Origin of the sequence: Bacteroides sp. 4_1_36 (assembly GCF_003466325.1) — a bacterium.
Classification (GTDB): Bacteria; Bacteroidota; Bacteroidia; order Bacteroidales; family Bacteroidaceae; genus Bacteroides; species Bacteroides uniformis.
Genome location: NZ_QSOX01000007.1, coordinates 93,141 through 208,483, shown reverse-complemented (window position 1 = coordinate 208,483; position 115,343 = coordinate 93,141). Strand labels below are relative to the sequence as shown.

74 protein-coding genes and 2 tRNA genes (2 of these 76 cut by a window edge) are annotated in these 115,343 nt (G+C 49.3%); 23 read left to right on the top strand and 53 right to left on the bottom strand.

Translation table 11 applies throughout. The features are described 5' to 3' along the window. The 8 genes from DXD65_RS09400 to DXD65_RS09360 all read right to left on the bottom strand — a co-directional run. On the bottom strand, positions 1-895 hold the start of the coding sequence (locus DXD65_RS09400) for a glycoside hydrolase family 2 TIM barrel-domain containing protein (RefSeq protein ID WP_005830490.1). Its footprint begins 2,249 nt before the window's first position; the window shows 895 of its 3,144 coding nt (coding positions 1-895); its start codon is at positions 893-895; the stop codon falls past the left edge of the window. A gap of 72 nt (positions 896-967) precedes the next feature. Continuing rightward, positions 968-1,570 (bottom strand): lysine exporter LysO family protein, encoded by a 603-nt coding sequence (locus tag DXD65_RS09395; protein ID WP_005830487.1) that lies wholly within the window; start codon positions 1,568-1,570, stop codon positions 968-970. Beyond that, complete coding sequence (locus DXD65_RS09390) at positions 1,567-1,845, bottom strand: LysO family transporter (RefSeq protein WP_005834527.1); 279 nt, start codon at positions 1,843-1,845, stop codon at positions 1,567-1,569. Before DXD65_RS09390 ends, DXD65_RS09395 begins: the two co-directional genes overlap by 4 nt. Positions 1,846-1,946: 101 nt before the next feature. Then, positions 1,947-5,183 carry a glycoside hydrolase family 2 TIM barrel-domain containing protein gene (locus DXD65_RS09385; protein ID WP_009037688.1) on the bottom strand — a complete coding sequence of 1,079 codons (3,237 nt, stop codon included), beginning with the start codon at positions 5,181-5,183 and terminating at the stop codon, positions 1,947-1,949. 69 nt (positions 5,184-5,252) lie between these two features. After that, positions 5,253-7,262, bottom strand: a complete 2,010-nt coding sequence (locus DXD65_RS09380) for an MGH1-like glycoside hydrolase domain-containing protein (RefSeq protein ID WP_005834530.1) — start codon at positions 7,260-7,262, stop codon at positions 5,253-5,255. A 126-nt stretch (positions 7,263-7,388) separates the two neighbouring features. After that, positions 7,389-8,924, bottom strand: coding sequence for a RagB/SusD family nutrient uptake outer membrane protein (locus DXD65_RS09375; protein WP_005834532.1), 1,536 nt, complete (start codon positions 8,922-8,924; stop codon positions 7,389-7,391). 28 nt (positions 8,925-8,952) lie between these two features. After that, positions 8,953-12,030, bottom strand: a complete 3,078-nt coding sequence (locus DXD65_RS09370; protein WP_005830477.1) for a SusC/RagA family TonB-linked outer membrane protein — start codon at positions 12,028-12,030, stop codon at positions 8,953-8,955. 912 nt (positions 12,031-12,942) lie between these two features. Next, positions 12,943-14,565, bottom strand: coding sequence for a tetratricopeptide repeat protein (locus DXD65_RS09360; RefSeq protein WP_117588748.1), 1,623 nt, complete (start codon positions 14,563-14,565; stop codon positions 12,943-12,945). A 97-nt stretch (positions 14,566-14,662) separates the two neighbouring features. Here DXD65_RS09360 and DXD65_RS09355 point away from each other — a divergent pair, with 97 nt between their 5' ends. Then, entirely contained in the window at positions 14,663-15,271 is a 609-nt protein-coding gene (locus DXD65_RS09355) for a ribonuclease HII (protein WP_008662678.1), read from the top strand. 6 nt (positions 15,272-15,277) lie between these two features. Here DXD65_RS09355 and DXD65_RS09350 read toward each other — a convergent pair whose 3' ends face one another. After that, positions 15,278-16,204, bottom strand: coding sequence for a magnesium transporter CorA family protein (locus DXD65_RS09350; RefSeq protein ID WP_005834540.1), 927 nt, complete (start codon positions 16,202-16,204; stop codon positions 15,278-15,280). A 269-nt stretch (positions 16,205-16,473) separates the two neighbouring features. Between DXD65_RS09350 and gpmI the strand changes: the two genes are divergently transcribed. Continuing rightward, positions 16,474-17,988 carry a 2,3-bisphosphoglycerate-independent phosphoglycerate mutase gene (gene gpmI / locus DXD65_RS09345; protein ID WP_117887575.1) on the top strand — a complete coding sequence of 505 codons (1,515 nt, stop codon included), beginning with the start codon at positions 16,474-16,476 and terminating at the stop codon, positions 17,986-17,988. A gap of 112 nt (positions 17,989-18,100) precedes the next feature. Next, a complete protein-coding gene (locus tag DXD65_RS09340; RefSeq protein WP_008662683.1) occupies positions 18,101-18,682 on the top strand; it encodes a DUF3109 family protein in 582 nt (193 codons plus the stop codon). A 129-nt stretch (positions 18,683-18,811) separates the two neighbouring features. Here the strand turns inward: DXD65_RS09340 and gyrB are convergent, their stop codons facing one another. From gyrB to DXD65_RS09325, 3 genes are all read right to left on the bottom strand, one after another. Continuing rightward, a complete protein-coding gene (gene gyrB / locus DXD65_RS09335; protein WP_005830422.1) occupies positions 18,812-20,773 on the bottom strand; it encodes a DNA topoisomerase (ATP-hydrolyzing) subunit B in 1,962 nt (653 codons plus the stop codon). 205 nt (positions 20,774-20,978) lie between these two features. Then, the gene (gene rpsT, locus DXD65_RS09330; RefSeq protein WP_005830420.1) at positions 20,979-21,233 is read right to left on the bottom strand and encodes a 30S ribosomal protein S20; all 255 of its coding nucleotides are present in this window, start codon (positions 21,231-21,233) and stop codon (positions 20,979-20,981) included. 40 nt (positions 21,234-21,273) lie between these two features. Further along, positions 21,274-21,345: transfer RNA gene (locus DXD65_RS09325), tRNA-Glu, on the bottom strand. A gap of 287 nt (positions 21,346-21,632) precedes the next feature. On the opposite strand from DXD65_RS09325, the gene recO reads away from it, so the two are divergent. Further along, on the top strand, positions 21,633-22,361 hold the full coding sequence (recO, locus tag DXD65_RS09320; protein WP_005830412.1) for a DNA repair protein RecO: 729 nt from the start codon (positions 21,633-21,635) through the stop codon (positions 22,359-22,361). Positions 22,362-22,698: 337 nt separating this feature from the next. On the opposite strand, the gene DXD65_RS09315 is transcribed toward recO, so the two are convergent. From DXD65_RS09315 to DXD65_RS09230, 17 genes are all read right to left on the bottom strand, one after another. Continuing rightward, positions 22,699-23,148: a GatB/YqeY domain-containing protein gene (locus DXD65_RS09315; protein ID WP_005830410.1), complete on the bottom strand. Its 450-nt coding sequence runs from the start codon at positions 23,146-23,148 to the stop codon at positions 22,699-22,701. A gap of 69 nt (positions 23,149-23,217) precedes the next feature. Continuing rightward, positions 23,218-24,531 (bottom strand): cell division protein FtsZ, encoded by a 1,314-nt coding sequence (gene ftsZ, locus DXD65_RS09310; RefSeq protein ID WP_009037694.1) that lies wholly within the window; start codon positions 24,529-24,531, stop codon positions 23,218-23,220. A gap of 33 nt (positions 24,532-24,564) precedes the next feature. After that, positions 24,565-25,998, bottom strand: a complete 1,434-nt coding sequence (gene ftsA, locus DXD65_RS09305) for a cell division protein FtsA (protein WP_005834548.1) — start codon at positions 25,996-25,998, stop codon at positions 24,565-24,567. A gap of 83 nt (positions 25,999-26,081) precedes the next feature. Further along, positions 26,082-26,819 carry a cell division protein FtsQ/DivIB gene (locus DXD65_RS09300; RefSeq protein ID WP_009037695.1) on the bottom strand — a complete coding sequence of 246 codons (738 nt, stop codon included), beginning with the start codon at positions 26,817-26,819 and terminating at the stop codon, positions 26,082-26,084. Continuing rightward, positions 26,812-28,257: a UDP-N-acetylmuramate--L-alanine ligase gene (gene murC / locus DXD65_RS09295; protein WP_229094599.1), complete on the bottom strand. Its 1,446-nt coding sequence runs from the start codon at positions 28,255-28,257 to the stop codon at positions 26,812-26,814. Before murC ends, DXD65_RS09300 begins: the two co-directional genes overlap by 8 nt. Positions 28,258-28,326: 69 nt before the next feature. After that, positions 28,327-29,550, bottom strand: a complete 1,224-nt coding sequence (murG, locus tag DXD65_RS09290) for an undecaprenyldiphospho-muramoylpentapeptide beta-N-acetylglucosaminyltransferase (RefSeq protein ID WP_117878562.1) — start codon at positions 29,548-29,550, stop codon at positions 28,327-28,329. A gap of 99 nt (positions 29,551-29,649) precedes the next feature. Then, entirely contained in the window at positions 29,650-30,966 is a 1,317-nt protein-coding gene (locus DXD65_RS09285) for an FtsW/RodA/SpoVE family cell cycle protein (RefSeq protein ID WP_005834555.1), read from the bottom strand. A gap of 67 nt (positions 30,967-31,033) precedes the next feature. Beyond that, positions 31,034-32,368 carry a UDP-N-acetylmuramoyl-L-alanine--D-glutamate ligase gene (gene murD, locus DXD65_RS09280; protein WP_117887574.1) on the bottom strand — a complete coding sequence of 445 codons (1,335 nt, stop codon included), beginning with the start codon at positions 32,366-32,368 and terminating at the stop codon, positions 31,034-31,036. Positions 32,369-32,455: 87 nt separating this feature from the next. Continuing rightward, complete coding sequence (gene mraY / locus DXD65_RS09275) at positions 32,456-33,724, bottom strand: phospho-N-acetylmuramoyl-pentapeptide-transferase (protein ID WP_117887573.1); 1,269 nt, start codon at positions 33,722-33,724, stop codon at positions 32,456-32,458. 122 nt (positions 33,725-33,846) lie between these two features. Continuing rightward, complete coding sequence (locus DXD65_RS09270; protein ID WP_009037699.1) at positions 33,847-35,295, bottom strand: UDP-N-acetylmuramoyl-L-alanyl-D-glutamate--2,6-diaminopimelate ligase; 1,449 nt, start codon at positions 35,293-35,295, stop codon at positions 33,847-33,849. A gap of 45 nt (positions 35,296-35,340) precedes the next feature. Then, complete coding sequence (locus DXD65_RS09265; protein WP_005830388.1) at positions 35,341-37,479, bottom strand: penicillin-binding protein; 2,139 nt, start codon at positions 37,477-37,479, stop codon at positions 35,341-35,343. Positions 37,480-37,566: 87 nt separating this feature from the next. Continuing rightward, entirely contained in the window at positions 37,567-37,917 is a 351-nt protein-coding gene (locus tag DXD65_RS09260) for an FtsL-like putative cell division protein (protein ID WP_005830386.1), read from the bottom strand. Between the two features lie 9 nt (positions 37,918-37,926). Further along, positions 37,927-38,847: a 16S rRNA (cytosine(1402)-N(4))-methyltransferase RsmH gene (gene rsmH / locus DXD65_RS09255; protein WP_117887578.1), complete on the bottom strand. Its 921-nt coding sequence runs from the start codon at positions 38,845-38,847 to the stop codon at positions 37,927-37,929. Positions 38,848-38,857: 10 nt separating this feature from the next. After that, entirely contained in the window at positions 38,858-39,334 is a 477-nt protein-coding gene (gene mraZ, locus DXD65_RS09250) for a division/cell wall cluster transcriptional repressor MraZ (protein WP_005834563.1), read from the bottom strand. A 521-nt stretch (positions 39,335-39,855) separates the two neighbouring features. After that, positions 39,856-41,277, bottom strand: coding sequence for a glycoside hydrolase family 125 protein (locus tag DXD65_RS09240; protein ID WP_085931532.1), 1,422 nt, complete (start codon positions 41,275-41,277; stop codon positions 39,856-39,858). Between the two features lie 168 nt (positions 41,278-41,445). Further along, positions 41,446-41,949, bottom strand: a complete 504-nt coding sequence (locus DXD65_RS09235; protein WP_005830374.1) for an RNA polymerase sigma factor — start codon at positions 41,947-41,949, stop codon at positions 41,446-41,448. Positions 41,950-42,325: 376 nt separating this feature from the next. Continuing rightward, positions 42,326-42,829: an RNA polymerase sigma factor gene (locus DXD65_RS09230; RefSeq protein ID WP_008662699.1), complete on the bottom strand. Its 504-nt coding sequence runs from the start codon at positions 42,827-42,829 to the stop codon at positions 42,326-42,328. A 215-nt stretch (positions 42,830-43,044) separates the two neighbouring features. Here DXD65_RS09230 and DXD65_RS09225 point away from each other — a divergent pair, with 215 nt between their 5' ends. Further along, positions 43,045-43,863 carry a 1-acyl-sn-glycerol-3-phosphate acyltransferase gene (locus DXD65_RS09225; protein WP_005830371.1) on the top strand — a complete coding sequence of 273 codons (819 nt, stop codon included), beginning with the start codon at positions 43,045-43,047 and terminating at the stop codon, positions 43,861-43,863. Positions 43,864-43,906: 43 nt separating this feature from the next. Continuing rightward, positions 43,907-44,884 carry a GNAT family N-acetyltransferase gene (locus DXD65_RS09220; RefSeq protein ID WP_005830370.1) on the top strand — a complete coding sequence of 326 codons (978 nt, stop codon included), beginning with the start codon at positions 43,907-43,909 and terminating at the stop codon, positions 44,882-44,884. A 28-nt stretch (positions 44,885-44,912) separates the two neighbouring features. On the opposite strand, the gene DXD65_RS09215 is transcribed toward DXD65_RS09220, so the two are convergent. Then, positions 44,913-46,241, bottom strand: a complete 1,329-nt coding sequence (locus tag DXD65_RS09215; RefSeq protein WP_009037700.1) for a deoxyguanosinetriphosphate triphosphohydrolase — start codon at positions 46,239-46,241, stop codon at positions 44,913-44,915. A 212-nt stretch (positions 46,242-46,453) separates the two neighbouring features. On the opposite strand from DXD65_RS09215, the gene dut reads away from it, so the two are divergent. From dut to DXD65_RS09195, 4 genes are read left to right on the top strand one after another with little or no spacing between them, the layout of a single operon-like run. After that, the gene (dut, locus tag DXD65_RS09210; RefSeq protein WP_025831605.1) at positions 46,454-46,888 is read left to right on the top strand and encodes a dUTP diphosphatase; all 435 of its coding nucleotides are present in this window, start codon (positions 46,454-46,456) and stop codon (positions 46,886-46,888) included. A 46-nt stretch (positions 46,889-46,934) separates the two neighbouring features. Then, a complete protein-coding gene (locus DXD65_RS09205; RefSeq protein WP_034529262.1) occupies positions 46,935-48,785 on the top strand; it encodes a tetratricopeptide repeat protein in 1,851 nt (616 codons plus the stop codon). Further along, a complete protein-coding gene (locus DXD65_RS09200; RefSeq protein WP_008662710.1) occupies positions 48,763-49,350 on the top strand; it encodes a DUF4292 domain-containing protein in 588 nt (195 codons plus the stop codon). Before DXD65_RS09205 ends, DXD65_RS09200 begins: the two co-directional genes overlap by 23 nt. 49 nt (positions 49,351-49,399) lie before the next feature. After that, complete coding sequence (locus tag DXD65_RS09195; protein ID WP_008662711.1) at positions 49,400-50,701, top strand: murein hydrolase activator EnvC family protein; 1,302 nt, start codon at positions 49,400-49,402, stop codon at positions 50,699-50,701. 7 nt (positions 50,702-50,708) lie between these two features. Here the strand turns inward: DXD65_RS09195 and DXD65_RS09190 are convergent, their stop codons facing one another. Both DXD65_RS09190 and DXD65_RS09185 read right to left on the bottom strand, forming a co-directional pair. Next, positions 50,709-51,779, bottom strand: coding sequence for a M20 family metallo-hydrolase (locus DXD65_RS09190; protein WP_008662712.1), 1,071 nt, complete (start codon positions 51,777-51,779; stop codon positions 50,709-50,711). A 90-nt stretch (positions 51,780-51,869) separates the two neighbouring features. Beyond that, on the bottom strand, positions 51,870-52,487 hold the full coding sequence (locus DXD65_RS09185) for a porin family protein (RefSeq protein ID WP_005834577.1): 618 nt from the start codon (positions 52,485-52,487) through the stop codon (positions 51,870-51,872). Between the two features lie 217 nt (positions 52,488-52,704). Here DXD65_RS09185 and DXD65_RS09180 point away from each other — a divergent pair, with 217 nt between their 5' ends. From DXD65_RS09180 to DXD65_RS09125, 13 genes are all read left to right on the top strand, one after another. Further along, positions 52,705-54,510: an AMP-dependent synthetase/ligase gene (locus DXD65_RS09180; protein ID WP_057256311.1), complete on the top strand. Its 1,806-nt coding sequence runs from the start codon at positions 52,705-52,707 to the stop codon at positions 54,508-54,510. 947 nt (positions 54,511-55,457) lie between these two features. Continuing rightward, positions 55,458-58,547 (top strand): SusC/RagA family TonB-linked outer membrane protein, encoded by a 3,090-nt coding sequence (locus DXD65_RS09175; RefSeq protein WP_005830357.1) that lies wholly within the window; start codon positions 55,458-55,460, stop codon positions 58,545-58,547. 15 nt (positions 58,548-58,562) lie between these two features. Continuing rightward, positions 58,563-60,164, top strand: coding sequence for a SusD/RagB family nutrient-binding outer membrane lipoprotein (locus DXD65_RS09170; RefSeq protein ID WP_005834583.1), 1,602 nt, complete (start codon positions 58,563-58,565; stop codon positions 60,162-60,164). A 128-nt stretch (positions 60,165-60,292) separates the two neighbouring features. After that, positions 60,293-61,378, top strand: a complete 1,086-nt coding sequence (locus tag DXD65_RS09165) for a M57 family metalloprotease (protein WP_008662714.1) — start codon at positions 60,293-60,295, stop codon at positions 61,376-61,378. An 85-nt stretch (positions 61,379-61,463) separates the two neighbouring features. Beyond that, positions 61,464-63,914 carry a glycoside hydrolase family 9 protein gene (locus DXD65_RS09160; RefSeq protein ID WP_057258726.1) on the top strand — a complete coding sequence of 817 codons (2,451 nt, stop codon included), beginning with the start codon at positions 61,464-61,466 and terminating at the stop codon, positions 63,912-63,914. 11 nt (positions 63,915-63,925) lie between these two features. Beyond that, positions 63,926-65,152 carry a DUF5009 domain-containing protein gene (locus DXD65_RS09155; RefSeq protein WP_008662716.1) on the top strand — a complete coding sequence of 409 codons (1,227 nt, stop codon included), beginning with the start codon at positions 63,926-63,928 and terminating at the stop codon, positions 65,150-65,152. A 5-nt stretch (positions 65,153-65,157) separates the two neighbouring features. Further along, positions 65,158-66,558 (top strand): family 10 glycosylhydrolase, encoded by a 1,401-nt coding sequence (locus DXD65_RS09150; protein ID WP_117887572.1) that lies wholly within the window; start codon positions 65,158-65,160, stop codon positions 66,556-66,558. Continuing rightward, positions 66,555-67,307 carry a carbohydrate-binding family 9-like protein gene (locus DXD65_RS09145; protein ID WP_008662718.1) on the top strand — a complete coding sequence of 251 codons (753 nt, stop codon included), beginning with the start codon at positions 66,555-66,557 and terminating at the stop codon, positions 67,305-67,307. Before DXD65_RS09150 ends, DXD65_RS09145 begins: the two co-directional genes overlap by 4 nt. Positions 67,308-67,421: 114 nt before the next feature. Beyond that, positions 67,422-68,537, top strand: a complete 1,116-nt coding sequence (prfB, locus tag DXD65_RS09140) for a peptide chain release factor 2 (RefSeq protein ID WP_005830350.1) — start codon at positions 67,422-67,424, stop codon at positions 68,535-68,537. Positions 68,538-68,617: 80 nt separating this feature from the next. Beyond that, positions 68,618-68,752 (top strand): hypothetical protein, encoded by a 135-nt coding sequence (locus tag DXD65_RS21475; RefSeq protein WP_005830349.1) that lies wholly within the window; start codon positions 68,618-68,620, stop codon positions 68,750-68,752. Positions 68,753-68,771: 19 nt separating this feature from the next. Then, positions 68,772-69,239, top strand: coding sequence for a CYTH domain-containing protein (locus DXD65_RS09135; RefSeq protein ID WP_005834595.1), 468 nt, complete (start codon positions 68,772-68,774; stop codon positions 69,237-69,239). A 34-nt stretch (positions 69,240-69,273) separates the two neighbouring features. After that, the gene (locus tag DXD65_RS09130) at positions 69,274-70,569 is read left to right on the top strand and encodes an MgtC/SapB family protein (RefSeq protein ID WP_005830344.1); all 1,296 of its coding nucleotides are present in this window, start codon (positions 69,274-69,276) and stop codon (positions 70,567-70,569) included. A 150-nt stretch (positions 70,570-70,719) separates the two neighbouring features. Continuing rightward, complete coding sequence (locus tag DXD65_RS09125) at positions 70,720-73,251, top strand: TonB-dependent receptor domain-containing protein (protein WP_008662721.1); 2,532 nt, start codon at positions 70,720-70,722, stop codon at positions 73,249-73,251. An 87-nt stretch (positions 73,252-73,338) separates the two neighbouring features. Here the strand turns inward: DXD65_RS09125 and DXD65_RS09120 are convergent, their stop codons facing one another. The 21 genes from DXD65_RS09120 to DXD65_RS09015 form a co-directional block, all read right to left on the bottom strand. Then, positions 73,339-74,673, bottom strand: a complete 1,335-nt coding sequence (locus DXD65_RS09120) for a glucoamylase family protein (protein ID WP_035447069.1) — start codon at positions 74,671-74,673, stop codon at positions 73,339-73,341. 44 nt (positions 74,674-74,717) lie between these two features. After that, entirely contained in the window at positions 74,718-75,581 is an 864-nt protein-coding gene (locus DXD65_RS09115; RefSeq protein WP_008662722.1) for an endonuclease/exonuclease/phosphatase family protein, read from the bottom strand. 39 nt (positions 75,582-75,620) lie between these two features. Beyond that, positions 75,621-77,951 carry a beta-glucosidase BglX gene (gene bglX, locus DXD65_RS09110; RefSeq protein WP_117887577.1) on the bottom strand — a complete coding sequence of 777 codons (2,331 nt, stop codon included), beginning with the start codon at positions 77,949-77,951 and terminating at the stop codon, positions 75,621-75,623. 315 nt (positions 77,952-78,266) lie between these two features. Continuing rightward, positions 78,267-79,787 (bottom strand): RagB/SusD family nutrient uptake outer membrane protein, encoded by a 1,521-nt coding sequence (locus tag DXD65_RS09105; RefSeq protein WP_098031818.1) that lies wholly within the window; start codon positions 79,785-79,787, stop codon positions 78,267-78,269. Between the two features lie 80 nt (positions 79,788-79,867). After that, complete coding sequence (locus DXD65_RS09100; RefSeq protein ID WP_117887576.1) at positions 79,868-82,903, bottom strand: SusC/RagA family TonB-linked outer membrane protein; 3,036 nt, start codon at positions 82,901-82,903, stop codon at positions 79,868-79,870. Positions 82,904-83,041: 138 nt separating this feature from the next. After that, positions 83,042-85,333 (bottom strand): beta-glucosidase BglX, encoded by a 2,292-nt coding sequence (gene bglX / locus DXD65_RS09095; RefSeq protein ID WP_087332293.1) that lies wholly within the window; start codon positions 85,331-85,333, stop codon positions 83,042-83,044. Positions 85,334-85,452: 119 nt separating this feature from the next. Continuing rightward, positions 85,453-86,844: a glucoamylase family protein gene (locus tag DXD65_RS09090; protein ID WP_034525906.1), complete on the bottom strand. Its 1,392-nt coding sequence runs from the start codon at positions 86,842-86,844 to the stop codon at positions 85,453-85,455. A 17-nt stretch (positions 86,845-86,861) separates the two neighbouring features. After that, positions 86,862-88,961 (bottom strand): family 43 glycosylhydrolase, encoded by a 2,100-nt coding sequence (locus DXD65_RS09085; protein WP_117887571.1) that lies wholly within the window; start codon positions 88,959-88,961, stop codon positions 86,862-86,864. Positions 88,962-88,973: 12 nt separating this feature from the next. Continuing rightward, on the bottom strand, positions 88,974-90,524 hold the full coding sequence (locus DXD65_RS09080) for a RagB/SusD family nutrient uptake outer membrane protein (protein ID WP_117887570.1): 1,551 nt from the start codon (positions 90,522-90,524) through the stop codon (positions 88,974-88,976). Between the two features lie 18 nt (positions 90,525-90,542). After that, positions 90,543-93,566 (bottom strand): SusC/RagA family TonB-linked outer membrane protein, encoded by a 3,024-nt coding sequence (locus tag DXD65_RS09075; protein ID WP_005830322.1) that lies wholly within the window; start codon positions 93,564-93,566, stop codon positions 90,543-90,545. A gap of 178 nt (positions 93,567-93,744) precedes the next feature. Then, complete coding sequence (locus DXD65_RS09070; protein WP_005830320.1) at positions 93,745-96,609, bottom strand: hypothetical protein; 2,865 nt, start codon at positions 96,607-96,609, stop codon at positions 93,745-93,747. A 168-nt stretch (positions 96,610-96,777) separates the two neighbouring features. Beyond that, positions 96,778-96,859, bottom strand: a tRNA-Leu gene (locus tag DXD65_RS09065). Between the two features lie 76 nt (positions 96,860-96,935). Next, positions 96,936-97,952, bottom strand: a complete 1,017-nt coding sequence (locus DXD65_RS09060) for a S41 family peptidase (protein WP_085931088.1) — start codon at positions 97,950-97,952, stop codon at positions 96,936-96,938. A 44-nt stretch (positions 97,953-97,996) separates the two neighbouring features. Continuing rightward, positions 97,997-98,851, bottom strand: coding sequence for a DUF3316 domain-containing protein (locus DXD65_RS09055; protein WP_005830316.1), 855 nt, complete (start codon positions 98,849-98,851; stop codon positions 97,997-97,999). A 61-nt stretch (positions 98,852-98,912) separates the two neighbouring features. Next, the gene (locus tag DXD65_RS09050) at positions 98,913-101,594 is read right to left on the bottom strand and encodes a DNA gyrase/topoisomerase IV subunit A (RefSeq protein WP_009037727.1); all 2,682 of its coding nucleotides are present in this window, start codon (positions 101,592-101,594) and stop codon (positions 98,913-98,915) included. A 366-nt stretch (positions 101,595-101,960) separates the two neighbouring features. Next, positions 101,961-104,801 (bottom strand): family 43 glycosylhydrolase, encoded by a 2,841-nt coding sequence (locus DXD65_RS09040; protein WP_229031904.1) that lies wholly within the window; start codon positions 104,799-104,801, stop codon positions 101,961-101,963. A 49-nt stretch (positions 104,802-104,850) separates the two neighbouring features. Continuing rightward, positions 104,851-107,241 carry a TIM-barrel domain-containing protein gene (locus tag DXD65_RS09035; RefSeq protein WP_005830303.1) on the bottom strand — a complete coding sequence of 797 codons (2,391 nt, stop codon included), beginning with the start codon at positions 107,239-107,241 and terminating at the stop codon, positions 104,851-104,853. A gap of 14 nt (positions 107,242-107,255) precedes the next feature. Further along, positions 107,256-108,872 (bottom strand): alpha-L-fucosidase, encoded by a 1,617-nt coding sequence (locus tag DXD65_RS09030; protein WP_005830301.1) that lies wholly within the window; start codon positions 108,870-108,872, stop codon positions 107,256-107,258. Between the two features lie 57 nt (positions 108,873-108,929). Next, the gene (locus DXD65_RS09025; RefSeq protein WP_117887569.1) at positions 108,930-112,037 is read right to left on the bottom strand and encodes a glycoside hydrolase family 2 TIM barrel-domain containing protein; all 3,108 of its coding nucleotides are present in this window, start codon (positions 112,035-112,037) and stop codon (positions 108,930-108,932) included. 22 nt (positions 112,038-112,059) lie between these two features. After that, positions 112,060-114,120, bottom strand: coding sequence for a beta-galactosidase (locus tag DXD65_RS09020; protein ID WP_117887568.1), 2,061 nt, complete (start codon positions 114,118-114,120; stop codon positions 112,060-112,062). Positions 114,121-114,146: 26 nt separating this feature from the next. Then, positions 114,147-115,343: the 3' end of a glycoside hydrolase family 2 TIM barrel-domain containing protein gene (locus tag DXD65_RS09015; RefSeq protein ID WP_229031903.1), read on the bottom strand. It continues 2,529 nt past the right edge of the window; the window shows 1,197 of its 3,726 coding nt (coding positions 2,530-3,726); its start codon lies beyond the right edge, outside the window; it ends in the stop codon at positions 114,147-114,149.

Below are 115,343 nucleotides of genomic sequence, written 5' to 3'. Positions count from 1 at the left end.
CAGAGGCTATGGACTTCTTCCGGTCATAGATAACCTTATCCCTGTCCATTACCTTCACTTCCACCGTTTCTCCGGCTTTAGGCCGATGGAGGAATACATCCAGCTTTAGTTCGCCATCCTTGTAGTTGTTTATCAGTTCCGCTGTCATCCGGAAGTCCTTGACGCGGCTCTGGGGGCGGGCGTAGAGATAAACACTCCGTTCGATGCCGCTGTATTTCCAGTAGTCCTGGCCTTCCAAGTAGGAACCGTCGCTATAACGGAATACTTTTACAGCCAGTCTGTTGTTGCCCTTCTTCAGCAGCTTGGTGATGTTGAAGTGCGACGGCAGGCGGCTGTCCTCGGCATAACCCGCCAATTCGCCGTTTACCCATACATAGTAGGCAGACTCCACTCCTTCGAAATCGAGGAAAACGTCCATGCCTTCCCAACCTGCCGGGACGGTGAACTCGCGGATATAAGCACCTACGGGATTGTAGTCGGTAGGCACGTAGGGCGGATTGGGGGGGAACGGATAACGGGTATCTGTATAGATAGGTGCATCGAAGCCTTGCAGTTCCCAGCTTCCCGGAACTTCAATTTTACTCCACTTGCGGGTACTGAATCCGGGCTTGTGAAAGTCTTTGGGGCAGAGGTCATTGTTCTTTGAAAAAAGAAATTTCCAGGTGCCGTCCAGAGTGATACGGCGTTCCGTTGCAGGATTAACGTCGAACCGTACGTCGGCGGGCAAGGCACGTTGTTTCAATGCGTTGGCTTCATTCGTAAACGGGGTGAAGTGGGCGTGCATCGGTTCTCTGTTCATTTCGTTGACTTGCGGGTTCTGCCACGGCTCGTTGTCGGCCAGGGCACCGGTGCAAAGCAGCGAAGAAAGGAGAAAGGTATAAAGTTTGGTTTTCATTATTAATAGGATTTAGTGATATAAAAATGGCTCTTGTCAGAGACCGGTGTCTGTCAAAAGAGGGTAAAAGCCCTATATCGAGCAGAACAATGTCACCAGGAACGGAACGCTGAAATCGACCACAAACCCGTGGAAGATGGAAACTACGACAAACTGCTGTCCGGCTGTCCGTGTGATGATGGGTAGTGTGGTGTCCATCGTCGTGGCTCCTCCGGCAGAGATGGGGGCAAGGTTTCCGAACCATCGTACCAGCAACGGGGCGGCTAGCAGTGTCAGAATCTCCCGGCTGATATTGGCAAGCAGGGCGATGGTGCCCAGCTCGGCTCCCTTGTATTCGGTAATGAAGATGCTGGAGAGCGAGTAATAGCCGAATCCCGAGCCTACGGCCAGACAGTCCGTTATAGAACGGTGTGTCAGAATCAGACTGACGGCTGCCGAACCTGCCAGTGTTCCCAGTATCGTCATGATGGGCAGGAATACCAGTCGCGGATTGAGTGAACGGAAGTTCTTCAGGGTCTGCGGGTCGTTGCCTACGCTCAACCCTACACTGAACATCAGCGCGCAAAGCGCGTAGTAGCTGATATTGGTTTCTGCAATATCAAAAGGCAGCAGATGGCACACACCACAAATCGTACCCAATACAAAAAAGCCCACAATGATAAGACTTCCTTTCATGCCCTGCCTCCTTTCCTTTTATACAAGGCTCTCCAGAGTGCCCAAGCAGCGATAACACTTCCCAAGGTCCCTCCCAGGGTGAGGACAACGGCTTCATATCCGATGGTATGGAGTCCTCTGATAATCTCTTCGTTACTTCCTACCTCAATACCGAGGATAAACAGTAGCAGCCAGATAAGCAGGGTGATGATTGGATGAATCTTCTTTAAGTCCCGTTTCCGTAAGAGGTAGCCCAGCAGCATTCCTGTGAGCATTAGTCCGATGATTGTAAACATTGTCTGTATGGTTTTGTGAATAGATGGAAAGCTGTCTTACCCTCAAAAGCGCCTCCTGTTTAAAGAGGGGAAGGCGCTTCTGAGGTTTGACAATTGCAAAATTACTTCATTTCCAAATATCTTTGGTTCTCTTTCACTCCTTTTTCTTGTGCAGGGCATAAGCGGAATGAGAATTCCATCTTACGGGCAGGAATCAGGTATGGTTGATGCGGGTAGGCTCCCCAACTGGTATCTCCACCCACACCCATCTGCTTGAAGTCTATGTTCCAAGTCACCATATCTTTGGGTTGGATGTCTGAGATATGGCGTTGTGACTTGCGTGTGCCGGGTTCATCCAAATCTTCTGTCGGGAAGAGGTAGGCACTGCCGCTGATTGTGGGTGCACCGATAACCATCAGGCCATTGCCTTTCAAATCGGTGAGGCTCATCCAACGTACATCGGTCTTGTTGCCGTTTTCTTGTGGACGGTCGTAGGCGAAGTACTGTTCGGCCACGCTACCTTTGTACAGACCCACGAAGGAAGAACCGTTGCGGTCGCAATAGTTCTCGTGCGGACCTCGACCTAGCCATGCCATTTGGTCGTATTGCTTGTTCAGGGTGATGCTCACACCCATGCGGGGCATCAAAGGTAAAGTGTCGTTGGCAGGAATGAAAGTACAGTTCACATCGAGGCTGCCTCTCGGTGAGAAGCGGTAGCGGACAATGAATTCCGAACCGGCAACTTCTTCGGGCAGACGGTAGTGTGACACTACTTCATAGCCATCTTTGTCGAGCGCTGTTTTCTCCAATGAGGTGAGTTTGGCGCCACGTCCGGCTTCACGCCACGGGCGCAGGGTCTTGTTCATGTCGTTGCCCATGTCATTGTCCGTCACCGGACGCCAGAAGTTGGGACGCAGTGCTTCCTTAATCATCTCTTCCTTGCCTTCCTTGAACGAGCAGAGTGCTCCGGTGGCTTTGTCGAATCCTACACTGACATTTCCGGCAGTGAGGACAAGTAGGGCTTCGCTGTCGCTTGCCGTCACGTTGCCTGAGGCAGCTTTGGGGGTAACAGCCTTATAGAAGGGAAGCTTCACTTGTTCGGCAGCCAATTGTGTACCGGCCTTCAGCAGACCCTCGTCGCGCTTCTGGCTGGCATAGAAATTCAGGTAATATTCTACTCCTTCGGTGGAATGTATGGTGGGGAACTGTGTCCGGAATACGCCTGTCTGTTGGGCGGGCAAATCTACATTATCTATGCGTCCTTGTGCCAATACTTCGCCGTTGCCTTCCAAACGCCAAGTGAAGTCAAAGTCATTCAGGTTGGTGAAGAAGAACTTGTTTCTAAGCTCTACCAATCCTTCGTGATAATCGAGCAATCTGAAAGCCATATTCTGGTACACCCGTTTCACTTCATGTATGTGGGGCTTCAATGTGCGGTCTGCGGCAATCAGGCCGTTCATGCAGAAGTTGGCCGAGCTTGGAGTGCCTTCGGGGGCAAGGTCGCCGCCGTAGGCCCAGTAGAACTTACCGTCGTCGGTCTTGTTGTAAAGACCCTGGTCCACCCAGTCCCAGATGTGACCGCCTTGTAGAGAAGGGTACTTCTCGATGATGTCCCAGTAGTCTTGCAGATTGCCCACACTATTACCCATAGCATGAGCGTATTCGCAGAGGATGAGGGGCATGGTGGGCAGATAGAGAGCATGGTTTATCAACACGTCTATCTTCTTGTACATGGGGCAGAAGATGTCGGTGAAAGGACGGTTTTTGCCAGAGTCCTCGGAGTGTACGGGGCGTTGGGAACGGTCGTGGGCATGAATCCAAGCATAGGTGGCTTGGAAGTTACAGCCTGAGCCGGTTTCGTTGCCCAATGACCAAATAATGACGCAGGGGTGGTTCTTGTCGCGTTCAAACATACGTTCTGTACGGTCGATGAAAGCCTTCTGCCATTCGGGTTGGTTGGCGAGGCATTGGTCGGGTTTGTAGCCCATGCCGTGGCTTTCGATGTTGGCCTCGTCCACTACATACATGCCGTAGATGTCGCACAGTTCATACCAGCGCGGGTCGTTGGGGTAGTGGGAGGTGCGCACGCTGTTGATGTTGTTTTGTTTCATCAGTTCCAGGTCGCGTATCATGGAGGCTTCGTCCACTACATGGCCGTGGTAAGGGTCGTGTTCGTGGCGGTTTACGCCCTTGATGTAGACGGGTTGCCCGTTGACGAGTAACTGTGCATGTTTGATTTCCGATTTGCGGAATCCGATGTTGCGGCAGATGTACTGTGTCTGGCCGTTGGCACGCAGTGTAATCATCATCTGGTATAGGTTGGGCTTTTCAGCACTCCACAGTAGGGGCGTTTCGATGTGTTTCAGGAAGTGCAGCTTGTTGTCTTTGGCGCGTTGGCGTTCAGTGTAGATGACTTTTCCCTCTTTGTCCGTCAGGCTCACTTCCACTTCGGCACCTTTTACCTTGGGCGTTTGAGTACGTTGGGAGTTTTGGGCATTGTCCAGTTCCACATAGAGGTGGAAGTCGGCGTCCTTATACTCGTTGTCGAGGTCGGTCACTACTTCAAAGTCGCGCACGTGGATGTTGGGACGGGCATAAAGGTACACATCACGTTGTATACCGGCAAAGCGCCAGTAATCCTGATCCTCTAAGTAGTAGCCGTCGCTGAACTTGAATACCTGCACGGCAATCTCGTTCTGTCCGGTTACTGCATAGGGGGTGATATCGAACTCACTGGGGGTCTTGGAATCTTGCGAGTAACCCACCTTTTCACCGTTGACCCACACATAGAAAGCTGAGGCCACGCCTCCGAAGTGGAGGACGATTTGCTTGCCTTTCCAGTTGGCAGGGACGTTGAATGTGCGTTTGTAGGAACCTACGGGACTGTTTTCCACGGCAATGAGTGGCGGGTTGCGCTTGATGCCGTAGCCGGCACCTACATAGAAAGGATGGCCATAGCCTTCCATTTCCCAGTTGGCAGGCACTTTGATGTTGCCCCATCCGCTTACATCGTGGCCTTTTTCAAAGAAGTCCATCGGGCGCTGGTCCGAACGGGGAACAAACTGAAACTTCCAGGTACCGTTCAACGACTGAAAATATTCCGATTGACTCTTGTCGTTCTTCACTGCTTTCTCTTTGGTGGTGTAGGCCATGAAGGTGGCGGCAGAAGGCAGACGGTTGATGTGCAACACATCAAAGTTTTCCCAATCGTTGTCCGAGTGAGGATATTTGTCGGTTCTTACGGCGGTTTCCGCTTTCTTGGTGTCGCCCGTCTTGTTCATGGGTGTACCGTCGTACTGTGCAAATGCGCATAACGGTAGCATCAGTGCGAGGGTGCAGATTGAATGTATCTTATTCATATTCGTATGCTTTTAATGATGTATAATCGTTTGTCTTTTCAGACTTTTGAGAGTTGTTTTGCGTGAGAGTTACTCATCGAGCAGCATCTTGATGATACATGCCGAACTCCAGCCGAAGTTAGGCGAATTGAGCGCTTCGCCGGTCAGCGGGTTGTAGTTCTCGTGGATAGGGCCGTCGGTGGTGAGTCCTTGGGCGTTGTTGATGAACTTCTCAGTCAGTATGTCGGCTTCCCGGTCGAAACCATAGTTGCGCAGGCCGGTGATACCGAAGTACACTTGGTCTACCCAGACCGGGCCGCGCCAGTAGCCGCGCACGGGACGCAGGCGAGGATGGCTGATGTCCAAGGTACCCAATGGAAGGGTGGAGTTGAACTTCTGCGGGTCCATCATCTTCTGCATCACCTGTTTGGCCTGTTCGGGAGTGGCGATGCCTGCCCAGAGTGGCAGCCAGCATTCGGCACCCATCACTTTGATGTGCTCGCCGGTATCGATACGGGTGTCGTAGAAGAATCCGGTTTCCTTGTCCCACATCTTTGTCTGTACGAACTCCTTGATGACTTTGGCTTCGGCATTAAGCTGTGCCGCCAGTTCGGGCTTGTTCAGGAGGGTTGCCATTTCGGCGAGGATGGTCTTGTCTACGTAGAGGAACGAGTTCAGGCAGATGTTCTCCTGGTTCATGGACCATGCCTTCTCGCTGTTTTTCTGCATCACGGCATCGTCAAAGCGTACGCCGTTGTCCATGCCGCTTTCCCAACAGGCAGCAATGAGAGTGCCGTCGGTGGAACCGTATTCGCAGATGCCGTTGTGATTGTGGTCGCGCTCGGCATACCACCACTGATGGAACTTATAGAGCTTGTCGAACATTGTTTCGAGGAATTTCTTGTCGCCGGTAGCTTTATACACGTTCATGGCTCCCCAGGCGGCTACGGGCGGTTTGGCATCGCGCCAGTTATTGTATTTCTTGTTGTAGCTGATGAAGTCGGGTACCATGCCGTTGTCGGCTTGATAGTCGAAGAGGGTAATCATTTCGCTTTTGGCTATCTCCTCGTTGAAATGTACGTTGCCCGAAGCAATCTTCCAGGAGTCCCACGACCAGATGCCGTTGATGAATCCGTTGTACGACGGGTTGCTGCCGCCATGCAGGATGTCACCGGCAGGGGTGCGGTAGTTGCTGTTCAGGGTCATCATTGCTTTTACGAGTACCTTGCGGTATTTGTTGTCCTTGAGGTACTTGCTGTTTCCGCTCAGCAACGAAGCGATTTGTGCGTTCCATTGCTGTTCGTTTAGTTCAAAGCAATTGTCTATATTCAGCGTTGCTATGGCAGCCAGTTCTTTGGCTGTGTCTTCACCGCGCAGCGTCAGGGTTTGAGTCATCTCCGACTGATAAGTCTTGCCGGGTTCCAGGGTCATTTCACTTTTTTCTGTGACGTGCAGGCTATCGCTCCCCACAGCCTGAATCTTGTCTGCTGTGAGGAATCGGATTACCGTGTTCGTGGAATCTTTGGGGCGGATGAAAGAGAGACCTTTATCTATGCTGCTTACGACAGAGGTAGGCTCGTATACGCCTCCGTTCCAGTCGAAGCTGACCTTTACCGGTTTTTGGCTCATATTCTTCACGATTGAACGTATGGCTACGGAACGTGAGGTGAGGTAGCACAATTCGGTAGTGAAGTTTAAGTTCTCATCGTTGTATTCCTGTATCAGTTTGCCGGGGAGGTATCGGGTGGTCTGTACATTGTACACCATCCTATACTGTTCGCCGTTCACCCACAGCGTAGGTTCGGCGAGTCCGGCAGCTATCCATCCGCGTCCGGTCATGACCATAGGTCCCATGAAAGCACCGGCATGGCGACGGTTTTCGTTGTCGGGCAGTGAGTATGCCATCCAAGCACCTTTGTCGGCAAAGACGTAGGCATCCCAGTCTACGGCTCCGGCGGGAGTGTTCTTTATGTTGATAAGATTACAGAAGTCCGCTTGCTTGGATAAAAGCGGTTCTGAAGAAGTGGGAGCTTTGACGCACGAGGCCAGTATGCAGGCAACGATGCCAGTCAAAGCGATGTTTTTATTTGGATGTCTCATGGTAAATTAAGTATATGATGAAATGAAGTCTTGAAACAGAGAGTTCTATTAAAAGCAATCTCTATCGGATGGGATCCCGTTTCCGGCATTTCGCTTCCGATAGAGACTGAGTTGTAGGGTTATCGGTTATTTTGTGTAACCTTCGTTTTGCACCCAATCAGGATTCATCAGGAATTCTTTGTGAGGGATAGCGAGTCTGATATGCTTGGTCGATATGAAATTGCTTGCGAAAGGCTTTTCATGACTCTTAAGTGCGTCTTCCACAATGCCCCAACGGATGAGATCATACCAGCGTGAGCCTTCGAGGGCCAGTTCGCAAGGACGTTCCACATCCTGCAGGTGCTTCAGCACTTGTTCTTTACTTAGGGTGTCGGACAGTGGCGTTACGTGTACACGGTCACGTACTTTGTTGATGTATTTGATGGCTTCTTTAGAGTTTCCTTCATCGTTCAGACACTCGGCATAGAGCAACAGGATGTCCGCATAGCGGATGAGGGGGATGTTGAAACCGGAATAATCCCAGTAATCACCCAATGACTTGTCGTAAGTCACATATTTGCGCCAGTAGATATTGTCTTCTTGGTGGTAATCACTGAATCCTTTGCCGTCTTCGTAATAGAACGGACGGGATTTGGGATCGTCGAAAATGATAGTCTCATACAATCGGTCGCTGTATTCCCCATCTTCGGTGAGGTCTTTCTTCAGTGTATTGAATAACCATTTGGACGGATATGCTTCCTCGTATGCGCCACAGCCACTGTCGGGACCCAAGTGCAAGGTAAAGAGATTGTATTCGTAGTGCCCGCCTTCCAGACTTCCGGTGAACTGTACTTCAAGGATGGATTCCTTATTGTTCTCGTGTAGTCCGTTGAAGTTGTCGCCATAGTTCTCCATCAGTTCATATCTGTGACTGTCAATGACTTTCCAGAATTCTGTTTTGGCTTTGGCCTTTTCGCCGATGAACATATAGTATTTGCCTAAGAGTGCTGCGGCAGTATATTTAGTGACGCGTCCGGCCATGTTTGTATTCCATTTTTCGGGAAGGTTGGCTTGACATTCACTCAGTTCTGTCTCGATGAAAGTCTTCAGTCTGCCGGCTTCTACCTGAGGAGGATAGAATTCCTCTTCGGTACCTTCGAGTTCGTGCTCGAACATTGGTAGTCTTTCACCGAAGTTGATGAAGAGACGGTAGTAGTAGAAGGCTCTCAGAAAACGTGCCTCGGCAATACTGGTCGCTTTGGTCTGCTTGATGCCTTCGTCATCGTTGTCGGGCACATTGGGAATGTTGTCCAGACACTGGTTGCAATAGTTGATACTGGTATAGAGGTTGGTCCATTCATCGTTGGGCACGTAGTTGGTCGATTCGTTGTTGTACATGGCCAGTTCCATCCAGGCGGTCACGTCGGGGCGGTAGTCCAGCTCGTCGCTGCGGTAGTTGTCTATCACAATGTAGCGTTCGAAAGGTTGCGCCCATTCGATGGTAGGCTGTAGTCCAGCGTAGGCTGCGGTAAGTCCTTTGAGGATGTCGGATTCGCTCTTCCAGAAGTTTTCGGGGTCCAGTGAGTTGGGGTTTCTGTCTTCATCCAGGAAATTTCCGGTACATGAAGAGAGTGCCAGGCCTCCTAAGACTGAGGCGCACAATAATATATTCTTTAATTTCATAATCATCTTTTTTAAAGTTTTGGTTCAATTAAAATCCGAATTTAATACCGGCCATGAAAGTGCGGCATAGAGGTGATGAAGCATAGTCGTAACCCATGCGGTCAATACCACCGTTGGTAGAGGGGTCATAGCCACTGTAACCGGTGATGGTAAAGATGCGTGTACCACCTACATAGAAACGGAGGTTGCTGATGCCCAACTTACCACAAACTGTAGCAGGCAGGTTGTAGCCCAGTTGCAAGTTGTTCAGGCGGAAGAAGTCGCCTCGTTCGATGAAACGGTCGGAAGTGCGAGCATTCTTGTTCGGGTCGCCGTATACGGCACGTGGAATGTTGGTGTTGGGGTTCTCCGGAGTCCATGCTTTCAGTGCGTTTCTGCCATAGTTGAACTTGGTATCCATACGTTCCAATTGATATTTGGTATAGTTGTAACGGTCTACACCGAGGTCACCGTAGAAGTTGGCTACCAAATCGAAGTTTTTGTAATTCAGTGTTACGTTGAAGCCGATAGAGGCCTTGGGGCAACCGTTGCCCAGAAGCTTCTTGTCATCGCTGTCCAGCATGCCGTCACCGTTTTGGTCTACGAAGCGGAGGTCACCGGGTTCTGCGTTGGGCTGCATGGGAATCCAGTTGCCTTTGCTGTCCTTGCGTCCGTGTGATTCTTTCCAAAGTTTGGCTTCTGCTTCATTTTGGATGATGCCTGCGGTTTCGTAAGCCCAGAATTCACCGAAGTAACCACCCACGTAGGTACGTGAAGCACCATATTCGTACATATAGTTGGGGTCTGCCATTGATTTCAGTTTACTCTTGAAGTGGCTCAGGTTGAAGTCAAGGTCATACTTGAAGTCCTTACCTGCATTACCGTGGTAAATCAGTTGCATTTCCATACCGGTGGTGCGCAGTTCACCGTCGTTCACCGTCAGTGCACCGTAACCGGTAGACAGACTGATGTTCTTTTCGGAAAGCATGTCCTTGGTGTCCTTGATGTAACCTTCAATCGAGAATTCCAGTTTGTTGTTCCATAGGCTCATGTCCACACCGATGTTTTTGTAGAAGGTAGTTTCCCACTTGATGTTCCTTGAGGGGAGGCTACGTACTGCATATCCCTGGTTTACGACTTTGCCGTCGAAGGGGTAGTTGATGTTGTCGGCGTTGGAGTCCAATTTGGGAATGTAGAGATAGAGAGGTACCGATTGGTTACCGAGGGCGCCGTAGCTCATACGCAATTTGAAGGAGCTGACTGTTTCTTTCATATCTTCCCAGAAAGGTTCGTTGGCAATGTTCCAGCCTACTGATACAGAGGGGAAGAACCCCCACTGGTTACCGTCGGCAAAACGTGAAGAACCGTCATAGCGGAACGAGGCCATTAACATGTAGCGCATTTTCCAACTATAGTTCACACGGCCAAATACGGAACGCAAGCCGCTACGGGTCTTTTCACCTTGCACACCATAGTCTTTGCGTGCCTGGCCCAGAATGCCCATGTCGTTGTTCTCGAATTCGGAACCCGATGCACCCAATAGGTCGTAAGTGCTTTCTTCTTGTGAAGCTCCCAGCAGGAAGGCGAAGTCGTGACTGTCTTTGATGGTGAAGTTGTAGTTGGCAGTCAGTTCCAGCAGGTCGTTGACGCTTCTGGTGCGGGTCTGTGATAGTGAGGCGCTTTCGTTCCACTTCATGGCACCCAGTTCGTAAGTAGGTTTGAATACGCGGGTTTCGCGGAAAAGGAGGCTACGGCTTGCTTGTGCCTTGATTACCAGTCCCTTGATGGGCTCATATTGCAGATAGCCCGATCCTTTGATGTAATCTGTGGCGCGGGTGTTCTCAATCAGGTTATTATAACCTACCATGTTGGCAGCATCGCTCATGTTCATGCCGGGGATGGCACCACCGTATCCGCCGTCACAATTCTCGTCATACAGACGTGCGATAGGTTCCATGTTGGTCACTTGGTATATGCCGGGAAAACCTGAGTTGGCTTCCATTTCCGATTCCCAACGGCTGTAGTTTACTGATTCGCCCACTTTGAACTTGCCGCGTTTCATGTCTGAGTTTAAGCGGAAGCCATATTTCTCGTCACCCGTGCCGGTCACGATGGCTTCGTTTTTTGAATAGAATACGGACAAAGCTACGTTGGCATTCTCACTGCCACTAGTGTACCCCACATTGTATTTCTGTGTGAAGCCGTTGCGGTAGTATTCGTCCTGCCAATCGGTGTCGCCAAACTGTGTGGGGTCTTGCTCATAAGCCGCAATGTAAGCAGGCCAGTTTTTGGGGTTTTGACCGGCGTTTGTACGGGCCATCTTTGCCATGTGGATAAATTCTTCGGCATTGCAGACGTCAAGTTTCTTGGCTATCTGATCCACTCCCCAATAAGCTGAGAACGTGATTTTGGGTTTGGATTTGGTACCACGGTAAGTCTCAATCAGGATAACGCCTGCGGCGGCGCGTGCTCCGTAAATAGCGGCGGTGGCAGCGTCTTTCAATACAGACATTGACTTGATGTCTTCGGGGTTCAGAAAACTCATATCACCCGGAACGCCATCGATAATTACCAACGGAGAGTTGTCTGTTCCATAAGTGGTTACACCGCGCACCTGCAGGCTGGGAGTGGAGCCGGCGGCACCGCTACCAAAGTTAACTATCAAACCGGGAGCCATACCCTGCAGGGCAGTTTCGGCATTAGCGGTAGGTATGTTGTTTAGTTTATCGCCCGATACGGAACTTACCGAACCGGAAACATCCGATTTCTTTTGTGTGCCATAACCGATAACGACTACTTCGTCCAGTAGTTCGGTGTCTTCTTTCAGCACCACTTTCAATTCCTTGCGACCATTGAGGGCGATTTCTTGTGGAGCATAGCCCACGTAAGAGATAATAATAGTGGCTTTTGGGGAAACGCTGAGGGTAAAGTTACCGTCGATGTCAGTGATTACTCCATTTGTTGTTCCTTTCTCTAATACACTGGCTCCGATGACAGATTCACCGGAAACATCGGTTACGGTACCGTTCAGCTGAATGTTCTGTGCCAATGCGCCCATAGGCAGCATAAAAGCAAAGAAGAGAAGTAGCTGAATGACTCTTTCTTTGTAGTAGTTACTTTTACTCATTTGAATAAGTTTTTAAGGTTAATACTATTGGTTTTTCACAATGCTAAATTAAGCTTCATAAACAGGAATTGCTAATGAATGTTATCTACAAGCAGACTACAAGAGAGGGATATTCTTTGTTTTATTATCTACAAATAGTTTTGTAAATATCTGATAAATAGGGGTAAAATGAGATATTCTATATCTACAAAACTATATCCACATAAACTTTTCCCGATTTACATTAATTATTGAGTTGCGCAAGTAACAAGTAAACGGTGATTAGATGAAGAAGGAAACCAACTCTTTTAGAAATATCAAGCAACTCAAGTTTCGCAAGTCCTTTATAATTATTGATAAACAGTAGTATCTCAACTCTCCTCCCCGGAGGAGAGTTGAGATACTACTGTTTATCAATGATGTCCCTTGCAGATGTTTTATCTGCAAGCCATCTGTAAAAGAGGAAGTCGAGTATAAGACGGATGACATTCATATCTTATCTCTTGCAAAATACGGATAACTTATTAGTTCATAGTGATGAACACTTTGTTTCTGCAGTACAAAACACTTTGTTCATGTAGTATAAAACGTTTTGTTTGCACAACATAAAACAAGGTGTTTAATTGGGGGAAACAAAAAGAAAGCTGTCTTTTCCTGATTTAACTAGACGCTTTTTTCTTTATAAACGTCATCCGTAGACGGTTCTTTCATTTGCATACTGATACAGTAGTCCCTTCTTCCGGACTTGCGAGCCTATGCTTACTTGTTCGATGCCTTGTTTCTACTGAGACAAAGTGAGAGCAAACTTTACCCTCACCTTTTTGAAATTGCCCTTACTCACCTCTGAAAGTCCGATGAATAAAGACTTTTAGGTAAGCAGTGAGGGCGGTGAGGGTAGAAATGCAAAATAAATATTTTCAGCCTTGAACTGGGTTATATGTTCTGTAGATAGTCGGTCAAGTCTTCTTCGGAAGAAAGGTTGAGGGATTTGCGCAGGCGGTAACGGTTCATGTTGATGGTTTTAGGGGTAGTACCGGTCAACATGGATATTTCTTTGGTAGACAAATTTACCCTTAGCAGGGTGGCAAGATATTTCTCGCCTTGTGTCAGTTTGGGATGAATCGCTACTAGTCTTTGGAGGAATTCATTGCTTTTATCATCGATGTTTGTCAATAGGGCACTGTTGGTTTTGTCTCCGCTTTGGCTCTGGCTGATGAATGCGTTGATTTTCTTCAGGTGGGGCGTGATGGCTTGCGCGTCCATCTTATATCCTTCTTTCACCATTCCGCGTATTTTGTCCAGCAGTTCATTGCGGCTTTTCAGGAATACGGCGAAGCTGGTTGCCTCCTGCCGACTGGTAGCCAGTTCATTGTGTACATTTTGAAGTTCCAGCTCTTGCTGATGCATCTTCAGTTCGGCCACTTCTTTTTCGGACAGTTGCAATTGGTAGCGTGCTTCTATCAGTTGCAAATCTTTTCGGCGTTTATACCATTTATATAGAAAGATGCTGAAAGCTATTCCCAGAATAAGTACGCTGCCCAAAAGCCACAAATTGCGTTTCAGTAGCTCTATCTTGTAGGTTTGTTCCTGCATTTCAGTAGCATATTTTTGGTCTTGGTATCTTTTATAGGAAATTTCCTGCTCGATGTTGCGTAGCTTGTTGCTACTTTGCAGTTCCTTGCCCAGGTGGTACCTCTTGTCCAGATACTTATAAGCTTGGGCATAGTCACCTATAGCTGCATATACCATGGACGAATATTCGTAATTGTCGCAAATCAGTTCGCGGGCTCCGATGTTGTGGGCATACTCGTAGGCTTTATGCAAGGCTTCCAAGGCTTTGGAGTATTGCTTGTCATAGTAATACTGTTTCCCCATGTTGTTGTAGTTTTCGCCAAGAGACCATTGGGCGTCCAGATTCTTGTTGATGGTGATGGCTTCCTGGATGAAAGAAAGTTTCTCTTCCGTATTTCCTCGGTACAGACAGAGGTTGTTCAAGTTGGTTGCAATCTCTTTCAGGTTTCGTTGGGCACGGTTGATGGCCAGCGCACGCTGGAAGAAACGCTCGGCAACGGTAAATTCACTCATGAAGTGGTGCATTACTCCACGTTCGTTATAGCATCCGGCCACAGAGGTGGAATCGCCGATGGATTTGAAGATGGAGGTTGCTTTGTCGTTCAGTTCAATGGCTTTGTTGTAATCGCCTAGTTTGCTGTATACACGCCCCATCAAGGAGCAGAGTTGTGCCATTTGTTTTTTGTTGGTGGGATGGATATATTTTTGGGTGTCATAAAGATTCTTGATACTTAGGTCGAAGTTCCCCAACAATTGTTCGGCTTGACAGTAGAGAATCATAGCTTGTGCGCGGACCTCACTGGGCTCATCTTCGGGAAACAAGGCAGAAGCCTGAGCTGCATAGTAGGAAGCTTGTTTGGGGTTGTTGTACAGGTATTTCTGTGCTTGGTCAATCAATTTCTGTGCTTGCTGCATGTCTTGAGCTTGCAGTGGGGCAGCTGCTGACAGAAGACATACGAGTAGTAGACATAGGTTTTTCTTCATGGCATCGTCTTGTTTCTGCAAATTTAATTAATTCTTCTTAGAAGTCCGGTTTCCCTCCAAAAAGATTTATCTTTGTGCCTCAAAGATAGCGATATATATGTTATTACCTTATTTGAATAAAGATTTGATAGAGGCAGGATGCGATGAGGCCGGTCGCGGCTGTCTGGCCGGTGCGGTCTATGCCGCTGCTGTTATTCTGCCAACGGACTTTAAGAATGAACTTTTGAACGACTCCAAGCAGCTGACGGAAAAACAACGCTATACCTTGCGTGAAGTGATTGAAAAAGAGGCTCTGGCATGGGCGGTGGGCGTCGTCTCTCCCGAAGAAATTGACAAAATCAATATTCTCAATGCCTCCTTTCTTGCCATGCACCGTGCTGTTGACCAACTGAATGTCCGTCCGCAACATCTGCTGATAGACGGCAACCGCTTTAAAAAATATCGGGACTTGCCGCATACTACCGTAGTGAAAGGAGACGGGAAGTACCTTTCCATCGCTGCCGCCTCCATTTTGGCAAAGACCTATCGTGATGACTACATGAACCGCCTTCACGAGGAATATCCGTATTATGACTGGAATCGTAACAAGGGGTATCCCACCAAGAAACATCGTGCCGCCATTGCTGAGCGGGGTACTACACCCTATCATCGCTTGACGTTTAATCTCTTGGGGGATGGGCAGTTGTCGCTGAACTTCGGACAATGATGCTGTTTAGAACCACTTAATCCTTCTGAACCATACGAATGTCACTGCTGATAATATTGCCGACAAAAGTATGATGAAAATAAACGCGTGCGGAAAACTCTCCAGGTGGATGTCCACATTCATGCCGTAGAAACTGGCTATCAACGTGGGAATCATCAGTGTAATGCTGAGGCTTGTCATACGTTTCATGATGGCATTCACATTGTTGGAGATGATGGAGGCGAAGGCGTCCATGGTTCCCGTCAGGATATCACTGTAGATGTTTACGGTATTGTATGCCTGCTTCAACTCGATGACCACGTCTTCCAATAATTCCAAATCCAGATAGTTGGTGTCCTGGAAGATGTTTTTCAGCCGTCCTATCATCACTTCATTGCCACGGATGGAAGTGTTGAAGTAGACCAGCGTCTTTTGCAGCTTCATCAGTTGCAGGAGGTCTTCGTTGCGGATGCTTTTCTCCAGCTCTTTTTCGGCGGTGGCCACATCGTTGTTTATCTGTTTCAGATACTTCAGGAACCAGACGGCGGAAGAGTAGATGATTCGCAGAATCAAATCCAGTTTATTGTTGACGACTATGTTCTTCCGGCGGGTGTGCTGAATGAAGTCCGGTATCAGCTCCGTGTGGTGATAGCAGACAGAAACGATGATTCCGTCATTGGTGATAATGCCGATGGGCACAGTGATGAACGGCACGCCGCGTTGGTTGCTCTGCATCGGGATGCGGAGGATGGTCAGCAGCCAGTTGTCTTCTGTTTCCGTACGTGGGCGCTCGTCCACGTCGGCTATGTCTTCCAGGAATGATTCGGGAACTTTCAGCTCTTCGGTTAGGAATTTGAAATCATCGTTGTCCGGGCATTCTACGTTGACCCAGCAGTTGGGTTGCCATTCGGCCTTTTCAGTGAAGCCATTTTCACTGTAGAGATACTTTCTCATTGTTTGCCTCCTTTCTAGTTGGAACAGAGGCATTGCAGTCAACGTCTCCGTTCGTTTTATTGGTGAATACTATTGCACGTTCGTGGGTTTGAATCGTCCATATTTCTTGTTTTTTTATTTTTTAAGCGTGGCAAAAGTACATAAATCATTTGAAACAGTACGCTTTAACGGCTGTTTTTTGTACCTTTGCAACGCAAAAAACAGGTTCCTACTATAAAAGAACGTTTGTATCATACAAAAAGATTATACAATTAAATTCGATTAATATTATGAGTAAGAAAGCCCTTTTAATGATTCTTGATGGCTGGGGCATCGGCGATCAAGGCAAAGATGATGTGATTTTCAATACACCTACTCCGTATTGGGACAGTCTGTTGGCAACTTATCCGCATTCCGAGCTTCAAGCAAGCGGTGAAAACGTTGGTTTGCCCGACGGACAGATGGGTAATTCTGAAGTAGGTCACCTCAATATCGGTGCCGGACGCATCGTTTACCAGGATTTGGTGAAGATTAACCGTGCTTGTGCCGATGGCAGCATTCTGAAGAACAAGGAAATTGTTTCTGCTTTCTCATATGCAAAGGAAAACGGCAAGAATATCCACTTTATGGGACTGACCAGCAACGGTGGCGTGCACAGCTCTTTTGACCATTTGTTCAAACTCTGCGATATTTCCAAGGAATACGGTATCGAGAATACCTTCATCCACTGTTTTATGGACGGTCGTGATACCGACCCGAAGAGTGGTAAAGGTTTCATTGAGCAGTTGACTGCTCATTGCGAGAAGTCTGCCGGCAAGATTGCTTCCATCGTGGGACGTTTCTATGCCATGGACCGCGACAAACGTTGGGAACGTGTGAAGGTTGCTTACGATTTGTTGGTAAACGGTGAAGGCAAGGTTACTACGGATATGGTCCAGGCTATGCAGGAGTCCTACGACGAAGGCGTTACGGATGAATTCATCAAGCCGATTGTGAACGGTGGCTTCGACGGTACCATCAAGGAAGGTGATGTTGTAATCTTCTTCAACTACCGCAACGACCGTGCCAAGGAATTGACCGTTGTCCTCACCCAGCAAGATATGCCCGAACAAGGCATGCAAACCATTCCGGGCCTGCAGTTCTACTGCATGACTCCGTATGATGCCAGCTTCAAGGGTGTACATATCCTTTTTGATAAGGAGAATGTACAGAACACATTGGGCGAATATCTTGCTGCCAATGGCAAGACCCAGCTGCACATTGCCGAAACAGAGAAGTATGCACACGTGACTTTCTTCTTCAACGGTGGCCGCGAGACTCCCTACGATGCTGAAGAGCGCATCCTGGTTCCTTCTCCGAAGGTTGCCACTTACGACTTGAAGCCTGAAATGAGTGCGTACGAGGTGAAGGACAAGTTGGTTGAAGCTATCAAGACCCAGAAGTTCGATTTCATCGTGGTGAACTACGCCAATGGTGATATGGTGGGACATACCGGTATCTACGAAGCTATCGAGAAGGCAGTGAAAGCCATCGACGAATGTGTGAAAGACACCGTTGAGGCTGCCAAGGCAAACGATTATGAAGTAATCATCATCGCCGACCACGGTAATGCCGACCATGCTCTGAATGAGGATGGTACTCCGAATACTGCCCACTCTCTGAACCCCGTTCCTTTCGTTTACGTTACTGCAAACAAGGACGCCAAGGTTGAGAACGGTGTATTGGCTGACGTAGCTCCTTCTATCCTGCATATCTTGGGTATGGAGCAGCCGGCCGAAATGACTGGTAAGGATTTGATTAAGTAAGGCGTCAAAGCCGTAACAATATTTAGACGCGGATTATACGGATTCCACGGATGCTCTTAAAGTTGAGTCTGTGCAATCCGGATAATCCGCGTCTTTTTTCAATAGAACGATTATGATACAGATTGGTGATGTTGTGGTTTCTTTCGATGTCTTGCGCGAGAAGTTCTTGTGTGACTTGGGTGCCTGCCAGGGGATTTGTTGCATTGAGGGCGATGCCGGTGCTCCCGTAGAGCTGGACGAGGTGGAGAAACTGGAAGAGGTGCTTCCGCTGATTTGGGACGAGCTTTCTCCCGAAGCCCGCACCGTGATAGAGGAGCAAGGTGTGGTCTATACCGATTGTGAAGGTGACCTGGTGACTTCTATTGTGAACAACAAGGATTGCGTCTTTACCTGCTATGATGATAAAGGCTGTTGTTATTGCGCCATCGAAAAGGCTTACCGTGAAGGTAGGACCAACTTCTACAAACCCATATCCTGTCATCTCTATCCGATAAGGGTGGGGAACTACGGACTCTATAAGGCAGTGAACTATCATCGTTGGGATGTCTGCAAAGCCGCTATGTTGTTGGGACAAAAGGAAAATCTGCCCGTGTACAAGTTCCTGAAAGAGCCGCTTATCCGTAAGTTTGGTGAGGACTGGTATGCAGAGTTGGAATTGGTAGTGGAAGAGATGAAGAAACAAGGAATCCTATAGTTCTTCTGTATGGAGACGGGTCTCTTCTTTGGAAGAGAAGAGGGATAAAGGAAAAGCCCCGGTCAGCAGGATTATCCTGCCCGTCCGGGGCTTCCTCGTTGTAAGATGTGAGGTTGGTTATTAAATTAATTAAGCGTCAATATTTGCATACGTTGCATTCTTTTCGATGAAATCGCGGCGCGGGCCCACGTCTTCGCCCATCAGCATGGAGAAGATATAGTCGGCTTCGGCCGCATTTTCAAGATGCACCTGCTTCAGCATGCGGTTTTCCGGATTCATGGTGGTTTCCCACAACTGTTCCGGGTTCATTTCACCCAAACCTTTGTAGCGTTGGGTGTGTACTGCGTTTTCCGAACCGCCGCCGTAAGTGTCGATGAACTTCTGGCGCTGCTGGTCTGTCCAGCAATACTCTTTCGCCTTGCCTTTGGTGCAAAGGTAAAGGGGAGGAGTGGCGATGTACAAGCAACCCTGCTGGATGACTTGTGGGAAGTAACGGAAGAAAAGCGTCATAATCAGCGTGTCGATGTGAGAACCATCGACGTCGGCATCGGTCATGATGATAATCTTCTTGTAACGCAACTTGTCAATGTTCGCTTCTTTGCTGTCTTCACCGTCCACGCCGAAACGGATGCCCAGCGCCTGGATGATATTGTTTACTTCGTCGCTCTCGAATGCCTTGTGCCACATGGCCTTTTCCACATTCAGAATCTTACCGCGAAGCGGCAGGATAGCTTGGAACGCACGGTTACGGCCTTGCTTTGCTGAACCGCCTGCCGAGTCACCCTCGACGAGGAACAATTCGCATTCTTCCGGGTCCTTGCTGGAGCAGTCGGCCAACTTACCGGGCATGCCACCGCCGGACATCGGCGATTTGCGTTGTACGGATTCGCGTGCCTTACGTGCGGCGATACGTGCCTGGGCGGCAAGAATCACCTTGTCTACAATCAGCTTGGCTTCCTTCGGGTGTTCCTCCAAGTAGTAGGTGAGGGCCTCGCCCACAGCCTGGTCTACGGCGCCCATCACTTCGTTGTTACCCAGCTTTGTCTTGGTCTGTCCTTCGAACTGAGGCTCTGCCACCTTGATGGAGATAACGGCAGTTAATCCTTCGCGGAAGTCGTCGCCTGCAATCTCTACCTTGGCTTTCTCCAGCATCTTGTTGTCTTCGGCGTATTTTTTCAACGTACGGGTCAGTGCACGGCGGAAACCTGCCAAGTGGGTACCCCCTTCAATGGTATTGATGTTGTTTACGTAAGAGTGTACATTTTCGTTATAAGAAGTGTTGTACATGATGGCTACTTCCACCGGTGTGCCTTGCTTCTCGGTGTTGATGTAGATTACATCGTTCATGAAGTGTTCGCGTGAGGAGTCCACGTAGCGCACAAATTCCTTCAGGCCTTCTTCCGAGTAGAAGATTTCCTTCTTGGCATTTCCCTCTTCGTCCTTTACGCGAAGGTCGGTCAGTGAAATCTTGATGCCTGCGTTCAGGTAAGCCAACTCGCGCATGCGGGTGGCAAGGATATCATAGTTGTAGACTGTTTCCGTAAAGATGGTATCGTCCGGCCAGAACTGCTGGCGTGTACCGGTAATGTCTGTTGTGCCCACTTCCTTGACGGAGTAGAGCGGATGTCCGCAGGAATATTCCTGCTGATAGATTTTTCCGTTACGGAAAACCTGGGTAGTCATGTGTGTAGACAAGGCGTTTACGCAAGATACACCTACACCATGCAGACCTCCCGATACCTTGTAGGAACCTTTGTCGAACTTACCTCCGGCATGCAGTACGGTCATTACAACTTCCAGTGCGGATTTCTTTTCCTTTTCGTGATAGTCTACCGGGATACCACGTCCGTTGTCTTGTACGGTGATGGAGTTGTCCTCGTTAATGGTGACTTCGATGTGGTCGCAATAGCCGGCAAGTGCCTCGTCGATGGAGTTGTCCACAACCTCGTACACCAGGTGGTGAAGTCCTTTGCTGCTAATGTCGCCAATATACATCGCGGGACGCTTTCTCACTGCTTCCAAACCTTCCAGTACCTGGATGTTTTCGGCAGAATAGCTCCCGTTATTGGAGTGAATCTGTTCTTCAGTCATAATCTTTTTTCCTTATTGTAATAACAGAGCAAATATAGTGAAAATCCTCGGGATATGGTGCTAAACAAACGGATAAATTCGGGTAGTTTACAGCTTTTTAGCACAGAAAAGAAACTTGTGTGGAAGCAGGTAAATAGAGAGGTATAAATGAGAAAGGCCGGACTAAAAAGTCCAGCCTTGTAATATCTTTTGTGTAACAGTCAACTTAAGCCAACTTGTTGATATAGATAGCCAATTTTGACTTCAGGTTGTTAGCCTTGTTCTTGTGGATTACATTAGTCTTAGCCAATTTATCCAACAGTTTTGTGATACCCGGATACATTGCTGTTGCTGCAGCTTTGTCTGTAGTAGCACGAAGCTTACGAACAGCGTTTCTCATGGTCTTGCCATAATATCTGTTGTGAAGTCTTCTTGTTTCTTCTTGTCTGATTCTCTTCAGTGATGATTTATGATTTGCCATCTCGACTAATCTTTTTTAATTCGTTTATTTTTTTATTTTGTAGCCCGTGGGGGAATCGAACCCCCCTTTCAAGAATGAAAATCTTGCGTCCTAACCGATAGACGAACGGGCCATCCTTTGGTGAGCGTTTCCGCTCTTGCAAAGAGCCTTTATTTCTCGTTTGCGGATGCAAAGGTAGAAACTATTTTTGAATTACCAAAACATTCGCAAGAAAAAAATATAGCTTTTTGTAGCTTTTTGTCCTAGGTTAGCGTCTTGTTTGTTGAAAATCAGTATAATACGTGCTTTTGCTTTTTACACTCCTTACCTTGTTTTTTTATTCTTCTCCTTTTGTTTCTCTTCTTTCGGGCTTTTTTTGTAGCTTTGTTATCAGATTGAAACCAGATAAAGAAATCGGGAATGTTACAGAAAACACTGGGAATTGTGCTGCATACCTTGAAATATAAGGATACATCTCTCATTGCAGACATCTATACGGAGGTGGCTGGCAGGGCTTCCTTCATGGTGTCCATACCCCGTTCGCGCAAGGCGGCGGTGAAGCCGGTACTCTTCCAGCCGCTGGCATTGGTGGAACTTGAAGCCGATTTCCGTCCTAATGCCACTATATATAAGGTGAAGGAGGCGAAGTCTCTTTATCCTTTCGCCACGCTTCCCTACGATCCCTACAAATCTGCCATCGCTTTGTTTCTTTCGGAATTCCTTTATCGCGCCGTCCGGGAGGAGGCAGAGAACCGTCCGCTGTTTGCTTATCTGTATCATTCCGTCATCTGGCTGGATGAATGCAGGGAGGGGTTTGCCAATTTCCATCTGGTCTTCCTGATGCGCCTTTCCCGTTTTCTCGGTTTGTATCCCAACCTGGAGGATTATCATGCCGGAGATTACTTCGATTTGCAGAATGCTTGTTTCACTCCCTTGCGTCCGCAGCTCCATTCCAATTACATCGCTCCCGAGGAGGCGGCCCGCCTGACACAGCTGATGCGCATGAATTATGAAACGATGCATCTTTTCACCATGAACCGGTTGGAGCGTACCCGCTGCCTGAACATTGTGAATGAATATTATCGTCTGCATCTGCCGGATTTCCCGGTATTGAAATCACTTGAGGTATTGAAGGAGCTTTTTGATTGATTATCGTCGATGTAACGGCCCAATAAGTGTGCGCTGCCTTTATTATAGGAGTAGGGAGTTTTACTTACTGCTGTAAGGGTCGTTACGATAAGCTGTAACGGTCGTTACAATATAGGGTAACGACCGTTTCAATATAGGGTAACCGTCGTTACATCATTAGGTAACGGCTTTTACATCTTATGGTAAACGGTCGGTAAATATAATGCGTTGATAGATAGCGTATAATCTCTTGTGGGGGAGGATATGGATTGGTATGTAAAAAGCCGTGTTCAACAGACTTTGGACGCTGAGTCCCTCTGTTGAAGCACGGCTTATATGATAGGGGAAGTGTATTTCTTTATCCCAGCAACTCTTTTACTTTGGCTGAGATGGCGCGGCCTTCGGCAAGTCCGGCAAGTTTCTTGCTGGCTACACCCATCACCTTGCCCATGTCCTTGCCGCTGGTGGCGCCGACTTCGGCTATGATTTCCTTCAAGGCTGCCTCCAGTTCTTCGGCGCTCATCTGCTTGGGCAGATAGGTTTCAAGCACCTTTACTTGTGCCAGCTCATCGTCTGCCAAGTCCTGGCGACCTTGCTGTACATAGATTTCAGCGGCGTCTTTGCCTTGCTTGGTCAGTTTTTGGATAATCTTCAAAGCATCTGCATCGCTCAGGGTATCGTTGGCTCCGGGAGCGGTTTTGGCTTCAAGGAATACTTTCTTTACGTTTCTCAATGTTTCGAGAGCCACTTTGTCTTTGGCTTTCATGGCTGTTTTAATGTCTTCGCTGACTTTTTCAAATAAATCCATATTGTTATAGGTTTACTCCTGTTCCCCCGAAGGGGAGGAGGATGGTTTTACATATCGGGAACGGAAAAATCAGAAGGTGATGACTCCCCCTGCACCGCCTTCTGCCTCTTGCGCGGCTTCGGTGGCGAGCTGCCCTTCCTGCTCTGCCTTCATCTTGATGCTGTTCAGCGTGCTTTTGTCACGCAGATAGGTCGGAGAATTCTCTACCATGCTGATGATGTCGGCGTTGTCCATGTCTTCGGGATTGAAGAGATAGATATGGCGACGGCGGCTGCGCTGGGAACGGGCATTGGCATCCTTGCCATAGTACACTTCGCGGCGGTTGCGTCTCTGTTCCTCTTCCTCCTCCAGCTCGGCAAGGCGTTGCTGTTCTTCGGCGGTGCGCTGGGTGATGCGGTCGTCCATCTCCTTCATGTGGATGTCCTGGATACCGAAACCGGTGGCAAGCAGGGTGATTTTCACTTTCTGTTCCAGCTTGTCGTCAATGGCCATACCGAATTTGGTTTCGAAGTCGCGGCTGAAACGGTTCATGAACTCCTTCACCTCGTCCATTTCGCTCATCATCAGCTTGTATTGTGCACTGTAAGAGATGTTGAGGAGTACTTTCTTGGAGTTGAAGATGTCGTTGTTGTTCAGCAACGGCGAGTGCTGCGCGTTCTTGATGGCTTCGCTGACACGGTTCTCACCTTCGCCGTAGCCGGTACTCATGATGGCTACGCCGCCGTCCTTCAGCACTGTTTTCACGTCGTTGAAGTCGAGGTTCACCTTTCCATGCAGGGTGATGATTTCGGCAATACTCTTGGCGGCTACCGAAAGGGTGTCGTCGGCCTTGTCAAACGCGTCGTCTACGGATAGCTCGCTGTATATCTCGCTCAGCTTTTCATTGTTGATGACCAGCAGGGCATCTACGTGCTTGCTGATTTCCTCTACGCCATCCAGTGCCTGGTCTATCTTCTTGTCGCCCTCCCAGCGGAAAGGGATGGTGACGATGCCGATGGTCAGGATGTCCATTTCCTTGGCGGTTTGTGCAATGATGGGTGCGGCACCCGTACCGGTACCACCGCCCATTCCGGCAGTGATGAATACCATCTTGGTGCCGTCGTTCAGCATATTCTTGATGTCTTCGATGCTCTCTTCTGCTGCCTTGCGGGCACGGGCAGGGCGGTTTCCGGCTCCCAGGCCTTCTTTCCCAAGCTGTAACTTCACGGGCACGGGAGAGTCCTTCAACGCTTGGTTGTCTGTGTTGCACAGTACGAACGTCACGTCGTGTATACCTTCCCGGTACATATGGTTCACGGCATTGCCGCCACCTCCGCCTACACCGATTACTTTAATGATTTTCGGTGAATCGGTCGGGAAATCGAATTGTACTATATCTTCCATAATAACTTAATTTTCTGGCACATTATCACATTATTACTTCATATCGTCGTCCGAGAAGATTTCGTTGGAAAGCTTGTTGAAAGTCTTTTCGAACCAGCTGGGGCCTTCTTTCTTTTTCTTCTTCTTTTCTTCCTTTTCGCGCAGCTCCCTTTCTTTGCGCTCACGCTCCTTGCGTTCTTTCTCTTCCTTCTCGCGCTGTGCCTTGGCGGCGCGTGCGGCGGCTTCCTGCTCTTTCAGCGCTTCGTCGTCAACGAATATGTCGACCGGTTTGGGAGGAACATTGGAGGCAGGCTGCTGTACCGGCTTCACCTCTTGCAGGCAGCAATTCTCGTTGCCGGCAGCCAGCAGGCCCAGCAGTGTGTTGTGCATGCCGTCCTTCTTGGGCTCGTCGCTGCGTGTGTGGACGGTGGTCTGTACGAACTTGGCGGTCTTTACCTTTTCAATCTTGCTCACTCTATGGAAGGCTTTCTCAAGATTCTTCAGATTGGCTCCTCCACCGGTGAATACAACACCGGAGAAAAGTTTGTCCTCGTAGCCGGAAAGTTGCAACTGGTTCCATACGTTGGCAAGAATTTCTTCTGCACGTGCTCCAATAATATTGTTCAGCAGGGCCAGTTCGAAGGTACGGCCGTCTTCCGACGTGCATACGGCAGGGGTCTCGGCGTCTTCTTCCTCCTCGTAGAGGGCATTACCGTATTGCAGTTTCAGCTTCTCGGCATCTTCCTCTTCCATTTGCAGGGAAGTGATGTCGTGGGTAATGTTGTTTCCACCCAGCGGCAGTACGCTGAGGTAGCGCAGGATATTGTTCTTATAGACCAGCACGGTGGTGGTGTCGGCACCGAAGTCCACCAGTGCACAGCCCGAACGCATCTCGTTTTCGGTCAGCACGGCTTTGGCCAACGCAGTGGGAGCCACGAGCAGGTCGTCGGCAATTTCCACTTTGGCTTGCTCGAAGCTGTGTTCGAGGTTCTTCTTCAGCGAGGCACGCGCTACGATGTTGAGGAACTGCCCGGTGATGTATCTTCCGGCAACTCCTACGGGCTCCACATGCAGCGTGTTGTCTATCTTGTATTCTTGCGGGGCTACATCCAGCACACTCATGTCTACCAAGGGTACATCACGGTTCTCGTCGCAAATCTCGTCTACCAGTTCTTGCGAAATGATGCTCTCTTCCTCCAGCGTACGGCTTACCGCATTCCTCACCGTGCGCAATGATTGTCCGCCGATGCCTACATATACTTTGGCGATGGAGTTGTTCAACTGGCCTTCCAGCTTGTTGATGATGGAAGTCAGCGCTTGTGCGGCCTTGTCAATGTTGTAGATGGCCCCTTTGTGTATAAACGGGGATGCATCTTCGCGTGCATAAGCCAACACCTGGATACTTCCGTCACTGCTCTTCTTTCCTGCGATACCGGAAATCTTGGAAGAACTCAACTCGATAGCGGCGATGAAATCTGTTGTTGCCATATCTATTTATTTACTATTTTACTATTTACAATTTACTATTTGCTGCGCTTTGATAAAGAAGGGCTATTAGTAAATCCCTTTCTCTACTCTCTCTTTGTGCAGATGATTTGATTATCAAATTCAACGCTGATACGGGAGTATTTGTTCCAACCCACCTGGTTCAATCCTCTTTCGTAGAATGCCTTTACACGTTTCAGCTTCTTCTCGAATCCGGCAATCTTGCCTAAATAGATAAGATGGTCGCCGACACGGGGCACTAACTCGATGTTCTTGCCGGGCAATACGTGAATTTGCTCTATCTGTGCATTCCAAAAAGAATTCTTTTGCAAAAATACACCAAACTTATATAAATCCCTCATGGCAAACGACTTTTCTACATTTCCGGTTACAACGGCGAGGTGTGCAACGCACTTTGCATCGGGGGGCATCACGATACCTTTGTTGTCCAGATAGTAGTTTTCGCCGTTGGCGCTCATCACGCGCAGGATGGGGATGCGCTGGGTCACTTCGATGCAGAGCTTGCCGCTCGGGGTCTTGTAGCACTCCACCTGGTCGATGAGGGGATGCTTGGCAAGTTCGCGCTCCAAGGTCTTGGTGCGCACGCGTTCCAGGTCTTTCCCAACGGGGCTGATACCTTTCTTTTCCAGCAGGGTAGCTACTTCCTTCTTCGTGATGAAGCCGGCATATACCGTGTCTTTTATCACCAGTTCCACGTCTTGGCACACCTGCGAGGTGGGCTTGCGGTTGAAAGCTGTGACAGCCACTACCAGGTAAGCAATGACAAGCAACAGAACGATAGAAAGTAGAATCCTTTTAACCATGATATTTTTCTGATAATAGTTGGGTGATTTGGGGCGCATAGTTGTCCAGGTCTCCGGCTCCCAGCACTACCAATACTTCGGTGTGCTTTTGGGCGAGGAGGCTGAGGACGTCTTCTTTCCTACAGATGCATTTCTCGATGCCGGGGCGGAGGTTGTCATAAATCAGCTGACTCGTCACGCCGGGAATCGGTTGCTCGCGGGCAGGGTATATCTCTGTCAGAATCACCTCGTCGGATAGGGAAAGGCTGTCTGCAAAGTCACGATAGAAGTCGCGAGTACGGGTGTACAAGTGGGGCTGGAAGATGACGGTTATCTTCTTGTCTTGGTACAACTCGCGGACGGACTTCACGCTTTGGGCTATTTCGGCAGGGTGGTGGGCGTAATCGCTGAGGAATACAATCCGGTCGTTCTTCAGCTTGAAGTCGAAGCGGCGGTCCACTCCGCGGAAGCTTGCCATGCCTTGCTTGATTTCTTCGTCGGTGGCACCGCTGAGATGGGCGAGTGCCATGGCGGCAACACCATTCTCGATGTTGATACTGACGGGAACCCCCAACTGAATATCGTTGATGCGGGTGTCAGGCGCCACGAAGTCGATGAAGATTTCACCGTTTCCGATGCGGATATTCTCGGCATGGAAGTCGCCTTCGTTGCGCGAGTAGGTATAGGTGGTGACGCCCGGTTGTACGTCGGCTTGCATTTCCAGTCCTTTGTGCAGAATCAGGGCGCCGCCCGGCTGGATAAGCGTGGTGTAGTGGCGGAAGCTTTCGAGATAGGCTTCTTTGGTGCCGTATATATCCAGGTGGTCGGGGTCGGTGGCAGTAATGACACTCATCCAGGGCGATAGCCAGTGGAAGGAGCGGTCGAACTCATCCGCTTCGATAACGGTATAAGGGCTGGTGGCGGAAAGCAGCAGATTCGTACCGTAGTTCTTCGAAATGCCTCCGAGGAAGGCGGTGCAGCCCACGTGTGACTGGTGCAGCAGGTGGGCAGCCATGGTGCTGGTGGTAGTCTTGCCATGCGTACCTGCCACGCACAGGCCTTTACTGCTGCGGGTGATGATGCCCAATACTTGGGAGCGCTTATGTATGTTGAAGCCGTTTTCACGGAAATAGGTCAGTTCTGCATGCCCTTGCGGCACGGCGGGGGTATAGACCACGAGCGTGCTTGCCTTGTCTTTGCACTCCTCCGGAATAAGGTCGATATCCTCTTCGTAGTGTATCTGTGCTCCTTCCGTAATCAGACGTTCTGTCAGTTCGCTCGACGTACGGTCGTAGCCCGCTACTGTCTTTCCTTTAGAGAGGAAATAGCGTATCAGAGCGCTCATGCCGATGCCGCCGGCACCGACGAAATAAACGGAGTGGATGGCTTCAAGCCTCACCCCCTGCCCCTCCCCCGTAGGGAGGGGAGATGAGTTACTATTGCTTATATTTTTATTCATATTCAAATTTTTTCTTCAAACTCTTCTTCCAAAAGTATGATATTATAAAAAGAACGATAGCAGTACTATCTATTCCCCCCTCCCTACGGGGGAGGGACAAGGGGAGAGGCTCTTCAATACCTCCTTCGCAATAATTGTCGCCGAGTCCGGCAACGCTAGCTTGGCGATATTCTTGCTCAAGTCTTGCAGCTTCTCGGGGTTAGCGATTGTCTCCAACGCCACCGGCAGCAGCTTCTCTTTCGCTTCCACATCCTTCACATAGATAGCTGCATCCTTATCCACCAGCGCCAGCGCATTCTTGGTCTGATGGTCTTCGGCCACATTGGGTGAGGGAACCAGGATGACCGGCTTGTGCAGCAGGCAGAACTCGGAGATGGAACCGGCTCCGGCACGTGAAATCACCAGATCGGCAGCGGCATAGGCGTTTGCCATATCCTTAATGAAGTCCGTCACATACAGATTCGGAATGGCACTGATATGCGGGTTACGTACGGCTTCTCCCGTAGTGGCTGTAATGGCTTCTCTGACTTGGTCAATGTATATCTTGCCAGTCTGCCAGATAAACTGTACGTCGGGGTGGGTACGAATGATATCCAGGCCGGCAGTCAATGTCTGGTTGATGGTGCGGGCTCCCAGGCTGCCGCCCAGAATGAGGATAGTCTTCTTTTCCGGGTTCAATCCGAAGTACTTTACGGCGTCTGCGTGCAGGATGGAATGTCCGAGCAGGTTCTGGCGCACCGGATTACCTGTCATGATTATCTTTTCTGCCGGGAAGAATTTTTCCATACCTTCGTAGGCCACGCAAATCTTGCATGCCTTCTGTGCCAGCAGCTTGTTGGTGACACCGGCGTAGGAATTCTGTTCTTGTATCAGCGTGGGAATACCCATCATGCCCGCCATTTTCAGCGTAGGACCACTGGCATAGCCACCTACACCGACGGCTACTTGCGGGCGGAACTCCTTGATGATGCTCCGTGCTTTCCACTGGCTTCGTATCAGTTTCAGCAGTACGGAGAAGTTCTTCCACAGATGTTTACGGTCGAATCCGGCAACGGGTAAGCCTATAATCCGGTAACCGGCATCTGGAACACGCTGCATTTCCATTCTTCCTTCGGCACCTACGAAGAGAATCTCCGCGTCGGGACACAACTCTTTTATGGCGTTAGCGATGGAGATGGCCGGAAAGATATGTCCTCCGGTACCGCCGCCGCTGATGATAAGCCTCACCCCCTTCCCCGTAGGGAGAGGGGTAGAGTTACTTTGGGTTGTATAGTTGTTCGCCTCTTTACTCATATTCTTGTTCTTTTTTATTTTTGTATTATTGGCATGCTCTCCATTACTCAATTATTCTTTTCTCCCCTCCCTACGGGGGAGGGGTTGGGGGAGAGGCTGTTATTCAAACTCCGCATCACTGTTCAGTACCTTTGCTGTCGGCTCGGCGGCTGTCTGTGCTTCGCTATCGGCCGGTTGTTCCGGGTTCTCGGCATTTCCGGCATCTATCAGCATCGGCACTTGCGCATCATGCATCCGCTGTTCCTCCAGCTTGGCTGTATAGCGGCTGACACTCAGTATCATGCCGATGTAGGCACAGTTGATGAAAGTGGATGTACCACCCTTGCTGATGAGTGGAAGCGGTTGTCCCGTGACGGGTGCCAGACCTACGGCAACCATCATGTTGAACAGCGCCTGCGTGACGAGCAGCAAGGCTATTCCGGTAATGAGGAAAGCGGGGAAAGTGCGGTCGCATTTTTTGGCGATACGGCCCACTCGCACCAATAGGCAGACATAAAGGAACACAACGACTATTCCGCCTACCAGTCCCAGTTCCTCGATGATGATGGCATAGATGAAATCGGAGAATGCCTGGCTCAGAAAGTCACGCTGTACGGAGTTTCCCGGACCCTTGCCTACAACGTTGCTCGTAGCTACGGCAATACGGGCATGTGCCACTTGCCCGTCGCCGTCGATGTCGAATTTGGCGGCAGGAACTTCCTCCTTGTTGGTAAAGTCTGCAATACGGGATTTTACAGTGGTGAAGCGGTGCCCCATCGGTATATTTTCCAATGTCTTGTCTGGCGTGGCCAGCAGGAAGGCGACAAAGACTGTTACGAATGCCACAATCCCTCCTCCCAGTATCAGCAGTTTCCTGGCAGATACCCGCCCGATGAACATCATCAGGTAGACCGTTCCGAAGAGCAGCATTCCCGTCGAGTAGTTTTCCGGCAGGATAAGGCCACAGACAATGCAGGTAATAATCATGATGCGCTTAAAGGCTTTCGGACTTGCACCGTCTTCATCCTGCCCTTTCGAGAGGATAAAGGCGGTAACGATGACGACGGCCATCTTCGCTATTTCCGACGGCTGGAACTGAATACCCATGAAGGTCATCCAGCGGGCTGCGCCGTTTACGCGGTCGCCGGTAATGAATCCCATCAGCATCACAAAAGCCAGCAGTCCGATGGATATCGGAAGCAGGAATACCGGGAACACCTGAAACCATTTATAGGGGATGTTGTGTACCAGTACTACAATGACGGCGCCTACCATCAGGAGGATGCTGTGTTGCGTAATCGGTCCCCAATGGTCGCCACTCTTGTAGGTCAGCGTACTGGCAGCACTGAATACCTCTGTGATGGAGATGAGGCAAAGGAAAAGGAAAATAATCCAAATCACTTTATCGCCTTTGAATATGCTCTTTAATAAATCCAATGCTTCGCAAATTAAAAATTAATAATTAAAGAATTACAAGTTGACGGTCTCATACGGCACTTGTCTTTTATAGTGCTCTGACACATGCTTTGAACTGCTCGCCGCGGTCCTCATAGCTCTTGAAGAGGTCGAAGGAGGCACAGCAAGGGCTGAGCAACACGGTTTCACCTCTCTTTGCCAGTTTGAAGGCTGCTTCTACGGCATCCTGCATGCCGGTCTGCACGTCGGCTACGGGCAGTCCCAGACGGTCGAAGAAGGCGTGCAGCTTTTCGTTGTGCAATCCCAAATAGACCAGGGCAGAGCACTTTTCGCGTACGAGGTCTTCGATTTCCGTGTAATCGTTTCCTTTGTCCTTACCGCCGAGGATAAGTACGGTTTTGCCGGTCATGCTTTGCAGGGCATACCAGCAGGAGTTTACGTTCGTAGCCTTGGAATCGTTGATGAAGCTCACGCCGCGTACGGTGGCTACTTTCTCCAACCGGTGTTCCACTCCCTTGAAGTCGGATAAGGCTTTGCGGATATATTCTTTCCGGATGCCGGCCAAATTGGCCGAGATGCCGGCGGCTAACGAATTGTATAGGTTGTGTGTGCCGTGCAGCGCCAGCTCCTCTTGCTCCATATTGAAGGCTATCGGTTCGTTGATTTCCACTTCACCGTCTTCCACGTATGCGATGGCCCCGTCTTCCTTCACGGCAGCGAACGGGTAGAGATGGGCGCGCAGGCCATGCTTGTCCAGCTCGCGCTTGATGATGGGGTCGTCGTTCCAGAAGATAAAAGCGTCTTCCGGTGTCTGGTTTTGGGTGATGCGGAATTTGGCGTCCACATATTTCTGCATACAGTGGTCGTAACGGTCCAAGTGGTCTGGTGTGATGTTCATCAGTACGGCAATGTTGGCACGGAAGTTATACATATTGTCCAGCTGGAAGGAACTCAGCTCAATGACGTAGTAATCATGCTGCTCCGTGGCTACCTGCAAGGCCAGGCTGTTGCCGATGTTGCCGGCGAGGCCGACGTTCAGGCCTGCACTCTTGAAGATGTGATAAATGAGCGAGGTGGTTGTAGTCTTTCCGTTCGAGCCGGTGATACAGACCATCTTTGCGTCAGTGTACCGTCCCGCAAACTCTATCTCAGAGATGATGGGCGTACCTTTTTCCTTTAATTTCATAATGAGCGGAGCGTCGTTGGGAATACCGGGGCTTTTCACTACTTCGTCAGCATTCAGAATCAGCTCTTCTGTGTGGTGTCCCTCTTCCCAGGCAATGCCGTATTTATCCAGCAGTTCCTTGTATTTGTCTTTGATGGCGGACATGTCGGAGACGAACGTGTCGAATCCTTTCACTTTGGCCAGTACGGCAGCGCCTGCGCCGCTTTCGCCAGCTCCTAATACTACAATTCTCATAATGTACTAATATGATTAATGTGCCAATGTGCTAATGAGCTGCGCTGTCGTGCCGCATGGCAATTAGCACATTGGCATATTGAATAATTATTATCTAATCTTTAATGTTATAATCGTTATCGCTGCCAATACAATCGTCACAATCCAGAAGCGGATGGTGATTTTGGATTCGTGGAACAGCTTGTCCGGTTTGGTGAATACTACGCTGCATCCCGGCTCTATCAGGCTCATGGAAGTGCGGAAGTGGTCGTGTATCGGTGTTCTTTTGAAGAGACGTTGTTTCACGCCTTTCCGCTTGCCTGCCTTGTAATAGAGGCGTTGCAGGATGACCGAAAGGTTCTCCACCAGGAAGATACCGCAAAGGATGGGTATCAGCAGTTCCTTGTGAATAATGATGGCGTATACTGCGATGATTCCTCCAATGGTCAGACTGCCCGTATCGCCCATGAATACCTGGGCCGGATAGGCATTGTACCACAAGAAGCCGATAAGTGCACCGATGAAGGCACAGATAAAGATTACCAGTTCTTCCGAGCCGGGAATGTACATGATATTCAGGTAGCCGGCATATTCAATGTGGCTCGATACGTAGGCGAGTATTCCCAAGGTCAGTCCGATAATGGCAGAGTTCCCTGCCGCCATTCCGTCCATTCCGTCATTCAGGTTGGCTCCGTTGCTGACGGCGGTAACTACGAAAATCGTGATAATCACAAACAGTATCCAACCTGCTGTCTGGGCATGTTCACCTATGAAGCCCACTAGGTCGGCATAGTCGAAGTTGTTGCTCTTGAAGAATGGGATGGTGGTCTGTGTTGCCTTGATTTCCTTGGCGGCATGCACCACTTCTATCTGTCCGTCCGGTTTCTCTATTTCTATGTTCTCGCGGATAACCACCTGCGGACTGAGGTAGAGAGTCAGTCCGACGATAAGTCCCAAGCCTACCTGACCGATGATTTTGAACTTACCGTGCAGGCCTTCCTTGTCCTTCTTGAATATCTTGATGTAGTCGTCGGCAAAGCCCAGCGACCCCAGCCAGATTGTGGTAATCAGCATCAATATCATATAAATATTGCTCAATTTGCCCAGTAGTAGGCAAGGAATGAGTATGGCAAAAATAATGATGACACCGCCCATGCTGGGTACTCCCACCTTGTTTACGCCGAACGGGTCGATGCTGGCATCACGTTGCGTTTCAGTAATCTGCTTGCGTTTCAGTAGATTGATGAACTTATCTCCCCAGATACTCGAAATGAGCAATGCCAGAATGATTGCCATCAACGAACGGAAGGATGTATAGCCAAACATGCCCGCACCGGGGAAGTCATATTTGTCTAACCATTGAAATAAATAGTATAACATGATGTTAATTATTTAATTGTTTAATGTGCTAATGTGCCAATATGCTAATTGATAGTCTGGTATATCTGCTGGTAAAGGAATGAATATCCTACATGACGCATGGCAATTAGCACATTAGCATATCAGCACATTATTTCATTTAATATCTCTTTGTCGTCAAAATGGTGTTTCACGCCTTTAATCTCCTGATAATTCTCATGCCCCTTGCCTGCAACGAGAATCACGTCTCCCGGCTGTGCCAGCATGCAGGCTGTCTTGATGGCTTCGCGGCGGTCGGTGATGCTGATGGTTTTCTGCATGTCGTCTTTATCCAGTCCCGCCAGCATGTCGTTGATGATGTCCTGCGGCTCTTCAAAGCGCGGGTTATCGGAGGTGATGATGACCCGGTCGCTCAAGCGGGCGGATTCTTTGGCCATGATGGGACGCTTGCCTTTGTCGCGGTTGCCGCCGGCGCCCACAACGGTAATCACTTTCCCTTTTCCTTCCAGCACTCCGTGAATGGCGTTCAATACATTGACCAGGGCGTCTGGAGTATGCGCATAGTCCACAATGGCGGTGTAGCCTTTCGGTGAACGGATGGCATCGAAGCGGCCGGTTACCGGATGCAGCGTGCTGAGGGCAACCAGTACATCCTCTTCTTTCTTGCCAAGCAATACGGCAGTACCGAATACCGCCAGCAGGTTGTAGGCATTGAACTTTCCGATGAAACGTACTGCCAGTTCGTGATTGTTGAAGTCGAGCAACATTCCCTCGAAATGAGACTCCAAGACTTTGCCTTTGAAGTCGCTAAGACTACGCAAAGAGTAGGTGTATACCTTCGAACGGGTATTCTGCGTCATCACAAGTCCGTTCTTGTCATCCAGGTTGGTCAGGCTGAAAGCTCCTTTTGGCAGTTCGTCGAAGAACTTTTTCTTGGCTTTGAGGTAGTTCTCCACCGTTTTATGATAATCCAGATGGTCGCGGGTCAGATTAGTGAAAATACCGCCGGCAAACTTCAGACCGCTGATGCGCTTCTGGGCAATGGAATGGGAACTGACTTCCATGAAGGCATACTTGCAGCCGGAATCTGCCATTTCTCCGAGCAGGCGGTTCAGGGTTATCGGGTCCGGGGTGGTGTGTTCGGTCGGTACGGGCAGGTCGTCGATGTAATTGCATACAGTGGAAACCAGTCCGACCTTGTAGCCGAAATAGCGGAAAGTATTATATAATAAGGTGGCAACGGTTGTTTTTCCGTTGGTTCCGGTCACGCCGATGAGTTCCATCTTGGATGTAGGGTCGCCATAGAAAGTGGTAGCCACTTTCCCTACGGCATCTTCACTGTCTTTCACCTGAATGTAGGTGATGCCGGCCTTAAGCTCTTCCGGCAATTCTTCACACAATACTGCAACAGCCCCTTTATCGATGGCAGCCGGAATGTAGGCATGCCCGTCGGTCTGCGTACCACGCATGGCCATGAACAGATGTCCGGTTCCTATCAGGCGGGAATCTATATTCACCCCCGTTATCTCCATGCTTGTACTTCCGGTAATCCGGACCGGCTGTATTGTTTGCAACAAATCACTTAATCTCATACCTTATTATATATAGTGTATATCCAAATCTTGTTTATTCTCATGTTAACGTAGTGTCAGGGCTATGGTTTGTCCTTTCACTATCCGGCTACCGCTTGCTATGGACTGGTTCCTCACCCGTCCTACGCCGTTTAGCCTTACTTTCAGTCCTTTACTCTCTAAAAGGTAGACAGCATCTTTCGCTCCCATACCTACCACGCTGGGCACGGTGCCCGAGGCCGGTTCCTGGTCTTGCAGGATGACTGCCGACGGAGCTGCTTGTGTATGCCCCCACTGTTCCTTTTTCTTTTGTCCGGCGAACTGTTTCTGAACGGGCACTTTCAAATCATTCAGTACAAGGAGTGCTTCGTTCATCTCTCCGGCTTTCACGGGAGGAATCACATTGGTGGTACTGTCTATGGCACTGCGTATGTCAAAACGCAGGTCTTTGGCATAAACTCTTTCTGCTATTTTCCCAAAGACACTACCTGCCATCAGACCGCCTGAAGCTGGTAACCCAGGCTTCTGAATGGAAACGATGCAACTGTATTTGGGTGCTTCCGAGGGGAAATATCCGCAGAAACTTACAAGGTAATTCACCCGTCCCGACTTATATCCGGCGGCTCCTTGTGAAATCTGTGCCGTACCCGTCTTGCCCGATACGGAGAATTGCTTGCTGCCGGCGGGTTTTGCCAGACCTTGCGATACCACTTTCCGAAGGATTTCGCGGATCTGTGTCAGGGTATGGTCGGAACATATCTTGGGATTGATTACTTCCGTAGGATATTCTTTCACTACCTCACCGTCCTTTACCGCTGCTTTCACAAACTTGGGGCGTACCATGACCCCGTTGTTGGCTATGGCATTGTAGAAGGTCAGTATGTTCATAGGAGGTACCTGAGTCTCGTAGCCGATACTCATCCACGGCAAAGTCGTTTTGGCAAAATAACGCTCTTTGGGTCCTTTGATGTTGGGCTTCCCTTCACCGGGTATTTGCAGATGAAGCGGCTGGTCGATGCTCATGCGCTTCAAACCGTCCACGAACTTCTGCGGATTATCCTTGTAGTGCTTGTCGATGAGGTAGGAGACGCCCACATTGGAAGAAACTTCCAGAATACGTGTCACATCTATCTTTCCATAACCTCCCCGGTGCCAGTTGTGGTCTCTCATCTTGCTGCCGTACATATTCATAATACCGTTGCCCGTGTCTACCTCGGTATCCGGGGTTATCTTGCCATCTTCCAGTGCCACCATAATGGAGGCTGTCTTGAAGGTGGAGCCCGGTTCCAACATATCGCTGATGGCATTACTGTTCATTTCGTAGTAATTGCCGTCTCCGGCTTTCATCATGTTGACAATGGCCTTTACTTCTCCGGTAGCCACTTCCATCAGTACGGCTACCCCGACATTGGCATTGATTTCCTTCAACTTGTCTACCAGGGCTTTTTCGCAGATGTCCTGCATGCCTACGTCGAGGGTGGATATGATGTCACAACCGTCTACCGGGGGAAGGTCTACGATATTCAGGTATTTATTCATCACCTTCTGACGGTGGGTAATACCGTTCCGTCCTTTCAGCAGGGTGTCGAAGGCCAGTTCAATGCCGTTACGGGCTCCCATGGCTGTATCGGCATAGAGACGGCCCAGGGTTTGGGCTGCCAAAGAACCGAACGGCTTTTTACGCTGGTTGTATATCTGTTCGTGGAACCCGCCTCTGTACTTGTTCATCTTGAATACGGGTAACCGCTTGGCTTCCTTATACTGAATGTAAGAGATGCGCCGGTTGCGGTTGGGAAGAATGTTGTAGTTCCGGCTCTTCATCTCCCGCCCCTTGCGCAGATGGCTTTTGAAGGTGGCGGCACTGATGTCCGGAAAAATCTGATGAAGCCCGATACAGATGGAATCGAAATTGGCTTTCCAGATAGAATCCTTGCGCTGCTGGTCCTTTTTGCGGCGCTTCTCGTCCCTTTCGCCGGACATGAAGTCCATATATATTTTATATTCCGGCAGCGAACTTGCCATCAGTTTGCCATCCGAGGACAGGATATTTCCCCGGTTGGGCTTCACCGTTACATTCTCTTTTACGAAGCGGTCGGCTACATCGTGCCAGTACTGTCGCTCGGCAAACATAATCATGGCGCCTTTCACAACAATAGCTATCCCCACCAACCCCATGAGTAGGACGACGAAGAAGTAACGGGTCATTATGTTTTTTTTATTTACAGCCAATGTTATTTACGATTTAACGATTTACGATGTACTATTGAAATTACTTTAATCCTCAATTCTCCATTATTTTAGTAAGTACGGTGGATTAGTGGAAGTCTGCAAATCGCTTTCTTTGGTGGCGATGTATTCCTCGATGCGCGATTGGCGGCTCCGCTCCATCAATTCCGAACTGCGTGTCAGGGCATCGTACTTGATGTCTATCAGCTCTTTTTTAAGATTGTCTATCTCTATCAGTTGCAGTTGGCATTCGTAACGGTTGTTGATGTAAATAATGATAAGCACCATGATAAGGAACAACAATCCGGCTTGGCGGCGGAAGAAGTCTGTGGCCAGAATGTCGCCTCCGATGATGTTCTTCAGTGAGGTGCGTTTTTTCACCTTTTCCGTATTCTTTTCTTCTTGCTTCTTTTCCATTGCTAGTCACTAATCATTCATTACTCTTTCTGCAATTCTCAGCTTGGCGCTGCGCGAACGCGGATTGCGCTCTATCTCTTCCTCGTCCGGTACAATCACTTTGTTGTTGACTAGCCGGAACGGGGTCAATACGTTCCCGAAAAAATCTTTTTCGGCCTTGCCTTCCACGTTGCCGGTTTTCATGATATTCTTCACCATACGGTCTTCCAGGGAGTGATAGGTTATCACCACCAGGCGGCCTCCCGGCTTTAGCGCTTCTGTTGCCGCATACAGCATTTCTTTCAGTGCTTCCATTTCCTGGTTTACCTCAATGCGCAATGCTTGGAATACTTTTGCCAGTTCTTTCTTCTCGCGTTCGCGGCCGAAGAGTGGCTTGACGATTTCCAGAAATTCGCCGATGGTGGCAATTTTCTGCGTAGCCCGTGCCTTAACGATGACAGATGCCAGTTTCCGGCTGTTCTTCAGTTCGCCGTACAGATAAAAAATATCGGCCAGCTTTTCTTCTTCGTAGGTATTCACGATGTCGGCAGCGGTCAGGCCGGCACGCTTGTTCATACGCATATCCAGTGCCCCGTCGAAGCGGAAGGAGAATCCCCGTTCGCTGTCATCAAAGTGATGGGAAGATACGCCGAGGTCGGCAAGTATGGCATCCACTTTTTCGATGCCGTGATAGCGTAGGAAGTTGTGCAGGTAGCGGAAGTTGCTGCGTACGAATGTAAAATGCGGGTTGTTCACAATGTTACGTTCCGCATCCTCGTCCTGGTCGAAGCTCAGCAGTCGGCCGCCGTCTTCCAGGCGGGACAGTATCTCGCGCGAATGTCCTCCTCCACCAAACGTTACGTCTACATACGTGCCGTCCGGACGGATGTTCATTGCATCTACGCTCGGCATCAGCAATACGGGGATGTGATATGTTGTTTCTTCTTTCATCATCTGTTGTTTATAGCTTATTTTCGTCACAACAAATATTTTCGTCTCCCAGCAGTTCTTCAAGAGCCTCGCTGAACTCGTCGGGGTTCATGAATGGTTGGTCGGCACGTTCCTTAGCCCAGATTTCTATTGTGTTGTCCACACCAATGAAGCGGACATCACTTTGTATACCCGCCATTTGCAGGTAACGTTTTGGGAGCAGGATGCGTCCGTTCCCGTCAGGGGTCATGACTTCCGCGTCACTTACGAACTGGCGGAAAATCATTTGTTGTTTGGCGTTCCATTTATTCAGCCGGCAGCGAAGTTGGTTTTGAGTGGCAAACCATACACTTTCCGGGTAGAGCACCAGGCAATCCTGATACACGTCCTTACGCAACACGAGTCTTTCTTCAGAAGCGGCTTGCAGCTGTTTCCGGAAGGTGGCCGGGATGAAAACTCTTCCTTTTGCATCCGCCTTAGCCTCGATATTACCTAAAAATTGTATCATTTCTCACCTTATTATAATAAGCGACGGTAAAAATACACATTTCCCCACAATTCCCCACAATCTTTTAACTAAAATCTTAGGAAGAAGTTTTCAACACCTTGTTGATAGCTTATTCATTTGATAATGAAGCTGCTTTTGAAACGCTTTGCTGGTGGGGGATTCGTGTAGTCTCTTTTGAAAAGATTCGGTTGAGGATGACGGTCTTTGGTTTGAAAGTCGCTTGTTGGTGGAATGGTGTCTTGGGTGGGAAACTTCTTTCCCAGCTTTGCGGATATCTAAACCAAGACTTGGTTTCTCTATCCCCAGGCTTGGTTTGGAAAAACCAAAGTTTGGGATAAAGCTCTTTCTTAACTCTTTCTTGTTTTAGTATTAACTTCTGAAACTTTTTTTGTTAACTTCCCGTCTATTTTGTGAACGTTACTACTTACCGGAAGATGATGGGAGGGAGGAGTGATAATATTCCCCCTGGAGTGGTTGATTATTACATTCATCCACAGAATCCAGGGGGGATAAATGTTTTTTTACTGTATGCTGTTCAGCAAGTCTAGCTTGCCCTCGTTCACCAGTTTTAGAATGAGTTCGCCAAACAATGTGTTTTGCCATGCAAACCAGGCGCGGGTGAACTTGGCGGGATTGTCTTTGTGGAAAGACTCGTGCATAAAGCCGGTTCCGGCTTCTGTATCCATCAACATCTTCACGCAAGTTTTAATCTCTTCATCGTTCTGGCTTGTGAAGGCTTTCATCATGATGCTCATCGGCCAAATCATGTCGTAGCCGATGTGCGGACCTCCAATGCCTTCGCCTGCCGTACCTTTGAAGAAGTATGGGTTATCCTCGCTCCATACGAAACGACGGGTGTTCTGGTAAATAGGATCGTTGATGTCCACATCGCCCAGATAGGGCAGTGCGATAAGGCTCGGTACATTGGCGTCGTCCATCAGAAGGTGGTTGCCGAAACCGTCTACCTCGAAGGCATAGATGGTGCCGTATTTGGGATGGTTGTAGGTAGCGTATTTTCGTAGGGCGGTTTCTACTTCTCCGGCCAGATCGGTACATTCTTTTGCAAGCTCCGGGCGGTTATTGACTTCAGTCAGAATCTCGGCTGCCTTACGCAGCGAAGATACGGCGAAGAAGTTGGAGGGTATCAGGAATTGGAAGGTGGTGGCGTCATCGGAAGGGCGGAAAGAAGATGCAATCAGTCCGACCGGTTTCACCGGATTGCCCCAGCCGTCGTTGGTCATCGTGTCCAGTGCGCGTTCAGTTACCCGCTGGAAATGGTAGGAACCGCGTCCGTCACGGCGCTGTTGGTCGCGGAAGGTGGTCAGGATGTTTTGGATTGCTTTTATCCACTCGGCATCGAAGATGCTTGTATCACCGGTCGTTTTCCAGTAATGGTAGGCAAGGCGTAGCGGATAACACAGTGAATCGATTTCCCATTTACGCTCGTGCACCTCGTCGTTCATGTCGGTAAGGTCGGTTTTCCAGTGTCCGTCGGGGATGGGGCCGTCGTTGAAGGCGTTGGCAAACGGGTCTACATTAATCAGCTTGAATTGGCGGTTGATGACTCCTGCAAGCATCGTCTTCAGTTCCTTGTCTTCATTGGCCAGCTGTACGTAGGGCCACACCTGCGCACCTGAGTCGCGGAGCCACATGGCATGGATATCTCCGGTGTAGACAAATGTGTCGGGCTTCCCGTCTTTCTTGTCCTTGCGGAAATGGACGGTGGTGTCCAGCGTGTTGGGAAAGCAGTTAGTGAACATCCATGACAGCTTCTGATTTTTCAGCAGCTGCTGTATCCGTTGAATTTGTTCTTCTACGGCTTTGGAACGGAACAGTCGTTTTGATTCTACCGGTCGGTTGTCTTTCTTGATAGCGTCGGAGGCGCATACGTGGTTACTCATGGCCGGCTGTACGGCAAAAACGGCAGGAGTAGCCATTGTCATTGCTGCAAATGTGCAGGCTGTAATGATTGTCTGTTTCTTCATGTTGTTTATTAATTACTCGGTTTTTCTTTAGGTATCTTGGTTTGTGTCCCATGATTGCCCAAAGATAAGCATATTTACTTTTTTATCCGGCCAATTAATAAACAATTCTTAGGTTGCCGTATTCTCTTATCTGAAATCTTTCAGTTCCTGTTGCAGTTTCTGGCGGGTAAAGAAGATGCGGCTCTTTACTGTTCCAAGTGGGAGGTTCAGCTTTTCTGCGATTTCACGGTACTTGAAACCGGAGACATGCATGGAGAAAGGTATCTTGTACTCACGTGGCAAGGCATTGACAATGCGGTGCATTTCCTTCAGGTCGTAGGCGCCTTCTGTGCTGTCGAGTGTGAGGTCGTGCGGCGTGTTCAGATGATAGAGATTGTCTGTGGTATCTACAAATGTCTGGTCACGTACCACTTTACGGTAATTGTTGATGAAAATATTACGCATGATGGTATATATCCATCCTTTAAAGTTGGTATCAGGTGTGTACTTCTCTTCATTGTCCAGAGCTTTCAGGGATGTCTCTTGAAGCAGGTCGTTGGCCTCTTCGCGGTCGGAGGTTAATTTATATGCAAAGCGTAATAAGTCGTTTTGAACTCCGAGTAGGTCTTGGGTAAATGTTCTATTATTCATAATGGATGTTTTTTAAATTATTGTTCGTTTTATTGATGATGCAAAGCTACGGATGATTTCTCTTTTTGATAGACGGAAATCAAACTCTCTTTGGGGTAAAATCTAACAATTGGCAGTTTTCGGGTGGCTTTGGTTAGCTTTCAGTGCCTCGGATAGGTGGAAAAGTGGGATGTAGCCAGAGATTGCTATCCTGATTTTTGTAAATAATATTGTCGCAAAGCGTAACGGCTTGAATGAGTTTGTGTACGAAATACAAGGGGCGAGACCATGAAAGGCAGACGCGGGATTGTCCCGGCCTGCCTTTCTCTCTTTTGATACAACTAAAATCTGTACTCTTCTTAATTTATGGAAATCACTGGTTTTATATGCTGAGTGCTTAAACAAAATCCTTCAAGTCTTGTTGTAGTTTTTGGCGGGTGAAGTAAATGCGGCTCTTTACCGTGCCTAAGGGCAACCCTAGCTTCTCTGCAATTTCGCGGTATTTGAAGCCGGAGACATGCATGGAGAAGGGAATCTTGTACTCCCGTGGAAGGGCGTTGACAATGCGGTGCATCTCTTTCAGGTCATATGCGCTTTCTGTGCTTTCAAAAGCGGCGTCGCGCGGCAGGTTCAGGTGATAGAGATTGTCCGTGGTATCCACGAAAGTCTGGTCACGCACCACTTTGCGGTAATTGTTGATGAAGATATTGCGCATGATGGTGTATATCCATCCTTTGAAATTAGTATCGGGCGTATACTTCTCTTCGTTATCCAGAGCTTTCAGGGATGTTTCCTGCAAGAGGTCGTTGGCTTCTTCACGGTCGGAAGTAAGTTTGTATGCAAAACGCAATAAATCGTCTTGAACTCCGAGCAGGTCTTTTTTAAATGTTATATTGTTCATATGTGCTATGTTTTTTTTCGTTAATCTTGATATTGCAAGTTTACGGAAGTTTTCTCTTTCAGGCAGACGGATTTCAAACATACTTTAGGGGAAAAACTATCAATTGACAGTTTTTAGGTGCTATTTGATAGATTTCGGGTGCAGTTTTCTGTCATTTTTTTGCGATTAATTAAAAAGATGAGTTAATTTTGCGCATTCATTTCATCAAAAGAAGAATGGCTGACGACTCTTTATTTTTGATTGACATAGACAAGATACTTCGGGAAAAGGCTCCGAAGCAGTCTAAGTATATCCCCAAGTTCGTGGTTTCTTATTTGAAGCACATCGTTCATCAAGAGGAATTGAATGTCTTTTTGCGGGAGTCGAAAGATAAAGTCGGTGTAGATTTCCTGAAAGCTTGTCTGGAGTTCCTTGATGCCAATATTGTGGTAAAGGGGGAGGAAAATCTGCCTAAAGAAGGGCTTTATACTTTTGTGTCCAACCATCCCCTGGGTGGGCAGGATGGAGTGGCACTGGGTTATGTCCTGGGCTCCTTTTATGGTGGCAAGGTGAAATATATGGTCAACGACCTGCTGATGAACCTGCACGGACTGGCGCCGCTTTGCATCCCCATCAACAAGACGGGAAAGCAGGCCAAAGACTTCCCCAGAATGGTGGAGGCGGGATTTGCTTCGGACAATCAGCTCATCATGTTTCCCGCAGGGCTTTGTTCGCGTAGGCAGAATGGGGTCATCCGTGACTTGGATTGGAAAAAGACCTTTATCGTGAAGAGTGTCGAAGCCCACCGTGATGTAGTTCCCATCCACTTCGAGGGGCGGAACTCCAACTTCTTTTATAATCTTGCCAATTTTTGTAAGATGTTGGGCATCAAGTTCAATATCGCCATGCTTTACCTGGCAGATGAAATGCTGAAGAATCGCCATAAAACATTTACCATCACCATAGGGAAGCCTATCCCCTGGCAAACTTTCGACAAATCGAAAAGCCCGGCCGGATGGGCGCAATATGTGAAGGATATTGTATATAAATTGTAGAGAGACCGTATTTATATTAAAGAAGAACTACTAACAGAAAAATATGGAAGATGTTATTGCACCGATAAGCAAGGAGCTGTTGAAAGCGGAGTTGACTGAGGAAAAGCGTCTGCGCATGACCAATAGAAGTCATAATCAGATATATATCATTACTGCCCAAGACTCTCCGAATACAATGAAGGAGATCGGCCGTTTGCGCGAGATTGCATTCCGTGCTGCGGGAGGAGGAACGGGCAAGTCTATGGATATTGATGAATATGACATCATGGACAACCCGTACAAGCAGTTGATTGTCTGGAATCCGGAAGCAGAAGAAATTTTGGGTGGATACCGTTATATCTTAGGTACGGATGTGCGTTTTGATGAACATGGTGCCCCTATTCTGGCAACTGCCCATATGTTTAACTTTTCGGATAAGTTTTTGAAGGACTATCTTCCTACGACCATCGAGTTAGGACGTTCGTTCGTTACGTTGGAGTATCAGTCTACGCGTGCAGACAGTAAAGGTCTGTTTGCGTTGGATAATCTGTGGGATGGTTTGGGCGCACTGACCGTAGTCATGCCCAATGTGAAGTATTTCTTCGGAAAGGTGACTATGTATCCCAGCTATCATCGTCAGAGTCGTGATAAGATTCTTTATTTTCTTCGGAAACACTTTGCGGATAAGGACAACCTGATTACTCCGATGAAGCCGTTGCTTCTGGAATCGGACGAGAATGAATTGGCGGCTCTCTTCTGTAAAGACTCTTTTAAGGAAGACTATAAGATTTTGAATTGTGAAATCCGTAAGGCGGGGTATAATATTCCCCCGCTGGTGAATGCCTATATGAGTCTCAGCCCTACCATGCGTATGTTCGGTACAGCCATCAATTACGGTTTCGGAGATGTGGAGGAAACGGGTATCCTAATTGCCGTGGACGAGATTTTGGCAGAAAAGCGCATTCGCCACATCGAGTCGTTCATAGCGAGCGAACCGGAGGCGTGCAAGCTTACGTCGGGAGCAAATAAGGTTGTATCATAGGACTATCCGGAGGAATGTTTGTCGTCTGTTATACCGCTGGCAAGCTATTCCCGTTTATTTTCCTATATAAATCGAGTGCAAATACATCCGTCATTCCGGAGATGTAATCCAATACCGCCTGTATTCTTTCGTAGAGTGCAGGCGCTTTTATGTTGTACTGGCCCGATACGCGATTGATGAGCAGTTGCGAATATGCCTTTTCCGGAGAACGCACGGCGTCAATCATCAGTTCGAGCAGGGTACTGATGATGCGGAAACCGGCAAGTTCAATGTCCAGTACATCGCGTGAACGGTAAATCCTCTTCAGGGAGATGTCTGCACAGTGCTTGTAGGCATTGGCTGGTACCTCGGATATATGGTTGATGAGGCTTCCTTCAAATTCTCCTTTCAGAATCTTTTCTTCATTGTCTACAAAGGCTTGCACGCATTCGCCGATAAGCAGTCCGATAACGCTGGAACGCAGATAGGCTATTTGTTCATTGGTGTCACTTACTATCTCCATCGTTTTGAGCCGGTGTGCTTGGCGCTCTTTCGAGAAATAAGAAAGAAGCAACTCTTTGGTTTCTTGTGTAGTCAGAATTTTCAGTTTGTGAGCATCCTCAATATCCATCATCTGGTAGCAGATGTCATCGGCGGCTTCCACCAGATAGACCAGCGGGTGGCGGGCATATTTCAACGGGGCATCGTTCTGCTTCTCCATACCCAACTCTTCTGCTATGCGGCGAAAACTTTCTTCCTCTGTGATGAAGAAACCGAATTTTGACTTTTTGCCTGCAAGACTCGATGAAAAGGGATATTTCACGATGCTTGCCAAGGTGGAGTAGGTGAGTACAAATCCTCCCTGTCGCCTTCCCTCAAACTGGTGGGTAAGCAGGCGGAACGCATTTGCATTCCCTTCAAAGTGGGTAAGGTCCTCCCATTGGGAAGGTGTCAGTTGGCCCTTCAGGGACATTCCTTTTCCTTCAGAAAAAAAGGTGGAAATAGCTCGTTCTCCCGAATGTCCGAAAGGAGGATTTCCCAAGTCGTGTGCCAGGCAGGCGGCGGAAACGATGGAGCCTATTTCGGTGAGGTAGCTGTCTTGCAGTTCCGGACGGCGGGCAATGAGAGCTTTCGATACATCGTTGCCTAGTGAGCGGCCTACACATGATACTTCCAAGCTGTGTGTCAATCGGTTGTGGACGAATACACTACCGGGAAGAGGGAATACCTGGGTTTTGTTCTGCAGACGGCGGAAGGGAGCAGAGAAGACAAGGCGGTCATAGTCACGTTGGAATTCCGAGCGGTTTTCATGGCGTTCCTGGTGAAACTCTTCCAGTCCGAAGCGTTTGGCAGATATGAGCGTATTCCAATTCATCATGATGTTATTTGAGATTTGACGATTTACTATTTACGATTGAAGTTACTATTATTTAACTGCAAATGTATCACTATTTTGTATAAAAAGCCGTATTTTCGCCCAAGTTTATAGTAAAAGGAAGATGAATTGCGAAACTTGAATTACTCGAATTGTAAGAATAGAAGTAGCCCCAATCGTAAATAGTAAATCGTCAAATCGTAAATAACATCATGTTGAACGTACAAATCATCAATAAATCAAAGCATCCGCTTCCGGCTTATGCCACTGAGCTGTCTGCAGGAATGGATATCCGTGCAAACCTTAACGAACCTATTTCGCTGGCTCCGATGCAGCGGTGTCTGGTGCCTACGGGCCTTTATATCGCTCTTCCGGAAGGATTTGAGGCGCAAGTGCGTCCGCGTAGTGGATTGGCCATTAAGAAGGGGATTACCGTGCTGAACTCCCCTGGAACGATTGATGCCGATTACCGTGGTGAGGTTTGTATTATTCTCGTCAACCTTTCTGCAGAAACCTTCGTCATCGAAGATGGGGAGAGGATTGCACAAATGGTGATAGCGCGTCACGAACAAGCTCTTTGGCAGGAAGTGGAAGTGCTGGATGAGACGGAGCGCGGTGCCGGAGGTTTCGGGCATACGGGTAAAAAATGAATGGATATTGTTCCGTTTTACGGGTTAAGAATTTATAATTAAATAGATGAGAATCAGAGTAAAAATAATACTTGCGTTGTTGATAGGTACCTTCTGCTTTACTACGTACGGAGTGCAGGCTGCCAACGTTCAAGCTTCAAAGGAGAAAATGAGCGGGTACGGTCGGTCTGAAAAGGCACGGAAGGAATTGAAGAAACGGAAGAAGTCGAAGAAAGCCGACGTTTCGCTCGTAAAGGAGCTTACCCCCGAACAGCAGCGCCGTTACGACTACTTCTTTCTTGAAGCCGCCCGTCTGAAAGTCCAAAAAGACTATGATGCGGCTTTCGATGTCCTGCAACATTGCCTGACGATAAACCCGAACGCATCATCGGCTTTGTATGAGATGGCCCAGTATTATATGTACCTCAAGCAGGTGCCGTTGGGACAAGCCGCCTTGGAAAAGGCGGTGGAGAATGCTCCCCATAATTACTGGTATGCCCAGGGACTTGCCAATCTGTATATGCAGCAAAACGAAACGGAGAGAGCCGCTGCCTTGTTGGAAAATATGGCGGTACGTTTCTCGGATAAGCTGGACCCGCTATACAACTTGCTGGAGATTTACAACCGCCAGGAAGAGTATGACAAAGTTATCGGTATACTGAACAAGCTCGAGGAACGGATGGGCAAGAATGAACAGCTCAGTATGGAGAAGTTCCGCATCTATCTGCAAAAGAAGGACGACAAGAGCGCCTTTCATGAAATAGAAAGTCTGGTAGAAGAGTATCCCAACGATATGCGCTATCAGGTTGTGCTGGGGGATGTCTATATGCAGAACGGGAAAAAGCAGGAAGCTTATGAGATTTACAAGAAGGTGCTGGCCGAAGAGCCGGACAATGCAATGGCCATGTACTCATTGGCTTCTTACTACGAAGAGACCGGACAGAAGGAGCTGTATGAACAGCAATTGGACACGCTGTTGCTGAACAAGAAAGTGGCTTCGGACACCAAACTGAATGTGATGCGGCAGTTCATCGTGCAGAACGAGCAGGCAGGCAAGGACAGTACACGTGTCATTACGCTCTTCAACCGCATCATGGAGCAGGAGCCCGATGAGGCGCAATTACCTTTGCTGTATGCCCAATATCTTCTTTCCAAAGGAATGAACAAGGAGGCAGGGCCGGTTCTGCGCCAGGTTCTGGCGATAGACCCTACCAACACAGCGGCTCGTATGACATTGCTGGGGGAAGCTGTGCGCCAGGAGGATTACAAGGAAATAATGAATTTGTGCGAAGCCGGTGTGGAGTCCAATCCCGATATGTTGGAGTTCTATTTCTATCTGGCCATTGCCTACAACCAGGCGGAACGGACGGATGATGCCCTTGCCATCTGTCAAAAGGCTTTGTCGCACGTCAAGGACGACAGCAAGAAGGAGGTCGTATCAGATTTTTATGCCATTATCGGTGATGCTTATCACACCAAGAATCTGCATGCGGAAGCTTATGCGGCTTATGATTCCGCTTTGGTGTACAATCCTTCAAACATCGGTGCCTTGAATAACTACGCATATTATCTTTCCGTGGAGCGCCGCGACTTGGACAAGGCGGAAGAGATGAGCTACAAGACAGTGAAAGCCGAGCCGAACAATTCCACCTATCTCGATACATATGCATGGATATTGTTTGTTAAAGGTAATTATGCCGAGGCGCGTCTCTACATAGATGAGGCGATAAAGAATGATAAAGATAGCAGTGACGTGGTCTTGGAACATTGCGGAGATATCTATTACATGACTGGCGATGCGGAAGGTGCCTTGAAATACTGGAAACAAGCCTGGGATAAGGGCAATCGCTCTGATACGTTGAAACAGAAAATACAAAAAAAGAAATATATATCAGATGAAACTAAACCTGCTGAATGATATGGCAAGGATATGCCGCCTGTTGTCCTTGCTGTTGTTGCTGGCTGTGGGGCTTGCCGGTTGCAAGACTTCGCGTCACTCAAGTTCTCTGTCCGGAGAATCTGCCTGCCTTTCCTCCAAAGTGCAGCTGACGGTACCCCATAAAGATGCCACCCTTACTGTGAACGGTACGATGAAGTTGAAGAAGGAAGAATGCATGCAGATTTCCTTTCTGATGCCGATACTTCGTACGGAGGTGGCACGTATGGAAGTCACCCCGGATGAGATTCTGTTGGTAGACCGTATGGGAAAACGTTATGTCCGTGCAACACGTAAGGAACTGAAGGATGTGCTGCCCAAGAAGGCGGATTTTGCCCATTTGGAGAAACTGCTTTATGCTGCTTCCAAACCCAATGGCAAGAAGGTGCTTACCGGCAAGGAACTCGGGATACCCTCTCTGGAAAAGGGAAAGATTGAACTTTCCAACTTCTCGGATAAGCCTTTTGCACTGACTCCTACCCAGCTCTCACAGAAATATAAAGAGGTGGAGCTGGAAGAACTGCTGGAAATGCTGATGGACCTTTGATTAGTTGATAATTGTCAGATAATCCCTCATAACTTATAACTCATAACTTATGAAGCTTCTCCTTCTCTTCTTTCTCCTCCTTTTGCCGGTTTCTCCGCTCCTAGCCCAGTCCAACAAGCTGATTAAGGAACTGGAAAGCAAGCGTGGTGCCTTGCAGAAACAGATAGCAGAGTCGGAAACGCTGTTGATAACCACCAAGAAGGATGTGGGAAGCCAGTTGAACGGTCTTGCTGCACTGACCGGACAGATAGAAGAGCGCAAACGCTATATTCTGACTATCAATAATGATGTGGAATCCATAGAGCGCGAGTTGTCTTCATTAGAACGTCAGTTGACCCGCCTGCAACGTGACCTAAGGGACAAGAAGAAGAAATACGAATCGTCCGTTCAATATTTGTATAAGAACCGCTCCATTGAAGAGAAGCTGATGTTCATTTTCTCTGCCAAGAGCCTGGCACAGACCTATCGACGCATGCGCTATGTACGTGAATATGCTACTTATCAGCGCCTGCAAGGCGAGGAAGTGTTGAAAAAGCAGGAGCAGGTGAACCGTAAGAAGACTGAGCTTCAGCAAGTGAAGGTTGCCAAGGAAGGATTGTTGAAAGAACGTGAAGAGGAGAAAGTCAAGCTGGAAGCGCAGGAGAAGGAACAAAAGTTGTTGGTAGCCAATCTGAAAAAGAAACAGCGGGGCTTACAGAACGAACTGAATAAGAAACGCCGTGAAGCCAATCAGCTCAATGCACGCATTGACCGTCTGATAGCGGAAGAAATAGAGAAAGCGCGTAAGCGTGCGGCAGAAGAAGCGCGCCGTGAGGCAGCCGCACGTAAAAAGGCTGGTGAAAAAAACGAAAAAACGGCAACTGCCTCTACGCCCGCAAAGCCGAAGGCACAGCCTTTGGAAACTTACTCCATGAGTAAGGCAGACCGTGAATTATCAGGGAACTTTGCTAATAATCGCGGTAAGTTGCCGATGCCCATCACCGGCGCGTATATCATTACCAGCCATTACGGCCAGTATTCTGTGGAAGGTTTGCGCAATGTCAAGCTGGACAATAAGGGCATCGATATACAAGGGAAACCGGGTGCCCAAGCCCGTGCCATCTTCAATGGTAAAGTGGCGGCTGTCTTTAAACTGAACGGACTGTTCAATATCCTTGTCCGTCACGGGAATTATATATCAGTCTATTGCAACTTGTCATCGGCCTCGGTGAAGCAGGGCGATGATGTTACCACCAAACAGACTCTCGGACAAATCTTCTCGGATGGGGCCGACAATGGTCGTACGGTGCTACACTTCCAATTGAGGAAAGAGAAGGAAAAACTGAATCCGGAGCCGTGGCTGAACAGATAATGATAATTTAAATTTTTACTTCTTCCAGCAGCTCCAGATACATCCCTATCGCCTCCTCTATCTCCTTGACAAAGATAAATTCATCGGCAGTGTGTGAACGGGCACTTTTCCCCGGTCCCATCTTCAGAGAAGAGAATGGCATCAGTGCCTGGTCGGACAAGGTCGGTGAGCCGAAAGGAGTACGTTTCATGGCAATAGCCTTTTGCACTACCGGATGCTCCGGAGCTACGTGTGAAGAGCTTAGCCGGAAGGAGCGGGCTTTGGCTTCACACGTGATGTGTTTCTGTATTTCATCGAATAGCTCCTGATTGCTATAACACTCGTTGCTGCGAATGTCTACGACAAAAGTACAACGGTCGGGAATGACGTTATGCTGTGTACCGGCGTTTACCATGGTTACGCTCATCTTCACGGGACCCAGCAGGGAAGATTCTTTTGGGAAACGGTAATCACGAAACCAGGCAATATCATCCAATACCTTATATATAGCATTATCTCCCTCGTTTCGGGCTGCATGTCCCGATTTTCCGGTAGCAGTTACGTCCAGCACCATCAATCCTTTTTCTGCAATGGCAGGTTGCATCTCTGTCGGCTCGCCTACAATGGCAAACTGTATGGGAGGGAGTTCCGGCAATACGCATTCTATTCCCCCCTTGCCTGATACTTCCTCCTCACACGAGGCAAGATATATCAGATTGTAGGCCTGAGTGGTGCGGCACAATGTCAGGAATACTTGCAGCAGGCTGACTACACTGGCTCCGGCATCGTTGCTGCCCAGCCCGTAGAGCTTTCCATTACTTTCCAGCGTTGGTTTGAAAGGATCTTTCCGCCACCCGTTGACGGGTTTTACGGTGTCGATATGGGAATTCAGCAGCAAGGTCGGTTTCTTTAAGTCGAACATCGGGCTGAGGCACCATACATTGTTGCCTTTACGTCCTGTTGCCATGCCTTGCATTTCGATATAGTTCTGCAGATAATCTGCCGCCTTCTCCTCGTCGCGGCTCAAGGAAGGAATGGCTATCAGTGATTTGAGCAATCCGATTGCTTCGGAAGTTAAAGTCGGTATATCGTAAATCATATTCGGTAAATAAATAATCTGGCCGCAAACTTACGGATAAAAAATGAAAAGGACGCCAAACCGACGTCCTTTCTGTTTTTTCAATATTGTTTAGAAGAAGCAACTGAGTGATATCATCAAGTTGCGGTTTTTGTTGCCTGAATCTTTAATGTTCTCTACCAGTCCCCAGTCATAACCGATGGAAATCTGATATTTCTGACTGAATTCGACTCCGGCTTTTAATCCGAGACCGAAATCAAAACGCTTCATGGCATCATCCCCGAATACATTGGTGGAGTTATCATCAAACTCATATTCGTCAAGAATATCTCCTTCTGCCTTGGCTTTGCCAAAAAGACCGATGGCTAAATAAGGACCGGCATTGCCGAATATGGCAAAGTTCTCATTCACTGCATATTTATAGCCAATGTGTACAGGAATTTCCAGGTAGTAGGGATTGAACTTGATAGAAGCAGCAGAGCCTCCGTCTATTTTGGCTCCTTTCAGCGTAAGTAATGCACCCATATCGAGGTAGACTCCTTCTGAAATTTGAGGCAATCCTACTTCAGCCTTTACCCCAGCATGAAAGCCTATTTTACTGTCGAAACCGGTAATGGAGAAGTTACTGGAGTTCATGCCGACTGTTGCTCCCCATCTGAGGTTGTCTTGAGCATTGATGCTTGCTAAACCTATGGTCAGCATAGCCATTAAAAGCAATACTTTTTTCATGTTCATTGAATTTGATTTAGTTTGTATATCACCACAAATATATAGATATTTAATATATTTCTATTGTTTTAATGGTAAAGAAAGTATCTTTTGTGGATAATTTGCTAACGGATGGTCGGATACTTTAAAGGTAAAGTTTGAATAATTACCCGCTAATATCAAATTAGTTTCAAATGAAACCACTACCTTTGTACCGTATTTACCAATATCAAAAGTTATGACTTATCATCATTTATCTGTCCTGGTGCATCGCCAGGCAGAGAAGTATGGAGACAAAATAGCCCTGAAATACAGGGACTATGAAACTGCACAATGGATACCCATCTCTTGGAAAGAGTTCTCACAGACTGTACGCCGGACTGCCAATGCAATGGTGGCTTTGGGAATAGAGCCACAAGAGAATATCGGTATCTTCTCGCAGAATAAACCCGAATGTCTCTTTACTGATTTCGGTGCATTCGCCAACCGGGCGGTGACTATACCTTTGTATGCTACCAGCTCACCGGCCCAGGCACAGTATATCATCAACGATGCACAGATACGTTATCTGTTTGTAGGCGAGCAGTTCCAGTACGATGCCGCTTTCAGCGTGTTCGGATTTTGCCAGTCTCTGCAGCAGCTCATCATCTTCGACCGTGCTGTGGTGAAAGATCCGCGCGACATGACTTCCATCTATTTTGATGAATTTATGGCAATGGATGAAGAGTTGCAGCACAATGCCATTGTAGAAGAACGTACAGCAGCTGCCTCAGATGATGACCTCGCCAATATCCTTTATACTTCCGGTACTACCGGTGAGCCGAAAGGTGTCATGCTCCATCATTTCAATTATAGAGAGGCTTTCCGCATTCATGATATCCGATTGCCTTTCATGACAGACCAGGATGTTTCCATGAACTTCCTTCCGCTGACCCATGTATTCGAAAAGGCATGGACCTACCTTTGTATACATCGGGGAGTGCAGGTCTGCATCAATCTCCGTCCACAAGATATCCAAACTACTATTAAAGAGATACGCCCTACACTGATGTGCAGTGTACCCCGTTTTTGGGAGAAAGTCTATGCCGGTGTGCAGGAGAAGATTTCCCAGGAAACCGGTCTGCGTAAGGCGATGATGTTGGATGCCATCAAGGTGGGCAGGACGCATAACATTGATTATTTGCGCCAAGGAAAGACTCCTCCGATGATGCTTCATCTGAAATACAAGTTCTACGAAAAGACCATTTATGCTCTGCTGAAGAAGACGATAGGTATTGAGAACGGTAATTTCTTTCCTACGGCAGGTGCTGCTGTGCCCGATGAAATCTGCGAGTTTGTGCATTCTGTAGGTATAAACATGGTGGTGGGCTATGGTCTGACGGAATCTACGGCTACCGTTTCCTGCTTCCTCAACGAAGGCTATGAGATTGGTTCCGTAGGTACGGTGATGCCTGATGTGGAGGTGAAGATTGGCGAGAACAACGAGATACTTCTTCGTGGTAAGACTATCACTACCGGCTACTACAAGAAACCGGAGGCAACGGCTGCTGCCATCGACCGTGACGGTTGGTTCCACACGGGTGATGCCGGTTATTTGAAGGATAGCCATCTGTATCTGACGGAGCGTATCAAAGACTTGTTCAAGACCTCCAACGGAAAATACATTTCGCCGCAGGCATTGGAAACGAAGCTGGCTATTGACCGTTACATTGACCAGATTGCTGTCATTGCCGATGAGCGTAAGTTTGTTTCCGCTTTGATAGTTCCCGTTTATGGCTTTGTGAAGGATTATGCCAAGGAGAAAGGCATTGCATACAGCAATATGGATGAGTTACTGCAACATCCCAAGATACAGGCGTTGTTCCGTGCCCGTATCGATACCTTGCAGCAGCAATTTGCCCATTATGAGCAAGTGAAGCGCTTCACGCTCCTGACCGAACCGTTCAGCATGGAGCGTGGCGAGCTGACGAACACGCTGAAGCTGAAACGCTCTGTAGTGGCAAAGAACTACAAGGGGCTGATTGACAAGATGTACGAGGAATAGATTTCCATTTGTTTGTTTTTGAACCGTCCGACTTGGAGTGAATTATTTTCATTCCGGGCCGGACGGTTTGTTTTATGTATGGACTTGCCCTTGGCAGATAGGACTCTCGAGTATGTGCACGTTAGTTAGGCTTAAAAAACAGCCTGGTAGATAAATGGGGATTTATCATTTCAAAACAGCTTCTTCAAAGATAAAGGGGAAGAACCGTCTGTCATCTGTCACGGGATTCAAGCACGTAGTCCGGAACGCTCCCCTTGTTCAGTCCGTCTTTCCCCGTTGCTTTATCCCTCAAACGCTTGGTGTCTGTCCCCGAAACAGCCTTTGTTCATTGTCGGCTCACTCGGGTGAACAAATCAGCTCACTATGGTGAACAACTCCATTCACTATAGTGAACGAGTCAGACCACTATAGTGAGCCGCTCAGAAACTCAAAGCCTCTATAAGACAAAGAAGCGGACACAACAAGAGAAAGAAGGGGACGAGACAAGAGAAAGCAAGGGAACGGGACAGACCGAACACCGGTGAGGGCAAAATTTGCCCTCACCCTTTTTATTTGCCCTCACTCACCCATGTAATGCCGATGAACAGGGCGGTTCGGGAAGTGAGTGAGGGCGGTGAGGGCAACATTAAGAAAATCGTATTAGTTTTTCCTTCTTCTTCCGAACCCGATTAACTTTTATTAGCAAAGAAACTTCTGTTTCTCGATAGGGTTGCGGTTCTCTACCCGGTTTTATATACGAAGCTTAAAAAGAAATCTGCAGAATAAGAGACATTTTAATAAGCTCGAGTATTAACCGTAACATTCTAATAGCCTATGTAGCATACAAAAAGAAACAAATGAGATTGACATTCAACCCTGCTTGTCAATCGGAAAGACAGACCCCATCAGAATCTGTTTATTAACTTAACACACATTTAATCTAATATTTATTTTCCGAAAAACAGCTTATGAAAAAAAGAATTATGCTGACCTTGGTTTGCCTGCTGGCAGCCATCGGTTGGGTAGCAGCCCAAAATTCCCCCATTACCGGTATCGTTATTTCAGCTGAGGACAATGAACCGATTATCGGAGCTTCCGTATTGGTAAAAGGAAGCACTACCGGAGCCGTAACGGATTTAGACGGCAAATTCACTATTACAGATGCGCCCGCAGGTGCGAAAATCCTGCAAGTGTCTTTCGTAGGTATGATAACACAAGAAGTTCCCATCACTCCGGGGACGATAAGAGTCACATTAAAGAATGATGCCAAGCTGCTGGATGAAGTGGTGGTAACGGCATTGGGTATCGCAAAGAAAGAAAAATCACTGACTTACTCTACTCAGGTAGTAAACGGTGATGAATTGGCACGCGTGAAAGACCCCAATATGATGAACGCATTGGCCGGTAAGACGGCAGGTGTGCAGATTAATAAGAGTTCTTCCGGTTTGGGAGGTTCTTCTAAAGTGATTATTCGTGGTAACCGTTCTGTAAGCGGAAGTAACCAGCCGTTGTATGTGATAGACGGTGTACCGTTCGGTTCATCTACCAACGAAAATACCTCAACTACTATCGGCGGAGACAACGACAGTGGTAACTACGACCGTGGCGACGGTATTTCCAATCTGAATCCCGATGATATTGAGAGCATGAACATATTGAAAGGCCCTGCCGCAGCTGCACTTTACGGTAGTTCGGCTGCCAATGGTGTGGTGATTATTACCACTAAGAAGGGCAAGGAAGGACGCGCCAGTATCAGTTTCAATACCAGCACCACTTTCGATATAGCTGCATACGGTATTCCCGAATTCCAGAATCACTATACGGGTGTGTCAACCAGTTGGGGCAGTGATATCAAAGGTAGTCCCGACTATACAGACGATTTCTTCAAAACAGGTGTCACTACTATCAACTCGCTCTCGTTGAGCATGGGTTCGCAAGCTATGCAAACTTACTTTTCCTATGCTAATACTTACGGCAAGGGCGTGGTGGAAGGTAATAGCTTGGTGAAGCATAATTTCAATTTTCGCGAAACTGCCAACTTCCTCAATAACAAACTGACTGTTGATGCCAATATCAATGCGATGTATCAAAGGGGGAACAACCGTACTACTTCGGGAGGTTATTACATGAATCCTTTGGTAGGTCTTTATCACTTCCCGCGTGGTGGTGTTGAAGGTGGAAAGGACTTTAACTACTACAAAGATAATTATCAGATTCTTAATGCCGGTCGTAACATAATGGACCAGAACTGGTATAAATCTCAAGGTACTGATATGGAGCAGAATCCCTATTGGTTGATTAATAAGGTTCCGAATGAGGATACCCGTTATCGTACATTGTTGAATCTGAGTGTGAAGTATAAGTTCAATGACCTGTTCAGTATACAGGCTCGTGGTAGTGCCGACTATGTTGTAGACAAGAACAATACACGTATGTATGCAGGTACCAGCCCGGTGTTGTGTGGTATGAATCCGGCTGGAACAGGAACTAACGGTCGTTACATCTACGGTGAATCAAGTAGCCTTTCTTCTTATGGGGATGTTTTGTTTACTTATCAACAGCAATTCACTAACTTCAGTGTCAATGCTTCGGTAGGTGCCAGCATCAACGATTATACAGGAAACGGTACAGGTTTCGATTCCTATCCGGGTATACTCTCTGTGCCCAACGTATTCACTATGCAGAACTGCTCCTTGAACAAGGGCTCATTGACCGATTGGAAAACCCATACTCAAAGCCAGAGTGTGTTCTTCACCGGTCAGGTAGGCTTCAAAGATCAGATTTATGTGGACGTGACAGCACGTAACGACTGGACTTCAACATTGGCATTTACCAAATACAAAAACAAAGGCTTTTTCTATCCGTCAGTAGGTGTGACATGGTTGCTGAACGAAACATTGAAATTACCTTCTTGGATTGATTTAGGTAAGATTCGCGGTGCATGGTCGAAGGTGGGTAACGGTTTGAATACTTATACTTCAAATCCTCTCAACTCCATTACAAAGAGTGGTAGCATCAATTTCAACAGTACAGCTCCGTTTGCAGAACTGAAACCGGAAATGACTACTTCCATTGAGTTTGGTACTGAGTGGCGCTTTTTCAATAGCCGCTTGGAGTTCGACTTCACTTATTATAAGACTAATACAAAGAATCAACTCTTTACGTTGGATGCTCCGTCAGGTTCACAATACGCCCGATATTACATCAATGCCGGTGATATTCAGAATACCGGTGTCGAAGTTATGTTGAATGGAACTCCTGTCATGACTAAGGATTTCCGCTGGAAAACCGGTGTTAACTTTGCAACCAATAAGAACGAAGCAAAGGCACTGGCTGGTGATGACTTTGGTTATTTTACATTTAGCGGTGGCGAAAGTAACAATGTATGGAGTCGTTTAGAAGTAGGTGGTTCGTTTGGTGACATTTACGGTACTACTTTTGTACGTGACGAAAAAGGCAATATTCAGTATGAACCTGCAAAAGAAGGACAAAAAGATAGTGATAGACTTCCATTGGTGGACAAGACAAATCCGGTGAAACTGGGTAATTCTACTCCTGATTTTAACTTGGGGTGGAGCAATACAATCACGTGGAAGGACTTCTCTCTTTACTTCTTGATTGATGGACGTTTTGGAGGTGAAGTGATGTCTTTGACGGAAGCCGACCTCGATCAGCAGGGAGTAAGCAAGGCAACGGGTGATGCTCGTGACCGTGGTTACGTGATGCTGGAAGGCCGTCAAATTACAGATGTGGAAGGCTTCTATAATCAGGTTGGTGGCCGTGCGGGTGTGACCGAGCATTATATGTACAGTGCTACCAACATACGTTTGCGCGAACTTTCCATTGGCTATAGTCTGCCTCAGGCTTGGTTGGCAAAGACTGGTGTCATTAAGAACGCACAGGTTTCACTTGTAGGCCGCAACCTGTTCTTCTTCAAGAACAATGCTCCATATGATCCTGATGGCATGCTTTCTACCAGCAACCGTCTGCAAGGAGTTGATGTGTTTGGTATGCCTACCAACCGTTCGATTGGGTTCAACTTGAAAGTTAATTTTTAAACAGTAGATATGATTATGAAAAATATATTTAGACTTACAGCTGTAGCGCTGCTGGCAGCTACCTTATTCTCGGCATGTACGGGAGCGTTCGAGGATATGAACACTAATCCGAAGGGAGTGAGCGATGAAGAACTAAAACAAGATAACAACTACATTGGTATGCACTTCATTCCCATGATGCAGTCTATCTATTATAATAAAAATGCAGGTGTCAATGTATGGGAATATCAGCTTATTCAAAATTTGAATGCCGATTTGTGGTCAGGCTATATCAGTACGGCTACTGCATTTGCCGGCAATGTAAGTAATGTGACCTATGCCATGAATGCAGGATGGAATGACAACTGTTGGGATTATGCTTATAGAAACGTAATGGTGGAAAGCTTGAAAATCACCAACAAGTGCAAAGACGATATGGAGACGTATGCCCATTTCGAGGCTATCAATACCATCTGCCGCGTAATAGCTATGTCGCGTCTTGCCGACCAATACGGATGTATTATCTATTCTCACTATGGCGAATCGGCTACTGGTGGTGAGTATGATTCAGGACAGGATGCTTATAAAAAATTCTTTGAAGAATTGAAAGAAGCTGCAGACGTGCTGCGTACTGCTAAAGAAAAGGATGTGGCTTCGTTTATGATGTTTGATTATGCCTATGGAGGTAACTTGAACAAATGGGCGCAGTTGTGTAACACCATTCGTTTGCGTTTGGCCATGCGTATTGTGAAGTATGATGCTGCTTGGGCAAAAAGTGAGGCGGAAGCTGCCATGAACGATAGTAATGGATTGATTGAAACCAATGATGCTAATTTCGGCATTGCAGGAAACGGTTATGTCAATCCGCTTTACGGTATTGCATTCAACTATGGAGATGGTGTTTTAGGCGCTAATATTCCTTCTATCTTGTCTGGTATGGGCGATGCGCGTCTTGATAAGTATGCTACACAGAACAGCAAGAGTGAATATTTTGGTATTCGTCTTGGTATTAAAGGACTGGAAGAAGAAGGGTTTTCGGATGCCTATAAGGCGATTGTAAGTCGACCCAACTTGACAGAAACCTCTCCTGCTATTTTGGCAACTGCTGCCGAAACCATTTTGTTGGAAGCCGAAGCTGCTTTGCGTGGTTGGGATGTAAATGGTAAGGGCACCGCTCAGAGCTTGTATGAAAAGGGTATACGGACATCGTTCGAACAATGGGGAGCCGCTGTGGGCGATTATTTAAGCAGTACGACTACTGCTGCAGCGTATGTAGACCCCGTTATTCCCGCTGCCAGCATTGAAGGCCAGAGCAAGGTGACTGCTAAATGGGACGAGTCTTTGAGTAACGAGGAAAAATTTGCTAAGATTGCCACACAACGCTGGATTGCTATTTATCCTGAAGGTATGAATGGCTGGGCTGAGATACGTCGCACTGGTTATCCCAAATTATTCCCGGTAATGGTGAACTACAGTCAAGGTGAGATTGATACAGATCTTGGCCCACGCCGTTTACCCTTCACCATCAATGAAAAAGGCAATAATCCTACCGGTTATGCCAAAGCCGTCGAAATGTTGGGCGGACCGGACAATGGCGGTACTCGCATCTTCTGGGATGTAGATAAACCGAACTTCTAATCCGCATTATTATCATAGAGATTAAGTGATGAGGACTTTTTGAAGCATGTTTTTTTAAGGGGAAGTATGAAAAACATATTTCATATTTCCCTTTATGTATTTTTTGTTTAATATAATAATTGATTATTATGAATTCAAAATATCTCGTGAATGGCTTGTTTATATTATGCTATTCTATGTTTTTAATGTTTATGAGCGCTTGTTATAATGAGTTGGAAACTGTTGACTTTGAAGAACAAGAAGAACAGCAAAGCGTTTCAATAGAAGATGGTATGTGTATAATCCAATCACTTGGATTCGATACTTTAGATGTGGTAGAGTTGAAGTCAGGTTATCTTATTCAAGGTGATATATACCTTGAAAAAAGTAAACTTGTCACTTATAGTCAACCACAAACAAGGCAGGCTTATCATACTACCGGTTTAATTGGTCACCCCAAACAAAGAGCAATTACCGTTGGTGTTGATAGCTCGATACCTGCATCAGGTGTGGATGATTGGCGAGATGAAATACAGGAAGCCATCAATCTGTGGAATCCTCTTAGTAACCTTAAAATGACTTATACTACAGCTGCCAATCCGGATATACTCATCCGTAGTGATGCTAGCGCTCCTTTACCGAACAATACTATTGCGGCAGGCTCTTGGCCTATGAATGGAAAACCAGGTTCCTCTATTTGGATAAATTTGGATTATGATTATAACAAAACCATTCCAAGACTTCAGAAGATATATAATATGGTACATGAGTTGGGACATTGCTTCGGACTAAGGCATACAAATTGGAAATCATTGGGTGAATCTGTGGCCAATGGTATTACTGGAACTTTTGATTCAGATCCCTATTCTGTGATGAATGGAGGAACTGCCGAATATCAATGGTCTGGGTTTAGTGAGGGAGATAAATCAGCGATAAGTTATTTGTATCCTCGATTTTTTGAAGGAGATTTTGTTAATTACCCAACAGAGGTAAAGCGCTTTGGAGTTGACGTGTATATGGTACGTGTTGTCGGCAATCACCCTATTCTGAAATATGAATGGGGGACTACAGGCATGTTTTTGCTTGCTTCCGAAGGAGATGCTGCTAAAGTTATTTTTGGTAGTCCTGTAACTTCTGAACTTAGGGCATATGTTACTACTGTATATGGAGAAACTTATTGTATTAGTAGAGAGTATGCCACTCAAACAACTATTCAAAGACTTGTTGAAAATTGAGATTAGGCATAGTTCCTCATATATTTGTACTAATTTTCTTCTCCTTTATGCTTTAATCACCTTATAACTTAATAATTATAATATGATGAAGAATGTAATAAAACTTATCTTTTTGCTTTTTGATTTAGTTATCGGTTGCTGCGTTTTGCTTCATGCCCAGGTAGATGAAAAGTTGAAAGCCGACATCGTCAGCACGGGCTACGTGCACAGTCCGTTACCGCTCGACGAGACAAAGGCTTTCGAAACATTCGGCTTGAAAAAGAAAGTGTTGGAAACCGTGATGCTGTGTGATATGGAGGATTTCTCCAAATGGTCGCATAAGGGCATCGGTAAGATTGGTTTGACTGACGAACGGAGCAAGTCCGGCAAGCACAGTCTGCGTCTGGAAGCTCCCGCCCATCCGGAGAAGATTCTTGGCTGGGGTTTGGGACGCGGCACTTGCATGGCCTCTTATGATATAGGAGGTGTGAACTGGGAAGGTTACAACCGCCTGAAGTTCTATATCTATCCCACGTGCGAAGGAGCACGCAGCATCTACCTCAACCTTTATGTGGAGAATGACGGAGAAATAAAAGTACCCGACATTTACGGTCGGGAAGGCTACCACGAAATCAATCTGAAAAATAACCAATGGAACGAATGCTTCGTCGAGATGTCCGGACTGGCGCGCGACAAGGTAACCAAGATTTCATTTGCCATCGAAGTGTTCGGCAAAGAACGTACTATGGGCGACTTCCTTCGCTTCGATGTAGATGCCGTGGAACTTCAGAAGGTGGAGAACCCGGAAACCGTGAAAGGCTGGATGCCTGCACAGAATCGCATCATCTTCTCTACTACCGGTTATAGTATAGAGAGCCCCAAAAGCGCCATTGTCAATGTGGAAAAGCACGGCGGACAGTTCCAGTTGAAGGATGCCGCTACGCAGGCCATTGTTTATACCGGTCCCGTTCGTAAGGAAAAGACCGGCCTGGGAGAGTTCGAGACAATAGACTTCTCGGACTTCAAGACACAAGGCCGTTACGTCATTCAGGTAGGGGATGTCACCACCTTGCCTTTCTATATCCATCAGGATGTGTGGGATGATTCTGCCTGGCGTATGGTGAACTTCCTGTTCTGCGAGCGTTGCGGTTATCCCGTTCCCGGAAAGCACGGGGCTTGTCATAATGACCTGCATGCCACTTACAACGGACATATCATTCATATAAACGGAGGATGGCACGATGCCGCCGATATGTCCCAACAGACCTTACAGACGGGAGAGATAGCCTATTCCTTGCTCTTGATGGCCGAACGTGCCAAAGAAAAAGGCAATATAGACTTGTACAACCGCCTGATGGAAGAGGCTTTGTGGGGAATGGACTATGTGATGAAGACCCGTCTGGGCGATGGCTACCGTGCACAGACATGGGGCACCAACCTATGGACCGACGGTAAGGTGGGCACCGACGATGATGCCGGTCGCCGCGAACTGCTTGTCCATAACGGAGCTTTGGAGAATTTCCTGCTTGCAGGAATTGAAGCGTATGCCTCCATGAGGATTGAAAATGACGAGTCGCTTAAGGGTAATCTGAAGAAGATTGCAAAGGAAGACTTCGGCTATGCCATGAAGCGCTTCAACGAACTTGGCTTTGCCGAGCTGATAAAGAAGGGTGGGGGACATGCCGCCATGGCATCCGAGAGCCAGTATCACGCCAACATCTCATGGGCGGCCAGCATGCTCTATAAGCTGACCGGCGAACAGCAGTATGCCGATGAGGCTGTAAAAGCCATCCGCTACACCTTGCAGTGCCAGCGCACCGAACCGTTGAAAGACAAAGACAAGACCTGCGGCTTCTTCTATCGCGATTTGGCAAAGAAGTCCATTGTACACTATACTCATCAGTCTCGCGATTATGCCTACATGGAAGCCCTTGCCGCCCTCTGCGAAACGCAGCCCCGTCATGCCGAGTATGAGCAGTGGATTCGTGCCATGAAACTCTATGGCGGTTATCTGAAGAACATCATGAAGTATGTATATCCTTATGGAATGGTGCCCAGCGGCATCTATCACAAGGATGAAGTGAAGGACTCCGTCAACTTCTACGCCGTCCAGGTAGGCATTCGCAGTGGTGCTGCGAAGGATTTCAAAGAACAGCTCGAGAACGGTATCCGTCTGGATAAGGAGCATTACTTGCGTATATTCCCCGTCTGGTTCTCGTTCAAAGGAAATATTGCCGTACATTTGTCTACCGGAAAAGCCGCAGCCATTTGCGCCAGAGTGTTGAAGGACAAGGAACTGAAAGACATTGCCGAACAGCAGCTCTTCTGGGTTGTAGGCAGGAATCCTTTCGGACAGTCCATGATTTATGGGGAGGGCAGCAACTATCCGCAGCTCTATACGGCACTGCCCGGAGAAACGGTAGGAGAGATACCCGTAGGTATGCAGTCTTATTTCAATGAAGATGCTCCCTACTGGCCGCAGTTCAATACGGCTACTTATAAGGAAGTCTGGGGCTCTTCGGCTGCCAGATGGCTGATGTTGGTTTCCGAATTCTAAAGCAAGATGATATGAGTGACAAGACTGTTTATTCACGGCGCAATCCGGCCATTGACATGCTGAGGGCGTTGACCATGTTCACCATGATTTTCGTCAATGACTTCTGGAAAGTGCATGACGTACCCCATTGGCTGGAACATGCCGTTTATGGTGAAGACTTTATGGGACTGGCGGATATTGTATTCCCCTGCTTCTTGTTTGCAGTGGGAATGTCCATACCATACGCCATCGAACGCAGATATGCCAAAGGCTTTTCGGCAGAATCCACCTTAGGACATATCCTTTCCCGCACCTTTGCTTTGCTGGTGATGGGGGCATTCATCACAAACTCGGAGTTCCGGCTTTCACCGGAAGCTCCCTATCCGATAGGGGTATACTGGTTCTTGATGGCCATAGGCTTTATCGGCGTGTGGAACCAATATCCGAAACCGGCTTCCGGTACTCAGAAGAACCTTTTCCGTGCTTTCAAGATAATCGGCGTATTGGTTCTTCTCTACCTTGCCTTTACCTTCCGCAATCCGCAGGAAGGTGTATTCGGGGCTTATTGGGGAATATTGGGATCCATCGGCTGGACTTATCTGGTATGTGCCGTGATTTATTTCTTCAGCCGTGACCGGTTGAAGTATCTGCTGCCCATCTGGGGAGTCTTCATTCTGATATGTCTGTTGGGCACGCCTTTGCGCGAAAGCTTTGGCGGCGAGGCCATTCTTACCTTTCCCGAACGTAACTTCTATCAAGGTATGCTGGGCATCCTGCACATCGGCAACGGAGCTTTGCCCGCATTTACAATGGGAGGTATCATCCTTTCCATTCTCAGTGCCCGCTATGCCGACAAGGGTGACGGTTGGAAACTTCGCAACGGGCTGACGGCTGCTGTCCTGCTTCTGTTGGCCGGGATAGGGGCGCATCATTTTTGGATTGTAGCCAAGATAGGCGGCACTCCTCCCTGGGTGTTCTATGTAACTGCCATTTCCGTGGCACTCTATACGGTGCTTGGCTGCTTGGTCAGTCATCAGGTCACGGGCTGGTTCAATCTGATACGCCCTGCCGGAACGGCTACGCTGACTACCTATCTGGTGCCTTATGTCTTTTATGGATTCGCCGATGTGACCGGTGTTATCCTGCCGGACTGGTTTACGCATGGATTCATGGGACTGGTCAATTGCCTCTGCTTTGCCTTTGTGGTAATCGGCGTTACCTGGGTGATGGAAAAACTGCACGTTAAACTTAAAATTTAGATAGAATGAAAAAGAACTTTTTACCTGCATTCTTATTGCTGTTCCTGGCGCTGGGCCTGTTTTCGTGCCAGCAGGGAACTAAAGAGACAAACAAAGAATATCCCATGTTCTGGACGTGGCTGGACTATCGTCCCGGTATGAACTTCGACTCCATTTGCCAAGTGATGAACGACATCGGCATGGACGGAATCATGCTGAATGCACCGACTCCCGACGATTACCGGGTAGCCATACCGATTGCCCATAAACACGGAATCGAAGTGTATGCCTGGCTATGGACCATGAATCTGGAACACGACCGTGACAAAATATTGAAAGAACATCCCGAATGGTTCAGTGTGAACCGTAACGGCAAGAGCCTGGCAGACACTACCGCCTACGTAGGCTATTACAAATTCCTTTGCCCGGCACTGCCCGAAGTCCGTGAGTTCATCAAGGAGAAAATCAAGGCCTATTGCGAAGTGGAAGGTTTGAACGGCATTGCCATCGACTACCACCGTTTTGTGGATATGGTGCTTCCTACTACCTTGTGGCCTCGCTACGGCATTGTGCAGGACCGTGAATACGCTGCATGGGATTACGGCTATCATCCGGAAATGCTCAAGAAGTTCAAGGAGCAGCATGGTTATGACCCTCGCGAACAGGAAGACCCTTCGCTTGATGTGAAGTGGCGTCAGTTCCGTTGCGACCAGATAACCGAAGTGGCCAATATGATTGCCGAAGTGGTACACTCCTACGGCAAGACAATGGCTGCCTCTCCGTTCCCTACTCCGAAGATGTCCTCGCGCATGGTACGTCAGGACTGGGGCAAATGGAATCTTGACATTGTATTCCCGATGGTTTACCATACTTTCTATACGGGCGATGCCAGCTTCATTTCCGACTGTACGGTGGAGAATGCACGCGACAAGAACGACATGACGACGCTGTATTGTGGCATGACCGCCACGGACGGGCCGATGATGTTTGAGTGCATGGATGCCGCCTTGAACAACGGCGCCCAGGGAATTGCCGTGTTTACGATGCTCGGTCTGCGTTCTCCGGAGGTGAAGAAGCAGTTCAAGGCTTATACGGACAGTGTCAGAGCCGTGCGTGCCGCCAACGGTGGAGTGATAAAGGCAACCTATCCTAAGGTGGCCGAACCGGATCCGTTCAAACACGAAGGCATTATGAAACTGATGCAGGAACGCATGCAGCAAATCATAGCCACGGCTGCCGGTAAGGAAGAGCCGGCTCCGCTGGCATTGGGCGAGTACAAGGAGGTGGATTCCTACGACGCAACGCGCTGTTATCAGGTGGTAGACAATAATAGCAAGACTACTTTTGACGTGACGTTCTATCTTTACGGCGATGTCGTTTCCGGATGGGATGTGACAGTGGCAGACAAGGATTCTTCTAAGAAATGAAAGGACGTTTTATGATAGTGAGAGATTACGGGAGCAAACTCTTTCTGCTCTTTGTGTTTTCGATGGTAGGCATGGTTTATTGCAATGCTCAGAGTGGAAAGAGTTTGCCCGTAAGGAAAGTAATGTGTACGGCTTCACCGGAAGGTGGGGCTGTGCCGTCCTTGCTGGACGGGAACGGGATAGAGTTTCAGCCCCTTGATGTGGTCAACTGGAAAGATTATCCCTACAAGCCGGAAGTGAGTTTCCGCATAGCCCATACGGGGCGCGAAATCCTGCTCCACTACAAAGTGAAGGAAGCCAGTGTGCGTGCAGTGGCCTCCGGAGACAATGGCCGGGTATGGGAAGATGCTTGTGTGGAATTCTTCGTATCTCCCGAAGGTGACGACCGCTATTACAATTTCGAATGTAACTGCGCCGGCAGGCTGCTGATTCAGGGAGGTGCAGTCAATGAGCGCCGTCCTACGGCGAGTCAGGAGGTGCTGGGCATGGTGAAACGTTGGAGCTCGTTGGGCGGCGAACCTTTCGAGGAACGTTTGGGCGAGTGCAGATGGGAACTGGCCATGGTTATTCCCGTTTCCGTTTTCTTCCAGCATTCCGTCGGTTCTCTGGACGGAAAAACAATGAAAGGGAATTTCTACAAGTGTGGTGACAAACTCCAGACTCCCCACTTCCTTTCTTGGAGTCCTATCGGGCTGGAACGCCCCATGTTCCACTGTCCGGCCTTTTTCGGCACCTTGTCTTTTGAATAAATCTTTAGGGTGTTCTGGTGGAATCATTTGCCGTTAGCATTACTTATTGGATTGACAATTGCGGAATTATGTGTTTTTTTATACCTTTGCACTTCCTAAATTGTAAATGCATATATGATTACCGCAGAACAACTGAAAGATATCAAAGAACGTACCGAGGCGTTGAATCGCTATCTGGACATTGAAGGAAAGAAGATACAGGTGGAAGAAGAGCAGCTCCGCACCCAGGCTCCCGGTTTCTGGGACGACCAGAAGGCTGCCGAGGCTCAGATGAAGAAAGTGAAAGGCTTGCAGCAATGGATTTCCGGCTACAATGAGGTAAAGACCTTGACTGACGAGGTACAACTGGCTTTCGACTTTTACAAAGACGAACTGGTGACTGAAGAGGAAGTGGACGATGCCTATGCCAAGGCAATCACTGCTGTCGAGGCCCTCGAACTCAAGAATATGCTTCGCGAGGAAGCCGATCAGATGGACTGTGTGCTGAAAATTAACTCTGGTGCCGGTGGTACGGAGAGCCAGGACTGGGCAAGCATGCTGATGCGTATGTATCTGCGCTATGCCGAGACTCACGGCTATAAGGCCACCATCGCCAACCTGCAGGAAGGAGACGAGGCAGGTATCAAGACTTGTACCATCGAGATTTCCGGCGATTATGCCTACGGCTACCTGAAAGGTGAGAACGGTGTACACCGCTTGGTGCGTGTTTCGCCCTACAATGCCCAGGGCAAGCGTATGACTTCTTTTGCATCCGTGTTTGTCACTCCCTTGGTAGATGATACCATTGAGGTGAACATCGAACCTGCCCGCATGTCATGGGATACCTTCCGAAGTGGTGGCGCCGGTGGACAGAACGTCAATAAGGTAGAGTCCGGTGTCCGTCTGCGCTATCAGTATAAGGATCCATATACGGGCGAAGAGGAAGAAATCCTGATTGAAAATACCGAGACACGAGACCAGCCCAAGAACCGCGAGAACGCTCTCCGCCTTCTCCGTTCCATGCTTTACGACAAGGAACTCCAACACCGCATGGCCGAGCAGGCAAAGGTGGAAGCCGGTAAGAAGAAAATCGAATGGGGTAGCCAGATTCGTAGCTACGTCTTCGACGACCGCCGCGTGAAGGACCACCGTACCAACTTCCAGACCAGTGATGTGAATGGTGTGATGGATGGAAAGATAGACGGCTTTATCAAAGCTTACCTGATGGAGTTTGCAGGAAGTGGCGAATAAATTTTCTCCCTTTCATTTGCATTCTTCCCGAATTTCTTCTTACTTTGTTCATCGTTGAACTTTAAACTATAAAACACACCATGGGAAAAAGTAAAAAGAAAGCAATGCACAGCCAGAAGGAAGAGCAACAAGCCAAGAAAGTGATGATGACGATGGGAGTAATAGCCATTGTATTGGTCATCGCCATGTTTGTGGCTTACTCTTACTGGGGCTGATAAAATCACTGGAAACGACATGCCGCAGGAGATAGAACGGAAATTCCTCGTGACGGGAGAATACAAGCCACAAGCGTATGCACACAGCCGTATCGTACAAGGATACATCAGCAGTGTACGTGGACGGACAGTACGGGTGCGCATCCGCGATGAACGGGGATTTCTCACCATCAAGGGTGCATCCAATGAATCGGGAACCAGCCGCTACGAGTGGGAAAAGGAAATTCCGCTGTGCGAAGCGCGGGAATTGCTGAAGCTGTGCGAACCGGGTATCATCGACAAGACCCGTTACCTGGTGCGCAGCGGACAGCACGTCTTTGAGGTGGATGAATTCTATGGCGAGAATGAGGGACTGACTGTGGCCGAGGTGGAACTCTCCTCGGAAGACGAGCCTTTCGTGAAACCTGCATTCATCGGACGGGAGGTGACGGGAGATGTCCGCTACTATAACTCGCAACTGATGAAACACCCTTTCACCACGTGGTAGCAAACCAATTGTGTGCCGTACTTGTTTAATCGTCATGGAGAAACTTTACGACTACCTGCCAAGAGAACTGGTCACCTTCCTTTTGGTCACTGTATTCTCTTTACTCATCGGGCTTTCACAGCGTAAAATCAGCTTGAAGCGCGAAGGGGAAACTACGCTTTTCGGTACCGACCGCACCTTCACCTTTATAGGCATTCTGGGCTATCTGCTCTATATCCTCGACCCTACGGGCTATCGTCTGTTCATGGGAGGAGGAGCCATTCTGGGACTGCTGCTCGGACTGAACTATTATGTGAAGCAGTCACAGTACCATGTGTTCGGAGTAACCACCATCATTATTGCACTCATCACCTACTGTATTGCTCCCATTGTGGCCACGCAGCCGTCGTGGTTCTACGTCATGGTCATAGTGACCGTCCTGCTCTTCACCGAGCTGAAACACACCTTCACGGAACTGGCCCAGCGCATGAAGAACGACGAGATGATTACGCTTGCCAAGTTCCTTGCCATCAGCGGCATTATCCTGCCGATGCTGCCCAATGAGAATCTTATTCCCGGCATCAACCTGACGCCATACAGTATTTGGCTGGCCACGGTGGTTGTATCGGGCATTTCCTACCTTTCTTATCTGTTGAAGCGTTACGTTTTCCATGAGTCGGGCATTCTGGTTTCGGGCATCGTGGGAGGCTTGTACAGCAGCACGGCTACCATTTCCGTACTGGCGCGAAAGAGCCGTAAGGCTTCTGTGCAGGATGCTCCCGAATATGTGGCGGCCATGTTGTTGGCGGTCAGCATGATGTTCCTCCGTTTCTTGATATTGATAGGTATTTTCAGCCGGGAGACGCTACTGGCCATTTATCCCTACCTGCTGATAATGTCGGTGGTAACGGCTGCCGTGGCATGGTATCTGCATTCCAAGCGGAAACGGGTGGACGACGGCACGCAGACCACGGAGGACGAGGACAGCAGTAATCCGTTGGAGTTCAAGGTAGCGCTGATTTTTGCCATGCTGTTTGTGGTGTTCACTATCTTGACCCACTATACGCTGGTGTATGCCGGCACGGGTGGACTGAACTTGCTCTCTTTCATTTCGGGGTTCAGTGACATTACTCCTTTCATCCTGAACCTGCTTCAAGGAACGGGCAGTGTGGCGGTGCTGGTGATTACGGCTTGCAGCATGCAGGCTATTGTCAGCAATATAGCGGTAAACATGTGCTACGCGTTATTCTTTGCCGGTGGAAAAAGCCCTTTGCGGCCGTGGATATTGGGGGGATTCGGCTCTGTTATTGCCGCAAATATCTGTCTGTTACTTTTCTTCTATTTTCTCTAAATTGCTTTCTTTTTGCTTTTTTAACTCCGAAAGTCTCGTAAATGCATGAAAAAGGGGCTATTTTTGCCGAATTCATTGTGACAAAACTCGAACGGGAAACGTCTAATACCAAGACAATAAACATGAATAGTCACTAAATATAAAAACGCAATGAGAACAAAATGGACTGTGCTGCTATGGATGCTGATGATTTCGGGACTGCTTGCAGCGCAAAACACGGCAAACACTTCTTTCCAGGTTAAAGGAATTTTGCTCGACTCACTCACCCAGGAGGGTGAACCTTATGCTACCATTAAAATCGTGAAGAAAGAGGCCCCTGCAAAGGCGCTGAAAATGCTGGTAACGGACATGAAAGGCCAGTTCCAGGAGAAAGTACCCGGTACGGGCAACTTCGTGATGACCATCACTTCCGTGGGACGTACTCCCATCGTGAAGGACTTTTCTGTGAAGGCAGGGGAGAAGCTGGTGGACTTCGGCACGCTGTATATCGTAGATGCCTCCAATGAGCTGGGGCAGGTGGAAATAGTGGCACAGAAGCCTCTGGTGAAGGCAGATATCGACAAGATAGAGTACAATGTGCAGGATGACCCTGACGCCCAGTCGAACTCCGTGCTGGAAATGCTTCGCAAGGTACCGTTGGTAACGGTGGATGGCGAGGACAATATTCAGGTGAACGGGAGTAGCAGCTTTAAGGTATATGTCAACGGAAAGCCCAACAACATGATGAGCAACAACCCGACGGAAGTGCTGAAAAGTATGCCTGCAAACAGTATCAAGCATATTGAAGTGATAACCAATCCCGGCCCCAAGTATGACGCCGAGGGTGTGGGCGGTATTCTGAACATCGTCACCGTGGGCAGCGGACTCGAAGGCTATACGGCTACGTTCAGTGCCAACGTCAGCAACCGCGGTGCAGGCGGCGGGGCATTCGGTACCATAAAGAGCGGAAAGCTGACCGTCAGCGCCCGCTACAATTACAATTACAACGACCAGCCCCGCAACTACAGCAGTGGTAGCCAGCATGTGACACCGGAAGCTGTTACGGAGAATTCTTCCAATCTGGACTATGACGGCAGCAACAAGGGACACGGTTCTTTCCAGTCGGGCAGCATGGAGGCCAGCTACGAAATAGATACATTACGCTTGGTTACCATGTCTTTCGGACTTTGGGGCGGTGGGAATAAGAGTAACGGCTCTACGGACTACATCGCCACCTTTCCAGAGAACATAAACGCTGCTCCCATTTACAGCTACTCTGCCTTCAACCGCAGCAAGTCTTCCTGGTATTCCATCGACGGAGGTATCGACTACCAGCGTCTGTTCAAGGTCAAGGACCGCATGCTGACGTTCTCCTACAAGATAAACACCCGTCCGCAAACGTCGGATTCCTATACGGAATATGAAATAGACAATGGCTATAACCCCGATTGGGCAGACTATCTGAACCGTTTGAAGAACCAGCATAACGACGGTGAGCAGAATACCACGGAGCATACGTTCCAGGCCGACTATACCACGCCTATCGGCAAGCTGCATACATTGGAGGCAGGTGCCAAGTACATTCTGCGCAACAACTCCTCCGAAGACGACCGTTTTGATGCGGACGATACCGGAAAGTATGAATACAACAAGGACCAGAGCTCACACTACAAGCATTTGAACGATATTATCGCCGCCTATCTGGGATATGGACTGAAGGTGAAGAGACTTTCGGGCCGTTTGGGATTACGCTACGAGCATACCATCCAAGATGTGAAGTATCTGGTGGGCCGCGGCGAGGATTTCACAAAGAACTTCGACGACGTAGTGCCTTCCGCTTCTATCGGCTACAAGCTGACGGATATGTCCAATCTGCGTTTGGGGTACAACATGCGTATCTATCGTCCGGGAATCTGGTCTCTGAATCCTTATCTGAATGATACGGACCCCTCCTATATCAGCCAGGGTAATCCGAAGCTGGACAGTGAGAAGAGCCATGCTTTCAACTTGAGTTACAGTAACTTCACACAGAAGTTCAATATCAATATCTCGGCCCGCTACTCGTTTACCAACAACAGTATTGAGAATGTGACAAGGCTCATGCCCGATACGGAGATTGAGGGATTGAAGAACCCCACGGGCAAGGATGTGCTTTATTCTACCTATGCCAACATCGGCAAGACCCGTTATGCCAGTGTGAACGGTTACGTCAACTGGAATGCCACTCCACGTACACGTATCTACATGAACATGAGCGGCAATTACTCTTATCTGGAGGGCAGTGAAGGCATGCGTAACGATGGCTGGAGCCTCTTTGCCTACGGCGGTGCACAGCAGACGCTGCCCCATGACTGGCGCATCAGTCTGAATGTCTTCGGACAGACGCCGTGGATTATGCTGCAAGGTAAGGGCAGCAGCTTCTTTGATTATGGCTTGAGCGTCAACAAGTCCTTCTTGGACAAGCGCCTCACCTTGTCTGCCTTTGCCAGCAACTTCTTCAAGAAGTATATGGACCAAAGCTCCACCACCGAAGGCAGCGGTTTTATACGGGAAAGCAATTATAAGTACAGCCGCCAACGCTTTGGCATAAGCGTCAGCTACCGTATCGGTGAGTTGAAGGCAAGCGTGAAAAAGGCTGCGCGCACTATCAGCAATGATGATGTGAAGAGCGGTGGCAGTGGTTCCGGTGGCGGCGGTGAATAGGTTGTAAATACATCCCCTTCTGAAACTTGTACCTCGCTATTCATCAGAGAATACAAGTTTCAGAAGGGGATTTTTTATGATAGTAAGTTACTTGCTGACTGTTGAGAACCCCAACTCCTTCAACCCTTTCTGCACATCCGGATGACTCATGAAGAGCTTCCACAGCAGTCCCGACCGATAATTCTCGAGCATGACGGCTATCGGGCCCTGGTCAATGGCGAGGTAGCGCTGCGGATACCAGTTGTCCGTTTCGCTGAAAGCATCGTAGAAGCCATAGGGGCCGAAGACCTTATCTCCCATCTCGTAGAGGTGGCGCATCACTTGCAACGACTGTTCCGGGGTATAGACGATGGATGACAAGGCGGCAGTTGGAGAGATGACTCCCTGGTCGTCGCGTTCGTTGGGAGCGTGGGCGGCATATCCGTTGACGGAGTAGCTGGCTGTCAGTCCCCAGCAGTCGGGCCCGAAACCTTTGTAGTGCTTGGGGTTGCGGACACAGTAGGCACGGTTCACAAGCGTCAGGTTACGCATCTCGTCGAAGTAGTTGGCGCAGTATTCATCCTTCAGCCCGATGGGGTCGAGGCCGAGAAACGAGTATTGTGCCCAGAAGAGCGGTCCGGCTTCTGTGCCTTGATAGCGCAGATGCAACTCGATATTCTCCACTTTATGAGGGTCTACAATGGCCCCGTTCTGCGCCCAGCCCTCGTGATAGACTGCTGCAGGCACGCCGTGGGTAGGCGAGGCGGCGGCAAGGATATACATGATGAGGCATTCGTTGTAACCGTGTACGGGAAAGTTCATTTCCCAACCGTATTCCGGACTCCAGTGCCAATAGAGCACGTTCTGGCCGTTCTGGCGGTAGAAGTTCCAGTCCACTTCGCGCCACAGCTTGTCGATGCGGGCGGCGAGGGCTTGCTCGGCGGGCGAACCGTCGATGTAGTACTGGTGGACGGAGAGCAGCGCCTGCATGATGAAGGCTGTTTCTACCAGGTCGCCGCCATTGTCTTTCTGCCCGAAGGGTTTCACCTTGCCCGTATCGCCATACCACCAGTGCGGGTAGGCACCGTGGAAACGGTCGGCGGTTTCGAGGAAGGAGACGATTTTCTCCATTCGTTCCAGCCCTTCCTGGCGGGTGACATAGCCGCGGTCTATACCGGCAAGTATAGCCATGATGCCGAAGCCGCTTCCACCGGACGTGATTACGTTCTGGTCGTTCTCCGGATAGACACCGTCCATGTGGATGCGTTCGCGTGCCAGTCCGCTGTTGGGCTCGGCACCTTCCCAGAAGTAGTTGAAGGTACGGCGCTGTACGGTGTCCATCAGGGCATCGTCGCTCAGCCGGTCTTCTTTGGCGGCGGGGCTTTTGCATTGCGTGAAACCGAGCAACAGCAGGAACAATAATAAACAGTATTGTATTTTCATTGTACCAATGCTTACTTGTTTTTTTATCATTTACTTATCTATATTCATTGCACGGTCAATTCAACAAGTATAGGACAGTGGTCGGAAAGGTAGCTGTTCTCCGGTTTGTCTTGGATAACGCGGTAGCGGTCTATCTTTGCGCCTTTGGTCACGAAGACATAGTCCAGCAGTACGCGTTCCTCCACCGGCAGACGGCCGAAGTCATGGAAAGACCAGGACGGACCGTAGGTGACGGCAGCTGTCTTTGCGGCATTTTCCATTCCTCCCTTTTCCAGCGTTTGCAGAGGTTCTTCACCGGGCGTACAGTTAAAGTCACCGGTGATGATGGCGGGCATGTCCGGTGCTATCTCCTTGATTTTGTCGAGAATGAGTTGCACGCCCTCTTTGCGGGCTGTCTTTCCGTCGTTGTCCAGATGGGTGTTGAAATATACAAACTTTTGTCCGTTGTTCTTTTCCTGCAGTATCGCCCAGGTGGTGACACGGTTGTAGGAAGCGTCCCAGCCCTTGATGCCGATAGTTTCGGGTTGCTCGCTGAGGGAGAAATTGCCGTATTCCACCAGTGTAAACCGGTCGGTCCGGAAGAATATCGGGCAGTATTCGCCTGCTTCCTTGCCGTCGTCGCGCCCCACACCGAGTGCTGTGTATTGCGGCAGCCCGCGTTTTAGGTCTTCCATTTGGTTGTGAAGCACTTCCTGCATGCCCAGCAAGTCGGGGCTGTAGTAGGCTATCATACGGCAGGCGTCACCCTTGCGGTAATTCCAGTTGTTTACACTGTCCGAAGGAATATCCAGGCGGACATTGAACGTCATCACTTCCAGCGGCTGTCCGTTCTGTGCGGAGGGCTGGCTCTTGCAGCTGCCAAGGAGCAGAATGCTGCAAAAACAAAGGAGTAAAGTAGTATATCTCATGTTTTCTTGTTTTTAGAGTGCAATATTAAATATTTTATTTTATTTCAGTGTCAGTCGGGCTGTCTTTTCTGCCTGGCTGCTGCCACCTATCATCACATCGAAATCTCCCGGCTCGGCCACGTGGTTGAGGTCGTAGTCGTAGAAGCGGAGCAGCTCAGGGGTAATCTTGAAGGATACGGTCTTGCTTTCGCCCGCTTTCAGGAACACCTTTTCAAAGCCTTTCAGCTCGCGTACGGGGCGGGTAATGCTGCCTACGAGGTCGCGGATATAGAGCTGCACGACTTCTGCGCCGTCACGCTTGCCGGTATTGGTCACGGTGACTACGGCAGTGGTGGAGCCATTTTGTCCCATGACCGGGGTACTGAGGGCGATGTCGCTGTACCGGAAAGTGGTGTACGAGAGACCGTAGCCGAAGGGATACAGCGGCTCATTGTCCACATCCAGATAGTTGCTGCGAAACTTCTCGAACCATTTGCCTTCTGCCAGCGGGCGACCGGTATTCTTGTGGTTATAGAATAAAGGTATCTGCCCCACGTTCTTCGGGAAAGTCATGGTCAGCTTACCGCTTGGGTTCACGTCGCCGAACAGTACGTCGCCGATGGCGTATGCCGCTTCACTGCCACCGAACCATACGTTCAAGATGGCGGGCACATGTTCCTGCTCCCAGGTGAGCGTCAGCGGCCGGCCGGTGAAGAGGGTTAGTACAACGGGCTTTCCGGTCTTCAGCAAGGCCTCCAGCAGGGTGCGTTGCACGTCGGGGATGTCGAGGTCGGTACGGCTCGAGCTTTCACCGCTCATTTCGGAAGACTCGCCCAGGGCGGCTACAATCACGTCGGCACCGGAGGCCACCTTCAAAGCTTCGTCCAGCAGTTCCTTATCCGTACGGTTGTCCCGGCCCAGCGATCGGCCGAATAGGGTGGCGCGTTCCTCGTAGGCTGCATCACCGATGAGGTTGCTGCCTTTGGCGTAGGTGATGTTCACCCGGCCGGCTGTCATTTCTTTCAATCCTTCGTACAGAGAGGGATAGTCGTCCAGGCGTGCGGCAACGCTCCAGGTGCCGGGCATGTTGCTGCGGGTATTGCCCAGGGGGCCGATGACGGCGACGGTGCCTTGCTTCTCTAAGGGAAGGACGGGACGAGAAGACTGCTTGCCTTGTCCCTCAAAAGGTTCGTTCTTCAGCAGTACAAAGCTTTCGGCGGCAATCCGGCGGGCAGCGGCGCGGTGCTCGCGGGTGAAGATGTCGCGTGCGGGACGGCTGAGGTCGCAGTATTTGTAAGGGTCATCGAACAGCCCTAACTTGTATTTCGCTTCAAGGATGCGGCGGCAGGCTGCATCTAGTGTCTTCATGGTTATTTTGCCTTCGATGAGCGACTTTTTCAACGTGCCCACGAAACCTTCGCTCACCATATCCATGTCCACACCGGCGTTGAGCGCACGAGCGGAAACGGTCTGCAGGTTGCCGATTCCGTGTTCCACCATTTCGGAGATACCGGTAAAGTCGGTCACCACAAAACCGTTGAAGCCCCATTGTTTGCGCAGTACATCTGTCATCAGCCAGTGGTTGGCGGTGGCGGGCACGCCGTCCACTTCGTTGAAGGAGGCCATCACACTACCCACTCCGGCGCGGACGGCTGCTTCATAGGGGTACATGTATTCGTTGAACATGCGGTTGCGGCTCATGTCTACGGTGTTGTAGTCGCGTCCGGCTTCTCCGGCACCGTACAGTGCGAAGTGCTTGACGCATGCCATGATTTCGTCGTTCCGTGTCAGTTGGTCGTTCAGGTCTTTTCCCTGATACCCCAACACCATGGCGCGGGCGATGGCGCCTCCGAGGAACGGGTCTTCGCCCGAACCTTCGGATACACGTCCCCAGCGCGGGTCACGGCTGATGTCCACCATCGGGCTGAAGGTCCATGAGATGCCGTCGGCACTGGCTTCGATGGCGGCGATGCGGGCAGACTGCCCGATGGCTGCCATGTCCCACGTGCAGGAGAGGCCGAGGGGGATGGGGAAGATGGTCTCATAGCCATGTATCACATCCATGCCGAACAGCAGGGGGATGCCCAGGCGGGAGTTCTCTACGGCCAGTTTCTGTACGTCGCGTATCTTGGCCACTCCTTTCAGATTGAAAAGCCCTCCCACGAGCCCCTGCTCAATCTTCTTGGCCACGTCGCTGCTCTTTGCCTGACCGGTGGTGATTTCTCCGGTCACGGGCAGGTTGAGCTGGCCGATTTTCTCTTCCACAGTCATCCGGCGCATCAGTGCGTCGATGAAGCGGTCCATGTCCTGCGGAGACTTCTGCGCCTGCACGGTGACGCCTATTAAAGCGGTCGCGAGCAGCAGACTTGTTCTCTTGAAAATTTTCTTCATATTCATATTGAATTAATTGTTTGTAAGTATGTTCCCTTCATTGTTTTTAGATTGCCGTCACTCTATTGCAGTGGCGCTATGACTTCTTTGCAACGGTGCTGCAATTTCTCTGCAGTGATACTGCAAACGATTTGCAGCGCTACTGCAACTGCTTTGCAGCAACACTGCAACTGTTGTGCAGTGCTACTGCAACACTTTTGCAGTGCCACTGCAAAAAGTTTGCAGCTCTTTGCAGTAGCAATGCTTTGATTGAAAGCAAGTTATGAAATAGACCTTTTGCCATTGATTGGGTCGGCTGTTTCCTTTGGCCGGGTATCAATAGTCGGGGTTCTGTACCAGTACTCCGTTCGATTTGTCTATCTCTGTCTGGGGCAGAGGCAGCAGCGCATTCTTGTCCTGGTAATTCTTTCCGGCAGCTTGCAGCACTTCTTTGGCAATGCCCCAGCGCACGAGGTCGTAGAAGCGGTCGGGTTCCAGTGCCAGCTCTACGCGGCGTTCGTGGCGAATGGCGTCACGCAGCACAGACTGGCTGGCAGATTCTACCTTCGGAAGCACGTCTGCCAGTGTGCCGCGGGCATGGGCGCGTACTTGTTCCAGATACCCGGCGGCTTCGCCCGTTAGCCCTTTCTCGTTGGCGGCTTCGGCAGCCATCAGCAGCACGTCCGGATAGCGGATGAGGCGGATGTTTACCCAGAAACCCATACGGCTGTACTTGCGGCGCAGTGTCGGGTCCGTGTAGGCCTTCTTGTTGAAGTAGGCACCCATGGCGGTGGATACGGGTGACTCGCCATAAGGCTGGTTGGTATTCTCCGGTGTAATGGGTTCGTCCGTGCTGTGACGGAAGTAGAGCAATGTGGCGTTCCGGCGCGGGTCGCCCGGCTCAAAGGCCTTGCCCATCAGTGAGGTGGCCATGTGCCAGCCCCATCCCAGGTCCCACTCGCCGGCTCCGCGCACCCCTTGCACCTGGCAGAACTGGCTGCCGATGCTGGCGTCCTCTTTCATGGCGTCGGTGGCTTCACATTGCAGTTCGAAGATGCTCTCACCGCAATTCTCCCCTTCTACGGTGAAGACTTTGTCGACCGGTGTATTCAGGTTGTAGATGCCCGACTTTATCACTTCGGTGGAGGCTGTGTACATATTGTCCCAATCGTTCCGCATCATATAGGTGCGTGCGTGCAGGGAGCGTGCGGCGCCCCAGGTCAGCCGTCCCGTATAGTCGCTGTCCCACCGCAGGGGCAGGCATTCTTCGGCTTCGGTCAGGTCTTTGTCAATCTGTTCGTATATCTTTTCCGCCGTGGTCTTGGGCACGTTGGCATCGGAGGCTTCCACTACCTTGATGGTGACCAGCGGCACTTCGCCAAAGGCGCGTACCAGGTTGAAGTAGCACCAGGCACGGAAAAAGAGCGCTTCGCCACGGTTGCGGATGGCTTCGGTGTCGTCCTTGTGTCCGCTCTTCTCAATGTCGTCCAGGATTTCGTTGCACTGGTAGATGATTTTGTAGTTCTGTCCCCAATAGGCACTCAGAGGGCCGTTGGAGGCAGTGTATTCGAAGTCGTCCCACATGGCGGCCTCGTTGCTGCCGTCGCCGGCATCACTGCCTTTCTCGGAGTCCTCGCTGCGCACCATGTGCACCATAAAAGCAGGAATACCGGCAGTGATGTCGTACGAGCGCATCAGGTAGTAGACGTTGAATATCTTCCCGCCTACAAGGGCGTTGGGAGAGTCATCTTCCGTGAACTGCCCCAGCGGATCGCGGTCCAGGAAGTCGTTGCAGGATGTCAGTGAGAGGGCTGTTGCACCCACCAGCAATGTAAATATGTATTTTATCAGTTTCATAAATTTATATTTTTCATTCCCCGTTCCCTTTGAAGGAGTCGGGGGAGGTTTGAAGTTACTCTTTTTTAGGGGAGAGGCTTTTAGAACGTCAGATTAAATCCGAACGTATAAATCGCCGGCATCGGATAACTGCCGTCGTCCACCCCGAAGGCGATGGCGCTTCCGCCCAGTTCCGGGGTATATCCGGTGTTGTGCTTCCACGTCTTCAGGTTCTGTATGTTCACGTAGAGCTTCAGCGCCTGCATGCCTATCTTCGAAATCAGCGCCTTGTCGAAGTTGTATGCCAGCGACACGTTACGGATGCGGAAGAACGAGCCGTCCTCTATGTAATACTCGGAGTTCAGATTGTTGATGGTATGCTTGGTGTTCAGCAGCGGCTGGGTGTTGCTGGTCCCTTCACCGTGCCAGCGGTCCATGCGTTGCTCCATAAAGTTGAACTGGCTCCAGTTGTAGTTGTCCCAGGTACGGTAAATCTGATTGCCGCCTTGTCCCATCATGTCAACGGCAAGCTCCCAGTTCTTGTAGCCCAGGCCGAGCGTGAAGCCGTAGGTGACATCGGGTGTAGGATTACCAATCATCGTACGGTCTGCCGTGGTGATTTCACCGTCACCGTTCACGTCGCGGAATTTCAGGTCGCCCGGGGTGACGGTTGCCAGTGTGTTCTTGGGAGAGTGCTCAATCTCCTCCTGGGTCTGGTAGACGCCTTCCACCTTGTAGCCGTAGAAGTAGCCGATGGGGTATCCTGCCATTGTGTAGCTCTGCTGCTTGTCTCCGGCTATGATGGAGTAGCCTTCCTGCACGAGGCTCAGTACCTTGTTCTTGATGGTGGCAAGGTTCATTCCGATGTTGTAGTTCCAGTCGCCTATCCGGTCGCGCCAGCTTAGGGCCAGCTCTACGCCCGAATTCTCGATGGAGCCGAGGTTTCCGATACCCGGTACGGTTCCGGAGATGCCCGGCACTTCGGCCAGCAGGTCTTTGGTTTTCTTCTTGTAGTACACGCCTTCAAAGTGCAGGCGGTTGCGGAGGAAGTTGGCTTCTGCACCGGCTTCCCAGGCTTCCACCTTCTCCCAGCGCAGTTTGGGGTTGGGCAGGTAGGCAAGCTGGTAGCCCGGATAGATGGCGGACGGGGTGCCGAATACGGCAGAGTAGGCATTCGTCAGTAACGGTTCGGCGGGATAGGCGCGGTCCAGGTTTTGGTTGCCCAGTGTGCCCCATGAGCCTTTCAGTTTCAGCATATCCAGCCAGGTGATGTCCTTCATCCATGCTTCCTCGCTCATCAGCCAGCCCAGGCCGACGGAGTAGAAGTTCTGCCACTGGTTGCCGGTGTAGGAGAAGGCGGAAGAACCGTCGCGGCGGTAGGAGCCGTTGAACAGGTACTTGCCCTTGTAGTTGTAGAGCACGCGTGCCAGCACGGACACGGTGGAGCGCTCCCACTGCGTACTGCCGTTGGTGGCGGTGGCTGCGTCGCCGATACTTACGTACCATTTGTCGGGATTGTACGGAATGACCAGGCCTACCCCTTGGGTACGGGCGCCGTTCAGATTCTCGAGCTTGTTGTAGTAGGTGGTGAAACCGGCTGTGGCCATCACGCTGTGGTCTCCCCAGGAGTTGGTGTAGGTCAGCAGATAGTCGCTCTGTACCTTCATTTCCGTTTCTTTGGCTTGGGACACTCCGGTCTTGCCGTTGCCCAGCGTGGCTATGTCTCCCTCGACGCTTGCGTCATATACCTGGATAACCGGGGTGTATGTCCGTGTGCTGTTCGAGGCATAGTCCAGGGAGAACATGGCCTTGAACTGGAAGTGTTTTAGGAAATCCCATTGGCCGTACACATTGCCCGAGCCACGGTAGTTCTCGGCTTTCGTGGTATTCGCCTTCAGGTCCACGTCCACCATCGGGTTGTTCATCTGTGCCTTCTGGAATCCGGGCAGTGAAGTGTAGAGGCCGTACTCGGAATTGAATACATGCGCCACCGGAGCTGCGCGCAGGGCCGTAGCCACACTCTTCGTGTCGGCGGGCAGCATGCGTGCCCCGTTGAATTGGAAACCTACCTTGAGGTTGTCCGTCACTTTATAGTCGTTGCTGATGTTCAGCGTGATTTTGCTGTACTTCTCGTGCTTGATATTGCCTTGTTCGTAAGCATAGCCCGCACCGAGATAGAAGCTGTTCTTGTCCGAGGCACCCGTGATGCTGATGTTGTTGTTGGTGATGAACCCGGTCTGGAAGATTTCATCCTGCCAGTTGGTGTTTCCCGTCCAGTCCGAGAAGTTGTATTCCGGGTTGCCTTCATTCCTCAACTGTTCGTTGTACAGCAGTTTGAAGCCTTCGGCATCCGTCAGTGCAATTTTGTCGGTGATGGACTTGAAACCAAACGAGCCGTTGATATTGACGCGTGTCTGTCCCTCTTTCGCCTTCTTGGTGGTGATGATAATCACGCCGTTGGCACCGCGCACACCGAAGATGGCGAGCGACGACGGGTCTTTCAGTATCTCCATGGATTCGATGTCCTGCGGATTCAGGAAGTTGATGTTGTCGTTGAACAGTCCGTCCACCACATAGAGTGGCTTGTAGCCGTTGATGGAGTTTGTTCCGCGTACACGGATTTCCGGGTCGGAGCCTGCCTTGCCGGAGTTTATCACCTGCACGCCGGCAATCTTGCCTTGCAGTGCGGATACGGGGTTGACCACCGGCTTGTTGGCGATTTCATCGCCTTTGATGTTGGTGATGGAGCCCGTCAGGTCCCGCTTCTTGGCGCTGCCATAACCGATGACCACGGTTTCGGCCAGCATTTGCGAATCGTCCTTCATCCGGACATCGATTATCGACTGGCTGCCTACCTTGATGGCTTGCTTTACCATGCCCACGTATGAAAAATCCAATGTGTTCTCCGGGGTGGCCTGGATGGAGTACCGGCCGTCTATGTCGGTAATCACGCCGTTGGAGGTTCCTTGTACCAATACGGTGGCGCCGATTAGCGGATCACCCAGTGCATCGGTCACAGTACCGGTTACTGTTTTTTCCTGTGCCGATGCGGCGACACTTGCCAGCAGGCACACCGTCAGAAATAGGTTTCTTAGTCTTCCGGTTTTCTTCTTGGGAAGGTTTAGGTTCTTCTTCATTACATTCATCTTTTAGTGGATAACTAATTCAGTTTTCTCCTCTGAACAATCAAAATGCAAAAAAGATTTGGTGACGGTGTTAAAAAAGGGCAGCCCGGTTCTTGCGGACTGCCCTCTTACCTAAAAGCAAAACTATACCTATTTCAACTCAAAACTCGTAGTCTTTACATCGCGGCTGTTGGGTCCAATCATTACGTGGAACTCGCCGGGTTCGTATACATACTGTATGTCGTAGTTGTAGAACTTCAGCAATTCGGGGGTAATGGTGAAGGTCACCTGCTTGCTTTCGCCTTTCTTCAGGTGGATGCGCTCGAAGCCTTTCAGCTCTTTCACGGGGCGGGTAATGCTGCCCACCAGGTCGCGGATATAGAGCTGCACGATTTCATCCGCATCGTAGTTGCCCGTATTGGTCACGGTTACGGAAGCAGTCAGTTTGCCGTCTGCATTCAGTTGCTTGGAACTGAGCGTGATGTCACTGTACCGGAAGGTGGTGTAGCTCAAGCCATAGCCGAAGGGATATAGTGGGTCGTTGCTCACATCCAGGTAGTTGCTGCGGAACTTCTCGAACCATTTGCCTTCTTTCAAAGGACGTCCGGTATTCTTGTGGTTGTATGCCATAGGCAACTGGCCTACATTCTGCGGGAAGGTGGTGGTCAGCTTACCGCTGGGGCAAACGTCTCCGAACACTACATCGGCAATGGCATCGGCAGCTTCGCTACCTCCGAACCATACATTCAGGATGGCGGGGACATGCTTATCCTCCCAAGTCAGCACTACGGGACGTCCGGAGAACAATACCAATACTACGGGCTTGCCCGTTTTCAGCAATGCTTCCAGCAGGTGTCGCTGTGCGTCCGGCATTTCCAGTTCGGAACGGCTGCTGCTCTCACCACTCATCTCGGAAGACTCGCCGAGAGCGGCTACGATGACATCGGCTTGTGCGGCTACTTTCAGGGCCTCGTCCAGCAGTTCTTGGTCATTGCCGCGGGGCAGTTCACGGCCGAACATCGTGGCGCGTGTCTGGTAGTCGGCATCGTACATCAAGTTGCTGCCTTGTGCATAGAGAATGTTGGCCTTGGAGCCGACAGCATTCTTGAAACCTTCCAATAGGGTGCTGTATCTGTCTGCCGTGGCTGCCACACTCCAAGTACCCGGCATGTTGGCGCGGGTGTTGGCAAGCGGGCCAATCAAGGCGATGTTGCCTTTGCGCTGCAAGGGCAGCAGGTTGTCCTGGTTCTTCAGCAGCACGAATGTCTCTGTGGCAATCTGGCGGGCAATGGAGCGGTGCTCGGGAGTGAACACTTCTTTTTCGGCACGCTTCACGTCACAGTATTTGTACGGATTGGCAAACAATCCCAGCTTGTATTTGGCCTCCAGGATGCGTCGGCAGGCTTTGTCAATGTCGGCTTCGGTCACTTTGCCTTCTTTCAGAGACTTTTCCAGTGTGCCGATAAATCCGTCGGCTACCATGTCCATGTCTGTTCCGGCGGTCAGGGCACGTGCGGATACTTCCTGCAGGTCGCCGATTCCGTGGTCTATCATTTCGGAGATGGCTGTATAGTCTGTCACCACGAAGCCGTCGAAGCCCCATTGGTTGCGTAGTACGTCGGTCAGCAGCCAGTGGTTGGCAGTGGCGGGTACTCCGTCAATTTCATTGAAGGAGGTCATTGCGCTACCCACACCGGCTTCTACGGCAGCCTTGTAGGGAGGGAAGTATTCGTTGAACATACGGTTGCGGCTCATATCCACCGTGTTGTAGTCGCGGCCGGCTTCTCCGGCGCCATACAGTGCGAAGTGCTTTACGCAAGCCATTATCTCGTTGTTGGCACTCATATCCTTGCCCTGATAACCGCGAATCATGGCTTGTGCAATGGCTGAACCCAGGAAGGGGTCTTCACCGTTGCCTTCTGATACACGTCCCCAACGGGCATCGCGGCAGATGTCCACCATCGGGCTGAACGTCCAGCAGATACCGTCTGCACTCGACTCAATGGCGGCGATACGGGCCGATTTCTCTATAGCCTCCATGTCCCAACTGCACGAGAGTGCCAAGGGGATGGGGAATACCGTTTCGTAACCGTGAATCACGTCCATACCGAACAGCAAGGGGATGCCCAGGCGGCTGTTCTCTACGGCAAGTTTCTGCACTTCGCGGATGTTCTTCACGCCTTTCAGGTTGAACAGACCTCCGACTTCACCGTTGCGGATTTTACCGGCAACGTCGCTGCTCTTGGCTTGTCCGGTGACGATGTTTCCCGTTACCGGCAGGTTGAGCTGACCGATTTTCTCGTGCAGCGTCATTTTGCCCATCAGCTCCGTAATGAATTTATCCATCTCCTGCGGATTGCCTTGGGATGTGTTTTCTTTGGGCGTTGCCGTCACGGTGAGGGCAGAGAAAGCCAAGGCTGCTAATAATGTGTATTTCTTCATATGATATAATTTTGATTATCCCCTCCGGCCCCCTGAAGGGGGAGGGGAATAGTGATATAGAAATTCAACTTAAGCTTAGCTGCTCCATCATGTCGCATACTAACTTCAATCGTAAATCCCTAAGCCTTAAATCCCAGCTTCTGCAATCCTTCCTGAACCTCGGGACAGCTCATGAAGAGTTTCCACAACAAGCCGGAACGATAGTTCTCAATCATCGGGGCAATGGTGCATTGGTCGATGGCAAGATAGCGGGGCACCGTCCAGTCACTTCCCTCGGAGAAGGCATCGTAGAATCCGTACTTGCCCCAAATCCAGTCGCCTTTGGAATAGAAATACTTCAGTGCACGCATGGATTCCTCCGGTGTGTAGGGAAAACTGGACAAGGCTGCTGTCGGTGTGATGACACCATGGTCGTTGTCGCCCGGGCAGTGGGCTGCATAGCCTTTGGTAGAGTAGCTGGCGGTCAGTCCCCAGCAGTCCTCGCCGTAACCTTTGTATTGTTTGGGATTCTCCACGCAGTAGCGGTAGTTGGAGAGGGCATGGTTGCGCACCACGTTCCAGTAGTTGGCATAGCGGTCGCTCAGGTTGCGCGGGTCCAGACCGATGTGCGAGTATTGTGCCCAGAACAAGGGACCGCCCAGTTTCTCGGCTCCGTTGTGTTTCAATTCCAAAGGCAGGCCGTAGGGGGCAGAGTCGGACTTGATGCCGCCGCCGCGTGCCCAGCCGTTGTGGTAGGCTGAAGCCGGAACGGGATAAGTGGGGGAGGAGGCTGCGAGCACATACACAATCAATGCTTCGTTGTAGCCTTCCAGCGGGAAGTTCATTTCCCAGTTGTATTCGGGAGACCAGTGCCAGTAGATGACATCCTTGCCATTCTGATACCAGCTGAACTCCATCTCTTTCCACAATTGGTCAATCTTCTCTGCCAGCGCCTTTTCCTGCTCGTTGCCGTCGCGGAAGTATTGGCGTACGCAAAGCAAGCTTTGCATCAGGAAGCAGCTTTCCACCAAGTCTCCGCCGTTATCTTTTTGTCCGAAAGGTTTCACCTTGCCGGTAGGGCCGTACAACCAATGGGGCCATACGCCGTGGAAGCGGTCGGCGCGTTTCAGGTAATCGGCAATCTTGGTCAGGCGCTTCACGCCTTCTTCCCTGGGGATGAAGCCGCGTTCGATGCCTACCAGCAGTCCGGCTATACCAAATCCGCTGCCGCCGGTGGTGACAACATTCTGGTCCTTTTCGGGATAATCCCCATCCAGGTGGATGCGTTCGCGTGCCAGTCCGGAGGTCGGTTCCGCACCGTCCCACATGTAGTTCAAATGTACCTTCTGGATGTAATCAAGCATTTCGTCATCCGAAGCGAATGATTCGGGACGTACTTCCTCTGTGTCGGGCTTTTCCTCTTTTCCGTTCTCTTTCCCGTTTTCCTTCAAGTCGGAAGAGCAGGATGCACAGCCCGCCAATGTGGAAATCAGGAACAAAGCCAGCACATGTATCATTATTGGTTTTTTCATATCTTTATTTCTTGTGTTTAATTTTTTGTCGTCTTGCACAATGGCGAGCGGCCGTTTTCGTTCAGCGCCTCGATAGTGAAGTAATAGTCCGTGTCCGCATCCAGTCCGCGGAAGTCATATTCCGTCTGTCCCAGTACCGTGATGGCATTGTACATCTTGCCTTCGGCGGTGCCGTAGTAGATGTTGTAGCCATAGGCGCTTGCTTCGGGTTGCCAGGAGATAAGGGCATTCCGGCGGTCTTTCCTGTCACGTTTCACAGTCAGTCCTTTCACGGCTTGCGGGACATCGCCGTCACCGTTCCCGAAGACGCGGAAGCCGGACAAGGCGACATTTCCCGTAGGCATGTGCACATTCTCGTATTTCAGATAACGGGCACGCAACGGCTCGTTGAGCTCGATGTAGTCGTGCGGACAATCCTTGTCACTGTCGCTCTTGTCTATGACCAATGTCCATTCTTTTCCGTCTTCGGAAGCAAAAATACGGTATTGGTGATAAATATCCATGGCACGGTTGTATTGAACCGCTTTATGGTCGTAGAAGTTCAACTGCACGGCACGTACATTCTTTGTACTGCCCAGGTCTATCCCGGCCCATTCGCCGGGGTTGCCGGAACGGGCTGCCCAGTAGGTGCGCATACTTTCGTCCGTCAGGTTGGAAGCTGCATGGATGCTATCCGTAGATGATACCTCCACCGGTTTGCCGTAGGACAGAAGCATCCATCCCGTGAAACGCTCTGCAGGGTTCTTTACGTCCATCGGTTCTGCCCAGTTGGGATAATCGCCGAAGGCAGTGGACGAATACATGACACCATCCTTGTCGAAAGCCACCGGATAAAGACCGATGCGGCGTTCGAACTTGTACTTCAGGGAGAGCATGCAGGTGGCCACGTGCCAGTAATTGCCTTTCACGTCGCAGAACGTGCCTCCATGACCGGCACCTTGCACATAACCGCCCGGCTTGTAGCACATCGGGTTATGCTTCTGGTAGACAAACGGGCCCAGCGGGGAATCCGAAACATATACGCCATCGGCATAGACTTTGAATTCAGTGCCCGGAGCACCATATTGGAAATAATATTTGCCATTGTGTTTGGTCATGTAAGCGCCCTCTGTGAATGGGCGGAGCGTCACCTCGTCATCGTTGTTCATTCCGAAACGTTCCCAGCCGTGTTCTTCCGGGCGGAGCATCATCACGTCGTGAATCTTGCTGATGGGATAGAAATCATTCCGGTCCAGTTCCACCGCCTTTAGCGGATATTCATTGCTGGAGCCATAATACATATACAGTCTGCCGTCATCGTCCAGAAACATGCAGGGGTCCCATGTGGGAAGCACATTCTTTTCGATGGCACGTTTGAAACGTCCCGTTTTGGGGTGTGTGCTGTACCACACGGCAAGGCCTTCGTAGGTGGAGCCGGTATAGAACAGCGTGTCACCGCTTACATAGGCTGCCGGCGCGCACTGGTCGTCGTCCGTAGGCTTGCGTTGGAAGCCGGCAGGAACGAAATCCCAATCCACCAGGTTCCTGGAATAGTGAAAACCGCCCTGGTTGGTGGAGAACAGAAAGTATTCTCCCTTGTATTCCACCGCCATCGGGTCGGCAGAGGAACGGAACGAACCGTTGGGACGCACATTGTTGTTGAAAGGCTCGAAGTTATAACTGATGTTCATCGGATTGCAGAAGGTGCGCGACAGAGGCGCCTGCGGGTCATACCACCGGGTCGCCTGGGCGGGACGGCGGATTGCGGTTGCCTTGTGTACCTCTTTTTCCATCACTACCTCAATATCGGTTTCATCCAGTGCCAGGATTCTGTTCACTATCTTTTTCCCGGGATAGTAGACATACAGGTGCACGTCGTTCTTCGCTCCTTTGATGGCAAAGCTGCCGTCGTGGGCAGTGGTATTGTGCATGGGACTTGCGAAGAACATGACTGTGGCGCCTGCGAGTGGCTGGCGGTTGGTGTCCAGTACGTGTCCTTTTACGATACGGTCTTGGGTTACAGTGATATAATAGTCACTGACTTGCCCCTTCACCACTTTGATGGAATCGTCAGGGGTTGCCTTTGCCGTCAGAGCGGCAAAGGCTATTCCACAACTGATTAGGAATCTTTTTACCATATTGGAGCGGATTTATTCGGCAATTCCGTCAATGGGTTCCAGCTTCAGGTCGGGAAGGTCGTCCAACTGGTTGGCTGGTATGGGCCAATAAGTCTTTTCTGCTGTCCATCCTTTGGGACCGAGTACGGTGGCGGCATCGCCGGTACGCACCAAGTCCACATAACGGGCACACCATTCGCCGCAAAGCTCCATCCGGCGTTCGTCCATCACGTCTTTCAGGGTAACACCGGTTTTGGTGCTCATGCCTGCACGCCGGCGCACTTCGTTGTAGCCTGCGTCTCCATCCTTGCCCAGTCTGACTTTGGCTTCGGAGTTCATCAGCAGCACTTCGGCATAGCGGATGATACGCACATTGTTGTTGGCTCCGTAGGTCGTACGTGGAAGAGTCATCTGATTGTAGGGAAGGTAACCTTTGCCGTTCCAACAGTCGGTCTTGGTGGCCGATGTGGGACCTACCTGCCAACCCTCGCGCGTCTTGCTCAGGGCTTTCAGGAAAGAAGTTTCGGCACGCACACCTTCGCCACGGGCTTCGGCCCATGCCACGAACTCGGGTTCATAGCCTATGAAATTCCAGCCGCCTATGGACTTGGTGCCTTCGGCTTGCTTGTAGCTGATGGTACCGTCTGCGTTCACTACTTCATCATACCTCTCTGCCATGTTCGGACCCTGGAAATTGAACCATTGGTCTACGCCCAGGTAATCGCCAGAACCATTGCCGTAGTCTGTTACCTGGCATTCGAACAAAGATTCGTCACACAACTTTCCGGGAATTTTGAACAGCTGGTAGAAGTCGTCGTAGAGACGGAATCCACCGTTCTTGATGATGTCATCGGTCAGTGTCTCCACTTGTGCATAGTCTCCTTTCAGCAGATAGATGCGGGCGGCCAATGCTTGGGCGGTGAAGGCTGTCACGGCTCCCTTGTGTTCCATCTGGTTGGGACGCATGCGGGGCAGTTTGTCGATGGCGTAGTTCAAATCTTCCAGCATATAATTATATACGGCCTCTACGGTAGAACGGCGAAAATCGGTCTGCAGGTTGTCACGGTAGATGACGGTGGGACCGAAATTGGTCACCAGACAATAGTAGGCCCATGCACGGATGGTACGTACTTCGCCGCAATAGGATTCGTAGGTTTTGTAATCTTCGCTTCCTGCAGCAAGATATTCGGCATAGCTGTCGAGGCTTTGCAGGGCGGCATTGGTGATGCGGATGATGTCGTAGAAGTTCATCCATACCTGGTTCAGTGCCCAGAATGAGTTGTTGTAGTTGAACTTGCGTCCGAAGGCCACGGCATCGCCCTGGTCATCGGTACGGCCCGACCACACGTCACCGTCGCGGGTGAACATCAATAGTGCGTTGCACCAGTGCATGCCCTGTGTGCGTACTTTGGAGTAGGCACCCACTACGGGTTGGTACATATTGTTCTTGTTGGTAAAGTCCACGCCTTGTTCGGGAACTTTGTTCTCCGGATCGATTTCTATGAAATCGGTGCAAGCGGTAGCTCCTCCCAGTACCATCATGGCCGGAAGTATATATGCGAATGTTTTCTTTAAGAATTTCATTGTTTTACGTTTTAGGGTTTAGAAATCTATTTGCACTCCGAAAGTATAGGTTGAAGTCAGAGGGTATACTTCGGTATCCCAACCTTCGGCATCCGACACTTCAGGTGTGAAGCTGTTGGCCTTGAAGGTAGTGAAGGGGCGGTCGGCCGTCAATGAGAGGCGGAGTCCCGGCATCACGTAGCTGCCTATCTTCAAGTTCTTGAACGAGTAGCCCAGCGTGATGTTCTGGATGCGGAAGTAATCGGAGCTTTCTACGAAATAGGAAGCGTTGTTACTGTCTGATTTGTTCCAGGTTTTGAGAAGAGCCTTGGCCGACGGATGTTCGTTGGTAGAGCCTGCACCCGTCCAGCGGTTCTCATACTGTGCACGGTCAAAGTTATAGTAGTCGGCTGCATAGCGCAGGGCACGCTTACGGTTCCACAGTTCGCCGCCTGCTTGTCCGTAGGTAGTGAGGCTGAAGTCGAAGTTCTTATAAGAGAATCCGGCATTGAAGCCATAAGTAAAGCTGGGCACGTATGAGCCCAACACCTGCTTGTCGTTTCCGTCTATCACATGGTCGCCGTTCACGTCCTCGTAGATGAAGTCGCCGGGTTCCAGTCCGTTGGCCACGGCGATGGGGTCGGCAGCACATTGTTCAGGAGTCTGGTAGATGCCGATGACCTTGTAGCCATAGAATGAGTTCATCGTCTCGCCCACCATATTCACGGTCTTTCCGCCTTTGATGATTTTCATGTTTCCTTTTAGGCTTTTCACTTCGTTATGCAGATAAGAGAGATTGACGCCGATGTTGTAATTGAAGTCCTGGCCAATCTTGTCGTTCCAGTTCAAGGAGAGGTCGATACCGGTATTCAGAATCTGTCCGTTGTTGCCGGCCAGCAGCTCGCCACTCATCGGGAGCTTGGGTGAAATCACGGCGTTGTCAGTCAGACGGTAGTACCAGTCGATGTCGGCGTTCAAGCGGTTCTTCAGTGTACTGAAGTTGACGCCCACGTTGGTTTCGTTCACTACTTCCCAACCCAGCCAGCTGAAGTTGGTGGTGTTGATGAATCCGTCGATGGCGGTATTGGGACCGAATACGGACTGTACGTTCTGTATGCTTGCGAAGCCTGCACTGGCAGCAATCTTGTCGTTACCCAGCTTACCCCAGCTGGCACGCAGCTTCATGTAGTCGAAGATATTCTGGTTCTTCATAAACGGTTCTTGGGAGATGACCCATGCGGCACCGATGGAGGGGAAGTAGCCCCATTTGTCGTTGTACTTGGACGAGCCGTCGGCACGGAAGGTGAACATCAACATGTACTTGTCGTTGTAGTTGTAATTCAGTCGGGTGAAATAGGAGAGACCGCGGTATTTCCAGCCGTCGTCTTTCACCGTAGCGCCTTCCTTGTTGCCCAGTGCGATGTATTTCCACACGTCCTCACCTTCGGGCACGTTGGTGGCGGTACCTTCGAGCAGGCGGTATTGCTCTTGACGCATGGATGCACCCAGCATACCGGTAAAGGAGTGTTTGCCCCACTTGTCAGTATAAGTGGCCACGTTGTCCCATATATATTTGTAGTAGTTAGTGTTCTTTTTAGTGAGTTCGGTAACCTCTTTCTTCTGGTTGGTGCCTACATAGTAGGTAGGAGTGAACTCAGAACCGCGAATCATTGAGTAGTCGTAGCTGTAGCTACTGCGTATATTCAGCTTGTCGGGGATGAGGTTGAGCTGTGCATAGAAGTTGGTCAGCACTTGGTAGGTCTCGTTCCGGTTGTCGTAATAGTTGGCAGTGGCTACCGGATTGTTGAAGTTGTTGGTCAGGCCCACCTGCTCGGGCGATGTGTACTTCTTAGGGAACACGGCATCGTCGCGGCGGTCATCATACACCGGGATGATAGACGGTGTGTTGTATGCCTGTTGCCATGCGGCATTCTTGGGAAGCTGCTGCTGCGAGTTGCTGAATACGCCGTTGAAGCCTACTTTCAGCCATTTGCGGGCTTCGTAGTCAAGGGCGGCACGGAAGTTCAAGCGGCGGTAGTAGTTTTCCACGTCCATGATACCGTCTTGTGCCAGATAGCTCATGCCGGCAGAGTAGGTCGCTTTTTCCGTACCACCGGAGATATTCAAGCTGTGATTGGTCATCATGGCTGTGCGCAACAGTTCGTCATACCAGTTGGTATCGGCATTGAATTGCAGGTTTTCCATATTGCCTCCGAATTCGGCTACTGACTTTTCGAAAATCGACCGGTAAGCTTCCGGGTTGGCTTCCAACATCATGGTGGCATACTCGTGAGAGTTACACATCTCCAGCAGGTTGGTGGCTTTCTGAATACCTACATAACCGTTATAGGTAATCTTGGCATCCTGGTTGCGGCTTCCTTTCTTGGTGGTGATGATTACAACACCGTTGGCGGCGCGTACACCGTAGATGGCAGATGCGGATGCGTCTTTCAAGATGGTCATGTCCTGAATGTCGGAATTGTTCAGGAAGTTGATGTTGTCGTAGAACATTCCGTCCACTACATAGAGAGGAGAAGTGTCACCGAAGGAACCCATACCACGGATGGTCACTTTAGGACCTTCGCCCGGCGTTCCCGAATTGATGATGTTAACACCCGGTACCTTTCCCTGCAATGCTGCCATCGGGGAGGAGGTAGGAACATTGATAAGTTCTTTCTCTTTGACAACGTCAATCGGGGCCGTCAGGTCTTTCGCCTTGGCCGAACCGTAACCGATAACAACAACTTCTTCCAGTAGTTGTGCATCTTCACGTAGCTTTACATTAATGACGGATTGTCCCGCAGCGCTTATTTCCTGCGGCAACATGCCCAAATAGTTGAATACGAGAGTTGCGTCTTCGGGGACGCCGTTCAGTACATAGTTACCGTCGAGGTCGGTAGCTGCTCCAATAGTAGAGCCTTTTACTACAACCGTGGCTCCAATAATCGGTTCGTTGTTCTGATCAACAACAGTTCCTTTAACAGTCTTTGTTCCTTGTGCCAAAACTGTCAGTGGCAATGAGAACAAAATCATGAATAGAAGAAATAAAGTTTGCCTTCTCATAAACTAAATTTAAGAGTTAATAATTCTGCCGGCAAAGGAAGTAATTACGGTAAGTAAGGCAAAAAAAAACACTACCACGATAATACGTTTAGGGTAAAAATGGGTACCGTTTTACTACGTTTTCGTGTTACTTGTTTCTAATAATCAGTTTGTTATGATTGAATGATTTGTAGCCGCTTTATTTCAAGTCGATGAGAAAATCCACTAATCCCGTTCCGTCGGGGATATCCAGTTTCTTGCGCAAACGGTAGCGTGCTGCCTCTACTCCCCGGATAGTGAGGTTGGTCATTTGCGCAATGTCTTTCGTAGAAAGATTCAGGCGCAGCAGCGCACAAAAACGGAGGTCGGTAGCGGTAAGACTGGGATAACGTTCGCGCAAATTACGGAAGAATTTCTCATGAATCAGGTCGAAATTGTTCTGGAATACATCCCAAAATTCCTGTGTCTCGATGTTTTCGTTGATGAGCTTCAGCAGAGATTCGAGGTTCTTGCGTCCATATTGCCCTTTCACCAGGGACTCTTGTACGACAGTACGAAGTTTCTCCAGGACCTCGTTCTTGGCAAATACACCCAGTGCCATGCTGGCAAGGTCTTTACTCTTTGCCGACAACTCGGCTTCCAGCAATTGCTGTTGCTGCAGAGTTATCAGATGCTCCTGCTCGCGCATCTTGATGTTCTGCTGCACCTGCTCTGCCTCATACTCCTTCCGTTTCTTTTCCATGGCACGGTTGGCGCGCCACTTGGAGAAAAAGTAGACAAGCGCTGTGAGAACTATGAGATAGAGCGCAAAGGCATAATAGGAGAGGTAGAAAGGGCGGGCTATGGCAAAATGATATTCCACCTCACCGATTTTCTGTCCCAAATCATTATAGGCTTCTGCCTGGAATGTGTATTCTCCGTAATCCAGGCTACCGTAGCGGATTTCGGGCTCTTTCAGGTCCGATGTCAGCGCCATGCCTTGTCCTCCTTGCAGGACATAATGGAAATGTACGGACAATTTATTGTAATGCGGCAGGCTTACTGAGAACAGCAAATCCCGGTAATTGCTTTCCAGTTCGACATTTCCAGACAGAGGCAGGCGTTTCTCCTTTTTATCGGAAGAGGAAGCAGTGACCGAGCTCAGTGAGAGGGCGGACTCCAGAGTAGGACTGAGGCTGTCTGTGTTTTTGCTGTAACTGGCGATTCCGTTGTTCAGATTAAAATAGACAACGTCATTGTCGACGAACACATTGTTGTAGTTCTCTATGCATGGAGAATCAAACAGTTCGATGAGGATGCGCTGCTTCACGATGTACTCTCCTTCTGCGTACTCTACCAGTACGTACTCATGTGAACCGGACAGCCAGAAGCGGTCGTTCGTGACGGATACCACAGAATGAGCATTCCTGATGTAAGGCAGAATGGCATTCAGCTTTTGGAAGGGGATAATCTGCCGGGTGATGTCGTCATAGGTATAGAAGCCGTTGGGACTGGAAAAGACGATACGTCCTCGCATTTTCATTACTTGGATAGGGCCGATGATATATTCCGAGCCTAAATGGGAGATGTGCCGTACGCTTTTTACAGCCGACAAGTCATCGCTCAAGACTATTTTATAGACTCCCTGATACATGTGTGAAGCCCAGATGACACCGCTTTGGTCCACCTCCAAGTGCATGACCGGTGCAATGAAGCCGTCTATGACATGCGAAAAGGTCCATTGCCCGTTCTTCTTTTTATAGATACGCAAATTGGCGTAGGATGATTCCAACAGTATCTCTTCGCCATAGAGGGTGCACTTTATCAGACACGTACTGCTGTTGGTATTGCTTATGACGGAAACATTCCCTTTTTCGCCTATTAATAAGGTATGGGCATTGTTGCCTGCAAAGAGTTGCCCGTCAATGTCCTTCACATACCAGTTCTGTCCTTCAGTATGGGGAAGCAGGCGCAGATTCTCGGTAACCTGGTGGTATTCGTACAAGCCCTGGTTGGTGGCCAGATAGAAACAGTCGCCCCGGTGGGCTATGTCGTACACCATGCCCAGTTTGGTTTCATGGTTGGCAGGAGTCAGCAGCATGACGGGTGAGTTGTGGTGGATGTATGCGATGCCGTCGTCCAATGCTGCCCATACGTTGTTGTCTTTGTCACAGAACAAGCCCAGGACTGTGTTGTTGTCCAGACGGTTATCCAGATTGAAGTGCCAGAGGCAATGTCCTTTGCGGTCGATGGCGTATATGCCATTCAAGACTGTACCTATCATGAATATGGAATCATTGGTCATGACGGCGCGGTTCACCCGCTGTTTCTTCAGCTCTGCATCAATGTCTGTTTTCCAGGGGGTGATGTCACCGTTGTAGCGGAACAATCCGTTATTCTCTGTGACCATCAGGAAGCTGTCGTCCCCGTCGGGCAGTAATGCCACTACATTGTCATCGTTCACTTGGCTGCGGGGGAAGAGATGAAGGAAATCCTTGCCGTCGAATTCATAGAAGTCCTCATCAATCATCTGTGTGTAGATATGTCCGTTTTGGGTGTAGAAGTAGAGCGGCTGTTGCTGTCTGTTGCGGAAAGCGTGTACCATCTTCCCGTCGTAGGAGAACCAGGCGCTGAACGACTGGAAGTAGATGCGACCGTCCAGCTCTACAATGTTCCATATCTCGTTGTTCTCCATGGGGAAATTTTTCAGGAATTTGCTCAAAGAATGGTACCGGAGAGTGCCTGCCTCCGAATACTTGAAATAGCCGAATTCCTCGAATGCCCCCACATAGATACGGTCTTCTTTCACATACACCGAACGGACAATATGGTTCCCCGGCACTTTGTGGAGAGTCCAGCGATAACCGTCATATACCAGGAGCCCCTGGCTGTTGCCGAAATACATTTCGCCGTTGCTGCCTTGCGCACATGCCCAGTTCTGATAACCGGCTTCATAGTCTTTGGCAAGATAGTTGGTGACGGCGGGCATGAAGGAAGAAGCCCTGGCCTGGATGAAGAGGATGAACAATAGAAGGCACACTACCCAATACTTGAAAAGCATCGGTCTTATCGTATTTTGTTTCATTTTTTCAGGTTAATCGAAGTGTTTCTTGGAAGCAAAGATACAATAAGTATTCTAAATATTGTGTTTTGATGAGATAAAAAAGGTACTTGAAGCGGTTAGGGAGGATGCTTCTTAATGAATATCCTCCCCTCTTAGTTGTTTGTCTTTTGAAATTTATTATAGGGATTGTGCGGATGATAGGACTCGAACCTACACGCCTCACGGCACCAGATCCTAAGTCTGGCGCGGCTGCCAATTACGCCACATCCGCGGAATAATTCCGATTAGCGGGAGCAAAGATAGAAAGAATTTTCGTTTTGGCAAATTGTTTTGTAGATAAAGTCGTTTTAGAAAGTCACTTTCAGTATTTTTCTTGCTTCCTCAATGATGGTGTCCAAGTCATTGTTCTCATCTTCTTTGCTCATATCCACTTTCTTGTCCGGGTCGATGCCGAACTCGATATGCTGTTTTTGGGCATCGAGGTGCGGGCTGGCAGAAAAGCGTACCCCCCATCCGTTGGGCAGTTCCGAAGAGAATGGCAGGCCCGACCCGCCGCCGGTTTTGTCACCAACCAGGGTGACATTGGGAAAACAGCGCATGGAGTTGACAAAATCATTGGTTGCACTATAGGAATGACGGTTGGTCAGGACAATTACCTTTTTTTGCCAGCGGATACTGTTGGAAGGTTCCACATAAATGGGAGTCGGATCTGAAAAATCGCTATGGCCTTTGCCGGTCTTGTGCTGAATATATCCCGTCAGTACTTTTTCATTCGTGAAGCGTTGTGCCATTCGGGTGGCGTTTGTCAGGTTGCCGCCACCATTGTTGCGCACGTCGATAATCAGGCCGTTACAAGCGGAAAGGTATAACAGAATCTCATCCAGGTTGCCGTTTCCGATGCCGCTGGAGAAATCACCGTAATAGATATATCCTATGTTGTCCTCCAATATGGTATATTTGGCGCCTCCAGCAATGCGGTAGTCTCTTCCCAGGTACTTTTCAATGATACTTTCGTTGAAGTTACGAGGATAATCCAGATACCAGTCCCAGTAGCGCGCCATGTTGGAAGAAGAGTACAAGTTGACATGTCCGTCTTTTAACTCGGCAAGCATGTTACCTAATATTTCAAATAGACCGTCGTAACTCATTCCCGGGGTAATGAGTGGCTGGTACTTGTCATGGATGGCATCCCAGTCTATTTGCTTGTAGTCCAGGAAGCAGTACTGTTCGTCTATTATTTTCCACAAGGCTTCGAAATTGCCTTGTGGGGTATTGTCGAACTCTTCCTCACGAATACATCCGTTCAATAGGGGCAATAACGTGAGTAGGATACTCCAAATTATTAAAATATATCTTCTTTTCATGCACATTATCCTTATCATCTTATCGTTTATCACCTTGTCACTTTTTACTTTCTCTTGTTAGGAAACAGATAGAGTTCCTTTACGAACCCCACCATGAATACGTGCGAGTAAGTATGTGTCTTTATTTCATTTACTTTGGACTGTTGTGCGTCCCATATGTAAGCGAAACGCATCCGGGCACGTCCCACCGGAAAGTCTGCGGTCAGCATTTGTCTCAGAGAGGGCTGGTTGTGCAGGGAGGTGAAGTTCACTACTCCGTCCCAATGTCCTAACGTAAATATCTCGTAGTAGGACTGTCCATAGTTGGGCATGAACATGATACCTGCCAAGGGAAGATTTACCTGATAGCGTAGTGTGATGGGACGGTTCTTGATGCGCAAGTCCCAAATAGCCATTCCCGATGCGGCAAGGTTGATATAGGCACGTGCTTGGGCGGGGTTGTTTCCGTTGCGCAGATTATAGACAAAGCCACCGTTGAAGTCGCCGACTCCTCCGGCAAGCAGTTTGAAATTGCCCGTGATTGGAAAATTATAATGCAGGCCGTAGTTCCAGTTGGCCAGTCCGGAGAATGTATTGTTATTGTCTACTTTGTTGTGTGTATATCCCAAGTCTGCCTGGAAGAAAGTTTGCAGAGACACGTTGCCGTCCATCAACCGTGTCATCCGCATGCTTTCGCGGGAGATACGGAAATCGATTCCCTTATACTCCTGAGGTGAAAGATAAGTGTCGAACACGTTGGTGAAGCCGACACCATACATGGTGGCACGGGTGATAATACGGTTACGGTTGGTGGAGTCAGCCCGTAGCTTCCGGTCGATGCTGCATTGTGCTTCTTGTGCTTTCAGTCCGACACTTCCCAAGAGCAGTCCGCATAGGATTATTATCTTGTATATGTACATATTAAATTATCAATTACAAATTAGTAATCGTTAGCCACTAATACTTTATTTCCGTCCTTCATCAAAAGAGTTTCATCTGTCCTGTCATCTCGTCCAGTATGTCCCCTTCGCTTTTACCGTGGTCGGGGTCCAGAATTTCCGGTTCTTCATCCGTTTCCTGCTCTTCGGTTTTCTGCGAGGGTTCCGGTTGACGGGTAGGCTCCAGCTCGTTGATGGTTTCTATAGTATAGGTGGTCAGGCGCTTACCTTTTGCTTTGAAGCCTTTCACGGCGATGAATTCGTCGGCTTCCACCACCATCGGCTCTCGGAAATTGTCGTGGCCGCCAAACACCACCTCTAAACGCGGGTAGCACTCGTCTGTCAGCAGAATGAGGCTGCTGTTCTTGTTTTCTCCCAAGTAGTTTTGCTTGCGGGCGGTTGCCTCGAAGCAGAAACGCTTGATGTAAGGATAGTTCTGCTGGTCGGCATCGTAGAGTACGGCGGTCCATACTTTGTTCGGATCGTATTTCTCCAATACGCGTATGCCATCGTCATAGTGATTGTTCAAGTCGAAGTTGGTGGCATAGAACTCTCCGCTGTTCTGTACGACAAGGATGGTGTCTTCGCTCTGGAATTCTCCGAGATATTCTCCGCGCCCGTCGTAGTTGAGACGTAGCACATCACGGTCGAACCAGACTTTCCGTCCACCCAGCGTGGAGCCTCCACGTTGTTTCAAGGCTATCTTGTGTACGGGGAGTTTCGTGAGTATATTTCCCATGGCCTGCCGTCCCTTGATATTGATGTTGCTGAAATCCTCCTCGAAGATAATACGGCGTACACGGGGATTGGGTTTCAGGGTTACCTTGATGATTTCAGCTTCTCCATTGGGATTGGCGGTGAAGTAGGTGATACGGGAGTCGGGAGTACCTTGCGTCACATCGTATTCGCGGTCACGCACCACGGAAGTGACGGCAAAACGCTTGATATAGCTTGTCCCCTCCTTGCCGTCACGGTAGCAGACATTGTAGATGGTACGTTTGTCGTTCTTCTTAAAAATGTTGGCATAAAGTATATTCTTGCCCACGAACTTCTTGTCGGCCACCGGTGTGATGATATATTTTCCATCGCGGAAGAAGATAATCACGTCATCTATGGGCGAGCAGTTGCCTATGAATTCGTCTTTCTTCAATCCAGTTCCGATGAAACCCTCTTCGCGGTTGATGTACAGCTTTTCGTTGGCTTCGATGACTTTGGTTGCTTCGATGGTGTCGAAGTTACGCAGTTCCGTGCGGCGGGGGAAGGCTTTGCCGTACTTGTCCTTCAACATACGGAACCAGTCGACGGTATATTCCACGATGTTTGCCAGATGGCAGTCTATCTCCTCTATGTCCTTTCGCATGCGTGCTATCAGTTCCTCTGCCTTGTCGGAGTTGAATTTGAGGATACGTGCCATCTTTATCTCCATCAGCCGGAGGATGTCTTCCTTGGTCACTTCGCGGATAAAAGTCGGGTAGTAGGGAGTCAGGCGCTCATCGATATGTTCGCAGGCGGCATCCATGTTTTTGGCTTGTTCAAACTCCTTATCCTTGTAAATACGTTCTTCAATGAATATCTTTTCGAGTGAAGCGAAATGCAGGCTTTCCAGTATCTCTCCCTTACGGATTTCCAGTTCCTGGCGTAGCAGTGCCAATGTGTTGTCGACTGATTTGCGCAATACATCACTCACGGTGAGGAAGTGGGGCTTTTGGTCGTCGATGACACAGCAGTTGGGAGAGATGCTCACTTCACAGTCGGTGAAGGCATAGAGGGCATCGATGGTCTTGTCGGATGATACACCCGGGGCTAGATGCACTAATATTTCCACACTGCCGGATGTTAGGTCCTCTACCTTACGTATCTTGATTTTTCCTTTTTCGCTGGCCTTTACGATGGAGTCGCATACACTGGCCACCGTTTTCCCGTAAGGAATTTCCTTAATGGCAAGTGTCTTGTTGTCTATCTTTTCTATTTTGGAGCGCACGCGTATCGCACCGCCACGTTCACCGTCGTTGTATTTGGATACATCGATACTGCCTCCCGTCTGGAAGTCGGGGTACAGCTTGAATTCTTCGTTGTGCAGATAGCTGATGGAAGCATCGCACAGCTCATTGAAGTTATGTGGTAATATTTTGGATGACAGGCCTACGGCAATACCTTCCACACCTTGTGCAAGCAGCAGTGGGAATTTTACCGGTAGTGTAACCGGTTCTTTGTTTCGCCCGTCATAAGAGAGTTTCCATTCGGTGGTCTTGGGGTTGAATACCACGTCCAGTGCGAACTTGGAGAGACGTGCTTCGATATAACGGGGGGCAGCGGCGCTGTCACCCGTCAGAATGTTACCCCAGTTTCCCTGGCAATCCACGAGCAAGTCCTTTTGTCCCAGTTGTACCAGAGCATCGCCGATAGAAGCATCACCGTGCGGATGGAACTGCATGGTATGTCCTACGATGTTCGCCACCTTGTTGTAGCGCCCGTCTTCCATGCGGCGCATGGAGTGGAGGATACGCCGCTGTACGGGTTTCAGACCATCCATGATATGGGGTACGGCACGTTCCAATATAACGTATGAGGCGTAGTCCAGAAACCAATTCTGGTACATGCCGCTCAGTTGGTGCTTTATATTGGCATCCTTTGCGTCCGCAGGTTTGTAATCCGAGTGTTCTTCGCTCCCGGCCGGGAGTTCCTTGTCCAAATCATCTTTCGGTGCTTCAAAATCTTCGCTCATATTTGTTCGGGAATTGTCTATTCTATGATATTACTGATTTTTCAGTCGCAGGCAAAAATACAATTTTTGTTCGATAAATGAGAATTTGCGCGGAACTATTGTGCCAAATCCTTCCCATTTTTTAAAACTTCTGCCCGTTAATGGAACCAATCTGTCTCTTTCCCGTTAGCGGAATTATATTGAGGACGTGCTTCCGCCTCTTTGCGGACAGCGATGTTGCTTTTGTCTTTCTTGCCGACAAGTTGGCAAGGTTTTGCCACCACATTGGCAAAGTAACTTGCTGGCTTGTTGTGTGTTGGCTCGAATTGTGCAGCGATATCATCACAAGGGTGAAGAGATACTGGGCAGATTCTGCCGACGGATTCATTATTTTGTGAATTTCCATTCGTCAAATAAGAACTTTCCGTTCCCGAATACGAAGTAAATGTCGTGTTTGCCTTTTATCCGTTTGTCCAACGGCTTTGTCAATGTTTGCCACGTATCGGTATCAAAGGTCAAGGTGGATAGGAGCGGACCGTCTGGACTGTCCATGTGTATTTCGATGGAGCCTTTCCCTTTTATCTTCATCTGTATGGCTTGAGGTGATTGCGGGAATTCCGCACCGCGGACACAGATGGCCTGTCCGCTCTTGTTTCCTACGGCAGACATGTTGCCTGTCTGTCCGGTAGGTTCAAAGGCAACGCCGCGTGTGGCGGCTGTGGTCTCGGCCTGTTGCTGCGCAAACGGGTCGAGAGGCTTGATTTGTGAAACGCCCTTGGCTGTGGCTGTGCCCATGTGGATAGTGAGGTCCTTTTCGTCCACCTCTATTTCTTCCACGCAGATACTGCGGACACCCACTTTGAGGTCGCGGCTGTCCTGCAAGCCCAGTGAGTGGTAGAAGAGATAGTACTTCCCTTGAAATTTTACCAGATGTGTATGGTTGTTGCTGTCGGACATGCCATAGTCGCCGGGATTTTTGAAGTAGTTGTCCCGATAGGTCCAGCTGTCTGTCTCAAGTGGCGTGCGACTCGTCATGTAGCTCATGCAGCACCGGCTCGGCTTGTCTATATCCTTGTGGGGCCATGCATCCCGGTTCTTCCAGTTGGTGTTGTAGGTGTAAATCCAAGTGCCGTTCAGATAGTTCAGTTCGTTTGCTTCAAAGTGGTATGGCGCTTTTATTTCAACTATTTCGCTGTCCAGCGTCTTCATGTCATTTGCCAGCCGCACGATGCGTGCGTCTCCGGGAATGTAGTCGTCGCTGTCGCCCCCGCCAAAGGAGAGCCAGCCGATGCCCTTGTCGTCGATGACTACTCCCGGATCGAAGGGAGCTTTACACTTGCCGAGTCCTGGAGTATTACCGTCTACCACACATTTGCCCAATGGGTCTGTCCAGGGCCCCACGGGGGAAGTGGCAGTCAGCATACCTACACCGGAACCGCTGTTGGAGTAGTACAGATAGAAGTGGGTTTTGCCGTCGGCCTCCTTGCGCGAAGCGATGGAAGGTGCCCACGAAGCCATTCCCCAGGGAGCCAGAGCCTTTACATTGATTACTCCGTGATAAGTCCAGTTCACCATGTCGTCAGAAGAGACCATCGTCAGCGAATGGATGTGCTGATAGGTGTTTTTCCCGTTACGGCCCACTACATCATATTGCTGGTGGTCGTTAGTGCCGTACACATAAATGCGGCCGTCGTGCACCACTGCTGTGGGGTCGGCCATGTATTGGAAGTCGAGAAGGGGATTGGCATTGCCGGTAGAGAACTTGGGCGAGAATTCAAAAGATTCTTCCAAAGCGCTGTCTGTAGAAACCGGAATGTTTTCAGAAGAGGCAATGCTGTCTGCCCGGAAGGGGGCTAAGGGGATGCCTTCCGTTGAAAAAAGGTTGCCTTGAGCAGCGTCACTGAAGCAGTAGCGAATGGAAACCGGGCTTTCGATTCCTTTTACCGGGACAATCAGCTTTCCCCCGTCTATCCTGGCCCGGGCCTCTTGCCATTCCTGGCCGGCTGCGGCCATCATCAGCCCCTCTATCCTTTTCCCGTGTACGGCCAGTCCGTTCTTTATGTCTTTGAAAGAGATTGTCACATGGTTGCCTTTGCGGCAGGCGCTTTCAAAGACCGGGCTTTTATAGGGGCCTGCATATATATGGTATGTATCGTCCAGTGCAAGATTGGCGAGACGTTTGCCTACGCTTCTTTTGTCACGTGGATGGATGTCCTGCACATTGTCCACCAAATCTGACACGGTAATCATCTTGACCTTGTCCAGCATTTCGGGCAACATGGCCTGCTGCTCGCGTAGCAGTGCCGGTCCGTTGTCTTTGGAGTGGTATTGGAAGGGGGCTATCTGGACCAGATAGAATGGGAATTCCTTGTTAAATCCGGTACGCCACGAGCCTATCAGCCGCTGCATCACCCGGGCGTAGGAGCTGGCACGGCCTTGGTTGGCTTCTCCCTGATACCAGATGCATCCGGCAATGCCGTAGGGCATCACGGGATAAATCATGCTGTTGTACAACGTGCCTGTTTCAGCCGGAAACCAAGGATTGGATTCATACGGATAGTCGCACAAGACCGGGTCGCTCATTACGCATTCGCGGGGCGTCCATGTCTCGGCGGTGGTTCCGCCCCATGCGGCTACGATGATTCCTACCGGCACGTCCAGCTCTTCCTGGATGTTGCGGCCGAAGAAGTAGGCCAGGGCACTCGTGCTGCGCATCGTTTCGGGCGTGCACTGTGTCCATTGCGAGAAACAGTTTTCTTGAGGGAACGGGGCGGCTATTCTGGCCACGTGAAAAATTCGGAGATTGGGACAATGGGCATTTGCCGTTTCCTCGTCTCCGTTCTTTATGCCGTGGTTGGCGCTCCATTCCATATTGGATTGTCCGCTGCACAGCCAAACTTCGCCTAGCATGACATCGGTCAAGGTTACTTCTGACGAGCCGCTGAAACGAATCTCATAAGGTCCGCCGGCTTCGCCGGAAGGTACACGGGCTGACCATTTCCCCGTATTATTGACTTGGGTTTTGATTATTTCTCCTTTCATCCATTCGGGGGCGATGGAAATTGTTTCTCCCGGAATACCCCATCCCCAGAAAGTAAGTTCTGAGTTACGTTGTAGCACCATATGGTTGGAAAATATGGCAGGGAGTTGTATCGCTGCTTGCAATTTCAGGATGCCGAGCAGCATAAATAAACTTAAAAGGGTAAGATAATGATGATATTTTTTCATACGAGTATTTATTTCCATAATGCAAATTAATAGCTGTTTTTAGAAACCATTACATTTTAACCGTTACTTTTTTCCCATTATAAGCCACTGCCTTTTTTGCGCCATCAGCAGTTACTATGTTGAATTTCCGTTCTTTCAACATACCGGAAAACTCTCCTTTCCGATTTTCAATAGTGAGCATGCGAGTACGGTCATTCCATTTCATCGTAATGGTGCTGTACATTCCTTTTTCATAATTGTAGTTGTCATTCTCGTCTTCGTAAAGTGTGAATTCGCCGTTACAACCGGGATACACTTTTATCTCCAAGTTGTCCCATGATTTTTCGGTGCTATACTGCACTTCGGGACCTATTGGCAGGATGGAACCTGCTTTCACATAAAGTGGTAAAATGTCAATAGGGGTATCTTTCACGATATATTGTCCGCCGGAGTGTTTCTGATTGGTCCAAAAATCATACCATTCCGTATTTTTAGGCAGATATATTCGCATAGACTTAACGGTACTGAAATCTTCTACACGGATGGTGTCCGAAACTGTTTGGGTATACATGGGTTGGGTTACAGGGCATACCAATAGGGATTTGCCAAACATATACTGATTGTGGATGTTCCACACGTTGCGATCGTGGGCAAAATCCATTGCCAAGGCACGCATGAAGCTGGACTGATTGGCAGTTACCTCCCAGGCAGTTGTGTAGATGTATGGTAACAAACTGTAGCGTAACCGAATGTATTTCTCAATCGCATCGTATATTGGCTCGCCTTTTTTGCCGAATTGATAGATTTCTCTGGGAGCACCTTCCCCATGTGACCGCATCATGGGACAGAATGTACCGAACTGTATCCAACGGGCATAAAGCTCGCGATAATCCGGGTCATCCAGCATCAAGGGATATTGCCATAGGAAGAATCCGCCGATATCGCTGTTCCAATGGGGAATGCCGCATAGTGAGAAGTTTAATCCCGCAGGTATTTGCTTCTCCAAAACTTCCCATGATGCTGTGATATCTCCTGTCCATGTATTGGCACCATAACGTTGCTGGCCGGCAAAGGCTGAGCGGGTAAGGATAAATACGCGTTTATCCGAAGTTACGGCACGCTGGTGGTCGTACACTCCACCTACACTCATTAAAGGGTAGGCATTGCGTACTTTACGGAATGACCCCAAATAGGTGGGCGTGTCAAAATCTTCAGGAATGGGGTGAAAATGGTCGGGTTCGGTAGAGTCCATCCACCAGCCGTCTATACCCACAGAACGTAGGTTCTCGTTCAGGTACTTCCAATAGATGTCGCGTGCTTGCGGATGGTAGGCATCGTACACGCGGGCACCGGATGGATAGTCCATATTGGGAGGCCACTTCTCGGAACCGGATTCGGGCCATGTGCGGAAGTTGAAGAGCATGTTCCCTTTGTCTAACTCGCGATAGGGTTTGGTATGTGGTCCGAAAGCTGACCAAATGGAGATAATAATGTGGGCGTTCATTCCGTGTATGTCTTCCATCATTTTTTTGGGGTCGGAGAATTCTTCGTTCAAAAAATCCATTGCGTTCCACAGGTAGTTGCTTCCCCAGTATCTCCAATCCTGGATAATTCCATCGAGGGGCACACCCAGTTCGCGGTATTTTTGCACTACGCCAACAATCTCTTTTTGGCTTTTGTAGCGTTCACGGCTTTGCCAGAATCCATATGTCCATAATGGAAACATGGGCACTTGTCCTGTGAGGTAGCGCATCTGGGCAACTACTCCATCGGCATTTTCGCCGTACATGAAGTAGTAGTCAATGCAGTCGCCGACTTCAGAAAGGAAGGATGTCTCTTCTTGATTGTCTTTGAAGATGGTTGGCGAATAGTTGTCCCAAAAGAGACCGTAGCCTTTGACGGACTGGAAGAAGGGAATCACATCCTCAAGATTGTCTTGGATAAGGCGTTTGGTCTGGTTACGTTGCGACATTTTGCCGTTTTGCAATTGTCCCAATCCATAAATAGCTTCGTCTTTCTCTAAGGTGAACGATTGATAAACGCTGAAGGTTTTTGTGCCGGCATCGTTGAAATCATCAAAACGTGCGCCTTTATTTTGTTCCTGCAACAGCGATTTTCCATCGGAAGAGGCAAAAGTTATTTGTCCGGTCTCTTCGTTGAGATGGACTGTAAGCTGATGGCTTTTGATAGTCAATATGCCCCCTTTCGAAGAGACGGATAGTTTTACTTTTTCCGGTTGCCCGATGACCGACAAGCTTTCTTTGGTATACTTCCAGCCGTCAGGCGATTTTAAGATTCTCACTGTGACAGGAGAGAAGAAGCTAATATCTATATTTATACCTTGCACAGTGCTTTTAATGCCTTGTGAGGTGCGTTGGTAGGTTTGTGCTCTGCCTTGTTCTGCTATGAAAAATGTCAGCATCAGCAGGACAAATAGTCTTAAAAAAAATCCCTTTTTCATACAATATCAGCAGTTTAACGGTTAGTGATTTTCAGTACCAAAGAAATAGGATTGGGAGTCTTGTCTTTGGGAAGGTCAATAAGCAAGCCTTTGGAAGTTCTTCTGAACTTTGCCTTTCCGCCTCCTAATAATTCTACCTTTTCGATTTCTCCTTTGCAGTAGGGACTGCCGGTAGCCAGTGATTTTATCTGTATTTTTCTGTCTGAGGGCCATTTCATGATATGGGCATACAAGTATTTCCCTTTTTTCACAAACCGGATGTCGGCAGAAGTGTAGGGTGCGTTCTTGCCTTCGTTGAATCCTGCTCCGTCCAAAGGTATTGCTGTTTCTGTGGAGGGACCTTCACCATAAATACACCAGGGACGTGTGTCGAATATTCCTTCTCCGTTCACCTCCATCCAGGCGGCTATGTCTTCCAGAATTTTTTCTTCCTTGTCGTCGATGGTACCGTTTCCTTTCATTGGTACGCTTAGTAATAGGTTGCCATTTTTACTGACGATGTCAATGAGCATGTGGATGACGGTCTCGGCTGATTTATACCAGTTGTCTTCGTAAGCAAAGCGGTTATAGTGCCAAGTACCGAGGCAACTACAGGTTTGCCACGCCTTGTCCTGGCATTCCGATGGAACCCCTTTTTCTACATCCCATACGATGGCCTCTTTATGTTTAGCTTCCAGCTTCTTTCCGAAGACTACGGCATTGAGATTGCCCTTGTGAAGCTTCATGTTTTGGTTATAGTAGTGCGACACGACTTTCAGCCCCGTATCGTTGATGGGCCAGAAGGGGAGTATGCTGTCGTCGAAATAGACCAGGTCGGGATGATATTTGTTTATCATGTCCACTGTGCGGTCGAAGAAGTTGTCGTAGTAGCTCTGCGGGGGGACAGAGGTTCCTTCGGGCCAGTCCCATGCCACCCAAGCATGTCCGCTCAGGGCATGATTCTGTACGTATAGCTCTTGCGGGTCGTAGCCTTCCCACCATTTTCCCTTGCCGTCTTCCTTAGTCACTACGCGGGCATCGTAGGAGATTCCTGCGTATGGGCCTTTCTTGTCGGCTCCTTGTGCAGTTTCATACCATGTCCAAGCATGGGAGGAGTGGATGCTGACACCGAAGGGCAGTTTGTTTTTGCGAGCCGCTTTCTCCCATTCACCCAGTACGTTTCGCTTGGGGCCCATGTTGACGGAGTTCCATGACTGGTATTTACTGTCCCACAAGTCCATGTTGTCGTGATGGTTGCCCATGGCAAAGAAATATCGGGCACCGGTTTTCTTGAAAAGGGCTACCAGCCTCTCCGGGTTCCATTTTTCGGCTTTCCATTCGTTGATTACATCCTTGAAGCCGAATTCCGAAGGATGTCCGTAATGCTCCAAGTGCCACTTGTAGGCAGCACCGCCCTCTTCGTACATGCCACGACCGTACCAGTCGCCGGCTTCGGGTTGGCATTGCGGACCCCAGTGTGCCCATATGCCGAATTTGGCGTTGCGGAACCATTCGGGCACTTCGTATTGGGACAATGACTCCCAGGTAGGTGAGAACTTGCCCGGTTCTGCTTTCTCTTGTTGTGCCAATGCACTGCCCCCTTGCAGGATGCAGGCGGATAGGAGAATTGTTTTAAAGATGTTTCTTTTCATACCTTTATTGTTGTTTACAAAATGTTTATTTCCTTTTTGAATACATTGATGAACGGATTATTCTGTTTTGTCCATATACTCCATGATAAACCCATATCGGTAGGAGCGATTGCCGTCAATGGTGTATGGCTTCATGGTCTGTGCGCCCCATCCGTCGTTTCCACCTACTCCGTGTATGTTGGAGTCGATATTCAGGTTGATGAAGTCGCGTTCGGGCAGTTCGTGCGCATGTTCTTTCCCTTCTAGGTCTTCTTCCCCGTAGGGCCATATACGGAAACATAGGGGTTGCAGGCCTTTGACTTGTATTTTCCATCGCTCACTGTCTCCCAGCATGAACCAGCGTGTATCGCACCGGTTGGCATTGTCTTGCGGTACGATGTAGTTCGTGATAAATTCGTGTATGCCACACTCGTAGACTCCCAGGAAAGCGGAGCTCTTGCGGTCGGGATAGTTCTCGAACTTGCCGCGTCCGTACCAGGCTATCCGATTCAGCGCCGAGGGCATTCTCATGCGCATACCGAATTTGGGCATCAGCGGAATATCTTCCTTTTCAGGCTGATAGGTTGCTTCTACTTGTATGCGGCCTTTGCCGTCCACAGTGTAGCGGAGATGGTAACCGGCTCCTATCCGGGGGAGGGAGAGACTGGCATCCACTATCACCATACCATCGTTTACGGTTGCTTGGTATGCCTTTACGATACGTTTTTGCTCTGCATTTTTCCAAGCGCTCAAACGTTCATTGTAGCCGTTGCGGACCTGAATGTCATTTGCCGGTTTCCAAAAATAGGGTTCCAAGGCACTGTGCAACAACTCTTCTCCCTTGACTCGCCAACTCACCAAAGCACCGGTACCTTTTTCTATGGTGAACAAGGCATCGGCGGCTATAATTTCCACCGCTTCGGGTGTCTCCTTAAACGTGGCCTTCCCGCCGTCATCCTTCAATTGTGGGAATTCATAGTCATGATACGTAAGTTGTTCCTTGGCAACTTTGAAGCCCTTCTCTGCCCACGTCGTGGATTCCTTCAACGTGGCATATACATTGAGGCAAAGTTCCCCACACTTATCCGGTCTTGAAGGTACCTCCAGCAGATTCCCTTCGGACAACTGGAGGTCGCCGCTGCTTACTGCCTTTCCGTTACATATCCACTCATAGCTGTAATCGAACTCATCCAAATCGGAAAACGCATACCCGTTGGTCAATTTGATTTGCCGCGTTCCCTTCTTTTCAAACTTGATGTATTGATATACTTTTTGTACCTCATAGTAGTGGGGGTGAGGCACCCGGTCGGGAGATACCAGCCCGTTAATGCCGGTGGGACCGTCGTTGGGATAGTCCCCGAAATCTCCTCCATACGCCCAGAATTCATCAGGCAGTAATGGGAGTGACGAGGGGCTCTCGCCGAAACTTAACGGTGCACCGTTAAGCTTTTTAGGAATGCCTTGGTCTACCCAGCACCAAATGGCAGCTCCGATAATACTTTCGTCCTTTTCAATCACATCCCAATACTCCTTGAGGTTGCCGATGGAATTTCCCATGGCGTAGGCATACTCTCTCATGAATACGGGGCGGTCGGTTATTTTCTCGCCAAGTTCCTTCAAAGCGTTGGGATGCAGATAAGCTTCGTCATAGACATCGGATACGGTGCGGTCTGTATCGTCGTATATCGGTCTGGTGGGGTCTAAGGCACGGATTGTGTCTGCCATAGCTCGCAAATTGGCACCGCTTCCACCCTCGTTGCCCAATGACCAGAATAGGATGCACGGATGGTTCTTGTCCCTTTCCACCACGGCTACTGCCCGGTCCACATGGGCCAGTGTCCATTGAGGGTTGTCTCCTAATACTTTGTTCCCCAAACCGTAGGCATGACTTTCGTGGTTCGCTTCGTCCATTACGTAGATTCCATACTTGTCACATAGCTCGTACAGCAATGGCAGATGTGGATAGTGGGACGTGCGTATCATGTTGATGTTGGCTTGTTTAATCAGCCGGATATCTCTCTCCATCGTCCGGCTGTCGACAAAGAATCCCATACGGGGATGGAAGTCGTGACGGTTCACTCCTTTCAGCTTGACGGCTTTCCCGTTGACTTTGAAGACGTCTCCCGCGATTTCTATTTTCCGTATGCCCCAATGGTATTCGAACGATTCCAAAAGTTCATTCTTCCTGCGAAGCTTGATGTGGATGTCATATAGATGCGGTTTTTCGGCAGACCATAGTTGAGGCTCCCGGAGCATTTCGGACAGTGTGACGCTCGTTTCAGAAAAGGCCTGAATAGTACCTACGGGAGCCACCATTTTTTTGTCGAGTTTATTTCCTCTGTTGTCTTTCCCCACCAGGTTTATTTCTACGGTCAGGTCTTTTACTTTACGGTCGGTCTGGTTTCTTATCCAAATTTCGGTTCCGAATGTAGCTGAACGCATGTCGTCCGACAAGTCGCTGCTGAACCTATAGTCCCGGATATTTGTCCGGGGACGTACCCATAGCTCTACCGGCCTGAGTATTCCACTAAGCCGCCACATGTCCTGGTCTTCCAGATAACTGCCGTCCGACCACCGATACACTTCCACTGCCAGACGATTGGCTCCGTTCTTCACAAATTCGGTTATGTCAAACTCGGCAGGCGACATCGAATTCTGGCTGTAGCCTACCCGCTCTCCGTTTACCCAGACATACATGGCCGATTTTACTCCTTCAAAGTGAAGGTATAGGCACTTGTCTTTCATATCGGGCGTCACTTCGAACGTGGTGACATAAGAGCCTGTGGGATTTCTGTGCCCGTAACTGTAATATTCGGCGGGAGGCTCGCTTGTCACTCTGGGTGCATCCTTCTGGAAGGGATAGTTTACGTTGGAATAGATAGGTTTCCCATAACCTTGCAATTGCCATGCTCCCGGCACTGTGATGGTATCCCATGTGTCGGTATTGAAATCATTCTTGTAGAAGTCGGCCGGGCGCTTTCCCGGGTCGGCAGACCATTGGAATCGCCACTTGCCGTTCAGGGATATGATTTCTTTGCAATCGACTTTTTGCGAAGGCAATGTCAGTGTGGCATGATACGGCTCTTTGTTGATGCCGACTACAATAGGATTCTCCCAGTCCGGAGCTTCTTGGGCGCCGGCATATAGGGCACTTAGCAATAGAAAGGCAAATATCTTTTTTCTCATTTTTTCTCATGTTTTCTGATGGTCAATAAACTTCCATGATGAGAACTCCCCAGGGGGGCAATGTTACATGGTCTCCTTCTTTTACAGTCTTGCCGGAAATCAGCTCTTTGGATGTCGGATAGTTATGAGTGATTTCTTTACTCTCGCTGCTGTAATTGAAGAAGTAACGGATGGCTTTTCCGGCTTTGTTTATTCCCGAACGCTGTATGATGGGGAACACGTCGCTCTCTGAAGAGATGATACCGGCATGGATGGCTGCCTTTCGCACGATGGCATTCAGCAATTCCTGCGAAGGGTAGGCTCCTATGTAGGTCAGTTTGCCTTTGCCATACTTGTTTTCGGTGACAACGGGCCATTTGCCGAAGAACGGATGCTCTGCATAAGCCAACGGGGTGGCTGTCTCGGGAATCAGGAATTCATACCAGTCGCTTATCTGGTTCTTTCCCTCTAATTGAAAGGGGGTATCCTTTAATGATAAGTCACCGATAGTGGAGAATTCCTGGTAATGGAAGCCGCAGGCTTTGCGTAGCGGCCCGGGAGCCAAGGTGGCCCGAACTGCGGAGTGCTCATTGCAGTAACCGCTTTTGTGCATCATTACCACGTGTCCGCCGGACTGTACGAATTCATCAATGGCTAATAGCAATTGGTCGGTAGCCACATACAAAGGGGGAATGACAAGCATGTCATATCCGCTGAAATCGGTTGTCTTGTCACAAGGGATGATGTCCGTTTCTATGTTTTGGAAATAGAGGGCTTTATGCACCATATCAATGGGATAATTGCTCTTGTAAGTGTAGGGCATGAAGCCGAGAGCATGATAAGAATCATGACTGTAGAGGATAGCTACCCGGTTTTTCTTTTTCAAGTTCACGATGTGGCTGCCTATTCTTTCCAACTCTTTGGCGGTGGTGGTGAATTCCTTGTATATGCGGTTGGGCTGGAGGTCATGGCCCAGCACGCCTCGCCAGTATGTCTCCTGCCCGTAGTGCAGGGTAGACCAGTGCCAGTATTCCACCATATTGGCTCCGGAAGCATAATGTGCGTACACATTCTGCCGCAACTGGTTGTCGTAGGGAGGAAACTGGGTGCGGGCATCCCAGCCGATGCCTTGTGCGTTGGTTTCCATGACGATGTAATTGTTGTCGGCCACGGTGCGCACGAAGTCACCGGCATAAGCGATGCGCTGGCCGTCTTGTTTATCCTGTACATCGTGATAGACATTGATGGCAGGATATTGCATCTGCCTGAAACTTTCCACTTGGTCTATATTATGGAAGTCGGGCATAAAGCAGTGGGTGACAAATTGGTCTTTACGCTTGTATTCATTTACAAGGTCGCACTGCCAATTCAGAAAATCGGCCACTTCCTTCCGGTTATAGCGTTCCCATTCATTCTTGTACGAGGGGCTTGTCACTCCATCGCGCGGATAGAACTCTTCCCAGGTGTTGATGTTCATTCCCCAGTAGTTCATTCCCCATTCCTTGGCAAGCAGATTCAGGTCATTGTTGAATTTCTGTTTGATGTAGTTCCTGAATCCGAAGAAATAGTCTCTGTTGTTTACTCCGCGCGCTTCTGTTTCGTTGTCCACTTGATACCCGATGACTGCCGGATGCTGTGCATATCTTTCCAGCATCTTGCGGATAATCCGTTCGCAATAGAATTGGTAGGTCGGGTTTGTAAAATCCATGTTCTGTCTGATTCCATAATAGGCTTTGTTTCCTTTGGCGTGTTCTGCCAGCACTTCCGGGTGTTTGTATGCCAGCCATGCAGGAATGGAATAGGTGGGAGTTCCCAAGATGACTTTGATTCCTGCTGCATGCATCTTGTCCAGAATGCGGTCCATCCATTCAAATTCAAAATTTCCTTCTTGCGGCTCAAATACTCCCCAGGCAGATTCTCCAACGCGCACTACTGTCAGGCCGGCTCTTTTCATCAGCCGGATATCTTCATCCAGTCGCTCATAGGGCATATATTCATGATAGTAGGCTGCACCATAAAGCACGTTGTCGAATGAATACTGCGCTTTTATTTGTAAAGCGCTTAAAAACAACACTAATAGAATAAAGTAATTTTTGTTTTTCATAATCTTACCAGTCCGATACAATATTTTTATTTCATCATAGGTCTTATGCTGATGGTTCTCCGATATTCCTGCGGCATCGCCTTGTAAGCACCGAATACACCGCGGGCCGTACAGCCGACCCCGGTAGTGGCATAATCGAGATTCAGGGTCATGCCTTTCTGCTTCTGCAATTGGTAGGTATACATCGCTTTCGTCAGATTGTCTGTGCTGTACGGATAAATGTTGAAGTTGAACCATTCGTTCATCTTGAATTGAAGGCCGATGCCTTTGTCCGTGGTCAGTTGCAGCCAGCGTACATCTGTCCGCAATCCGTAATCTTGTGGCATTAGATAGGGCTCGTACATAGCTTGTACGGTAGAGGCATATATCCCCATCGGATAGCCGGTTTTCCGGTCCGGATAGTTCTCTTGCGGTCCTCGGCCGTACCATTTCACTTGGTCGAGCGCATCGCTTACGGTCAGCGTAAGTCCTATGCGAGGAAACCAAAGCGGCATTTTCCCTTCAGGCTTCAATACATGGCGTATCTCTATCGTCCCTTCACTATTGATAATATACTCATAGTGGTTGATGATGCCGTTGTTCTGTACTCCTTCGATGTAGAGGTCTTTTTTCTCTTTTTCTCCTTTGCCCATCAATTCCGCATCAATGATGTGTATATGTACGCCTTCGGTGGTTTCGGACACCGAAAAAGAGAGGGGCTGATGTGTCAGGCGTTCAATCCCTGCAGAATACATTTCTGTGGCTACCGTGTATCCGTAACCTTCTTTCCAGTTGGAGGAGCGGGCGCTGGAGGCATTCCAGTTGTCCAGCTCATTGGCCAGCGGGGCACGCCAAAGATTCAGCCGGAGCGGTGATTCCAGCAGTTCCATATCTTGAACAACCATCGACGTCAGTTGTCCGTCGGTACGGTTGAATACATATTTGAAGCCATCTCCGGAGACAACCAATTCTTTCTCCGAAAGTGAATAGGAAGGTACGCCTTGAGCCTTTTCTTCCGAAGAGCATGGCAGGCTCCAAGGCAGTTCAAGTTCTTCCCATGCCACCTCATGTCCGGCTTTTGCCCACAATTCATCTTTTTTCAGGACGGCATGAAGCATCAGGCGGTATTCTTTGCCGGGAATCAGGGCTGGCTTCTTATAAGGTATGTGCACCAGCTCTTGGCTAAGCGGCGCTGTTGAGAGTGCCAAGTCGCCCGATTGAATAACCTTGTCATCTTCTTTCAA

Coding starts and splice junctions, on each gene's coding strand:
- DXD65_RS09105 (WP_098031818.1), bottom strand. CDS start 79,787: ATGAAACTGATAAAATACATATTTACATTGCTGGTGGGTGCAACAGCC.
- DXD65_RS09145 (WP_008662718.1), top strand. CDS start 66,555: ATGAAAGGACGTTTTATGATAGTGAGAGATTACGGGAGCAAACTCTTT.
- DXD65_RS09020 (WP_117887568.1), bottom strand. CDS start 114,120: ATGAAAAACAAAAATTACTTTATTCTATTAGTGTTGTTTTTAAGCGCT.
- DXD65_RS09160 (WP_057258726.1), top strand. CDS start 61,464: ATGAAGAATGTAATAAAACTTATCTTTTTGCTTTTTGATTTAGTTATC.
- DXD65_RS09200 (WP_008662710.1), top strand. CDS start 48,763: ATGAAACTAAACCTGCTGAATGATATGGCAAGGATATGCCGCCTGTTG.
- DXD65_RS09115 (WP_008662722.1), bottom strand. CDS start 75,581: ATGAGATATACTACTTTACTCCTTTGTTTTTGCAGCATTCTGCTCCTT.
- DXD65_RS09180 (WP_057256311.1), top strand. CDS start 52,705: ATGACTTATCATCATTTATCTGTCCTGGTGCATCGCCAGGCAGAGAAG.
- mraZ (WP_005834563.1), bottom strand. CDS start 39,334: ATGATACAATTTTTAGGTAATATCGAGGCTAAGGCGGATGCAAAAGGA.
- DXD65_RS09370 (WP_005830477.1), bottom strand. CDS start 12,030: ATGAGTAAAAGTAACTACTACAAAGAAAGAGTCATTCAGCTACTTCTC.
- bglX (WP_117887577.1), bottom strand. CDS start 77,951: ATGAAGAAAATTTTCAAGAGAACAAGTCTGCTGCTCGCGACCGCTTTA.
- DXD65_RS09380 (WP_005834530.1), bottom strand. CDS start 7,262: ATGAGACATCCAAATAAAAACATCGCTTTGACTGGCATCGTTGCCTGC.
- DXD65_RS09350 (WP_005834540.1), bottom strand. CDS start 16,204: ATGAGAAAGTATCTCTACAGTGAAAATGGCTTCACTGAAAAGGCCGAA.
- DXD65_RS09055 (WP_005830316.1), bottom strand. CDS start 98,851: ATGTACATATACAAGATAATAATCCTATGCGGACTGCTCTTGGGAAGT.
- mraY (WP_117887573.1), bottom strand. CDS start 33,724: ATGTTATACTATTTATTTCAATGGTTAGACAAATATGACTTCCCCGGT.
- DXD65_RS09085 (WP_117887571.1), bottom strand. CDS start 88,961: ATGGTAAAAAGATTCCTAATCAGTTGTGGAATAGCCTTTGCCGCTCTG.
- DXD65_RS09260 (WP_005830386.1), bottom strand. CDS start 37,917: ATGGAAAAGAAGCAAGAAGAAAAGAATACGGAAAAGGTGAAAAAACGC.
- DXD65_RS09395 (WP_005830487.1), bottom strand. CDS start 1,570: ATGAAAGGAAGTCTTATCATTGTGGGCTTTTTTGTATTGGGTACGATT.
- gpmI (WP_117887575.1), top strand. CDS start 16,474: ATGAGTAAGAAAGCCCTTTTAATGATTCTTGATGGCTGGGGCATCGGC.
- recO (WP_005830412.1), top strand. CDS start 21,633: ATGTTACAGAAAACACTGGGAATTGTGCTGCATACCTTGAAATATAAG.
- DXD65_RS09070 (WP_005830320.1), bottom strand. CDS start 96,609: ATGAAACAAAATACGATAAGACCGATGCTTTTCAAGTATTGGGTAGTG.
- gyrB (WP_005830422.1), bottom strand. CDS start 20,773: ATGACTGAAGAACAGATTCACTCCAATAACGGGAGCTATTCTGCCGAA.
- DXD65_RS09155 (WP_008662716.1), top strand. CDS start 63,926: ATGAGTGACAAGACTGTTTATTCACGGCGCAATCCGGCCATTGACATG.
- DXD65_RS21475 (WP_005830349.1), top strand. CDS start 68,618: ATGGGAAAAAGTAAAAAGAAAGCAATGCACAGCCAGAAGGAAGAGCAA.
- DXD65_RS09120 (WP_035447069.1), bottom strand. CDS start 74,673: ATGAAAATACAATACTGTTTATTATTGTTCCTGCTGTTGCTCGGTTTC.
- DXD65_RS09080 (WP_117887570.1), bottom strand. CDS start 90,524: ATGAAATTCTTAAAGAAAACATTCGCATATATACTTCCGGCCATGATG.
- bglX (WP_087332293.1), bottom strand. CDS start 85,333: ATGAAGAAATACACATTATTAGCAGCCTTGGCTTTCTCTGCCCTCACC.
- DXD65_RS09025 (WP_117887569.1), bottom strand. CDS start 112,037: ATGAGAAAAAAGATATTTGCCTTTCTATTGCTAAGTGCCCTATATGCC.
- DXD65_RS09360 (WP_117588748.1), bottom strand. CDS start 14,565: ATGAAGAAAAACCTATGTCTACTACTCGTATGTCTTCTGTCAGCAGCT.
- DXD65_RS09040 (WP_229031904.1), bottom strand. CDS start 104,801: ATGAAAAAATATCATCATTATCTTACCCTTTTAAGTTTATTTATGCTG.
- DXD65_RS09355 (WP_008662678.1), top strand. CDS start 14,663: ATGTTATTACCTTATTTGAATAAAGATTTGATAGAGGCAGGATGCGAT.
- DXD65_RS09175 (WP_005830357.1), top strand. CDS start 55,458: ATGAAAAAAAGAATTATGCTGACCTTGGTTTGCCTGCTGGCAGCCATC.
- DXD65_RS09060 (WP_085931088.1), bottom strand. CDS start 97,952: ATGAAAAGAAGATATATTTTAATAATTTGGAGTATCCTACTCACGTTA.
- DXD65_RS09220 (WP_005830370.1), top strand. CDS start 43,907: ATGGAAGATGTTATTGCACCGATAAGCAAGGAGCTGTTGAAAGCGGAG.
- DXD65_RS09135 (WP_005834595.1), top strand. CDS start 68,772: ATGCCGCAGGAGATAGAACGGAAATTCCTCGTGACGGGAGAATACAAG.
- DXD65_RS09185 (WP_005834577.1), bottom strand. CDS start 52,487: ATGAAAAAAGTATTGCTTTTAATGGCTATGCTGACCATAGGTTTAGCA.
- DXD65_RS09315 (WP_005830410.1), bottom strand. CDS start 23,148: ATGGATTTATTTGAAAAAGTCAGCGAAGACATTAAAACAGCCATGAAA.
- murC (WP_229094599.1), bottom strand. CDS start 28,257: ATGAATAAAAATATAAGCAATAGTAACTCATCTCCCCTCCCTACGGGG.
- rpsT (WP_005830420.1), bottom strand. CDS start 21,233: ATGGCAAATCATAAATCATCACTGAAGAGAATCAGACAAGAAGAAACA.
- DXD65_RS09195 (WP_008662711.1), top strand. CDS start 49,400: ATGAAGCTTCTCCTTCTCTTCTTTCTCCTCCTTTTGCCGGTTTCTCCG.
- DXD65_RS09100 (WP_117887576.1), bottom strand. CDS start 82,903: ATGAAGAAGAACCTAAACCTTCCCAAGAAGAAAACCGGAAGACTAAGA.
- DXD65_RS09150 (WP_117887572.1), top strand. CDS start 65,158: ATGAAAAAGAACTTTTTACCTGCATTCTTATTGCTGTTCCTGGCGCTG.
- DXD65_RS09130 (WP_005830344.1), top strand. CDS start 69,274: ATGGAGAAACTTTACGACTACCTGCCAAGAGAACTGGTCACCTTCCTT.
- DXD65_RS09165 (WP_008662714.1), top strand. CDS start 60,293: ATGAATTCAAAATATCTCGTGAATGGCTTGTTTATATTATGCTATTCT.
- DXD65_RS09225 (WP_005830371.1), top strand. CDS start 43,045: ATGGCTGACGACTCTTTATTTTTGATTGACATAGACAAGATACTTCGG.
- DXD65_RS09265 (WP_005830388.1), bottom strand. CDS start 37,479: ATGACCCGTTACTTCTTCGTCGTCCTACTCATGGGGTTGGTGGGGATA.
- ftsZ (WP_009037694.1), bottom strand. CDS start 24,531: ATGGAAGATATAGTACAATTCGATTTCCCGACCGATTCACCGAAAATC.
- DXD65_RS09375 (WP_005834532.1), bottom strand. CDS start 8,924: ATGAAATTAAAGAATATATTATTGTGCGCCTCAGTCTTAGGAGGCCTG.
- DXD65_RS09270 (WP_009037699.1), bottom strand. CDS start 35,295: ATGAGATTAAGTGATTTGTTGCAAACAATACAGCCGGTCCGGATTACC.
- prfB (WP_005830350.1), top strand. CDS start 67,422: ATGATTACCGCAGAACAACTGAAAGATATCAAAGAACGTACCGAGGCG.
- DXD65_RS09215 (WP_009037700.1), bottom strand. CDS start 46,241: ATGATGAATTGGAATACGCTCATATCTGCCAAACGCTTCGGACTGGAA.
- ftsA (WP_005834548.1), bottom strand. CDS start 25,998: ATGGCAACAACAGATTTCATCGCCGCTATCGAGTTGAGTTCTTCCAAG.
- DXD65_RS09230 (WP_008662699.1), bottom strand. CDS start 42,829: ATGAACAATATAACATTTAAAAAAGACCTGCTCGGAGTTCAAGACGAT.
- DXD65_RS09125 (WP_008662721.1), top strand. CDS start 70,720: ATGAGAACAAAATGGACTGTGCTGCTATGGATGCTGATGATTTCGGGA.
- DXD65_RS09190 (WP_008662712.1), bottom strand. CDS start 51,779: ATGATTTACGATATACCGACTTTAACTTCCGAAGCAATCGGATTGCTC.
- DXD65_RS09075 (WP_005830322.1), bottom strand. CDS start 93,566: ATGAGAAGGCAAACTTTATTTCTTCTATTCATGATTTTGTTCTCATTG.
- DXD65_RS09030 (WP_005830301.1), bottom strand. CDS start 108,872: ATGAAAAGAAACATCTTTAAAACAATTCTCCTATCCGCCTGCATCCTG.
- murG (WP_117878562.1), bottom strand. CDS start 29,550: ATGAGTAAAGAGGCGAACAACTATACAACCCAAAGTAACTCTACCCCT.
- DXD65_RS09035 (WP_005830303.1), bottom strand. CDS start 107,241: ATGAAAAAGGGATTTTTTTTAAGACTATTTGTCCTGCTGATGCTGACA.
- DXD65_RS09050 (WP_009037727.1), bottom strand. CDS start 101,594: ATGAGCGAAGATTTTGAAGCACCGAAAGATGATTTGGACAAGGAACTC.
- DXD65_RS09340 (WP_008662683.1), top strand. CDS start 18,101: ATGATACAGATTGGTGATGTTGTGGTTTCTTTCGATGTCTTGCGCGAG.
- DXD65_RS09090 (WP_034525906.1), bottom strand. CDS start 86,844: ATGAAAAAACCAATAATGATACATGTGCTGGCTTTGTTCCTGATTTCC.
- rsmH (WP_117887578.1), bottom strand. CDS start 38,847: ATGAAAGAAGAAACAACATATCACATCCCCGTATTGCTGATGCCGAGC.
- DXD65_RS09205 (WP_034529262.1), top strand. CDS start 46,935: ATGAGAATCAGAGTAAAAATAATACTTGCGTTGTTGATAGGTACCTTC.
- DXD65_RS09235 (WP_005830374.1), bottom strand. CDS start 41,949: ATGAATAATAGAACATTTACCCAAGACCTACTCGGAGTTCAAAACGAC.
- DXD65_RS09170 (WP_005834583.1), top strand. CDS start 58,563: ATGAAAAATATATTTAGACTTACAGCTGTAGCGCTGCTGGCAGCTACC.
- DXD65_RS09390 (WP_005834527.1), bottom strand. CDS start 1,845: ATGTTTACAATCATCGGACTAATGCTCACAGGAATGCTGCTGGGCTAC.
- DXD65_RS09300 (WP_009037695.1), bottom strand. CDS start 26,819: ATGGTTAAAAGGATTCTACTTTCTATCGTTCTGTTGCTTGTCATTGCT.
- DXD65_RS09240 (WP_085931532.1), bottom strand. CDS start 41,277: ATGACAATGGCTACTCCTGCCGTTTTTGCCGTACAGCCGGCCATGAGT.
- DXD65_RS09385 (WP_009037688.1), bottom strand. CDS start 5,183: ATGAATAAGATACATTCAATCTGCACCCTCGCACTGATGCTACCGTTA.